Origin of the sequence: Sphingomonas flavalba (genome assembly GCF_047553045.1) — a bacterium.
Taxonomy (GTDB): Bacteria; Pseudomonadota; Alphaproteobacteria; order Sphingomonadales; family Sphingomonadaceae; genus Sphingomonas_L; species Sphingomonas_L flavalba_A.
In genome coordinates, this window is record NZ_CP180208.1 from 1068178 (window position 1) to 1181071 (window position 112894).

Here is a 112894-nt window from a genome sequence, read left to right on the forward strand (position 1 = left end):
CTGCCTGAAGGGGCCGACCGCGACGCCGAACTGCGCCGGGCGATCGCCTATTGCCGGCGATGCCTGCTGAACGAGGTTTGAGGGCCTGACGCCCTTGGACGGGCCGGGCGGTGCGCCGCCCGGTGTCATCTGTCCCCACACTGGGCGGTTGCCGGTCGGCGACCGCCCTTCTTTTTTCACGCGGGGCGAAAAAGAACGCGGTCAGCGCATCAGGTTGGTGGCGAGCTTTTCGAGCAGGCGGTTGAGGGTGGCGATCTCGTTCTTCTTCAGGTGGCGGAACGCTTCGTCGTAAAGCTGGTTGGCGGCGGCCCACGCCTTTGCCCCGGCGTCCTTGCCGGCATCGGTCAGCGTTACTTCGGTGACGCGGCCGTCGCTTGGCCGCGGGCTGCAGACGACCAGCCCGTCCGCCTGCATCCGCTGGACGATCTTGGTCATCGTCGGCAGCTTGGCGATCGCATGGTCGGCGATTTCGCTGACACTGGCGCAATGTTCGAGGTGCAGGACCATCAGCACCCGCCAGCGCGGGATGTCGAGGCCGATCGCCTTCAGCGCCTGCTCCATATTGCCCAGATAGCGGCCATTGGCCTGCGCCAGCCAGTAGAACGGCCAGGTCCGGAAGGAGAAGTCGCGAGACGACCCGTCCGGCTCCGCTTGTGACCGGCCGGCCGAATCGACCGGAACAGTCCTACTCATGTCCATGGGACTCCTGCGGAAAATGGCAATTGGCGATAACGGTGGCCCGTTGGGGCCGGCGTGCAGTCTAACGGGCGGCGGTGGCGGCCTGTCAAGCGGGAAACGACTGTCTCGCCGGGCTTTGCATCGCAAGGATGGGCGGAGAGGGGGCGGCTACCCCCTGTGGAATTTACTTGACTAATCACGTAATGTGGCTTGTGATGCGCCATCGAGAACAACGCAGGCGAGAGGCAGGGAGATGGGCGCGATCCTCGTCGAGGAACTGGCCCTGGGCACGGGCGAAACGGCGGTGGCGGTCAAGGATTCGATCGCCGTGGCCGGTTACCCGACTCGCGTCGGCAGTCGGGCGCTTGCCGATGCGCCGCCCGCCGCCGCCCATGCCGCCGTCGTTCAGGCGCTGCTCGACGCCGGCTGCCGGATTATCGGCAAGGCGAATATGCACGAGCTGGCGTACGGGGTGACCGGGATCAACGGCTGGACGGGCACGCCGGTCAATCCGCGCTACCCGGACCGGGTGCCCGGCGGATCGTCGAGCGGATCGGCGGTCGCGGTCGCCGCCGGGCTATGCGATTTCGCGCTGGGCACCGACACCGGCGGGTCGATCCGCATCCCGGCGACCTGCTGCGGCCTGTACGGGCTGAAGCCGACATTCGGCCGAATCAGCCGCGACGGGGTGCTGCCGGCGGACTCGTCGCTGGATTGCGTCGGTCCGTTGGCGCGGAGTCTGGCGATGATCGAGCGGGCGATGGCACTGCTCGACCCCGCTTTCCACGCCGAAGCCGCCGTCGTCCGGCCGCGGATCGGCGTCGTCGCGGTGACGGCGGACGCGCCGGTTGCGAAGCCGGTCGCACAGGCGGTCGCCGCGCGGCTGGCCGTCGCGCCGGTCGAGCAGGTGCCGGTCGCCTTGCCGGGCATGGGTGCCGCCTATGACGCCGGGCTGGCGATCATCGCCGCCGAGAACTGGCGGGCGTTCGGCCATCTCGCCCGGTCGCCGCTGCTGGGCGCCGATGTCGGCGAGCGGCTGCGCGCCGCCGAGGCGGTGACCGCCGAACAGCTGGCGCGGGCGGAGGTGGTGCGCGCGGCGTTCACCGCCGAGGTCGACGCCGCGCTCGACCGGGTCGACGCGCTGGTGCTGCCGACGATGCCCGGCCTGCCGCTGACCCTGGCGGCGGCGGTGGACGCGCGCGCGACGATCGGCTCCACCGCCTTCGTTCGGCCGTTCAACCTGTCCGGCCACCCGGCGCTCAGCATTCCGCTGGAAACGCCGGACGGGCTGCCCGCCGGGCTTCAGATCATCGGCCGGCGCGGGGATGACGCCCGGCTGTGCGCGGTTGCCCGCGCGCTTGACATCGTAACGGAACAATCAGGAGGAACAGGCCAATGAATTATGTGGAGCCGGTAGCCGCCGAAGCGGACCCGTTCGTCCCGCTGCTCGCGGAGATCGCCGCCCGCCGGGCGGAGTTCAGCGAGCAGCAGCAGCTGAGCGCGGACGTCGTCGAGAAGCTGCGCGCGGCCGGGGTGTACCGTGCCCTTGTCCCTCGCATCTTCGGCGGCGACGAATGCTCGCCCGCCGATTTCCTGCGGATGATCGAGCGGATTTCGATTGCTGACGGATCGGCCGGCTGGGTGGCGAGCTTTGGCATATCGGTGCTGTATCTGGCGTCATTGCCGATGGAGACGCTGAACGAGATTTACGGCAACGGGCCGGACGTGATTTTCGCCGGCGGGCTGTTCCCGCCGCAGACGGCGGAGGTCGTCGACGGCGGCCTGAAGGTGACCGGCAAGTGGAAGTTCGGCAGCGGATCGACCGGCGCCGACCTGATCGGCGTCGGCATCAAGGTCGACGGCGGCCAGAATGCCGGCCTGCCGCGCATGGCGGTGATGCCCGCGAAGAAGGTGAAGGTCGTCCCCAATTGGGAGGTCAACGGCCTGAAGGGCACCGGCAGCCACGATCTGGTTGTCGAGGGCGTTGTCGTGCCCGAAAGCTGGACCTTCATCCGCGGCGGCAAGGCGACGCTGGACGGCCCGCTCTACCGTTATCCGTCGATGGGCTTCGCGGCGCAGGTGCTGGCGGTGGTCGGCCTGGGCGTCGCGCGGGCGGCGCTGGACGAGATCACCAGCATCGCCGGCGGGCGTGGATCGATCACCGGCGCGCCGGTGCTGGCCGACCGCGCCTATGTCCAGATCGAAGTCGCCAAGGCGGAGGCGGCGCTGCGTTCGGCCCGTGCCTTCTTCTACGAAGCGACGGAAGCCGCCTGGCAGAAGCTGGTCGCCGGAGAGACGCTGCCGATCGAGGACATCAACCTGATCCGCCTTGCCGCCAGCCACGCCGCGCGCGTCGGCTCCGACGTGGCCGGTATCGCCTACAAATTGTCGGGCACCACCGGCATCTACACCGCTCACCCGATCGCCCGGCACCTGCAGGACGCGATGGTGGTTGTGCAGCATGCCTTCCTGTCCGAAGGAACGTGGCAGAGCGCCGGCCGCGTGCTGCTGGGGCTGGAATCCGCCCCCGGTTTCCCCTGATCGACACGAGAGAGGATGATTATGACCGATTCTACCCAGAAGCCGATCCGCGCGCTGTTCTGCGCGGCGGTGACCCAGAATTTTTTCGACCTGCCCGCGTCCGAAATCGGCGCGGTCTGGGCGGCGACCGGCGAGATGTTGAAAGGCATCCGCGGGATTCCCGGCGTCCAGATCCTCGGCACGATCGACGATGACGAGACGATGGTCGGCACGTCGCCCAATGGCTGGCCGTGGACTTTCTACATCATGGCCGACGTGCCGGACCGGGCGGCGGCGGTCGCGGTGTGCAACCTGTTCCGCACCACCCCGGTCGGCGAATACCGGCTGTGGAAATATATGCGGATCGAAGCGCGGCTGGGCCGCGAACTGGTCATCCCGGCATGAGCGAGGGCGCGCCACAGGCGGCACTGGTCACCGGCGGCGCGCAGGGGCTGGGCGCGGAAATTGTCCGCGCCCTGCACCGTGCCGGCTACCGCGTCGCGATCGGCGATATAGCGGAGGGGCAGGCGACGGCGCTGGCGGCGGCGCTTGACCCGAGCGGCGCCACCGCCATCGGCCTTGCCCTCGACGTGCGCGAACAGGCGGGGTTCGAAGCGGCCCGCGACCGGATGGTCGAGGCCTGGGGCGGGGCGGACATACTGGTCAACAACGCGGTGATGACCGTGGCGCGGCCGGTGCTCGACATTCCGCCGGAGGAGTTCGACGCAGTGCTGGCGGTCAACCTGCGCGGCACCTTTGTCGGCAGCCAGGTGTTCGGCCGGCATTTCCGTGATCGCGGCTACGGACGGATCGTCAACATGGCGTCGCTGGCGGCGCAGAATGGCGGATCGGCGACCGGCGCGCATTATGCCGCGTCGAAAGGCGCGATCATCACCCTGACCAAGGTGTTCGCCCGCGACCTGGCGGCGTGTGGCATCACCGTAAACGCGGTGGCGCCGGGGCCGCTGGACCTGCCGTCGGTGCGGGCGATCGTGCCGGCCGACAAGCTGGACGGGCTGATTGCCGGCATTCCGGCCGGGCGGCTGGGCGACCCGGCATTCATCGCCGACATCGTCGTCCAGCTTGCATCGCCGGCGGCTGCATCCGTCACCGGCGCGACCTGGGACGCCAATGGCGGACTGTACATGCGCTGAAACGGCGGCCGGGCGGGTGTGTGCCGCCCGCCCGGCCCGACGGCAACGGGAGAGCGGTGCTCCCCCGCACAGGAAAGTTGCGCATGCCGGCGATAATATTGCTATGCGGATCGCCCCTCTCAAGGATCTGATATGGCGCGCATACTGTGTTTCGGTGAAATCCTGCTTCGCCTAGCCGCGACCGGCGGCGATCTGCTGGTGCAGAGCCGCAGTCTGGCGATGCATGTCGGCGGGGCGGAGGCGAATGTCGCCGCCGCGCTCGCCCAGTTGGGCCATAACGCGGCGGTGCTGTCGATCCTGCCGGAATCGCGGCTGGGCGATGCGGCGATCTCCGCGCTCGGCGCGCGCGGCGTCGACACCCGGCGCATCGCGCGGCGCCCCGGCCGGATGGGACTGTATTTCTTCGAACCCGGCGCCGGGGCGCGAGCCGGCGAGATCGTCTACGACCGCGCCGGATCGGCCTTTGCCGACGGGCTGGGCACGGCGGTTTGGGACGACGCGCTGCCCGGCGGCGGCTGGCTGCACCTGTCCGGCATCACCCCGGCGCTGACCGCCGTCGCCGCGAACGCGACGCTGGCGCTGGCCCGCGCCGCCCGCGCCGCCGGACTGCGCGTGTCGTTCGACTGCAATTACCGCCCCAGCCTGTGGCAGGCGTCCGGCGGCGACGCGCCGACCATCCTCGGCGCGCTGGCGGCGGAGGCGGACCTGCTGTTCGGCAATTACCGCGACGCGGCGCTGCTGACCGGCGCGGCGTTCGATGGCGACGGGCCGGAGCGGCGCCGCGCGGCGGCCGAGGCGCTGTTCACCGCGTTCCCCAACCTGACGACGATCGCGTCGACCAGCCGCCATGTCGACGGCGCCGATACCCACCGCCTGTCGGCGCGGATCGACACGCCGGACGACGCCGTACAGCTGGAGGAAACCGCGCTGACCGGCATCGTCGACCGGATCGGCGGCGGCGACGCCTTTGCCGCCGGCGTGCTGCACGGGCTGGCGACCGGCGGCGACCCGGCCCGCGCCGCCCGGGTGGGGCTGGCCGCCGCCGTCCAGAAGCATTTCATTTCCGGCGACGTGTGGATCGGCGACGCCGCCGGGCTGGACGCCTTCGTCATCGGCGGTACCGGGGATATCCGCCGCTAGGTGCGGGCTATTTCCCGGCGAAGTGGCGGTCGTACCAGGCGATCGAGCGCTGGGTGAAATCGGCGAGGTGCTGGGTCTCGCGCATGCCGTGGCCTTCGCGCGGGTAGCGCAGCATCACCGCTTCGACGCCGACATCGTAGAGCGCGGTGAAATACTGCTCGATCTCGGCGACATTGACCAGCAGGTCGGCGTCGCCGTGGCTGAGCAACACCGGTGTCCTGACCTGATGGACGAAGCGGATCGCCGAGCGGTTCCACAGCATGTCCATGATGCCGCCGGTGTGTGGCTTGCCGAAATATTCCTGCTCCAGATAATCGTGGTAGACCGACATGTAGTTGTGGCTGACCAGGTTGGAGATGCTGGCCCACGGGATCGCCGCCTTGAAGCGCGGCGTCTGGGTGATGACCCAGTTGGTCAGCTGGCCGCCGTAGCTGGCGCCTTCGACGCCCAGCCGTTCCGGGTCGATCCACGGGAATTGGACGAGCGCCGCGTCGACGCCGCGCAGCACGTCCATCGCCTCGCCGCCGTTCTGGTCGCGGGCGATGGCGTTGGCGAAGGCCTGACCATAGCCGGTCGAGCCGCGATAGTTGACCATCAGCACCGCATAGCCATGGGCGGCATAAGCCTGCGCCTTGTGGACGAAATTCGGCCCCTGCTGCCCGTGCGGGCCGCCGTGGATGTTGACGATCATCGGGTGCGCCCGCGCCGGCGTGCCGGCGCCGGCTCCCGGCGGGATGGTCAGGAATGCCTCGATTTCGCGGTCGTCATAGCTTTTGAAGGTGAAGGCGCGGGTTTCGGCGATCGCCTTGTTGCGCAACACGTCGGCGTTCAGATCGGCAAGCTGCGTCGCCTTGCCGCCGGGGCGCAGCACATAGAGTTGTGGCAGATTGGCGGGCGTTGCCATCGCCGCGACGACGCTGCCGTTGCGCGCGACGGAAAAGCCCATGACCGAGCCGCGCGTCCCGGCTTCCGGGCCGATGCGCTCTGCGGCGCCGCCGCTGGCGGGCAGGCGGTAGAGGCCGACGCTGCCGCGCGACTGGACGGTGAAATAAAGGTGGCGGCCGTCCTGGGACCATTGCGGGCGGCCCTGGACGTTGTCGATCTGGGCGCCGAGATCGCGGCGCGCGCCGGTTGCCACGTCCAGCGTCCAGACATGGGGGTCTTCCATGTTGGTTTCCGATGAGGTGACCGGGCGCATCAGGCCGGAAAAGGCGATGGTCTTGCCGTCCGGCGAGAAGCTGGCGGCATATTCGACGCCGCGCGTCTCGCTCAGCCGCCGGATCGCCTTCGTGCCGATGTCGACAGTGAAGATGTCGAAATTATAGGTGAAATCCTGGTCTTTTTCCGGGTTCTGCAGGAACAGCAGCGTCCGGTTGTCCGGCGCCCAGGACAGCGAATGTTCGTAGCGGTCGCCGTCGGTCAGCTGGGTGACATTGCCGCCCGCCACGTCGACGACGAACAGATGCAGGCGCTTGTTGTCGTTGAACCGTTCCGGCCAGCCGCGCGCCGGGCGGTACCAGTAGCGGGTGATGATGATCGGGTCCGCTTCCATCGGCGGTTCCGTCGACGGAACGGCGGAGACGAAGGCGATCCGGCTACCGTCGGGCGACCAGACGAAATCCTTGCTGGCGCGCGGCAGCGGGTGGTTGCTGTCGTCGACCGGGGCGAGCAACCGTGCGCCGCCGCCGGCAGCGTCGGCGATCATGATGCCGTCACCGCCACGCCAGGCGACGCGCCTGCCGTCCGGTGCCCAGCGCGGCGAGCCGCCGGCCACGCCCTCTGCGCCGCCCCATGGAGCGGCCTTTCCGGTCGCGACGTCGGCGCTCCAGATCCGGGTGTAGGGCATGCCGACGCGGTCGCCATATTGCACGGTGAACAGCACGGTGCGGCCGTCCGGCGACAGTTGCGGGTCGCTGGCCGATTTCAGGTGAAACAGGTCGGCGATTTCGATTTTTGCCGTGGCGGTGCGCGGCAGGACGGTGCTGATCCCGGTTTTCTGAAGCTCTTGCGCCGCGCCGGATTGGGGCAGGGCGAACAGCGCGGCGGCGGCGATGCCGGCCATCAGGCGCAGATGCTTTGACGGTCCCGGCATGCTGATCTCCCCCTTTTTAAATAGCTATGTGGGAAATCTATATTGTATAGTAGAAATTGCCAGCGGAAATATGCACAACCGCGGGAAGGAGGAGAGAAGGGCGCCGCCGCGCGCGCCATGGCCCGGCCGGTGCGTGGGCCGCGGCCTTCATTGCCTGTTTACCGCAAATTTCATACAGAGCCGTCCGTAATCCTGCCATTTCATACTGGTTTTTGCATGAGCCTAGTCGTCCGCAATCTTTCAGAGCAGCTGGTGGATCTGGTCCGTGACCGTATCCTGTCCGGCGCGGTGCTGCCGAACAGCGCGATCCGGCAGGATGCGCTGGCGAGTGAACTGGGAATCAGCAAGATCCCGCTGCGCGAGGCGCTGGCCCGGCTGGAGCAGGAAGGACTGCTGGTTTCGCAGGCCAATCGCGGCTTCTTCGTCCGGCCGCTGTCGGCGGAAGAGGCGGAGGAGGTGTTCGCCCTGCGCCTGAAGCTGGAGCCGGACGTGATGGTGCTGAGCGCCGAGCGGGCGACCGCCCAGCAGCGCAAGGCGGCAAAGGATGTGTTCGCGACGCTGTATCAGGTGACCGAAGCGGGCGGCGCCGGCGTTGCCGCGTTCAACCGCGCCTTTCACATGGCGCTGCTGCGGCCCGCCGGCCAGCCGATCGTACTCGGCATCCTGCGGCGGCTGCACGTGATGGCCGACCGGTATGTCCGCAAGCATCTGGAGCCGCTGGGCCGCGACGAACGGGCGAATGAGGAGCATCGCGAGATACTGGCGATCTGGCTGGCGCGCGACCTGCGCAACATCCGCGTGCTGACCGAGCGCCATCTGGAAAAGACCCGCGACGACCTGCGCCAGCAGTTGACGATCGAGAGTTGACAAGCCCGACGCCTGCCCGAATACCGTATACGAAATTGGTCTGGGGTGGTGATGATGCGACGGCACTTCGGATGGATGGCGTTGCTTGGCCCGGCCTGCGCCGGGGCGCTGGCGATGACGGCGCTACTGGCACCGGCCCATGCCGGGCCGCTGACGCTGGAGGCGATCTACGGCGCTGACGCCGTCCAGCTCGAACCGCGGCTGATCAGCAAATGGCTGGGGCGTGACGCCTATACGGTGATCGAGCCGGCGGCGGGCGGCGGTGTCGACATCGCGCGCTACGCCACCGCGACGGGCGCCCGGTCGATCCTGATCGCCGCCGCCGCGCTGACCCCGCCGGGCGCGGACAAGCCGCTGGCCGTTTCCGACTATGCCTGGTCGCCGGACGGGCGGCGGGCGCTGTTGTTCGTCCGCAGCGCCGAGGCGCGCCGCAACAACCCGGTCGGCGATTACTGGCTGTTCGACCTGGACAGCAAGGCGCTGCGCCGGATCGGCGGCGCCGCGCCGGCACTCAGCCTGCTCTATGCCGAATTCTCGCCGGACGGGCGGTCTGTCGCCTATGTTCAGGCCAACAACCTGTATGTCGAAACGCTGGCCGACGGCGCGGTGCGCCAGTTGACCGCCGACGGCAGCGCCCTGTTGCTGAACGGCCGGGCCGACGTGGCGTATGAGGAGGAATTCCGGCTCGGCAAGGCCTTTGCGTGGAGCCCGGATTCGCGCCGTATCGCCTATTGGCAGTTCGACACGACCGGCATCGGCACCTTCTACATGATCCGCAATACCGGCGATGTGTATTCGACGGTGATCCCGCAGCAATACCCGAAACCGGGCACGACATTGTCGGCGGTGCGGGTCGGCAGCGTCGCGGTCGACGGCGGGGCGACGACCTGGTTCGCCGTCCCCGGCGACCCGCGCCAGACCTATATCCCGCGCATGGACTGGGCGGCCAGCGCCGACGAGGTGCTGATCCAGCACGAGAACCGGCTGCAGAACCGCAACGCCGTGCTGCTCGGCAGCGTCGCGACCGGGGCGGTGCGCGAGATTTTCGTCGATTCCGACGCGGCGTGGGTCAACGTCAACGACGACCCGCAATGGCTGGCCGGCGGCCGCGCCTTCACCTGGCTCAGCGAACGCGACGGCTGGCGCCATTTGTATGTCGTGTCGCGCGACGGCAGGCAGGCGGAGCTGCGGACCCCCGGCGCCTTCGACGTGGTCAGCGTGCAGAATATCGACCTGGCCGGCGGCCATGTCTATTTCATCGCCTCGCCCGAAAACGTCACCCAGCGTTGCCTGTACCGCGCGACGTTGAGCGGCAAGACGCGGGTCGAGCGGCTGACCCCGGCGGCGGAGGCGGGGTTCCACGCCTATGACGTCGCGCCCGGCGCGCGCTGGGCGTTCCACACCGTATCGCGGTTCGACAGCCCGCCGGTGACCGACGTCGTCAGCCTGCCGGCGCACCGGCCGGCGCGGACGCTGTCGGCCAACGCGCCGATGCGCACGTTCGTCGCGGCGGCTGACAAGGGCGCGGCGGAGTTTTTCCGGGTCGACATCGGCGGCGGCGTCGCGCTTGATGCGTGGATGATGAAGCCGCCCGGTTTCGACCCGGCGAAAAAATACCCGATGCTGATCTACGTCTATTCCGAACCGGCGGGGCAGACGGTGCAGGATAGCTGGGGCGGCGACCGTTATCTGTGGCACCTGATGCTGACCCAGCGCGGCTATCTGGTTGCCAGCATCGACAGCCGCGGCGCCAATTCCCCGCGCGGGCGCGACTGGCGCAAGAGCATCTACCGTCAGGTCGGCATTCTGGCGTCGGCCGATCAGGCGGCGGCGGTGCGGGCGATGATCGCCAGCCGGCCCTATATCGATCCGGCGCGGATCGGCGTGTGGGGGCGCAGCGGCGGCGGCGCGATGACCCTGAACGCGATGTTCCGCTATCCCGACCTCTACGCGACGGGCATCGCCATCGCGTCACCCACCGACCAGCGGCTGTACAACGCGATCTACCAGGAACGTTACATGGGCCTGCCGGACGACAATGCGAAAGGCTATGCCGACGGTTCGCCGATCAACTTCGCACAGAATCTGAAGGGCAGGCTGCTGGTCATCCACGGCACGGCGGACGACAATGTTCATTACCAGAATCTGGAGCAACTGGTCGACCGGCTGATGGCCCACGGCAAGCAGTTCTCGATGATGGCCTATCCGGACCGGACCCACGGCATCAGCGAAAAACCGGGCACGCGGCTGCATTTGCAGACGCTGATGACCGATTATCTGAACGACAATCTGCCGCCGGGCGGGCGGTAAAGGAGACGGGGCATGGCACGGCACGACGGCACGAAGCGGGGCTGGCTGGCGCGGGCGGCGCTGGCCGCCGGGGCGGCGGGGGCGATGATGGCGGGCGTGGTCGCTTCGCCGGCACTGGCCGCTTCCACCGGCTATGACGCGCTGGCCAAGCTGTTCGACGAATGGCGCGCGTTTGAGCGGCCGGCGATGGTCGACGGGGCGGCGGATTACGGCGCCGCCGCGATGGCGCGAAAGGCCGCCGGGCTGAGCGCGTTCCGCGACAGGCTGGCCGCCATCCCGACCGCCGGCTGGACGCAGGCCGAACTGGTCGACCACCGGCTCGTCGCGGCGGAGATCAACGGCCTTGATTTCGACCTGCGCGTGCTGCGGCCGTGGGCGCGCGACCCGGCCTTCTACGTCAGCGTCTGGCCGCACCGCACCGACGTGCCGTCGCGCGACGCGCCGGTCTCCTTCCCGGAAATCGAGCTGTATAATTACAAATTCCCGCTGGCGAAGGCGGATCAGGCGGTGCTGGCGCGGCAGTTTGCCGCGATCCCCGGCTTTCTGGCGCAGGCGCGGGTCAACCTGAAGGATAGCAATGCGCGCGACCTGTGGGTCTACGGCACGCAGAGCCTGCGCAATCAGGCGCAGGCGCTGGCCATGCTGGAAGCGGGGACGCTGACGGTGACCACGCTGGAAGGGGCGTGGAACGCCAACCTGGCCGGCGCCAGCCCGGCGCTGCGCGCGGCGGTGGCGAAGGCACGGGCGGCGACGGAGGATTTCGTCCGCTGGCTGGAAGCGGAGGCGCCGGGCAAGACCGGCCCGTCGGGCGTCGGCAAAGAGAATTACAGCTGGTATCTGAAGAACGTCCACCTCGTTCCGTACAGCTGGGACGACGAGGTGGCGCTGCTCCGCCGCGAGCTGGAACGCGCCCACGCGACGCTGAAGCTGGAGGAGCACAACAACCGCGCGCTGCCGCCGCTGCTCCCCGCCGACGACAAGGCCAGCCTCGACCGGCTGGCGGCCGAACGGCTCGACCGCTTCGTCGCCTTCCTCGTCGACGACGGCATCATTCCCGACAAGCCGTATCTGAAGGAATCGCTGGTCCCGCAGACGGTGCGGTTCGTGCCGCCGGGCGACCGGCAGTTCTTCGCCCATGTCACCCACCGCGAGCCGATGCTGCTTTACGCGCATGATTATCATTGGATCGACCTGGCGCGGATGCGCGACGAGCCGCACGCCAGCCCGATCCGCCGCCGGACGTTGCTGTCCAACATCTGGGACAGCCGGGCCGAGGGCTTTGCCACCGGCTTCGAGGAGCTGGTGATGCATGCCGGGCTGTACGACGACAATCCCCGCGCGCGGGAGCTGGTGTGGATCATGCTCGCCAACCGGGCGGCGCGGGGGCTGGCCTCGCTCTATGTCCAGGCGAATATGTGGACGCTGGAACAGGCCGGGCTGTTCCAGGCGGAATGGACGCCGCGCGGCTGGGCCGGGGCGCGGGATTCGCTGACCACGTTCGAGCAGCTATTGTACCTGCGCCAGCCCGGCTACGGCACCAGCTATATTTCCGGCAAGCTGCTGTTCGACCGGCTGCTGACCCGCTACGCCCATGCGCAGGACAAGGCGGGCAAGCCGTTCGCGCTGCGCGAGCTGATGCGCCAGTTCAACGACGCCGGCATGATCCCGACCACCGCGATCGAGCAGGAACTGGTACCACCGACGACGCCGGGGCTGGGCGAATAAACCGGAAAGACGGGTGGCCGGGCCGGGGGGCCGGCTGCCGGTCGCCGGGCGCGGCGCGGCCCGTTATAATCGCAGGACAAACCGGCCGCTGAGCGCCAATAATATTGGCGTCGATCCAGTATTATTGGACCAAATATTGACTATTTGGCACCTGTTGCCTATAAATAGGGCGCTAACGTCGCCTGCGACGGAATTTGACGCTTCAGGCTGATCCTTCCTTTCTCACGCTACAAGCTCCGTCGGTATTTCGCCGGCGGGTTATCTTCGTGTTTGTAAAGGACACATCATGCCTATTGGTACCGTTAAATTCTTCAACACCGAAAAGGGCTTTGGTTTCATCAAGCCGGATGATGGCGGGGCGGACAGCTTTGTCCACATCAGCGCCGTCGAGCGCGCCGGCATGGGCACGCTTCGGCAGGACCAGCGGGTCACCTTCGAGATCGAGACCGACCAGCGCGGCCGTTCGTCGGCGGTGAACCTGGAAGCCGCCGACTGACCTGTCGACGATGACGGCCGCTGGCCCGTGGGCGGCGCCGGACATGTCCGGTGTACCTGCCCACGGGCCGGGGCCGTCCACCCGGGCACCAGCCCGGTTTATGAACTCATGCGTGCCCGATGGCCGCATTTTTAGGGATATTATGCGCTTTCCAATTCGTTTTTCACATCACGCACCTGAATCCCGGCCGGCGGCACGGCCGCCACACCGCCTGGGTTTCCGCCGGAAACCGGCGGTCGCCGGTGCCACCCTGTCCCGGCATGCCTTGCGCCGGGCGGTGGCCGAAATGATCGACTGATCCACAACCGGGAGAAACGCGCCGTGTCCACTACCAGCAGCTTCTATCTGGCCCGCGCCACCGATTGCGCCCGCGAGGCCCGCGCCACCGACCTCGCCAATGTGCGCGAGCGTTGCCTGCGTTCGGAAGCGGTATGGCGGGCCATGGCGGAACGCGTGCTGCGAACCGAGGCGAGCCGGTGCCGCCGCGATGCCGAGAAGATGGCGGCGGACGCGGTCGCCGACTGACCCGTGCGCCGCGCCGTTGCGCGCCCGGCGCGGGCGGCAAGATCGGTTCGCCGCACGATCCCTTCCGATCGGCGGCAATATGGTTTGCTGTCGAAACCGTTCATCCACACGACAGTTTGGCGTGAACAGTTAGAGTATTCCGGTTGCCGAACCCGCCGATGCGGGCGGTGGCCGGGCGACATTCGCGCATCCGCGCAACCGGCTATTGTGGTTTGAAGGAAGAACGGAATGGGTATTTCAACACCTCTCGTCATGTCCGCGCTGATCGCCGTTGCGGCGCCCGGCGTGGCGCTGGCGCAACTGGCCGATCCGGCCGACGGTGAGCAGATCAACGTTTATGGATCGCCGCCGGCCGACCTGACCGGGCTGCCGGCTGGGCCGGCGATCGAAGGCATTATTTCGGCGCGCAGCGGCGGGCGGATGCAGGTTACCGGCGCGGACGAGACGACGACCGTCGTCGCGCTCAGCGAAGGCACCGAAATCCGCGGGCGCGGCGGCTTCCTGGGCATGAAGCGGACGCCGCTTGGCGCCGGCGCCCTGCTCAACGGCCTGCCGGTCACCGTCGAGACGGTGCAGTGGGGCGGCGGCCTGCTCGCCAGCCGGGTCCGGCTGAAGGATGTCGACCTGAAGACGGCGGCGATGATCCGCAGCGGCACCGCCCAGGGCTTTGCCGAACAGAGCGCCGCCACCGAGGCGCTGCGCGGCCGGATGGGCGATATCGACCAGTATAACGTGAAGCGGACGACCAACGTCTATTTCGACACCGGCAAGTGGCAGCTTTCGCAGCAGGCGGCGAGCGAGCTTTGCGCCACCGTGCGCGAAGCGGAAGGCACGAACAACGCCCTGTTGCTCGTCGTCGGTTACACCGATTCGGTCGGCAACGAGGATTATAACCAGGTGCTGAGCGAACGCCGCGCCGGCCGCGTCGTCAATTACCTGCAGCAGCAATGCCGCTGGGCGCCGTACCGGATGCTGACGCCGACCGGCATGGCGGAATCCGACCCGCTGGCCGACAACGAAACGCCGGAAGGCCGCGCGCAGAATCGCCGGGTTTCGGTGAACATCCTGGTCAGCAAGGCGGTCGACGGCCTGTAATGCGTCGGACGGGGCGGGCAGGGCCTGCCCCGTAACGCCTTGCGGCCGGGGAAGAGGTTCTCTGGAGCGGTGAAGGGAACCGCAAAGTAGGGCTTAAATGGCATTCTTGAGCCATCTTATCTCCGCCGCCTTGAAGGCATACCCCCAAAAATACCCCCAAAATCGTCGGATGTGACGGGACGACTGACTTCGGCTGATGGTCATCGTCTGGCTGATACCTGACGCGAAAAACCCGCAAACCAAAGGTTGGGAGCCTCCCATTCAAACCAGTTGCTTGCAACCTTGGCAGTTCAAACCTTCGCTATGCGTTCATCTAGCCATTGCAGCGCTCGACGGTGCATCGCGACGTCGCTGGGTTCAAGATGTTTAGCGTGGGCATCTGGTCGGTCGTTAATAATGCTGGCATTCTCGTTGAAAGCAGACTTATCTCCAAAAATGCGCTCAAACAACTGCCAATGCTTATTGATGACAGAAACGAGTTCAAGCCAAAACAGTTTGTCGGCAATTAACTCTAAGTTGAAGGGTTCTAAATCAAACCGACGCTTTTCGGGAATGGCAGACAGAAGAGATGCCTTTGCGGACGCGCCATCTTTATTGGTCAGCGCTGACATTCTTAGGAAATTTATCACGAGAGAACGCAAAGCGCGCTCCATTGTATTGCGCCGATAAGAGATGCCGGCCAGTTCCTCCGCCCATTCACTCACGAGTGGACGCGCCTCGTCTTGCTTGGGGGCGCTGTTATCAGTGAACGGCACCTCGTCGGCTACCATGACCAGTGCCATCCGCATCATTGATCCCGAAACCCTACCCGTCGTATCCGCAATACCGTAGCGGTTAAGCGTCCGCCTAACGCCGGCGGGTAGCTGCGAATCTTCTACAAGGAGCGCGAGTGAAGGCTCCCTGAGTTCGGGATACACGCGGAAGAGATGTTGCAGCGCGACCTTTGCGAGTGCGGCGCCCTCATCGTGTCCGTATGCCTCAAGCATGGCCGAGACGACGGATGCTTGAAGTGTGATCGGCCTGACTGCCGTCTCGATTTTGCTGTGTATTGATGAGCAGGCCTTTCTGATCCAGAACGGCATATCTGAGCAGAAAGACGAGATGGCCTCCAGTGCCGCTTCCTCAAAACGAAGCCCGGCCATCGCGCCGATATTCTTTATCATTGCGTTGGCAGCACCACGCGGCAGCGGACTGAGGTACTCTTCAGGAATGAATGCCAGGGCGGCATTTTCAACCCCATCGATTGACTCCACAGCGAACCAGCGACTGGAAACACCACTGACCAATAGCGACACTCGTCGCTCGTCACGGGCGGCAGCGTGGTAGGCCGCGCGTACATTGCGCCAGAACTCTACGAAGCCGGCCCGCCATTGCTCGGCTCCACCGTTACTCGGGGTAATGTAGTCAATCTCATCAAATGCGAGGACCACAGCGCGATCGAACTCACTGAGTGCGGCTTGGAATTGGCGCGCAGCTTCCGCGATTGACGGCCCCGAAGGACATGCATCTACCTCTGCGTAAGCACGGCCTGAAGCCTTCAGTGACAGGAGCGACTGGGTTATGGAGTGCATCAAACCCGCCGCATCCATGCCGAACACATCGTCTCGTTGGCAATCTATGAACAGCGTGACGGCATCGAAATTGTCCTTCAATTCGGCCAAAACTCGGTGAAGAATTGAGGTTTTTCCGATCTTTCGAATGCCAAAGCATGCGCGGATGTGACCAGATTGGAGCTTGCGGGCGAGTTCCTGCGCCTCCGTCCGACGGCCGAAAAACTGGGCGTCATTGGCAACCGGTCCGGTAACATCAAACGGGTCCTGAGTGAAAAACTCGTAAGAGAGTAAGCGCTCCAGTTCTTGGTTGCGGGGTAGCACGCCTGTCGAGGTGTACACGGGGATGACCGCAAGGCCGTTCTCGCGTCCCCAGCGTTTCAGCTTGGCGTTCCCTCGCGGGTCTTGATGGACGATTACACATAGCGACGATTCAAGGCGACCATCAGACTCGTTGATGAGGCGCCGGGCGAATCGAACTGAACGCGCCTGCTGATCGTCATAAACGTTGCCGAGGACTAAAATCTCTCGCTCAGCTCCTAGAATGCTTTGAACGCGCTTTGAACCTCGAGCATAGAGGACAAAATACTCGCCATTCTCAAAGTGCCGCACATTCTCCGAGGTGATCGCGAACAGCCCGGTAAAGGCTGCTGCCGTCTCGGCTTTTAAGTTTTGAATCTGGTAGCTCACTCCTACTCCTGTCGTTTTGCCAAAAGCAATCGTAGCGCTCGCAGGTCGCCTCGTCGTTCGTGAGGTGGATACCAAGTGCCGTCAAGCGCTTCGCCTCGGGGACGACCCGCTGCCATTTGGCAAGGCAAGCATGATCCCCAGGCTAAAGTCGTGGCGGCACGTCTTAGTATCCACGTCCCGGCGCGTCCGCGCCGGAGCCGAATGCCATACATCGCAGCCCTGTGCGAGTGAGTATACCGGTCATGATTGGCGAGCAATTGACCCAGCGGCGTGATTGATAGCCGCTCGATGGCCGCTTTCGGCGGTCAATCCCGCCGGAAATCTGGACGGGCGACAGCTGCTTCCTAGTTCGAGTTACTGGATCATCTGCCGCAGCGAGGAACCGGGTTGACCCGGCACACCGTACGCGACAAATCGCAGGCGAAAAGCGAGGATTTCCGCGCCTCTCCAGACATGGCAGCTTCTCCATCAGATTCAACTTGGGGTGGATCGGCAAGTCAGATTCGACTTGGGACCGCCAAAAGTGGCTTAAATCAGCCGTTCTCCGGCCAGGTCGGCGGCCAACCGCACGACTTGAATCCAAGTCATTTCGAATGATCGCCGCTTGACCATACTCTTAATTTTTGCCGTCGCCCTCGTACAGTCCCCGCTGGAATCCGAGGAACGTCGAGCGGATTTCGGCCACCGATCCAAGCTCGCGCACGGCATCCATGGGCGTGCCGTATTTCAGCTCCAGCAAGGCCGGCAGCTTGCCGTCGTCCAGTTCGCTTTCGCCAACGGTCGCATATTGCGAGAGGACGAAATCGAGGAAGTCGCGCTGCTTGTCGCCGTAATGGGAGAGGATCGCTTCGCGCCGCGTGTCTGCCCGCTCGATCCGCTTGAGCGGCGGGCGTGCCCAGGCGATGAAGGCCAGCACGTCGAACAGGTCGCTTTCCTGCGAGTCCGTCGCCCGGCGAATGCCGTCGAGCGCTTCGCCGGTGAAGCCGCGTTCGGCCAAGCCTTCCACTAGCTTGCGCCGGGTGTCCGGCTGGCTCCAGATCGTGCGAAGTTCGTCTTCGTCGCGGAACAGGTCGGGCAATTGGCCGAACAGGTCTTCGATGAACTGCTGTGCCGAAACCGGCTTGCCATCCACGCTCCAGAAGGTCGTGGCGCTGATGTGCTGAAACGCGCGTTCCTTTCCGTCGGCCAGCCGGATCACCAGCTTTGCCTTAGGCGGTTCAGGGTCTGGCCCCGGTTCAGGCGGCTCAGGCGGATCGCCTTCGGGCTTGCCAGTTCGCGGCCTCTTGGGTGGCTCCGGGTCCAGCGGCTCTCCGTCCCATTCGGGATCGTTGAAGTGCTCATAGGCCTTCACGAAATCGAGAATCGTGAAGTAGTCCTTGCCGTCGAACAGCCGCGTCCCGCGCCCGATGATCTGCTTGAACTCGATCATCGAATTGACCGGCCGCATCAGCACAATGTTGCGGACGTTGCGCGCATCGACACCCGTGGACAGCTTCTGCGAGGTCGTCACGATCGTCGGGATGGTCTTGTCGTTGTCCTGAAAGGTGCGCAGCCACTGGTCGCCGATCGCACCGTCCGAAGCGGTGATGCGAACGCAATAGTTCGGGTTGGTGCTGGTCTTCACCTGATTGATCAGGTCGCGGACGATGCCGGCATGTTCCTGCGTCGCGCAGAACACGATCGTCTTTTCGCGCTGGTCGATCATGTCCATGAAAGTGCGAACGCGGTAAGCCTCACGCTCACGGATTTCGATGGTGCGGTTGAAATCGCCCTCGGTGTAGCGCTTACCGTCCTCCACCTGGCCTTCGATCACGGCGTCGTCAGAGGTATAGACATATTCGTCGATCGTCGTGCCGATCTGGCGGACCTTGAACGGCGTCAGATAGCCATCGTTGATACCCTCTTTCAGCGAGTAGGTGTAAACTGGCTGGCCGAAATAGGCGTAGGTGTCGGCGTTGTTCTTCCGCTTGGGCGTGGCGGTCAGGCCGATCTGCACGGCGGGCGCGAAATAGTCGAGGATCGCGCGCCATTCGCTTTCGTCCTTCGCGCCGCCGCGATGGCATTCGTCGATGATGATGCAGTCGAAGAAATCAGGCGGATAATCGCCGAAATAGGGCGCGGGATCGCCATTGGCGTCGGTGCCGCTGGTGAAGGTCTGGAAGATGGTGAAGAAGATACTGGCGTTCTTCGGCACCGCGCCCTTTTTCCGAATGTCGCCCGGCGTGATCCGCGCCAGCGCGCCATCATCGAAGGCGGCGAAGCTGTTGTAGGCCTGATCGGCGAGGATGTTGCGATCGGCTAGGAACAGGATGCGCGGATGCCGCTGCGGCTCGCCATCCGCTTTCCAGTCGGACAGGTTCCAGCGGGCATGGAACAGCTTCCAGGCGATCTGGAAGGCGATGGCGGTCTTGCCGGTGCCAGTGGCGAGCGTCAGCAGCACGCGGTCGCGGTTCTCAGCTATTGCCTCCAGCACGCGCTCGATGGCGTTGTGCTGGTAATAACGCGGCTCGAAGCGCCCCCCGCCGGTTTCATATGCGACGGCGGCGAAGCGGTCGCGCCAGCGGTTCGCCTCGGCAAAGGTTGCGTCCCACAGTTCCTGCGGCGTGGGGTAGGCATCGACCAGCCCTTCCGCGCCGGTCTGCATGTCGATGCGGTAAATCTGCTTGCCGTTGCTGGCATAGGCGAAGCGACATTGAAGGCGGGCAGCATAGTCCTTCGCCTGCCCGACGCCCTCGGTATAGCTCTTGGTCGCCGCCTTGGCTTCGAGCGTGGCCAGCTTGGTGTTGCGATAGACTAGCACATAATCGCAGGACAGCGCGCGGGCGCGCTTGCCCTTGCCCATGATCCGGCCGGGCGCGATTACCTCGCGCCGGGTGCGGCTGCCATCGACCACGCCCCAGCCGGCCTCACGCAGCGCGGGGTCGATAAGTTCGGCGCGGGTCTCAGCTTCGTTCAATCGGTCGGTTCCGGTTTATTGGCGAGCACACCCATCAACCCGATCGTGCTAGCGATGAAATCCTCTTCGCTTGTCCGTCGGACCAAATCCTTCAGATGCCGGCCAACCTGATCCCACTGCTCGACCTGCTTCTTTTGCTTCCAATATCTCTGGAACCGTTGCCAAATGAATGACAGGATTTCCGCCCAGGTCAGTTGGGTAATTCCGGCATACTTCTCGGCAATGGCGGGGTCAGGTTCGCGGCCCACAAGGATCAATCGGATGCGCGGATAATCCGGTCGATCGAATGAGGCGTCGGCATAAAGTGCGTTCGAAGCTTCATCGATCAGATAGGCTGGTAGGCTCCCGATGGCCGCAAGGACGCGATGAATGTTTTGATGTTCTTCGTTGGTCCAAGGGCCATTCAATGCGCAGAGACCAGTCTTAATCTCTGCAATGACAATATCAGCACGGTCGTTAAGCAGTTGGAGGCGGTCCGCATCGTCTTGCATCAAGTCATCTGGATCGTCGATCAGGCGCTCCGCGCGAAACGGGAAGCGCACTCCGATCAAGTCAGCATCCGTCCGTTGCCCACCATTGAGCTTGGGGTGCACCACGAAGTTTTCGATTTGAAGGAACCCGTTCAGTCGGAAATACCAATAAGCCACGCGCTCTGGTGACAGTCTTGGTGGGGGCGAACGCCTTTCCTGTTCCACGGCCTCATTCATGCGGCGATGGTTTCCGGCATCGCGGCGGTCAGTTCGCCGGTAAATGCGCGGTGCAAGAGGGATTGTTTGAGAGCGGCTAGGGCATCGAGCTTGGCCGAGTAATTGGCTTGCAGTCCTTCCGTGTGACGTTGAGCCGTGTCCAGCCGGTCGGCCAATGCGTCCTGACTTGCCAACTTCGGCACTCGCAGTTCTAATTGTTTCAGGTCGCGGATGTTGATCTGCATGAGCGCTGTGCCGTAAGTGGCTGCCTTGATTTGCTTTTGGACTGCTTCGGATAAGAGTAGGTAATAGCCCAGTTTCTGTGAGAGGACTGCCGGGTTGAATCGGATCGGCACGATTCCGCGCGTGACATTGCCGCCTGCCAGTTCAGGCGCGGCAATAGACAAAGTGCCGGTGGTGCCACGAACACAGAGAAGCAGTTCGTCGCCGCGCAACTTAGTCCGCTGATAGCCAGCGGCTAAATCGGGAGCGATGCGTTTCAGCGGGCCGAGTTCAATGTATTTTTGTTGCAAGTCCGTGGGGCGGACGATGGGAAGGCCCCCCGCCTGATCATCCCCAGGCTGAACGATTCCGTAAGACAGCGAACACGATTCATCCGCTGCAGCCAGGAGCGTCATTGTTCGGCAGCCAGGGGCGCCTTCCAAAATTTGCTCGATCGTGCACGCGAACAACGCCCGCGCATTGGCGAGGTTCTTTTGGGCGTTGGCGGTTGCGGTGGCGATGGCGGCGAAGGCCTCATCCAGCACCGCCACAATCCGCCGCTGTTTTTCGAGGGGCGGGATCGATACCCGAAATTTTTGAATGTCACCTTTGGAGATGAAGGGTTGCCCTGCCCCACGTTGCGGCAGCTCGACGAACGTAAGCAAATAGTAGAGGAAACGCCCATCACAAAGTGCCTCTCGCGGCGTCAATGTTATGGTGTTTTTGATCGCGGTGAAGTCTTCTTCCGGGAAGAACATTTTCCCGCACTGCGCTCCTATAGCGGACAGAACGGGCGTGTGTTTTCTGTGCTCGCTATGGCCGATCCGCCCATCGCATCCTGCGGCAGAAACTGCCAAGAACTGCCCACCGTCGGAATATGACGATTTGGTCAGGTTGGTGTTGCCCCAGTCAACGACACAAATGTCTTTGAGTGTGAAATCTGACCAACCCGCCTTCACAGCAATTCCCTCACGCGCGCCAATATCTCCGCACTCTCGGCATCCAGCACGGCAATCTCGTCTAATATCTCCCCCGGACTGCGAAGCGCCTCAGCTTCGGGTGCGTTGGGATTGCGCACGGTCAGGTCGAAGGTCGCGGGATCGAGCGTGTCCGCCGCCACGCACCAACTGTTCGGTCCTTCGGCGAAGCTCGCCTGCCGCTCGACGAAATCTGCCATGTCGGCATCGTTCAGCGGGTTGGTCTTGCCCATGTTGCGGCCGGGATCGAGCCGGTAATACCAGATGCTGCGGGTTGGCTCGCCCTTGTCGAAAAACAGCACCACGGTCTTGACGCCCGCGCCCTGAAAGGTGCCGCCGGGCATGTCGAGTACGGTGTGCAGGTTGCAGCTTTCCAGTAGTTCACGCCGCAGCGCCACGCTGGCATTGTCCGTGTTGGACAGGAAGGTGTTCTTGATCACCACCGCCGCCGATCCGCCCGCGCGCAGGGACTTGATGAAGTGCTGGAGGAACAGATAGGCGGTCTCCCCGGTCTTGATCGGGAAGTTCTGTTGGATTTCCGGCCGCTCCTTCCCGCCGAAGGGCGGGTTGGCCAGGATGACGTCGAAGCGGTCCTTCTCCTGAATGTCCAGCACCTGTTCGGCCAGGGTGTTGGTGTGGACGATGTTGGGTGCTTCGATCCCGTGCAGGATCATGTTCATCGTGCCGATGACGTAGGCGAGGCTCTTCTTCTCCTTGGCGAAGAAGGTGCGCTTCTGGAGCCGTTCAAGGTCGCTGGCTATCTTTGCCAGCGGCCGGAGATAGTCATAGGCTTCGCACAGGAAGCCGCAGGAACCAGCCGCGCCGTCATAGATCGTGTCGTTCAGCGTCGGCTTGACCACCTTGATCATCGCGCGGATCAGCGGGCGCGGAGTGTAATATTCCCCGCCGTTGCGCCCGGCGTTGCCCATGTTCTTGATCTTGGCTTCGTACAGCTCCGAAAGCTCATGCTTCTGAACTTGGCTTCCAAAGGATAGTTCATCGATCGCGTCAATCGCGTCGCGCAGAGAGTAGCCCGACTGGAACTTGTTGCGGATTTCGCCGAATATCTCGCCAATCTTGTATTCGATGGTATCGGCGCTGGCGGCCCGGCTCTTGAAGCCTTCGAGATAGGGGAACAGCTCGCGATTCACATAGGCGATCAGGTCCGGCCCGGTCTTCGCGCGGTTGTGATCGAGCTTGCCGGCGGCATCCTTCGGCGCTGCCCACAGACCCCAGCGGTGGGCGGCATCGATGATCGGGGTGTAGGCCTGCCCGCGCAACTCCGCTTCGGTGGCGCGGCTGGTCTCCAGATCGTCAAGGTATTTCAGGAACAGCAGCCAACTGGTCTGTTCGGTGTAGTCCAGCTCGGAAGCGCAGCCGGCTTCTTTGCGCAGAATATCGTCGAGGTTCTTGAAGGTCTGTTCGAACATGGGCGACAGGTAGCAGCGGTATAGGAACGGCGACAAGCTGCGATCACGCTGCCTTGCGTCTGATCTTTGCCAGCAGTTCCAGAATGTCAGGATCGTCCAGTATGTCGCGGCTGGCGGCCGGCCGGCTGGCGCGGATCAGTTCACTTTGCCGGTGCAGTGGAACCGTGCCGTAGCTGGTGAACGTCGTCAGCACGTCGCTATGGCCCAGGTTCTGGCTCCAGGCCTTCATTTCCTCGGGCGTGAGGTCCAGCGTCATGGCGTGGCGCACCAGCATGTCGCGGAAGCTGTGCGGGTTGTAGTAGGGCAGGCCCGCCCCTTCGAAAGCACGGCGGAACAGGTCGCGGATCGGGCCGCTGGATGCCCAGCCGTGACGGGCCAGGCCTTGCGGCTGGAACCCGCCGGCTTCGTCCAGGCCCATGGCGGTCGCCGGAAACAGTGGATCATCCGGCCCCCACAAGTGTTGCTCGCGCAGTTCACTGATCCAGTCCGTCACGATCTCCAGCGCGTCATCGCACACCGGCATGAACACGGTGCGGAACGACTTGGCGAACTTGGTCGCCACGGTGCGGGCGTCCTGTTCGACGAAGCCGCCATCGAGATTGACGTGACCCAGTCGGAAGGTCGCCAGCGCCATCACCCGCGCACCCGTGATCGCGGCGAAGGCCATCAGTGCCCGGTCGCGCCGTTCCAGCGCAGTGGCGACGGGCATGGTGGCAAGGACGTGGCGGACCTGATCGAGCGTCGGCACGGCCTTCTCGCGCCGGGCGCGGGCGATCGAGGCATCCTTCTCGCTCAGGTTGAAATAGTCGGCATCGGCATAATCCAAATGCGACCGGAACCCCGGTTCGCGCGCGAGCCATTCGAAGAAAGCCTTGAGGTCGCGCAGGGTGGATTGCACCGTCGCCTTGCTCAGCTTCTCGCCGGAACGGGCATTGATGCTGTCGCCCAGCCGGCGCTTGAAGGCCACGGCCTGTTCGCGGTGAAACCGCTTGAAGTCCTTTTGCCCGGTGCCGGCTTCGAAGCGGGCGAGCGATGCCGCGACGCGATCCACGGTTGCCGTATCGCGGCCCTTAGCTTCGGCCAGGAAGCGGAAATAGTCGCGCTTCACCCGTTCGTTCGATGCGTTGTGTTTTGCCATGGTCTAGCCCAGCCTTTCGGAGTCACAATCAAGGGAAGGATCGGCCTGCCCACTTAGGCTTGCCCGGCCTTCCGCAAACTGGACGGCGCAACCGGGCATCACCTTGGCAATATCGGCCTCGCGAACCCGGCGGTGCATGATCGCCTCGCAGCTCTCGCACAGGGCGCGCAGATTGCCGCTGCCAGGCCTCATAGGGACGAAATCGACCATGCCCAGCGCGGGGCGACGGGGGCAGCGGCAGCGGAAGCAATAGAGGTTGCCGGGCGGGCACGGGCGCTTCCGGCTGGAGTTGCGGCGGGTGAGGAAGTCCCGAACGGCCGCCCCGTGAAACAGGATCGGCCGGATGGTGTCGATCGGCTTGAGGCCATTCCGCTGCCAGTTGCGCACCGTGTTCTTGTGTACGTCGCAGCAGCGGGCGAGTTCATCGACACTGTAGCTTCGATGCTGCTTCACTCGATTGGGATTGGCCCGGCGGGCGGGCATGACGCTCAGGCCTGCCCGTCGATCAGGGCGTGGAGGCTGTCCGCCGGGATGACGACGCGGCCGCCGATGCGTTTGGCGCGGAGCCGGCCAGCCGCGATGTGATTGTAGATCGTGGTTCGGCCCAAGCTGGAAACGTGGCAGGCTTCGCGGATGCTATAAGCGAGCTTGGGAAGTTCGGGCTTTTCGGACGGCATGGAAACACCTCGTTGCGGATTGAACGAGGCCAAACATCGGCAGTCGAAAATCGAGCGGATAGCCGGCGCGAAAAACTGGCGAATCGAATCGGCGTTACGATTTTCGCTTTGCCCCGGCGCCATCGCGCCCATGCTCGCGCGCTAGGTCAGGCCAAACCCTCAGGTTGAACCCGCGTTCACTGAGCCGACCTCCGAATTTCGCCAGCGCCGCGATGCGGAAATCTGCTTTTGAGCGCCGCTTCTCTGGGTCGGCTGCGAACTCCTGAACTAGCCACTCTCGGCAAGCCCGCTCGCCGGTCGTCGTCGATTGTTCGATTGCGGGCGTTTCGCGCTTAGCCACCGCTCGTGCCGGCCATCGGTCCTGTATGTCCCTGCGAAGAAAACGAATGTCATCCGCACCATCGGGCCAGGTCATCGACAGCCAGCCTTCTTGGAGGCCGAACACCAGTTCCGGCGTGGAGGGAGATAGCCCCCCATTAAAGCGGACCAGGTCTTCCCACGCGACGGATATGCAGGTGCAGTGCTTGAAAGCCGCAAAGCCAAAGTCTCGCAGCGCGCCGCACTCGCAATGCGTGTATGTGATCGCCGCATGTAGCCAACCTAACGCCTGAGTATTGTATTTGCAGACACCGTCTGTAGCGACCGGCTCGTCCTCTCCTTCGGCGCGGCGGAAATATCCCATCCTCGCTAGAGCAAGATAATCTCTGGTAGCGATCCACGCCATTGCCTTCGGGAATGACCAGATCGGCTCCTGCTTTGCCTCGGGCAGCGAAATGTCGTGATAGGCCCAGTCGAGCGTCAGCACCTTGTCGAGCACATCGTACGCGAGGAGACGCAGATTGTCCCATGGTCCTACCCAATCGTAGAGGTCGCTTTCGAAAGCTTCCCAGCCCTCGATTCCATCGGCCCCTTTCAAGGTAAGCACGCTATAAAGCGCCCGAAACCAGTGGATCGAGCCGAGCGGAAAATCCCGTAAAAGTTCGTGATTGGGCGGAAGGCGAGCCAAGGCATAGTTTAGGCCGACCTCGTCACGATCCACCTGATCGATGATGGTTGTACAAATCCGGGCGAGAGGCGGTGCCGTTTCATATGGCGGCGTTTGCATCCGGAAAATTTCGAATGCATCCCAGCCGCTGATCCAGTTCGGCTCCGGAAGCCAATGTCTCCCTGGCAGCGCGGGGTCTTTCGGAACGAGCGGCACTGGATCGGCGGCAGCTCCGTTCGCTAACCAGTGATCACGTAACTCGGCCAGTTGCTTCTGCGCTCGACCCAACGGGTCTGCACGCATCGTCTCACTAAGAGGGTTCTTTCTATCTTCGCTCAACCCGCTTCCCTCGCGGCCCCAGTTGAAAACGGGGAAGCACGTGGGATGCGCGCTTGTCGGCTGGCCTGCCTATCCCCGATGGATCAGCTTGGGAACAGACAGGGAATATTCAATAGGAAAGTCCATTCCACAACTGATTACCGGGGGAAAAGTGACGCTGAGCAATTATGCGGCTCCCTGATCGCGGATGGGCACAACTTCCGCACCCCTGCGCAGCGTATCCAGATGGTCGCTCCACCATTGCGCCATTTTCACGCGCTCTTTCCAGTGCGCGCCGCGATGATAAGCCGCGCGCACCTTGTCGTCGTCGCCATGGGCAAGTGCGCGTTCGATGGCATCCGGATGCCACTTCCCGCATTCGTTCAGCAGCGTTGATGCCATCGCCCGGAACCCGTGCGCGGTCATTTCGTCGCTGGTATAGCCCAGCCGGCGCAGCCCGGCGTTGATCGTGTTCTCGCTCATCGGGCGTGCGCGAGTGCGAACCGACGGAAAGACAAACCCGGCCGGTCCCGTGACCGCCTGCACTTCGCGGAATAGGTCCACCGCTTGCCGGGATAGCGGGACTTGGTGCGCTTTGCGCATTTTCATCTTGCCTGCCGGGATGATCCAGAGCGCGCCGTCCAGATCGAACTCGCTCCATTCGGCATGGCGCAGCTCGCCGGGGCGAACAAAGACATGCGGGGCGATTTGCAGCGCCAGCTTGGTTATGCCGCTGCCGTCATAGTCATCGATGGCGCGAAGCAATTGGCCGACCTTCCGCGCATCGGTAATCGCGCCGTAATGCGTGACGGTGGGCGCGGTCAGCGCGCCGCGCAGATCGCGGGTAGGGGCGGACGCCAGCCGCGCGGTCGCTACGGCGTAGCGGAACACGGAACCGGCCAGTTGCAGGCTGCGCCGGGCGCTCTCCAGTTTTCCCTTGCCTTCAATCCTGCGAATGGCCGTCAGCACGTCCGCCGGTTCAATCTCACCAATAGGCAGTTTGCCGATGGACCCGCAGACTAAAGACAGCAGATATTCGCTTCGCGTGGCTGTTGCAGGTGCCCAGCCTTTCACCCCATCGCGTCGCCTCTTCTCGCAATATTCGTCGCAGATCGCCTTGAACGTGTCCGCCGCCTTTAGGCGGGCGCGCACCTTGTCGCGCTGCTTTTCGCGGGAAGGGTCTTTGCCAAACGCGATCAGTTCCCGCGCTTCCTCCCGGCGACGGCGAGCCTCGCCAAGTCCGATTTCGGGATAGGCTCCGATGGCCAGCAGCTTCTCGCGTCCATCGACACGATATTTGAGCCGCCAGAGTTTGCCCCCGGCTGGTGTGACCAGCAGAAACATGCCGCCGCCGTCTGCCAGCTTGATCGCCTTTGCGCCGGGCTTGGCATTCCGAATTGCAACATCAGTCAGAGCCATAGGAACCGCCAGCCTATCCGAGGTCTGTACCCCCAATATACCCCCAGGCTTGGGGGTATCGACTTGGCCACTTTGCCAGTACCCCCCAATCGTACCCCCACCGGCTGGTGGCTGAATGCGAACGCGGCTGAACGCTTGCGGCCTGATTACCGCTGAATACCGTGGATTTGGGGGGTCTGTCTAGACGGATATGAACGTCATCGGACAGGAGAGTGGAGCGGGTGAAGGGAATCGAACCCTCGTCGTAAGCTTGGGAAGCTTCTGCTCTACCATTGAGCTACACCCGCGCGCGCGGCGTCGACTGCCACAAGCGCGGTTGGCGGTCAACGAGTCAATCGGGGCGGCGGCGACTGGTCAGGCGATCAGTTCCACCGCCACCGCCGTCGCTTCCCCGCCGCCAATGCACAGCGACGCGACGCCGCGCCGGCCGCCGCGCGCCTGCAGGGCGGAGAGCAGGGTGGCGAGGATACGCGCGCCGCTGGCGCCGATCGGGTGGCCGAGCGCGCAGGCGCCGCCGTTGACGTTGGTGATCGCGTGATCGAGGCCAAGATCGCGCATCGCGATCATCGCGACGACGGCGAAGGCCTCGTTCACTTCGTACAGGTCGGCGTCGCCGGTTTTCCAGCCGGCCTTGTCCAGCGCCTTGCGGATCGCGAACACCGGCGCGGTGGTGAACAGGGCCGGGGCATGGGCGTGGGCGGCCTGCGCGACGATGCGGGCGACCGGGGTGACGCCCAGCCGGTCGGCGACGCTCTGTCGGGTCAGCACCAGCGCGGCGGCGCCGTCGGAGATCGACGAGGCGTTGGCGGCGGTGATCGTCCCGTCCTTGGCGAAGGCGGGTTTCAGCGTCGGGATTTTCGCCGGATCGGCCTTTTGCGGTTGTTCGTCGAGCGCGACCGTCGTCGTGCCCTTGCGCCCGGCGATGTCGACCGCGACGATTTCGCGATCGAAGGCGCCGGATTGCTGCGCCTGTTTTGCCCGTTCGAGCGAGGCGACGGCATATTCGTCCTGCCCCTCGCGGGTGAACTGATATGCGGCGGCGGTTTCTTCGGCAAAGCTGCCCATCAGCCGGCCGGGTTCGTAGGCGTCTTCCAGCCCGTCCAGATACATATGGTCCATCGCCCGGTCATGGCCGATGCGGGCGCCGCCGCGATGCTTCATCAGCAGATAGGGCGCGTTGGTCATGCTTTCCATGCCGCCGACGACGAGCAGATCGGCCGAGCCGGCGGCGAGCGCGTCGGCGCCGAGCATCGTCGCCATCATGCCCGACCCGCACATCTTGTTGACCGTTGCCGCTTCCACCGACTGCGGCAGGCCGGCCTTCAGCGCCGCCTGACGCGCCGGGGCCTGCCCCAGCCCGGCGGGGAGGACGCAGCCCATGTAAATCCGCTCGATCAGATCGCCCGCCACCCCGGCGCGGGTGACCGCCGCGCCGACCGCGGCGGCGCCGAGATCGGTGGCGCTGGCGCCGGACAGGCTGCCCTGAAACCCGCCCATCGGCGTGCGGGCGTAAGACAGGATGACGATCGGATCGGTGGCCATGACGTGTGCCTCTCTGGAATGACGAGGGGGCTATCTAGGGCAGGCGGCCGCCGATGCCAAATGCGGACATGCGTTATTGTCTGGCGACGCGCAGCACCCCTTTCATGCCAGGATGGAAGCGGCAGACGAACGGAAACACCCCGGCGGCGGTCAGCAATGTGCGGCCGCGCGCCTTTGGTTGCAGGTCGACGTCGAAGCTCTTGTTTGCCGCCGTGGCGGTGTGGCGGACGACATCGTCGTTGACCCATTCGATCGTGTCGCCGACGCGCAGCCCGGCGGGCACCGGGCCGAACGCCATCGCCTTCATCGTCACGACATAGGTCTTGCCCGCCGCGAGCAGCGGGGCCGGTGCCGCGGTGAGCGCGGCACTGGCGAGGGCGAGCAGCACCGGGTGCGGCGCGCGCATGATCAGCGCACCGTCATGGCGAGGTGCTCGGCATGGCCCTGATGCTCGCTGAACAGCTTTAGCCCGGCTTCCAGCAGGTCCTTCAGCTCGGCGTTGCCGGCGCTGGGGATAAGCAGGCCGGACAGGGCGCCGTTGACCGTCTTGTGGAACGTCACCTCGCCCGTGACATAGGCCCTGTCGAACGCCGCGCCGCTCAGCGCCGCCTGCGCCTTCAACTGCTTCGCCGCTTCCGCCGACAGCGCCTGGCTGGTCGGATTGTCCTGTGGCGTCACGCCCAGTTTCCTGACCAGCGCCAGCGCCTGTTCGTTCACCGCCTGATGATCGCGCACCATCGTTTCGGCGAAGGCGCGGACCGCCGGGCTCTGCGCCCTGGCAATGGCCTGTCTGCCGGCCTCGACGTCGATCGCGCCCGCCGTGTAGGCGATGTGGGCGATCTGCGGGTCGGTCAGGGCGGCCGCCTGCGCCTGTGCCTGCGCCGCGACCGGCGCCGCCAGGGCGACCGCCGCCGCGAACCCGATTGTCTTCATCATTGTGCCATCTCCATTGCCGGCGGGCGCCATGCCCGCCCTGCCGCTTGGATGGCGATGTGGCGCCTAGGGTTCCCCGGTTTCGCCGCAAAACGCGCCGACCACCCGTTCGGTCATCGCCTCGCAGGCGAGACCAGCGAACGGGAAGCTGCCGTGGAGGGCGGCGCGCAGTTGCGGCCCCAGATCCTTCTGCAAGCGGCGGCGGGCGCGCAGGTGGCGGGTCTTGACCGTCGCCGGCAGGATATCGAGCAGGCGGGCGGTCTCGTCGACGCTGACGCCCTCGATCTCGCGCAGCACGAAGACCAGGCGGAAATCGTCCGGCAGCCGGCTGACCGCCTGTTCGAGCAGCACGCGGATCTGGTGCTGGGCCAGTTCCGCGTCCGGTTGCGGCCGGGCGCCGCCGGCCAGCTTCTCGCGATATTCGTCAAGCATCACCACGGAACCTTGCGCCAGCGCCGTTTCGCGCAGCTTGCGCCGCCGCCGTTCCAGCGCCTCGTTGATGACGATCCGGGTCAGCCAGGTCGACAGCGCCGAATCGCCGCGAAAGCCGCCGATCGCGGCGAACGCCTTCAGATAGGCGTTTTGCAGCACGTCCTCGCTGTCGCCACGGTGTTTGAGGATGCCGTACGCCACCCGGAACAGCCGCTGGTTGTGGCGGGTGGTGACGAGGCGGACGGCGGCCGGGTCGCGCGCGGCGATGCGCTCGGCCAGCGCCGGGTCGGACAGTTGCTGGTAATCGATACGCGGTTGGGCACCCATGCTTCATCCCCCATTGCCGCCATTGGACGGCAAAACCGGCGCAAGGTTCCCGCGTGTTCAGCTTTCCCGGTCGCGCCTGCGCAGCAGCCGCAGCAGCAGGTGGGACAGCAGCAGCGCGACCGCGACGGCGGCCATGTCGGCATACCAGTCATGCACGTCGGCGTCGCGGTGGATGGCGGGGATCGCCTGAACCAGTTCGATCAGCCCGCCGAACGCGGCGAGCAGCGCCGCCGTCACCCACCAGCGTATGCTTGGCCAGCCGAGCGTCGCGATCGTCGCCAGCGCGGCGAAGGCCAGCGCGTGCTGGTATTTGTCGCCCGGCAGGATCTGCGGCGGCTGCGGCGACCACGCGAAATAGAGGGTCACCGCGACGGCGAGCCAGAACAGGGTACGGAACAGGTGAGTCACGCAGCGCGCGATGACCGAGGATGCCGGGCGATGCAAGCGCGGAACTGGTGCGGCGCGGCACGACGGCCTATGGCCGGGCCATGCGGATAGAGGGCCTGGCGATCATCTGCGCGGTGCGCGGGCATGGCGAGCATGGCGCCGTCGTCCGCGCGCTGACCCCGGACAACGGGCTGTTGGCCGGCTATGTCCGGGGCGGGCGGTCGCGGCGGCTGCGGCCGGTGCTGATGCCGGGCAACCTCGTCCATGCCGAATATCGTGCCCGCACCGCCGAGCAGCTTGCCGGGCTGACCGTTGAACTGACGCACAGCCGGGCGCCGCTGTTCGCCGAGCCGCTGCCCGCCGCCGCGATCGACTGGGCGTGCGGCCTGACCGCGACGGCGCTGGCGGAGGGGCTGGCCCACCCCCGGCTGTTCGTGGCGCTGGACGGCGTGCTCGGCGCGGTCGAGGCGGCGCCGTCGGCGCGCGGCTGGGCGGCGAGCCTGGCGCGCTACGAACTGCTGCTGCTCGCCGAGCTGGGCTTCGGCCTGGACCTGCGGCGCTGCGCGGTGACCGGGGCGGAAGACGATCTGGCCTATGTCAGCCCGCGCAGCGGCAAGGCGGTCGGGCGGGCGGCGGGGGGCGGCCATGTCGACCGGCTGTTCCGCCTGCCGCCCTTCCTGCGCGACGGCGGCGCGGCCGGATGGGACGAAGTGTTTGACGCGCTGGCGATCACCGGCCATTTCCTCGCCCGCGACATTCTGGTCGACCGCAAGGCGGACATATTGGCAGCGCGGGCGCGGCTGATCCACCGGCTGCGGCGTGCCGCGGAATGACGGGGCCGAGTAACAGGGAAGGGGTTTCGAGCGTGCTGATCGCGTTATTGCCGGGGGACGGAATTGGACCGGAAGTGGTGGCGGAGGCGGTGCGCGTGCTCGAACACGTCGCACCCGACCTTCGTTATGAGCAGGCGCCGGTCGGCGGCGCCGCGTACAAGGCCACCGGCCACCCGCTGCCGCCGGAAACGCTGGCGCTGGCCAAACGCGCCGACGCGATCCTGTTCGGCGCGGTCGGCGACCCGGCCTGCGACGCGCTGGACCGGCACCTGCGGCCGGAACAGGCGATCCTCGGCCTGCGCAAGGAATTGGGCCTGTTCGCCAACCTCCGCCCGGCGACGCTTTTTCCCGAACTGGCCGATGCCTCGGCACTTCGACCGGAGATCGCGCGTTCGATCGACATGGTGATCGTCCGCGAACTGACCGGAGACGTCTATTTCGGCCAGCCGCGCGGCCGCCGCACCACCGACACCGGCCGGCGCGAGGGGTTCGACATGATGCGCTATGACGAGGATGAGGTCGCGCGCATCGCCACCATCGCGTTCGAAACGGCGCGCGGGCGCAAGCGGCGGCTGTGCTCGGTCGACAAGGCCAATGTGCTCGAAACCTCGCAATTGTGGCGCGACGTGGTGATCGAGGTCGGCGCGCGCTATCCCGACGTCGCGCTGGAGCACATGTATGTCGACAACGCCGCGATGCAGCTGGTCCGCGCGCCCGGCCATTTCGACGTGATCGTCACCGGCAACCTGTTCGGCGACATATTGTCCGATCAGGCGTCGATGTGTGCCGGGTCGATCGGCATGTTGCCGTCGGCGGCGCTGGGCGCGGGCGGCCCCGGCCTGTACGAGCCGATCCACGGGTCCGCGCCCGACATTGCCGGGCAGGGCAAGGCCAATCCGCTGGCGACGATCCTGTCGGCGGCGATGCTGCTGCGCCATTCGCTCGGCCGCGCGGCGGAAGCGGACAGGATAGAGGCGGCGGTGGCGGCGGCGCTGGCCGGCGGCGCCCGCTCCGCCGATCTCGGCGGCAGCCATTCGACCCGCGAGATCGGCGACCGGGTGCTGGCCGCCCTGGCATGACCGGGCCGCTCGAACTGGCGATCGTGCTGCCGACCTTCAACGAGGTCGACAATGTCGCGGCGGTGGTCGAGCGGATCGACAAGGCGCTGGCCGGGCGGGCGTGGGAAGCGATTTTCGTCGACGACGGCAGCCCGGACGGCACCGCCGCCCGCGTCCGCGAGATCGGCCGCCATGACCGGCGGGTTCGGGTGATCGAGCGTGTCGGGCGGCGCGGCCTGTCATCGGCCTGCATCGAGGGGATGATGGCCACCTCCGCACCGTGCATCGCCGTGATGGATGCCGATTTGCAGCATGATCCGGCGCTGCTCGCGACGATGCTCGACCGGCTGGCGGAGAAACCGGACCTGGAGCTGGTCGTCGCCTCGCGCTTCGTTCCCGGCGGCGGCACCGGCGACTGGGACCGCGACCGCGCCGCCAAGTCGGAACTGGCGACGCGGATCGCCCGGCTGGTGCTGCGCGCCGAGCTTGCCGACCCGATGAGCGGCTTTTTCATGATCCGCGGCGACCGTTTCCGCCAGATTGCGCCGCGCCTGTCCGGCATTGGCTTCAAGATCCTGCTCGACCTGTTCACCACCGCTCGCCGGCCGCTGCGTTTCGAAGAGATTCCGTACCATTTCCATGCCCGCTTTGCGGGGGAGAGCAAGCTGGACCATGTCGTCGCGCTCGAATTCCTGATCGCGCTCTACGACCGGACTTTCGGCCGCATCGTCCCGACCCGCTTCGCGATGTTCGGAACGATCGGCGCGATCGGCATCGGCGTTCACATGACGTTGCTGACCGTCGCATATCGCGGCCTTGGCCTGGGGTTCGTCGCGGCGCAGACGATCGCGACGATGGCGGCGATGACGTTCAACTTCTTCCTGAACAACGCGCTGACCTACCGCGACCGGCGGCTGCACGGGGCGCGGGCGCTGCTGTGGGGCTGGGGCAGCTTCTGCCTGGTCTGTTCGGTCGGGGCGCTCGCCAATGTCGGCGTCGCCGCTTTCCTGTTCGAATTCCGCCATGCGCTGTGGACGGTGTCGGCGCTGGCCGGCGTTCTGGTCGGCGCGGTGTGGAATTTCGCGCTGTCGTCCCGCTTCACCTGGGGCCGGTATCGCTAGGTTTCGTCGGTTTCGGGCGGAAACGGCACCGCCCTCCAGCGCCATTCCAACGATGCTGCGCATCTTCGAAACCTTGGGCGCTTCCGCCCGCTCTCCCACCCGGCCTCCCATATGATACTGCCGTTGGGAGGCCGGGTGGGGGAGCGGGCCGGTGCCGCTTAAACAGGACAAACTCTAGGGCCAGCTTGAGAACCACATCCAGTGGCGGAAGGCCTGCGCGTCGGCCAGCGGCGCGGCGGAGATGATCGGCAGAAAATAGACGAACATCGCCGCCGCCACCGCGAGAAACAGCGCGGCGACGCGGCCAGATCGCATGTGGTGGAGCGCCCCGGCCAGCGCGATGCTGAGCAACAGCGCCGGCAGGTAGTAATAGTAATAGAAACCGATTTTCTTCGGGATGACGATCCACACCCCGATCGCGAACAGATAGCCGCCCGCTGCCCAGAGCAGCGGCGTCGAACGCGCCTTCAACCCCCACCACAGGCAGGCGCCGACCGCGATCAGCCCGCCCCACATCACCGCCGGGTTGCCGAGCAGGATGACGCCGCGCTGGGCGCCGTCGTCGACCTCGTAGAAATACCAGATCGGCCGGCTGATCAGCGGCCATTGCCACCAGTCGCTCATATAGGTGTGGGCGGAAAGCGGTTTGATCTGTTCGCCGTAGATGAACAGTTGATAGCCGATAAGGTCGCCGGGCCGCAGCGGCTGTTCGGCATAGCCGAGCGCGGGGGCGAAGGTGGCGAAATAGGCGGCCAGCGCCGGCACGCCGATCCACAGCGCCGGTGTCCAGCGCCCGGCGCGGCGAAATGCCGCAGGATCGCGGAACTGGGCGATCGCGGCGGCGGCGCAGGCGAGCGCGACATAGGGAATCGCCGTCCATTTGCAGCCGACCGCCAGCCCCAGGCAGAGGCCGGCGCCGAACAGGCGCGGCCGCGCGTCGCCTTTCGTCCGCCAGCCCCAGAGCGCCAGCGCGATGCCGGCGGTCAGGAAAGCGCCCATGAACACGTCCAGCATCGCGATCCGCGCCTGGATGAACAGCATCTGGTCGAGCAGCGCGATAAGCGCGGCGGTGACGGCGGCCCGCCGATCCCTAAACAGCGCCAGTGCGATCGCGAACAGCGAGACCATCGTCGCGGTGCCGGCCAGCGTGCTCAGCACCCGCCAGCCGAACGGCGTGTCGCCGAACAGCGCCATCGACAGGCCGATCAGCCATTTGGCGAACAGCGGATGCTCGACATTTGCCGGCCCGGTCATGCCGTAGGTGCTGCGCCCGGCGGGGACGTAATAGGTTTCGTCGAACATGAGCCTGGCCGGGTGGCCAAGGTCCCACAGGAACAGCGCCTCGGCGACCAGCGCCAGCAGCAGCACCAGTTCCAGCGCGCTGCGCCGCGCCAGCCATGCGACCGTCCGATCCAGCATTCCGCGTCCCCGTTCCCCACGTCCGCCTGCGTCTTGTCGTCGGCTTTGCCGGAAAAGAGAAGGGGGGGAGCGCATGGGGCGGACCGCGGCCGCTAGCATCGTTACGGCAAGCCAAAGGAAATATTACGCGGCGCAATGATTGACCTGCGCCGCCGCTCCACTGCAAAGGCGAGGGCCATGAAGCGCACGACCGGCCAGGACCGCAGCATCACCCGCCACTGGCGCCCCGCAACCCAGGCGGTGCGCGGTGGCACCGCGCGATCCGAATGGGGCGAGACGTCCGAGGCGCTGTTCCTCAATTCGGGCTACAGCTACGACAATGCGGAGGCGGCGGCCGCCCGCTTCGCCGGCACTGAAACCGGCATGACCTATTCACGCCTGCAGAACCCGACGGTGGAGATGCTGGAACAGCGTATCGCCCTGCTCGACGGGGCGGAAGCGGCGCGTTGCATGGCCAGCGGCATGGCGGCGATGACCGCGGCGCTGCTCTGTCAGTTGTCGCAGGGCGACCATATCGTCGCCGCGCGGACGATGTTCGGTTCCTGCCGCTGGCTGACCGATACGCTGCTGCCGCGCTTTGGCGTCGGCGTGACGATTGTCGACGGGCCGGACACCCAGGCCTGGGCCGATGCGGTGCGGCCGGAAACCCGCCTGTTCTTCTTTGAAACGCCGGCCAACCCGACGCTGGACATCGTCGATCTGGCGGCGGTGTGCGGCATTGCGCGCGAGCGCGGGCTGCTGAGCGTCGTCGACAATGCCTTCGCCACCGCCGCGTTGCAGCGGCCGATCGATTTCGGCGCCGACATCGTCGCCTATTCGGCGACCAAGATGATGGACGGGCAGGGGCGGGTGCTGGCCGGCGCGGTTTGCGGTTCGGAAGATTTCATCGAGAACACGCTGTTGCCGTTTACCCGCAACACCGGGCCGACGCTCAGCGCGTTCAACGCCTGGGTGGTGCTGAAAGGGCTGGAAACGCTGGAACTGCGCGTCGCGCGGCAGAGCGAGAACGCGCTGGCGGTCGCCACTTTCCTGGAAGGGCGGGTGCCGGGCGTACTCTACCCCGGCCTGACCAGCCACCCGCAGCACGCACTGGCGATGCGCCAGATGCGGCTGGGCGGTACGGTGATGGCGGTGCGGCTGGACGGCGGCCGGGCGCAGGCACACGGCCTGCTGAACGCGCTGGGATTGATCGACATATCGAACAATCTGGGCGATACGCGCTCGTTGATGACCCATCCCTGTTCCACCACCCACAGCGGCCTTGCCGCCGATGTCCGCGAAGCGATGGGCATTGGCGAGGGGATGTTGCGCCTGCATGTCGGGCTGGAGGACCCGCAGGATCTGATCGACGATCTCGACCAGGCGTTGCGGGCCGTCGGACTGTGAAAGCGCTGTTCCCCCACGTCGCGACGACGCGCGGGGTAACGGTGCGGGTCGCGGTCAGCTTTCTGCCTGAACAGGCGGAGCCGGCGCGGGGGCGGTGGTTCTGGTCCTACCACATCCGCATCGAAAACGACGGGCCGCAGGCGGTGCAGTTGCTGACCCGCCACTGGATCATCACCGACGGGCGCGGTGCCCGGCACGAGGTGCAGGGCGACGGCGTGGTCGGCGAACAGCCGATGATCGCGCCCGGCCAGTCCTACGACTATGTATCCGGTTGCCCGCTGGCGACGCCGACCGGCCAGATGGTCGGCCATTACGGCATGATCGCCGAGGATGGCGGCACCTTCGACATCGCGATCCCGCGTTTTCCGCTGGTTGCGCCGGCGGTGGCGCAATGAAGCGGACCCACCTGCCGCTGAACGGCCTGCGCGTGCTCGACGCGGCGGCGCGGCACCTGTCCTTCACCCGCGCGGCGGATGAACTGGCGGTGACGCCGGCGGCGGTCGGCCAGCAGATCCGCGCGCTGGAGGATACGCTGGGCACCGTGCTGTTTCGCCGCACCGCCAAGGGGCTGGAACTGACGCCGGAGGGCGAGGCCGGGCTGGACGCGCTGCGCGCCGGTTTCCTGAATTTCGAGGAAGCGGTGCGGGCGATGCAGGCGGGCCAGACCTCCAAATCGCTGACCATTGCGGCGCCGCGCGACCTGACGGCGAAATGGCTGGCGCCCCGGCTGGCCGCCTATGCCGCGACCGACCCGGAACTGCGTTTCCACCTGATCGCCGCCGATACCGCGATCGATTTCACCGAGGCCAATCTCGATTGCGCGATCCTGCTGCTCGACGGGCCGGGCGAGCATGAGGGCATGGCGCTGGCCGCGCCCGGATTTATCGCCGTCGGCCGCCCCGGTGGTGGCGGCACAGGGCGGATCGAATGGCCCGGCTGCCCGCGCGGAGAGAATGAGGCGCCGCCGGCGCTGAAGGTCGCCGACGCCGGACTGGCGATCGATGCCGCGGCCGCCGGTTTCGGTATCGCTCATGTCCCGGCGCTGCTTGCCGAGACGGATCTTGCCGCCGGGCGGGTCGAGGCGGTCGACGGGCCGCAGGACGGCAAGCCCGGTTACTGGCTGATCGCGCCGATGCCGCAATGGCGGCAGAAGAAGGTCAAAGCGCTCGCCGCCGCCCTGACCGGGGCCTGACCGTCACGGCGTTCTGACCCTGATGTTATGGCGCGACGTCGCCCGCCCGCGCCGCGATCGGCCGGGCGTGGGCGGCCAGCGTCATCAGCAGCTTGCCCGGCTCCTCGCTGGTGATGTGATGGCCGGAACGCTCGAACCAGACCAGCCGCTTTGACGGCGCCTTGACCGTGGCGAACCAGTCGGCGGCGACTTCGCTCGATACGTTGATGTCGTGGCGGCCGAGCAGCAGGATCAGCGGCGTTTTCAGCGTGCGGATCGTCGACAGGTCGGCGGTCAGGACATCGGGGAGCAGCGCCTGGGTGACGGCGGCCTGCCCCTTGAACGCGTTGCGGACGTCCGCGTCGCTATATTCGGGGGCCAGGGTGAAGGCAGCCGCTTCGAAATCGCCGCCCGGCCGCCGCCATGCCGCTCCGCCATAATGGTTGAGCCATTTGCGCTGGACCATGATCGCCTCGACCGGGATCGGGCCGGGGCCGGCGGCATAGGGGGCGATGGCCTGAAGCGCGCGGATCGCCTCCGCATTGTTGTCCGCCCGCGCCCGCGCCATTGTCCACGCCCAGCCGCGCCGCTCGCTTTCCGGGGCGTTGGTCACCTGACCCATGCCGATATAGGCGTGGAGCCATTCCGGGTGGCTGGCGGCCAGCCGCAGGCCGAGCATGCTGCCCCAGCTATGGCCGATGACGAACAGCTTGCGTTTGCCGAAGCGTTTCAGCGCCCACTGAACGATTTCCTCGGCGTCGCGCTGGAAGCGTTCGGGGGTCAGTGATGCCGCCGCGTTCGGGCCGCTGGCGGTATAGGTCTTGCCGGCGTTGCGCTGGTCCCAGTGGATAACGGTGAAAAACTCGTCCCAGCCGCGCCCCCACCACCAGTCCAGCGGCATTTCGACGAAACCGGGACCGCCGTGAAAATAGATGATGACCGGGTTGCGCAGGTCCTGGCTGCGGATCGACACCACCTGATCGATGCCGCCGATTGGGATCGTCTCGACCGATTGCAGGCCGTTGGGGCTAACGATCTGCCGCAGGCCGGCGATGATCCGAACAGCCTCCGCCCGGTTCTGCGGGCTGGCCGGGGTTTGCGCCGCGATTGGTGCGCTCGCCATCGTCGCAAGCGCCAGCAAAGCCGCGTATCCACGCATCGCGATCCTCCTCACTTACCGCCCGCCGGGGCGGAGGATAGGCGATGGCGGCGACCGGATAAACCGGGGCTACGGACACAAAAAAGGGGCGGCCCGGAGGCCGCCCCTTCCTTTTACCCCCGATCGTTGGATCAGGCGAGGACCGTGCGCGCGGTCTTGCGGCTGCGCCGCATCGCGCCGCCGATCAGGCCGAAGCCGCCGAGCAGCATCGCCCAGGTCGCCGGTTCCGGAACCGCCGCGCCGACCGCATAGGTGTCGGTTTCGAACGCGAAGCCGTTCGAGTGCAGGCGGAAGCCGGTGATGTAGTCGCCGCCGTCAGCGGTGAAGTTCACGCGCATGTTCGACGTGAAGTCGCTCTGGTTGCCGTTGGCGTTGGTCGGCGTCGGCAGGGCGCTGCCGGTCCAGGTGCCGATGACGTTGCCGTTGGCGCCAAGCACCTCGACGGTGTTGTAGCCGTCGATCGAGCCCCAGTAGAAGCTGGCCGAGAAGTAGCCGCCGCCGAGCAGGATGTCGGCAGAGCCGTTCTGTTCGGGGTTCGGAACGCTCAGATAATGCTCACCAGCCGGGGTGCCGGCCGGCGCCGCGCTCTCGCCGGTGCCCGGCGCAGCGAAGATGGTGTAGTTGCCGGTCAGGTTGCCGGCGGTCGGCGACGCACCGTCGAAATCATAAAGCAGGGTCTGCCCGAGGCCGGCATAGCCGACATCGACACCCGGATTGACGCCATTGGTGTGCGTCGTGACGGTCACGCCCGCCATGGCCGGAGCAGCGAGGACCGCAAGGCCAGCCGCAGCGGCGAGAAGATATGCTTTCATGGTATACCCCTTCACACTCGGTTACGCGCTTTGATGAATCGCCCACCCGGACTCACTGCGCAGGCCGCGATAGTACTAACAAACTGCTAACCTTGTCCTGTACGAATGCGACGTTTCGTAGAGGAATCTGCACGATTCACGGAGCGAATCGGGACAATTCGTCTCTTAACGGGACAATCCGCCAGCGTGGCGGGTTGCGACGGGGTCAGGCGTCGATCGCCTCGCCGTCGAGTCGCGCCGCATTTTCCTGGATGAACTGGAAGCGGTGTTCGGGGTTGCGGCCCATCAGCCGCTCGACCAGATCGCGCACCCCGGCGCGCTGCTCATACTCGCGCGGCAGCACGATGCGGATCAGGCTGCGTGTCGCCGGGTCCATCGTCGTTTCGCGCAATTGCTGCGGGTTCATCTCGCCCAGGCCCTTGAACCGGCTGATTTCGACCTTGCGGCCCTTGAACAGGGTTTCCTCCAACTCGGCGCGGTGGGCGTCGTCGCGGGCATAGGCGCTCTTGTTGCCGGCGGCGAGGCGGTAGAGCGGCGGCCGCGCGAGGTAGAGATGGCCGCGCCGGACCAGTTCGGGCATCTCCTGAAAGAAGAAGGTCATCAGCAGCGTCGCGATATGGGCGCCGTCGACATCGGCGTCGGTCATGATGACGACGCGTTCGTAGCGCAGCCCGTCCGGCAGAAAGCGGTCGCGGATGCCGCAGCCGAGCGCCTGGGTCAGGTCGGCGATCTCCTGATTGGCGGAAATCTTGGCGCTGTTGGCGGAGGCGACGTTCAATATCTTGCCGCGGATCGGCAAAACCGCCTGGGTCTTGCGGTCGCGCGCCTGCTTGGCGGAGCCGCCGGCGCTGTCGCCCTCGACGATGAAGATTTCGGTCCCGGCCGGGTCGTCGGCGGAACAGTCGGTCAGCTTGCCGGGCAGGCGCAGTTTGCGGGCGGAGGTGGCGGTCTTGCGCTTGACCTCGCGCTCTGCCCGGCGCTTCAGCCGGTCCTCCATCCGGTCCAGCACGAAGCCGAGCAGGGCGCGGCCGCGCTCCATGTCGCTGGCGAGGAAATGGTCGAAATGGTCGCGCACCGCCGCCTCGACCAGCCGCGCCGCTTCCGGGCTGGTCAGCCGGTCCTTGGTCTGGCTCTGGAACTGGGGGTCGCGGATGAACACGCTCAGCATCAGCTCGTCGCCGTTCATCACGTCCTCGGCGGACAGGTCCTTGGCCTTTTTCTGGCCGACCAGTTCACCGAATCCGCGCAGACCACGGGTCAGCGCCGCGCGCAGGCCGGCCTCGTGGGTGCCGCCGTCCGGCGTCGGAATGGTGTTGCAGTACCAGCGGTAGCTGCCCTCGCTCCACAGCGGCCAGGCGACCGCCCATTCGGCACGCCCGCGCCCGTCCGGGAAATCCTGTGCGCCGGAGAAGAATTCGGTCGTCGCGCATTCGCGCCCGGCCAGCTGCTCGCGCAGATGATCGGCGAGGCCGCCGGGGAACTGGAACACCGCCTCGGCAGGCGTCTCGTCGGTGATCAGTTCCGGCGCGCAGCGCCAGCGTATCTCGACCCCGGCGAACAGATAGGCCTTGGACAGGGCCATCCGGTGCAGCCGCGCCGGGCGGAATTTCAGATCGCCGAAAATCTCCGGGTCGGGCACGAAGCTGACGGTGGTGCCGCGCCGGTTCTGGGTCGGCCCCAGCGATTCCAGCGGCCCCTGCGTCACGCCGCAGGCGAAACGCTGGCGGAACAGTTCGCGGTTGCGGGCAACCTCGACCACCGTTTCCGCCGACAGCGCGTTGACCACGCTGACGCCGACGCCGTGCAGGCCGCCCGACGTCGCATAAGCCTTGCCGGCGAACTTGCCGCCCGAATGCAGCGTCGACATGATGACTTCGAGCGCCGATTTGCCGGGAAATTTCGGGTGCGGATCGATCGGGATGCCGCGCCCGTTGTCGGAAATGGTCACCCGGTTTCCGGTATCCAGGCTGATCTCGATGCGGGTGGCGTGGCCGGCGACCGCCTCGTCCATCGCATTGTCCAGCACCTCCGCCGCCAGATGGTGCAACGCGCGCTCGTCCGTCCCGCCGACGTACATGCCCGGCCGCCGCCGAACCGGCTCAAGCCCTTCCAGCACCTCGATCGCGGAGGCGTCATAGCTGTCGGAAACGGGGGCATCGGCGGCGAACAGGTCATCGGACATGACGATGCTATAGGGACCCGGCGGCGCCGGTGACAAGCGGTGGATCGGATCGGCCGGCCGCGCGTTCGGGCGGCAGTAGTGTAGCGTATGCGTTTCCCGTTTGTGGCGGGTCAGGCGACCAGCGCCGGTCGTCCGCACCGAACCCCTTCGATGCGGACGTCGGCCTGGCCCAGCCGGATGCCGACCAGATCGGTCACCATCCCCAGCAACTGGTCGACCGGTCCGGCCGCGGTGGCGAGCGCGCCGCCGACCGCCGCGCCGACCCCGCCCAGCCCGATCGGCAGGCCGATCAGTTGCACGTCGAGCCGGATATTGCGGATCAGCGACGCGGCCAGCCCGGTCGTCAGGTCGTTGGTCGACACGCTGAGGGCGCGGTGGCTGGCGATGTCGGCGGCGGAAAAATTCAGCCGCTGCCAGCCGACGCCGCCCAGGTCGACGCGCGCCTGCCCGCGCACCTTGACCACCGCCAGGTTGACCAGCGTCGCCGGCCCCTCGGTCAGCGGCGTCTGGTGGTCGCCAAGCCGCGCCGGATCGATGTCGGCGACCGATGCGTGGCCGATGCTCGGCCGCACGTCGAGCGCCACCGTCTGCCCCGCCGCGCCGCCGCCGCAACCGATGTCGGCCAGCTTCGCCTCCGCGCTCGCCAGCTCGATGTAGAGCGGCAGGCGGACCTGGCCGATGCCGGCGACGCCCGGCGTCTTCGCCTCGAGATAGACGCGGGTCTGCGCGGTGCGGACGATCGGTTCGCCGTGGTCGGTAACGGTCAGCCAGGGCGAATTGGCCGGTCGCTCGCCCGCCGCGATCCACAGGCTGGTGTCGAACAGGCCGGGGATGCTGGCGCCCAGGTCCAGCTTCACCTGCCGCCCGCCCGCCGCCAGTTCGAGCAAGGCGCGGGTGAAGCCATAGGCGTTCATGTCGGCGCCGCCACTGCCGCCGCGGCTATCCTGCGCGCCATAGGGGCCGGGGTCGATCAGCCGCGACAGCGCCACTTTCTGCCCCGGCACCCGTGCCGCGATCTGGCGGGCGGCGGCGGCGGCGGTCGCATCTCCCTGCGCGCTGAGCGTGTCCCCCAGCGCGCCGAACAGTTGCGGCAGCGTCACCTCGCTCGCCAACAGGTCCGAAAAGCTCAGCCCGGTCAGGTGCAGCCGGGTCGCCAGCGCGTCGGAAAAGCCGAGCAACCCCAGATCGGCGCCGAGCAGCGCGTTATAGTCCATGACGCTCAGTTGCAGGTCGATGCCGGCGAGTTGCGACAAATACCGCCCGGCCATCCCGCCGTCGACCGCCGCCAGCCGGCTGCCGATCGAGAAGCTGGCGAGCCGGGCACGGGCGGCGGTGGCGCCGCGCGCGATCGGCACGCGGTTGTTCGTCATCCACGCCAGCGCGAAATAGGCGGGGGCGGTGGCGCGGAGCGTGACTTTCACCGCGTCGGGCGATCCGCTGGCGGTGGTGAAGCGCTGGCCTGGCGCCAGCGCGTCGTCGAAACGGTAATGGCCGGCGGCAACCTCGACCGCGACCGGCCCGTCCCAGCCGCTGGCCGCCGCCGCCGCGCGCGCCGCCCCGGCCGGGTCCGACAGATTCTGCGCGGCGGCGATCGCGGCGGCGTCGGCGGCGCCCTGCAACGCGCGCGTTCGCACCCAGATGGAACCGAGGTCGACGGCGAAGGCGGCGCAGCCCAGCGCCATCAGCATCGCCCCGGCGCCGATCATCGTCACGCTGGCGGCGCGGTCGCGGAGCAGGGCGCGCATCACAGGCCGCCCTTGCGGACGACGGCGGTGCGCCGGATCACCGGATCGACGATTTGCGCGAAGCCCAGCCGAAACAGCATCTGGTCGGACGCGTCATAAGCGATCCGCACCGATATATAGTCGCCACGGTCGCTGATGCCGACCTGCATCCGCGTCAGATCGACCGCCAGCCCGTCGCGGGCCTCCGCTTGCGCCGCGCCGGTGGCGAGTGTCGTCCGTTCGGCGGCGGTCAGCCCGGCGATCGTCGCGCGGGCGGCGTCGTTGGCGAGCTGCTGCATCGAATGGGCGAGGTAGAAATAATTGCCGCAGGCGAGGATGCCGAACAGCAGGGTCGACAGGATCGGCAGCAGCAGCGCGAATTCGATCAGCGCGGTGCCGGCGATGGCCCGGTGCGGCGGGCGCCGGCGGGCGGGGCGGGGGAACGGCATGGCGCGTCTCCGCGGTTGGTTGACGATGCCGGGCACTATCGCGCGCGGGGTATAGTCAATTCGCTTCGCCGCAAGTTACGGAAAAGCCGGTAAAACCTCCATTTTCGAGCGATGTAGCGTCGTCTGTTCCACCTTGGATCAGACGGGCGGCGAAGCCCTAATGCCGCGCGGCGGCGTGCCGTCCTTCCCTGTGTGACTTGCGCAGAGCGCGCGGATTGATGGGAGAATCGATGATGGACCCGCAACGGATGACAACGGCGACGGCGGCGGAAGTGTGCCGCAATTTCGGGCTTTGGCAGGACAGGGCGATGCGTGGGCCGGTGACCGTCACCAACCACGGCCGGCCGAAGACGGTACTGCTGTCGATCGACGATTTCGGCCGCGACCGGCCGGGCGGGGCCGACGGCCGCCACATGGTTCCGCCGGTGATGCTCGACCAGATGGCGCAGGGTTATGTGACGCTTGACGAACAATTGCGCGTCACCGGCGCCAACCGCGCCGCCCAGCAGCGCCTGCAACGCGCGGAGGCGGAACTGATCGGCCTGCGCCTGACCGATCTCTACCCGGAACTGACCGCGGCGGTGCTGACCCGCCTGCTGAAACGGGTGCTGCAGACCGGCGAGCCGGCCAGCGTCGAGGCGCCGTCCGGGCGGCTGGCGGGTGAATCGTTGCGTATCGACGCGTTCCGCCATGACGGCGGCGTCGGCTATCTGACCACCCGGATCGACGAGGATGTCGCGGCCCGCGCGCTCGCCGCCGACCATGACGCGCTGGTCGCGGCGATGGCGGTGCACGGCGAAGCGGGAACCGCGCGGTTGACCCCACGCGGCACCTTCGCCGCCGTCGACGACACGCTGCTGGCGATGCTCGGTTTCGAATCGATCCAGATCGTCCATGCCCGCCTGTCGGATGTCGTGCCGGTCGGCCGCCGCGTCGCGGTCAACGAGGCGATCGAGCGCGTGCTGACCGGCGGCGATGCCCGTGTCCTCGACCTGGAACTGCTTGGCCGCGGCGGCGAGGAACACCGGATGACGATAGCGTTGGCCGCCACCCGCAGCGGCTTCACGATCGACGGCATGCTGCTGCTGGCGACCCCGGTCCGCCATTAGGGCAGAGGCATCCGACCGGCGGCGCTGCTCCCCGCCAGGCGTGGTGCGAAAGAACTAACCGGAATCGTGCCCCGATTTGCCGTTGCACTGCGCTTTACAGTCGAACGGGGCGGCGAAGGCCGGCCCGTCCACAGGGTCGGGGGTAGCGTTGCCAGAGCGTGAATATGCTGTTGACCACGCCCGCCGGCCATCATCGACAATAGCGAGAGGAGCGGCGCGAATGCCGGTAGGGAAAGTCAGCGTGCACGTCAGCCGGGCATATCGGGGGTGCGGCATTGCGGCGATGGTACTGGCGCTCGTCGCCTGCGGGCGTGACACGCCGACCCCGCCGATCCGGGTCACGCCGACGCCGACGCCCAGCCCGACCCCACCGGCAACCATCCTGCCCGCCGGGCGGCTTGTTCAGGCGACGACGCGCGGCCCGCTGTCCTATGTGACGCTGAGCGGCTGGCGGGTCGGCATTGCCGACGGGGTGGTGACGGTGCGGCCGCCGGCCGGCACGCCGGGCCACGCCGCCTTCCAATACACCTCCAGCGGCACGCGCGAGGCGCTCGGCGGGCAGGAGGTGCGGAACTGGGCGCAGAACCGCCGCAGCCTGCTGCTGCCGGGTGGCGGCAAGGTGACGATGCACGGGCAGGACGGCGCGCTGCTGCGCGTCAGCCTGTATGATGGCGACGAAAGCCACGAGATCGACGTGCTGACCCAGACGATCATGCACAGCAAGGTCGATGCGCCGGTCGCCGCCAGCCGCGACGCCGCCGAGCATGACGGAGAAGCGGCGTATCTGATCGGTGCGCCGGGCGCCGGGCTGTATCTGGCCAATGTCTATGTCGAGGATGCCGACGCGAGCGGCAATCCGCAGGAAAAGCGGATCGCGACCCTCGCGCTTGGGCGGCAGCTCGCCGACGCGGTGCACGCCTATGGCTTTGCCCTGCCGCCGGCGCCGGCCGAAGTCGACGCGGTGTGCGACGCCGTCCCGCAGCCGCGCGGCAATCTGGTCCAGAACACGGATTCGACCATGCGCTATGTCAGCCGCAGCGGGCTTTGGACCGTCCAGATCGACAAGCACACCATCACCGTTACCCGCGCGATGGGGCCGCGCAGCGCGACATGGCAGGTGTGGGGCGATCCGCACGAGAATCTGAACGGCAAGCATATCAAGGATTGGGACGGCAGTCGCCGCACCCTGCTGCTCGACGACGGCACCAAGATCACCATGCACGCCGACGGTCCGCACCACGTTGTCCACACCACCAGCATCTACGACGGGGCGCAGAGCCACGAGATCGGCAATTTCGGCAACCTGATCCGCCATAGCTGCGTCAATGCGGCGACGGCGGCGGCGCGCGAGCGGCAGGAGGCGGACGGCGAGACCGCCCATCTCGTCAACCTGCGCGGGCCGGCGGCCGCCTCCGGCAGCCTGCTGGTCAAGAACGTCTATACCGAGACGATCGAGGCCGGCGGCGCGGTGCTGCGCGACTTCCGCGCCGTACTGATGGGCGAAACCGGCGATCTGGACGAAAACCCCAATCAGGTGAACGACCTGTACGACGACCCGCGTCTCGGCCACACCTGAGCGAGGGGCGGTCGGTCGCCGTTCAGCCGGTGATGGCGGGCAGGTCCAGCCCCTTTTCGCGGGCGCAGTCCAGCGCCTCCGGGTAGCCGGCGTCGGCGTGGCGCATCACGCCGGTCGCCGGGTCGTTCCACAGCACCCGTTCCAGCCGCCGCGCCGCCGCATCGCTGCCGTCGGCGACGATGACCATGCCGGCGTGCTGGGAATAACCCATGCCGACGCCGCCGCCATGGTGCAGCGAGACCCAGGTCGCGCCGCTCGCGGTGTTGAGCAGGGCGTTAAGCAGCGGCCAGTCGCTGACCGCGTCGGATCCGTCGCGCATCGCCTCTGTCTCGCGGTTCGGGCTGGCGACCGATCCACTGTCGAGATGGTCGCGGCCGATGACGATCGGCGCCTTCAGCTCGCCCGATGCGACCATTTCGTTGAACGCCAGCCCCAGCCGGTGGCGGTCGCCCAGTCCGACCCAGCAGATCCGCGCCGGTAGCCCCTGAAAGCGGATGCGCTCGCGCGCCATGTCCAGCCAGTTGTGCAGGTGGGCGTCGTCGGGCAGCAGCTCCTTCACCTTGGCGTCGGTCTTGTAGATGTCCTCCGGGTCGCCGGACAGCGCCGCCCAGCGGAACGGCCCGACCCCGCGGCAGAATAGCGGGCGGATATAGGCGGGGACGAAGCCGGGAAAGGCGAAGGCGTCGGCAACGCCATTGTCCTTCGCCACCTGACGGATGTTGTTGCCATAATCGACGGTCGGCACCCCGGCCTTCTGGAAGTCCAGCATCGCGCGGACATGGACCGCCATCGCCTGCCCGGCGGCTTTGGCGACCCCGGCCGGGTCCTGCGCGCGGCCCTTCGCCCACTGGTCCAGCGTCCAGCCCTGCGGCAGGTAGCCGTTGACCGGGTCATGCGCCGATGTCTGGTCGGTCAGCAGGTCGGGGCGCACCCCGCGCCGGAACAGTTCGGGCAGCAGGTCGGCGGCGTTGCCGAGCAGGCCGACCGACACCGGCTTCCTGTCCCGGCACGACCGCTCGATGATCTCCAGCGCCTGATCGATGCTGTCGGCGGCATGGTCGAGATAGCCGGTCTTCAGCCGCATCTCGATCCGGCTCGGCTGGCATTCGATCGCAAGGCAGGACGCGCCCGCCATCACCGCCGCCAGCGGCTGCGCGCCGCCCATGCCGCCAAGCCCGGCGGTCAGCAGCCAGCGGCCGGACAGGTCGCCGCCATAATGCTGGCGCCCCATCTCGACGAACGTCTCGTAGGTGCCCTGCACGATGCCCTGGCTGCCGATGTAGATCCACGACCCCGCCGTCATCTGGCCGTACATCGCCAGCCCCTTGCGATCGAGTTCGTTGAAATGCTCCCACGTCGCCCAGTGGGGGACGAGGTTTGAATTGGCGATCAGCACGCGCGGCGCGTCGGCATGGGTGCGGAACACGCCGACCGGCTTGCCCGACTGGACGAGCAGCGTCTCGTCCGCGTCCAGCCGCTTCAGCGTCTCGACGATCCGGTCATAGCTTTCCCAGTCGCGCGCCGCCCGGCCGATGCCGCCGTAGACGACCAGTTCATGCGGGTTTTCTGCCACGTCCGGCGCCAGGTTGTTCATCAGCATGCGCAGCGGCGCCTCGGTCAGCCAGCTTTTCGCCGACAGGGCGGTGCCGGTCGGCGGGGTGACGGCGCGGCTGTTGTCGTGGCGGGTCATTGCATGTCCTTTCCGCTGCCGGCGAAGGCCAGGCAGCCTGCCAATATCCCTTCCAGCACGGCGGTCAGCGGCGCGGCGCGGGCGGGGTCGAACGGGGTGGGCCAGTTGGCCGGCGCCGGCACGGCCGGCTCATCGATATAGCCGCGGCAGGCCAGCTCCATCTGGATGGCGTGGACGCCGTCCTGTGGCCGCCCGTAATGCCGGGTGGTCCAGCCGCCCTTGAACCGGCCGTTCAGCACATGGCCCATGCCGCTCGCCCCGCAGCGGGCGACGACGGCGTCGGCCAGTTCCGCCGCGCAGGTCGCGCCGCCGTTGGTGCCGATGTTGAATTGCGGCAATTCGCCGTCGAACAGCCGGGGAATGCGCGAGCGGATCGAATGGGCGTCGTACAGCACGACGCGGCCGTGGGCGGCGCGCAGCCGCGCGATCTCGGCGGCGAGCGCGGTGTGATAGGGCTTGAAATAGCGTTCGGTGCGCCGGGCGATCTCAGCCGCATCGGGCGGTGCGGCGCGGTAGAGTGGATCGCCGTCGAAGCTGGTCGTCGGGCACAGCTCGGTCGTCGTCTGTCCGGGGTAGAGCGACGCGCCGCTCGGGTCGCGGTTGACGTCGATCACGGTGCGCGAAATGTCGGTCCGCACCGTCGTCGCGCCGATGTCGGCGGCGAAGGCGTAGAGCCGGTCGACCCACCAGTCGGCATCGCGCCGCGCCAGCCAGGGCGACGACAGCGTGCGCAGCACCGCGTCGGGGATTGCGGTGCCGGTATGCGGGAAGGCGACGATCAGCGGCGCCGCGCCCCGGCGGACATGCAGCCAGTCGGTCATGCCAGCCCCGGCAGCGGCAGGCCGGCGGCGCCGCCGACCGCGCCGGAACGGACCAGTGCCGCCGCCGCCTCTATATCCGGGTGGAAATGGCGGTCGTCATCCAGATGCGGCACCTTGGCGCGCAACAGGTCGCGCACCGACTCCAGCGGGCCGCTCGACGCCAGCGGCGCGTGGAAATCGCAGCCCTGTGCGGCAGCGAGCAATTCGATGCCGATAATCGCGCCAAGGTTGGCCGCCATCGGTGCCAGCCGCCGTGCGCCGTGCGCCGCCATCGACACATGGTCCTCCTGATTGGCGGAGGTCGGGATCGAATCGACGCTGGCCGGGTAGGCGGCCTGCTTGTTCTCCGAAACCAGCGCCGCCGCCGTCACCTGCGGGATCATGAAGCCGGAATTCAGCCCCGGTTTCGGGGTCAGGAATGCGGGCAGGCCGGACAGCGCCGGGTCGACCAGCATCGCGATCCGCCGTTCGGTGATCGACCCGATCTCGCACAGCACCAGCGCGATCATGTCGGCGGCCAGCGCCACCGGCTCGGCGTGGAAATTGCCGCCGGACAGCGCCTCGTCGGCGTCGGCGAAGATCAGCGGGTTGTCGGACACGCCGTTGGCCTCGGTCGCCAGCGTCGCCGCCGCCTGGCGCAGCACGTCCAGCGTCGCGCCCATCACCTGCGGCTGGCAGCGCAGGCAATAGGGGTCCTGCACCCGCGCGTCGTTTTCCAGATGCGACGCGCGGATCGCCGATCCGGCCATCAGCGCGCGCAGCGCCGATGCCGTCTCGATCTGCCCGGCATGGCCGCGCAGCGCGTGAATGCGCGGGTCGAACGGGGTGTCGGACCCTTTCGCCGCCTCGGTCGCCAGCGCGCCGGTGACCAGCGCCGCCTGCAACAGCCGTTCCGCCTCGAACAGTCCGGCAAGCGCGTTGGCGGTCGAGAATTGCGTGCCGTTGAGCAGCGCCAGCCCTTCCTTCGGCCCCAGCACCAACGGCGCCAGCCCGGCGCCGGCCAGCGCGTCCGCCGCCGGCACCGCCCGCCCATCAACCGCAATCGTTCCGACGCCGATCATCGCGGCGGTCATGTGGGCGAGCGGGGCAAGGTCGCCGCTGGCGCCGACCGATCCCTGCGCCGGAACCACCGGGGTCAGCCCGCCGCGCAGCATCGCCTCCAGAAGCGCCACGGTGTCCGGCCGCACGCCGGATGCGCCCTGCGCCAGGCTCGCCAGCTTCAACGCCATCATCAGCCGGACGACCGGGACGGGCGACGGCGCGCCGGTGCCGGCGGCGTGGCTCAGCACGATATTGCGCTGCAACGTCTCCAGCTCGTCGGCGGCGATGCTGACGCTGGCCAGCTTACCGAAGCCGGTGTTGATGCCGTAGACCGGCTTGCCCTTGGCCAGAATGCGCGCGACCGCCGCCGCGCTGGCGGCGATCGCCGGGGCGGATGCCGGGTCCAGCCGCGCGTCCGCCCCGCGATAGAGCGCGCGCCAGTCGGCCAGCGGCACCCGGCCGGGGGACAGGGTGATGATCGTCATTGGCCCCTCCAGACGCGGGCGTGCAGCGGGTTGAAGCCGATGCGGTAGACAAGCTCCGCCGGCCGCTCGATGTTCCAGATCGCCAGATCGCAGCTCTTGCCGACGGCGATCGTCCCGGTCTTGCAGCCGATGCCGAGCGCCATCGCCGCGTTGCGGGTGACGCCGGCCAGGCATTCGTCGACGGTCAGCCGGAACAGCGTCGCCGCCATGTTCATCACCAGCAGCAACGAAGTCAGCGGCGCGGTGCCGGGGTTGCAGTCGGTGGCGAGCGCGATCGGCACGCCGGCGGCGCGCAGCGCGGCGACCGGCGGCTGCCGCGTCTCGCGCATGAAATAATAAGCGCCGGGCAGCAGCGTCGCGACGGTGCCGGCCCGCGCCATCGCCGCCACCCCGTCCGCATCCAGATGTTCCAGATGGTCGGCGGACAGCGCGCCGTGGCGGGCGGCCAGCGCCGCGCCATGCTGGTTGGACAGTTGCTCCGCGTGCAGCTTGACCGGCAGGCCGCTGGCGGCGGCGGCGGTGAACAGCCGGTCGACCTGATCGGCGGAAAAGCCGATCCCCTCGCAGAAGGCGTCGACCGCGTCGGCCACCCCTTCCGCCGCCACCGCCGGCAGCATCGTGTCGCACAGCATCGCGACATAGCCGTCGGCGTCGCCGGTATATTCGGGCGGCAGCGCATGGGCGCCGAGGAAGCTGGTGACGATCCGCACCGGCCGTTCCTCGCCCAGCCGCCGCGCCGCGCGCAGCATCTTCAATTCCGCCTCGGTCGACAGGCCGTAACCGGACTTGACCTCGACCGTCGTCGCCCCCTCGGCGATCAGCGCGTCGAGGCGGGGCAGGGCGCTCGCGACCAGTTCGTCCTCGCTTGCCGCCCGCGTCGCCTTCATCGACGATACGATGCCGCCGCCGGCGCGGGCGATGTCCTCATAGGATGCGCCTTCCAGCCGCATCTCGAACTCGCGGGCGCGGTCGCCGCCGTGGACCAGATGGGTGTGGCAGTCGATCAGGCCGGGGGTGATCCAGCGCCCGGCGCAGTCGATCGTCTCCGCCGCGTCGATCTCCGGCGCCGTCGCCGCCCGGCCGACATGGGCGATGCGGCCGTTGCGCGCCGCGATTACCCCGTCCTCGATCACGCCGAGGCCGGGCGCCGACAGGGTGGCGATACGCGCGTTGGTCCACATCTTGTCACAGCGCATTGCCTGCTCCCGTCCTGTGCCGGAACTATTGCACCACGGCTTTTAAATGTATAGACATAATCAATCCGCCGAGGAGACCGGGCGATGCTGCCGCCACCTGCCACCGCCCTGCATTGTGCCGAGGCCCTGCTGCCCGGCGGCTGGGCCACGAATGTGCGGATCACGCTGGTCGGCGGGCTGATCGAAACGGTGGACACCGGCGTTCCGGCCCGCCCCGGCGACACCGCCGTGCCCGTAGCGCTGCCCGGCATGCCCAACCTGCACAGCCACGCCTTCCAGCGGGCGATGGCCGGGCTGGCGGAGGTGCGCGGCCCGGCCGGTGACGATTTCTGGACCTGGCGCGCGGCGATGTACCGCTTCGTCGAGCGCATCACCCCGGACGATCTGCGCGCCATCGCCGCGCTCGCCTATGTCGAGATGCTGGAAACCGGCTTCACCCGCGTCGGCGAGTTTCACTATCTCCACCACGATCGCGGCGGCACTCCGTTCGCCGACCGGGCGGAGATGAGCGCGGCGATCGCCGCCGCCGCCGCCGAATCCGGCATCGGCCTGACCCTGCTGCCGGTGTTCTACGCCCATTCCGGCTTCGGCGGCGCGGCGCCGGGCGCCGGGCAGGCGCGCTTCATCAACGATGGCGACGGCTTCGCCGCGCTGCTCGACGGCGCCCGCCGCGCGACGGCCGGCCTGCCCGACGCTATCGTCGGCGTCGCCCCGCACAGTCTGCGCGCGGTGACGCCGGACGAACTGGCGCGGCTGGTGCCGCTGGCCGGGGCCGCGCCGATCCACATCCACATCGCCGAACAGGTGAAGGAAGTTGAGGATTGCGTGACGTGGTCGGGCGCTCGTCCGGTCGCCTGGCTGCTCGCCAATGCGTCGGTCGACGCGCGCTGGTGCCTGGTCCACGCCACCCACATGACGGACGGCGAAGCGACGGCGCTGGCGGTAAGCGGCGCTGTCGCCGGCCTGTGCCCGGTGACGGAGGCCAATCTGGGCGACGGCATCTTCCCGGCCGAACCCTTCCTCGCCGCCGGTGGCCGCTATGGCGTCGGTTCGGACTCCAACGTGCTGATCGACGCGACGGAGGAACTGCGCCTGCTCGAATACGGCCAGCGCCTCGCCGCGCGCGGCCGCAACCGGCTGGCCCGCGCCGCCGGGGACTCGACCGGCGATACGCTATACCGCGCCGCTGTCGCCGGTGGCGGGCAGGCGCTCGGCATGGCGGCGGGGATAGCGCCCGGCCATCCGGCGGACCTGATCGGCCTGCACGGGGATCATCCGTCCTTCGCCGGCCGCAGCGGCCCGGCGCTGTCCGACGCACTGCTGTTCGCCGCCGGGCGCGGTGCGATCGACCGGGTATGGCGGCGGGGCCGGCCGGTGGTCGCCGCCGGCCGCCACGTCGCCCGCGATGCCGTCGCCGCCCGCTACCGCCGCTGCGTCGCCCGGCTGATCGCCGGATAGCAAAGCCTAGCCGACGAACCGCGCGGTCAGGGCGAAGGCGCCGGGGAAGGTCTGCCGCACCCAGGTGATCGTGTGCTTCGCCCGCCAGGTCCGCCGTTCCAGCACCAGGCAGGCGGTGTCCGCCGCTACCGCCAGCGCCGCGGCATGGCCGGCGGCGGGGAGGGCGATGATGCGGTGCTCCGCCTCCGTCCACGGCACATGGGCGAGCAGCCAGCTGCCCGGCGACACGGCGGCAAAATCGACGTCGATCGCCTCCGGCACTTCGGCAAGGCTGATTAGCCGCTCCTCCATCGCGAACGGCCGGCCGTCGGCGTTGTGGCGGCAGGTGACGGCCAGCACCGTGCTTTCCGCCGGCACCGTCATCGCCGCCGCCACCCGCGCGTCGCCGGCGTCGATCACCGCCCGGTCGATCAGGTCCAGCCGATAGGCCATGCCGCGCGCGCGGATTTCCGCCGGCACGTCCGGCACGGTCAGCGTCGCGACATGGGCGCGCGGCTGGGCGACGAACGATCCGGCGCCCCGCCGCCGGACGACCAGCCCGGCATCGGCCAGCGCCGCCACCGCCTTGTTCACCGTCATCCGCGAGCAGCCATAATGCTGCATCAGTTCATGCTCGTAGGGAATGCGATCGCCGGGGCGCAGCGCCCCGGACATGATCTGCCCCTCGATCGCGCCGCGGATGCGCTGGTGGAGCGAATGGGCGCGGGGCGCTGCGGTCACGACTGGCTGTTACTCCCCCCAGGGTTCAGGCTGTGCCGGTAGCGATATAGGCGTCGATCGCCGTCGCGAGAACCGCCAGCGGCACCGCCCCGGCCTTTATCACCGCGTCGTCGAAATCGCGCACGTCGTAACGGTCGCCCAGCGCCGCCTGCGCCTTGTCGCGCAGCCGGACGATCTCGCTATGCCCGACCTTGTAGCCGCACGCCTGCCCCGGCGCCGCGCAATAGCGGTCGATCTCGCTGGTGCAGGCGGCGCGGGCGCGGCCGGTGCTGGACACCAGGAAATCGATCGCCTGGTCGCGGCTCCACTTCTTCGCGTGCAGCCCGGTGTCGGCAACCAGTCGCGACGCGCGGAAACGCAGCGCCTGGTACATGCCCAGCCGCCCGAGCGGGTCGTTGTCGTAGAAGCCGAGCTCGTCGACCAGCTGTTCGGAATACAGCGCCCATCCCTCGGTATAAGCATTGAACCCCATCAGCGAGCTGATCAGCGGCACGTCGTCGCGATGCTCGGCGACATAGGCCCCCTCCCAGCTATGCCCCGGCAACCCTTCGTGCGCCGACAGCGTGGGGATGGTGAATTTCGGCCAGTTCCCGGTATCCTTCAGGTTGATGTAGTAGATCGCCGGCCGGGTGCCGTCGAGTGAGGCGAAGTTCATGTAGCCGAGCGGGGCGCCGGCCTCGATGTCGGGCGGCACCCGCTTCACCGTCACGTCCGCCTTCATCACCATCCGCGATATGCGCGGCAACAGCGCACGCAGTTCGTCCATCTTCTCGTTGACGTAGGCGATCGCCTCGGCGCGGCCGGCGTCGGTGTTGGCGAAAAGCTGCTTCGGGTCGCGGGTCAGCGCCGCCAGCCGCTCGCCGACCGTGCCTTGCGTCATCCCCTGCGCCTTCAGCACCGCGTCCATTTGCGCGTCCAGCTCCTTGCCCTGGTCCAGGCCCATCTGGTGCACCGCCTCCGGCGACAGGTCGGTGCTCGTCGCATAGCGCAGCGACCAGGCATAATAGGCTTCGCCGTCCGGCAGCTTCCACGCGCCGGCATCGGCATTGGCCCTGGCGCGGATCGCGGTCATCGCCGCGATCTGGCGGTCGAGCGCCGGGTAGACCGCGCTCTCGACGATCTTCGCCGCCCGCGCCGCCCAGTCGCCGGAAATCTTCCGTTCCGCCGCGCGGTCGGCGAGGGAACGGACCATCCGCGCCTTGGCCGCCGGCACCGCGCGCAGCCCGCGCAGCCCCTCCAGCGTCGTGTCGAGGACGAAGGTCGGGGCGATTACCCCCTGCGCGGCGTCGTGCTTCGCTCGCTCCGTTTCCTGGTCCAGCACGATGGCGAAGGCGGACAGGCGGGACAGATAGGCCTCGGCATCGGCGCGCGCCTCGATGCGATGGACGGAATCGAGGAATTCGGGGATGCTCTGGTAGGCGCCGTCCTGCTGGCTGATGATGTAGGGCGCGCCGCCGCCGAACGTGTCGACCGTGCCGTAGGCGAAGCGCTCGCCCGCCGCGCCGTTGCCCAGCGAATAGGCGACCGAGTCGTAGAGCAGGCCGTCATGGCCGCGCAGCGCGCCGCGGTCGACCGCCGCCAGCATCGCCTGGAAACGCTTGATGTCGGCGAACGTCTTTGTACGCGAGGCGGCCGATCGGTCGCCCAGCTTCGTCCGCGCCCAGGCGTTGGCGCCGCTGTCCAGCCCCAGGTAGCTGTAGGCCTCCGGCGAGTCCTTCAGCGACTCGTTGGCGATGGTGTCGAGCACCGTCGCCAGCCGGGGGTCGATCGCGGCAAAGGCGGGCCAGCCTGTGCCGGCCAGGCCGGCGGCGGCGGTTGCGGACAGGACGAAGGTGCGACGTGAAACGCTCATCGGGCGGCTCCGGAAAAGTAAGGATGGTCAATGCGTAGCGCCTCGCCGCCCCGGTCGCTAGGGGGCGGCTTGCGGCGGGGCTGCTCGCGCCGACCGCGCCTTCCCGCCGGCTCGGGTCACGCCCGTCGCCGCGCGGCTGCATCGGCGTGCCGGTGGCGTTCGCCGCGCTGCTGTTCGCCCAGACCCGGTTCGGCGACCCGGTGGTCATCACCGACGGCGCCCGCCTTCGCTTCGGCGATCGCATCGCCCTGCGCTGAGCGCGCCGATTCAGCTTTGCCGAATCCCGGCGGCAAGGCGATAAGCCGCCGATGCCAGCCGCCGCCCGTTCCCCCATGCGCCCGCGCGGGCCCACGCCCGGAATGACGGTGCGATGACCCTGCTCGCCGCCGTGGCCGGCGCCGGCGCCGGCGCGATCGCCGGCAGTTTCGCCGCGACCGTGGTGCTGCGCTGGCCGCGCGGCGTGTCGGTCGCGCGCGGGCGTTCGTGCTGCGACGGTTGCGGGCGCACCCTCGGCCCGGTCGAGCTGATCCCGCTTCTCGGTTTCGCGCTCCACGCCGGGCGCTGCCGCACCTGCCGTGCGCCGATAAATCGCCGCCACCCGGCGATAGAGGCGGCGGCGGCGGTGGTCGGGGCGCTCGCCCTCGGCCTGGCGCCGGACTGGGCGACCGGGGCGGCGGGGGCGCTGTTCGGCTGGATGCTGCTGACGCTGGCGGTGCTCGACCTCGACCATCTCTGGCTGCCGGACCGGCTGACCCTGCCGCTCGCCGCCCTCGGCCTCGGCGCCGGGCTGATTGGCGTCGCGCCGCCGCTTGCCGACCGTGTCGCCGGGCTGGTCGTCGGCTTCGGCAGCCTGTGGGTGGTGGCGGAGGGCTATCGCCTGCTGCGCGGCCGGGTCGGGCTGGGCGGCGGCGACCCGAAGCTGTTCGGCGCGATCGGCGCCTGGCTCGGCTGGGCGTTGCTGCCCTGGGTGCTGCTTGTCGCCAGCGTCGGCGGGCTGGCGGCGGTTGCCGTCATGGCGGCACTCGGCAAGCGCCCCTGCCGCGCGACCCGCCTGCCGTTCGGCACCCTGCTCGCCGCCGCCGCCTTCGCGCTGTGGCTGGTGACGGTGGTGATGGTGGTGATGGTGGGCTGATCGCGGTGCCGGCCCGCGCCGAAACCGAAATCCCGCCTACCGCAATCCCGCAGCCGCCTGCGCCGCGCGGGTGATCGCGGCGGTATCCACCGGCCCGCGCGGGACGATCCAGCTTCCGCCGACGCACAGCACCGCCGGCTCGGCCAGCCACTGCGCGGCGCTGTCGGCGGTGATGCCGCCGGTCGGGCAGAAGCGGATGTCGCCGAACGGCCCGGCCAGCGCCTTCAGCGCCTTCAGCCCGCCCGCCGCCTCGGCCGGGAAGAATTTGAACCGGTCCAACCCCAGATCGAGGCCGCGCATGATGTCGCCGGCATTGGCGACGCCGGGCAGGAACGGCACCTGCCGGTCGATCGCGGCGCGGCCAAGTGCGTCGGTCAGGCCGGGGCTGACGATGAAGCGCGCGCCCGCCGCCATCGCCCGTTCCAGATCGCGGGCGTTGAGCACCGTGCCGGCGCCGACGATCGCGCCCTCCACCTGCGCCATCTCGGCGATCACCTCCAGCGCCGCCGGGGTGCGCAGCGTCACCTCCAGCACGGTCAGCCCGCCGGCGACCAGCGCCTCGGCGATCGGCCGCGCGTCCGCCGGCTCGTCGACCACCAGCACCGGGATGACCGGGGCGGTGCGCATGATCGTCTCGACTGGCTGCATCATTCGGTCTCCATCGCGTGCAACAGGGGGGATGCACCGTGCTCTGCATCGTCGCAGCCGGTGCGGAACAGGGCGAACAGCTCGCGGCCGGTGCCGGGCGCCGGTTTCGGCCGCGCCGCTGGCGGCCGCGTTTCGAGGGCGACGCCGACCGCGTCTATCGTCCCGGCCACCGCGTCGACGCGGATGATGTCGCCGTCGGCGATGCGCGAGACCGGTCCGCCGTGCAGCGCCTCCGGGTAGAGGTGGATCGCCGCCGGCACCTTGCCGGACGCGCCGGACATCCGCCCGTCGGTGACCAGCGCGACGCGAAAGCCCCGGTCCTGCAGCACGCCCAGCGACGGGGTCAGCTTGTGCAGTTCCGGCATGCCGTTCGCCGCCGGCCCCTGAAAGCGGACGACGACGACCACGTCGCGTTCCAGCTCGCCCGCCTTGAACGCGGCGATCACCGCGTCCTGATCGGCGAACACCCGCGCCGGCGCCTCGATCACCCAGCGTTCTTCCTCGACCGCGCTGGTCTTGATGACCGCGCGGCCAAGATTGCCCTGCAGCAGCCGCATCCCGCCGGTCGGCTGGAACGGCGCGGATGCCGGGCGCAGCATCGCGTCGTCGCGGCTGGTCTCCACCGCCGGGGTCCAGGCCAGCGCGTCGCCGTCCAGCGCCGGCTCGCTGCGCCATGCGTCCAGCCCGCCCGGCCATGCGGTCAATATGTCGCCGTGGAGCAGCCCGGCGTCGAGCAGTTCGCGCACGACGAAGGCCATGCCGCCGGCGCGGTGGAAATCGTTCACGTCGCCCTGGCCGTTCGGGTAGACGCGGGCGAGCAGCGGCACCGCTTCCGACAGCGCTTCCAGGTCGGCCCAATCGATGGTGATGCCGGCGGCGCGGGCAATGGCGGGCAGGTGGATCGCGTGGTTGGTCGACCCGCCGGTCGCCATCAGCCCGACGGCGGCGTTGACGATAGCGCGTTCGTCGATCATCCGGCCGAGCGGGCGGTAGTCGTTGCCCCTCCAGCCGATCTCGGTGATCCGGTGGATCGCGGCGCGGGTGAGTTCCTGGCGCAGTTTGGTGCCGGGGTTGACGAAGGCGGCGTTGGGCGCGTGCAGGCCCATCACCTCCATCATCATCTGGTTGGAATTGGCGGTGCCGTAGAATGTGCAGGTGCCGGGGCTGTGATAGCTTGCCGCCTCCGCGTCGAGCAGTTCGTCGCGGTCGGCCTTGCCCTCTGCATAAAGCTGGCGGACGCGGGCCTTCTCCTTGTTCGGCAGGCCCGACGGCATCGGCCCACCGGGGATCAGCATCGCCGGGACATGGCCGAAGCGCAGCGCGCCGATCAGCAGGCCGGGGACGATCTTGTCGCAAATGCCGAGCAGGGCCACGCCCTCGAACATCGCATGGCTGAGCGCGACGGCGGTCGACAGCGCGATGCTGTCGCGGCTGAACAGCGACAGTTCCATGCCGGCCTGCCCCTGGGTAACGCCGTCGCACATCGCCGGCACGCCGCCGGCTACCTGCGCCGTCGCGCCCTTTTCGCGGGCGAACACCTTTATCAGTTCCGGGTAGCGACCATAGGGCTGATGCGCCGACAGCATGTCGTTATACGCGGTGACGATGCCGATGTTCATCGCGCCGCCGGCGCGGATGGCGGGCTTGTCCTCCTCCGCCGCGGCAAAGGCGTGGGCCAGGTTGCCGCAGCTCAGCACGCCGCGATTGGTGCCGTGGTCGCGCTGCGCCTCGATCATCTCCAGATAGGCGGCGCGGCTGGCCTGGCTGCGGCTGATCACCCGGTCGGTAACGCGGGCGACGGCGGGGTCGAGGCGGCTCATCTCATCATGCTCCCGGCCGCATCGCGGCCCTACTGTCAACGTCAGTCATGCCAACTGGCTCCATCGCGCTCGATCAGCGCGATCGCCGCGCTCGGCCCCCATGTGCCGGCGGTATAGTGCCGTGTCTCCACCTGCGCCCCGGCCCAGGCGGCATGGATCGAATCGATCCACGTCCACGCCGCTTCCACCTCGTCGCGGCGGACGAACAGCGTCGGGTCGCCTTCCAGCAGGTCGAGCAGCAGCCGTTCGTAGGCGATGCGGCGGCGCTGCCCGGCGGCGCTGGTCGACAGCGACACGTCGAGCGCGACCTCGCGCAGCTCGATGCCGTCGCGGTCCAGCCCCGGCTGCTTCGCCATCACCAGCAGGCGGATGTTTTCCTCCGGCTGGATGCTGATGATCATCGTGTTCGGCCGCAACGCTGCCGGCTTGCCGTTGCCGGAAAAGATCGAATGCGGCACCGGCCGGAACTGGACGAGGATTTCGGACCGGCGCTCCGGCATCCGCTTGCCGGTGCGCAGATAGAAGGGCACGTTCTTCCACCGCCAGTTGTCGATGAACGCCTTGACCGCGACGAAGGTTTCGGTGGCGGAGTCCTGGCCCAGCTCTTCGGCATAGCCCTTGACCGGCTGGCCGCCGACGGCGCCGGCGTCATACTGGCCGCGCACGCTGTGGCGCTGGGCATCGGCGGCATCCATCGCTCGCAAAGAGCGCAGAATCTTCACCTTTTCGTCGCGCACCGACGCCGGACTCATCGACGCCGGCGGCTCCATCGCGACCAGCGCCAGCAATTGCAGCATATGGTTCTGCACCATGTCCTTCAGCGCGCCGACGCCGTCGTAATAGGACACCCGGCCTTCCAGCCCGACGGTCTCGGCGACGGTAATCTGGACATGCTCGATCGCGCCGGCGTTCCACAGCGGCTCGAACAGCATGTTGCCGAACCGCAGGACCAGCAGGTTCTGCACCGTTTCCTTGCCAAGATAATGGTCGACGCGGAACACCTGGTCTTCGGCGAACACCGCGTTCACCCCGTCGTTGACGGCGCGCGACGATGCCAGGTCCTGGCCGATCGGCTTTTCCATCGCGATGCGGACATGGGCGCCGGCCAGCCCGGCCTCGCCCAGCCCCTTGGCGACCGGGGCGAACAGCGACGGCGGCGTCGACAGGTAAACCGCCACCCCCTTGTCGCGCGCCGGGCCGACCATATCGGCCAGCCGGGTGAAATCCGCCGCCTTGCCGACGCTGACCGGGCAATAGCGGATGCGCGCCAGAAACGCGTCGGCGGTTTCCGCGTCGTGGCGGCCTTCGCCCAGAAAGCCGGGCAGGCTCTTGGCGATGTCGGCGCGGAACGCCGCATCGGTCATCTCGCTGCGCCCGGACGCGATGATCGCGATATCGTCGGGCAGCAGCCGGTCGGCGAACAGGTTGTAAAGCGACGGAAACAACATGCGGTGCGCCAGGTCGCCGGTGGCGCCGAACAGGATGACGGTATGGAATGTCTCGGCCAAGGCGCGCTCCGCATCAGGATGGACGGGCGCCGGAGTAGGGCCTTCATTCCCGTTCGACAATGGTTGATCTTCAGCGGATAAGGCGATGCGAAACGAACCGGAGGGGGACACGGTGATGGCCGATCGGATGGCGGCGGTGCTGGCGGCGCAGCGCGCGGCCATCATGGCGGAATTGCCGGTACCGGTCGCGGTGCGCCGCGACCGGTTGCAGCGCGCGGTGGCGTTGCTCGTCGATCAGGCGGAGCCGATCGCGGTGGCGCTGTCCGACGATTTCGGCCACCGCAGCCGCGAACAGACGTTGCTGACCGACGTGCTCGGCGCGATCCGCGCGCTGAAGCACGCCGCCCGCCATGCCGCGCGCTGGGCGCGGCCGGAACGGCGGCGGCTCGACTTTCCGCTCGGCCTGCTCGGCGCGCGGGCGTGGGTCGCCTGGCAGCCGAAGGGTGTCGTCGGCATCATCGCGCCGTGGAATTTCCCGATCCAGCTTGCCTTCGCGCCGCTCGCCGGGGCGTTCGCCGCCGGCAACCGGGCGATGCTCAAAATGTCGGAATATGTTCCGGCGACCACCGCGCTGCTCGAACAGGCGGTGCCGCGCTATTTCGCGGAGGACGAACTGACGGTGTTCGGCGGCGGGCCGGAAGCGGGGCAGGCCTTCGCCGCCTTGCCGTTCGACCATCTGCTGTTCACCGGCGCGACGGGGATCGGCCGTCACATCCTCCATGCCGCCGCCGACAATCTGACGCCGGTGACGCTGGAACTGGGCGGCAAGTCGCCGGCGATCATCGGCCGCTCCGCCGACATCGCCCGCGCGGCGGAACGCATCGCGATGGGCAAGCTGCTGAACGCCGGCCAGATTTGCCTCGCCCCCGATTACCTGCTGGTGCCGGAGGAGGGGGAGGACGCCGTCGTCGCCGGCCTCGCCGCCGCGGCGGCACGCCTCTACCCGACGATGCGCGCCAACCCGGATTATACGGCGGTGGTCAACAGCCGCCATTTCGACCGGCTGAACAACTGGGTCGCCGACGCCCGCGAAAAGGGGGCGACGGTAGAGGTCATCAACCCGGCGGGGAAGGACTTCGCCGGGTCGAACGGCACGCGGATGCCGCTCCACATCATCCGCGGCGCCACCGACGAGATGACGGTGATGCAGCAGGAGATTTTCGGCCCCGTCCTGCCGATCCGCCGCTACCGCGCGATCGACGACGCGATTGCGGAGGTGAACGCCCGGCCGCGCCCGCTCGGCCTCTATTATTTCGGCGAGGACGCGGGCGAGCAGCAGACGGTGCTCGACCGGACGATCTCCGGCGGTGTGACGCTGAATGACGTGATCTTCCATACCGCGATGGAGGATCTGCCGTTCGGCGGCATCGGCCCGTCCGGCATGGGCAGCTATCACGGCATCGACGGGTTCCGCACGTTCAGCCACGCCAAGGCGGTCTACCGCCAGCCGCGCCTCGACGTTGCAAAGCTCGCCGGGTTCAAGCCGCCCTACGGCGCCGCCACCCGCCGCGCGATCGCCCGCGAACTGAAACGCTGATCCGCTTGCCGCCAGCGGTAGCGTCGCGAAGCAATCCGCCGCGCATGCCCTAGCCGCGCCGCTCCATCAGCGCCCGTTCCCACGCCAGCGCGTGGCGAACAATGCTGTCCAGATCGTCATGGCGTGGCCGCCAGGGCAGGCGGGCAAGGATCGCGCGGTTGTCCGCGACCAGCATCGCCCCGTCACCGGCGCGGCGCGGGCCGATCCGGCGGTCAAGGGTAACGCCGGCGACCCGGTCGACCGCGTCCAGCACTTCCAGCACGGAATAGCCCCGGCCATAGCCGCAATTGACGAGGATATTGTCGTCCGGCGCCGCGATCAGCGCCTCCAGCGCCGCGACATGGGCGGCGGCCAGGTCGCTGACATGGATATAGTCGCGCACCCCGGTGCCGTCCGGCGTCGCATAATCGGTACCGAACACCGAAACATGGTCGCGCAGGCCAAGCGCCGCCTCGACCGCGATCTTGATCAGGTGGGTCGCGCCCGCCGTCGACTGGCCGGCGCGCGCCTGCGGGTCGGCGCCGGCGACGTTGAAATAGCGCAGCGCAGCATAGTTGATCGGGTGGGCGGCGGCGGTATCGGCCAACATCGCCTCGGTCATCAGCTTCGACATGCCATAGGGGTTGATCGGGCGCTGCGGCGCGGTCTCGTCGACCGGTCTGCTCTCCGGCGCGCCATAGGTCGCGGCGGTCGACGAGAAGATGAAATGCCTGACCCCGCCCGCCACCGCGCTTTCAAGCAGCGCGCGGCTGGCGACAGTGTTGTTGCGGTAATATTTGAGCGGGTCGACCACCGATTCCGGCACGACGATCGACCCGGCGAAATGCAGGATCGCGCCGATGCCATACGCAGCGATCAGCGGGCGGACGACCGCGTCATCGGCGACATCGCCCTCGACGAACGGCACCCCCTCCGGCACCGCCCAGCGAAAACCGGTGGTCAGGTTGTCGATGACCACCACCGGCCAGCCGGCGTCCCTTAGCGCCAGCACCGCGTGACTGCCGATATAGCCCGCCCCGCCGGTGACGAGGACGGTGGGGTGCTGGCTGGTCGGCATTGGTTTGTCCCGGAAAATTCTACGCGCCCGATAGCGCCGAACCGCGCCGGATCAAAGCGTTCGGTGCATCACCAGCGCATCGACATCGCCCAGTGCCGGGTGACGGAACGCGCCGGGCACGGTGCCGACCGTCGCGAAGCCCAGCGCCTGCCACAGCGCGACGGCGCGGCTGTTGCTGGCGACGACGCTGTTGAACTGCATCGCGCGGAATCCTTTCGCCCGCGCCTCGTCCAGCGAATGCAGGCACATCGCCCGCGCCACGCCGCGCCCTATCGCATCGCCAGCGACGATATAGCCGCAATTGGCGACATGATCGCCGCCGCCCCGCTGGTTGGGTTGCAGGTAATAGGTGCCGACCATCCGCCCGCCGTCGCCGGCGATATAGGCGCTGTGCGGCGCGCCCAGCCAGAAGGCCAGCGCCTCGTCCCGGCTCCAGTCGTGGGGCAGGGCATAGGTTTCGCCGGCACGCAGCACCGGCTCGATGATCGCCCAGATACGGTCTTCGTCCCCGGCCATCGCCGGCCGGATCATCATCCCGCCGCCGCCACCGTCTGCTCGATCGTGCCGAACACCGGCCGGTGGCGCTCGTCCTCCATCCAGATCCGCACCGTGTCGCCGTGGCGCAGGAACGGCGTCACCGGCTTGCCGGACAGGATGGTCTCCACCGTCCGCACCTCCGCCAGGCAGCTATAGCCGACGCCGCCTTCGCTGATCGGCTTGCCCGGCCCGCCGTCGGCGCCGCGGTTGGACACGGTGCCGGAACCGATGATCGTGCCGGCGCGCAGGTTGCGGGTCTTCGCCGCATGGGCGATCAGCGTACCGAAATCGAAGGTCATGTCGATCCCGGCGTCGGCCCGGCCGAGCGGCGCGCCGTTCAGCTCGACGATCAACGGGCGGTGCAACTTGCCGTCCCGCCACCAGTCGCCCAGCGCGTCCGGCGTCACGAACACCGGGGAAAAGGTGCTCGCCGGCTTGGACTGGAAGAAACCGAACCCCTTGGCCAGTTCGGCCGGGATCAGATTGCGCAGCGACACGTCGTTGGTCAGCCCGATCAGCCGGACGGCGCCCAGCGCATCGTCGCGCCCGCTGCCTTGTGCGACATCGCCGGTGACGACGACCACCTCCGCCTCCAGGTCGCAACCCCATGCCTCGTCGGCGAGCGGGATCGCGTCGCGCGGCCCCAGAAAATCGTCGGACCCGCCCTGATACATCAGCGGATCGCTCCAGAAGCTCTCCGGCACCTCCGCCCCGCGCGCCTGCCGGACAAGGGCGACATGGTTGACGTAGGCGGACCCGTCCGCCCACTGGTAGGCGCGGGGCAACGGCGCCGCCGCCTCGCGCTCGTGGAAGCGTTCGCGCGGAATGCTGCCATGTTCCAGGTCGGTCGACAGGTTGCGGAGCAGCGGCGCGTACCGGTCCCAATCGTCCAGCGCCGCCTGCAACGTCGGCACTATATTCTCCGCCTCGGCGTACCAGGCGAGGTCGCTGGAAACGACGATCAGCCGCCCGTCGCGGCCGCCCTTCAAACTTGCAAGCTTCATCGCAACCTCGCCTTTGGAAAACCGCCCCACACCGCATCGTAATCCGCCTGCCGTTCGGGGCAGGCCATGGCGTGCGGCGTCGGCCGGTAGGGCCAGCAACTTTCAACCATGAACGCCATCGTGCCGTCGATCTTGTGCGGCGCCAGCGTCGTCTCGCTCGCCGCCTTCCAACTTGCCGCGTCCGGGCCGTGCCCCGCCATCATGTTGTGCAGCGACAGCGCACCGGGGGCAAAGCCGCCCGCCTTCGCGTCATAGGCGCCGTGAATCAGCCCCATCGCCTCGCTCATCACGTTGCGGTGGAACCATGGCGGGCGGAACGTATCCTCCGCCACCATCCAGCGCGGCGGGAAGATCACGAAATCGGCATTGGCCCGCCCCGGCGTCTGGCTGGGGGAGGTGAGCACGGTGAAGATCGACGGATCGGGGTGGTCGAAACTGACCGTGCCCATCGTGTTGAACCGCGCCAGATCATATTTGCACGGCGCGAGGTTGCCGTGCCAGGCGACAACGTCGAGCGGCGAATGGTCGAGCGTCGTCACCCACAGCGCGCCCATGTATTTTTGGACCAGCTCGAACGGCTCGTCACGGTCCTCGAACCACGCGACCGGGCTCAGGAAATCGCGCGCCGCCGCCAGCCCGTTCGACCCCAGCGGCCCCAGCTCCGGCAGGCGGAACGGCGCGCCGTGGTTCTCGGCGACATAACCGCGCGCTTCGCCATCGGGCAGAAGCGCGCGGAACCGTACGCCGCGTGGCACCAGCGCCACTTCGCCCGGCGCCACTAGCATCCGCCCCATCTCGGTCAGCAGCAGCAGCCGGCCGTGCTGCGGAATGAACAGCAATTCGCCGTCCGCGTCGACAAAGGCGCGCGCCTCCATGTCGCGGTTGGCGGCGTAGACATGCACCGCCACCCCCTCCAGCGTCGCCGGCTCGCGGTTGGTGAGCATCGTCACCATCCCGTCGATCAGGTCGGTCGGCGGATCGGGCAGCGGCACCGGGTCCCAGCGCAGCCGGTTGGGCGCGATCGGCCCGTCCGCCGCCCCGGCGGCAAACTGCGCCGCGCCGTCGTACCGCCGATAGGGCGGATGTTCCGCGCTCGGCCGCATCCGGTAGAGCCAGCTCCGCCGGTTGTCGGCGCGCGCCACCGTAAAGGCCGTGCCGGACAGTTGTTCGGCATAAAGGCCAAAGGCGGGCCTCTGCGGAGAATTGCGGCCGACGGGCAGGGCGCCGGCCACCGCCTCACTCTCGTGATCGCCTGCAAAGCCAGACAAATAGGCTGGCGTGTCAGTGTCTTTCATGCCTCGTGTGTCGCAGCTTGCCCCGGCCCTGTCCAGATCGCAGGTGGCGGAAAAGGCAAGGTCTGTCGCACCTTGATGGGCACGCGCCCCTACGGCCGCTCCAGCACCCCGCGCTCGGTGATATACCCCGTCACCAGCCGCGCCGGGGCGATGTCGAAGGCCGGGTTGTGTGCCGGCGATGCAGTCACCCGCACATGGCGCAGGGTACCGGCGGCGTCCGGCCCGGTCAGCCACGTCACCTCGTCCGCCGCGCGCTCCTCGATCGGCACCTGATCGCCCGACTCAATCGTCCGGTCGATCGTCGTATAGGGCAGGGCGACGTAGAACGGCACGCCATTGTCGTGCGCGGCCAGCGCTTTCAGATAGGTGCCGATCTTGTTGCACACGTCGCCATTGGCGGTCACCCGGTCGGTGCCGACGATCACCAGATCGACTTCGCCCCGCTGCATCAGCAGGCCGCCGGCATTGTCGGCAATCAGCTGATGCGGCACGCCGTGGCTGGCCAGTTCGAACGCGGTCAGCGCGCCCTGATTGCGCGGCCGCGTCTCGTCGACCCAGACATGGACCGGCAGGCCTTCGTCATGGGCCAGATAGATCGGCGCCAGCGCGGTGCCGTAATCGACGGTCGCCAGCCAGCCGGCGTTGCAATGGGTCAGGATATTGAGCGGCCGGCCGGGGTTCTTGGCATGCAGGTCGCGGAACAGCGCCAGCCCATGCGCGCCGATCGCCCGGTTGAGCGCGACGTCCTCGTCGCACAGCGCATCGGCGCGGGCGAAGGCGGCGGCCCCGCGCGTTTCCGGCGGCAGCGGCAGCACATGCTCGCGCACCCGGTCGAGCGCCCAGCGCAGGTTGATCGCGGTCGGCCGGGTGGCGAGCAACACCGCATGGGCGCGCTCCAGCGCCGCATCGGCCCCGTCCTCGGCCAGCGCCATCGCCAGACCATAGGCGCCGGTCATCGCCAGCAGCGGCGCGCCCCGTGTCCACATCTCGCTTATCGCGGTGGCGCACGCCTCGGCGGAGCGCAGCTCGACCCACACCACCTCCCACGGCAGCCGCCGCTGGTCGAGGATGCGGACGCCGGCGCCGTCGGCGGTGCGCGCGATCGATCGGTGCGGGACGCCGTCCAGCTTCACGGTGCGATATCGGCGAAGCTGTCGCCGGCCTCCCGGTCGATCAGCCGGGTGGCGAAACCGGCGGCGGCGGCGGCGTCCGTCTCCGCCGCGATGTCGGACAGGAACAGGATCTCGGCCGGCGCAAAACCCAGCGCGGCGGCGATCGCCCTATAGGATGCCGCCTCGCGCTTCGGCCCGGTCGACAGGTCGAACCAGCCGGAGAATAGCGGGCTCAGATCGCCGGCGCTGCTATGACCGAAAATCAGCTTCTGCGCCGCCACCGACCCGGACGAGAATACCGCCAGCACCATCCCGGCGGCGTGCCAGCGGCGCAGCGCCTCGGCCGCGTCGGGATAGACATGGCCGACCAGTTCGCCGCTGCGATAGCCTTCCGCCCAGATCATCCCCTGCAACGTTTTCAGCGCCGGTTCCTTGCGGTCCTCGTCGATCCACCGCTTCAGCGTTTCGGCGTCGATGCCGTCCAGCACCGCTGCGGTCTCCGCCGGGTGGGCGGCGATGAAGCTGTCGATCCGGGCGCGGGCATAGGGGAACAGCGTCTCGGCGACGAAGGCGATGCTGCTCGTCGTCCCCTCGATATCGGTCAGGATCGCGCGGATCGGCATCACGCCGGTTCGTGGCGGGGGAAGCGGGCGGCGATCGGGTCGCCGGTGAAGCTGGCGACCCAGCCTTCGGGGCTGGTGAACAGGCGGATCGCGGTGAAATGCGGCTCCGGCCCCATGTCGAACCAGTGGCGGATGCCGGCGGGCACCGCGATCAGGTCGCCCGCCTCGCACAGCACCGCGTGGACGCGGCCGGCGGCGCGCAGGCTGAACAGCCCTTCGCCCTCGACGAAGAAGCGCACCTCGTCCTCGCCATGGGTATGCTCGTCGAGAAATTTGGTGCGCAATGCCGCGCGGTCCGGGTGGCCGGGGGCGAGGCGGATGACGTCGACCGCCTGATAGCCGTTGGCGGCGCGCAGCCGTTCGATTTCCGGGGCGTAGGCGGCGAGCACCGCCGCGTCGTCGGCATCGTCGGCCAGCACCGCTTCGGCCGGCCAGCGGGCGAAGGCGACGCCGATATCCGCCAGCGCGTCGGTTATCCGCGCGCCGTCGCGGGTGTCGATCAGCGCGGTCGCCGGGTCGGTTTCGGCATAGACGGTCAGGCGGCTCATCGCGCGGCTCCGGCAAAGGTCAGTTCGGCCAGCTCGGCGGCGATCATCCACTCGATCGCCTCTGTCACCCGTTCCGCCTCGGCAATGTCGCCGCCCCAGGCGTAGAGGCCGTGGTCGCGGATCAGATAGGCTGGCGCGGCGTCGATCCGCCCGCCCAGCGCCGCGTCGATCTCCGCCATGTCCTGGCTGTTGGCGACGATCGGGATCGCGATCGCATGGGCGTGGGTGGTGACGCCGGGCAGCGCCTTCAGCATCTCGTGCCCGGCAAGGGTGACATGGTCGGCATCGCGCCGCGCCCGGCTCAGCCCGACGGCGGCGCTCGAATGGCTGTGCAGCACCGCGCCGATCGCCGGTGAATGGGCGTACAGCGCCAGGTGCAGCGCGGTTTCCGCCGACGGCCGCTTCGCCTCCAGCGCGGTGCCGTCCGCTGCCAGCAGCATCACGTCGTCCTCGTCCAGCCGCCCCTTGTGCGCGCCGGACACGGTAACGGCGATCCGCCCGTCCGCCAGCCGCACCGAATAATTGCCGCTGGTCGCCGGCGCCCAGCCGCGCGCGTCGAACGCCCGTCCTACAGCGATGATCGCCTGCTTCGCGGCTGTAGGAGATTCGGGGGGGTGATAAGGCACCGTTAACCTATGCAACAACGCCGTCCGCCGGTCCATGCGCGGCGTTAGTGGATTTTTCGGTCCGTTCTGGCATGACAGGCGCCATGAACCCGCTCTACGCCGCAATGCCGACGACGATCTTCGAAACGATGTCGGGTCTTGCCCGCGAACTGGGCGCGATCAACCTGGGGCAGGGCTTTCCGGACTCCACCGGCCCCGGCGATGTCGTCGATGCCGCGTCGCGGGCGCTGTTCACCCAGTCGAACCAGTATCCGCCGATGGCCGGCCTGCCGGTGCTGCGCCAGGCGGTCGCCGATCATTATGCCCGGCATCAGGGACTGGACCTCAGCTGGGCGGACGAAGTCACCGTCACCTCCGGCGCGACCGAAGCGATCGCCGCCGCCATCTTCGCGCTGGTCACGCCCGGCGACGAAGTGGTGCTGATCGAACCGGCCTATGACGCCTATCTGCCGCTGGTGCTGCGCGCCGGCGGCGTCCCGCGCTTCGTGCGGCTGGCGCCGCCGGACTGGCGGCTGACGGCGGAGGCGCTCGACGCGGCGTTCAGCCCCAAGACCCGCGTCGCCATCCTCAACAACCCGCTTAACCCGACCGCGACGATGTTCGCCGCCGCCGACCTCGCGCTGCTCGCCGAGCGAGTGGTCCGCCACGACGCGGTGCTGATTGCCGACGAGGTATGGGAACATGTCGTGTTCGACGGCCGCCCGCACCTGACCGCAATGGCGTTGCCCGGCATGCGCGACCGCACGGTCAAGATCGGCTCCGGCGGCAAGATCTTCGCGCTGACCGGCTGGAAGGTCGGCTGGATGTGCGCCGCGCCGGGCCTGACCCGCGTCGTCGCTAAGGCGCATCAGTTTTTGACCTTTACCACCCCGCCCAACCTGCAGGCGGGCATCGCCCACGGCCTTGGCAAGGACGAACGATACTTCACGACGATGCGCGCCGACCTCGCTCGCTCTCGCGACCGGTTGACACAGGGGCTGGAGGCGGCGGGCTGGCGGACCCAGCCGAGCGTCGGCACCTATTTTCTGTCGGTCGATCTGGCCGCGTCCGGCATCGCGCTGGACGACACCGCATTTTGCGACCGGCTGGTTCGCGAAGCGGGGGTGGCGGCCATTCCGCTCTCTGCTTTCTACCATGCCGACCCGGTCGTTTCCGTCGTGCGCCTCTGCTTCGCCAAGAATGACGAGACGCTGGATCAGGCGATCGAGCGCATGGCACGGGCGCGGGCGCTGTTCTAGCCGCGCCGGATTCCGGCTCTTCGCGCCGCCCTGCTTGGCTAACCGACGGGAATAGATGGACCCGTGGCGGGCGCCGGATTACGAGCGGGCAATGGCCAGGACGGCGAAAGGACGGTATTTCAATGAGCAAGCGTGACGAGACCAATCGTCGGCCGGAGACGATCGCGGCGGTGCACGGCGTCGCGACGGACCCCGCCTTCGCCGCCGTCGCGCCGCCGCTCTATTTGACCAGCACCTATGCCTTTTCCGGCTTCGAGACGCCGGGCCGATACGACTATACCCGGTCGGGCAACCCGACCCGCGACGTGCTGGCCGAAGCGCTGGCGAAGCTGGAGGGCGGTGCCGGCGCCGTCGTTACCGCAAGCGGCATGGCCGCGCTCGACCTGCTGATCGGACGGCTTGGCCCCGCCGATACCGTGCTGGCGCCGCACGACTGCTATGGCGGGACGATGCGGTTGCTGAAGGCGCGGGCCGAGCGTGGGCAGTTTGCTCTGCGTTTCGTCGACCAGGGCGATCCGGCCGCGCTGGCCGGGGCATTGGCCGACCACCCGACGCTCGTCTTCGTCGAGAGCCCGAGCAACCCGTTGATGCGGGTGGTGGATATCGCCGCGATCAGCGCCGAGGCGAGGCGGGTGGGCACGCGCGTTGCGGTGGACAACACCTTTCTCTCACCGGCGCTGCAATGCCCGATCGCGCTGGGGGCGGATTATGTGATCCATTCGACCACCAAATATCTGAACGGCCATTCCGACGTGGTCGGTGGCGCGGTGATCGCCGCCGATCCGGCCGAGGTGGAGGCCCTGCGTCACTGGGCGACGGTGGTCGGCAGTGTCGGCGCGCCATTCGACGCCTGGCTGACATTGCGCGGATTGCGAACGCTGTTCGCACGGCTCGACGGGCAGCAGCGCAACGCGATGGCGATCGCACAGCGGCTGGAAGCGCACCCGGCGGTGAGCCGTGTCCACTATCCGGGGCTGGACAGCCACCCCGGCCATGCCGTCGCCGCCCGGCAACAGCGTGGTTTTGGCGCGATGCTCAGTTTCGAACTGGCTGGCGGGCTGGCGGCGGTGCGCCGCTTCGTTACGGCGCTAGACATGTTCATTCTGGCGGAATCGCTCGGGGGCGTCGAAAGCCTTGTCGCACACCCGGTGACGATGACCCATGCCGATATGGGTGAAGATGCGCGGGCCGTCGCCGGGATCACCGACGGGCTGCTGCGCCTTTCCGTGGGATTGGAGGCGGAAGACGACCTGATCGACGACCTGGATCGGGCGTTACACGCGGCTAGCGCGGCCTAGCCGCCGGGGTCAGTTGACCGCGGGTCGGCCGCGGTAGCGACGGCGGCGGGCGAGAAGCCCGATTGCCCCGAAGCCGAGGATCAGCATCGCCCAGCTCGCCGGTTCCGGTACCGCCGTCGTGGTCGGTATATAGGCGAAGCTGTCACCCCGCACCGTGGCGCCTGCGGCGTCGAAATGCTTGCTCACCACGCTGCCGAGCACCGAGCCGCCTTCCAGCGAGACCAGCGCGTTCGGTGCGAGAATCGCCCCCTGCCAGGCAATGCCGTTAGACTGGACTCGCGTCGCATCGACGAAGTTGAACAACACCGAATCCGGGGTGAAATTGCCGATGTTGAAGGTGAGGTGGTCCGACACCGAGCCGAAGATGTTGATGACGGCGACAGCACCGGGGGCGCCGACGAGATTGAGCTGGTGGAGGCTGTCGAACTGCCCGGCGTCCAGCTGGAAGATGTTCAGGCCCGGCGCGGTCGCGGTCAGTGTGCCGACGCCCCACAGGTCGCTGTACGAACCGGTCGTGTTCATTCCGCCGAACAGCGCCGAAACGGTGGCGGCAGCCGTGCTCATTGCGTCGAAGACGAGCGGGGTCGCCTGATAGGTTGCGCCGTTGGGCGTGGCGATCGGGTGGTAGAGCGGGCTGAGGTTGCTGCCGCCATAGACGACGTCGCCGTGCAGCAGCTGGCTGTTGGCGTAGTTGATGTCGCCCAGCACGACCACGCCCGGCGAGCCGTTGTCGGCGGCGGTCAGATGGGTGCCGAACCGATCGGCGTTGGCGGTGATGTTGCCGCCGACTGCCACTTTGCCATAAATCTCATTGCCGCCGCGCGTCGTGTAGTCGCCGCTGGTCTGTACGGCATAGCCGCTCAGCTTTTCGGCGTGGGCCGTGGCGGGCAGGCCAGACACGGCAAGAGCAGCGGCCAGAAGGAAGATACGCGACATCAACAATCATCCCGATACAAGGGTGAAGCCCCGCAAATATCGGATCACCGGCGCGGTCTGCCAGTGGGGGCGGTGAAAAAATTCGTCGTTCATCACGCGATCGGCGATGGTATCACGCCAGTGCGCCGATCAGCCAGGCCTTCGCGTCCATTCGAACGCCGCCATCGGTGTGGTGGCGTTCGAACATGGCGACGAGGTCGGCGCGGATGGCCGCCCGGATTTCCGCGCCCTGCGCCTGAACGAGGTCGCCGATCTGCATGGCGCTCAACACAAAATCGGCGGCGCTTTCAGGGCTGCTGCCCGGGCCGCCGATCGACTGGCCGCCGGTCCAGGCGTTGAACCGGATCGCGCGGAAGCCGGCGCTTTGCAGCAGGTCTGTCGCGTAGCTTTGTTCGCCCAGGGCGAATGGACCGGGCGAACGCGGCTGGGGCGGCGGCAGGGCGATGTGGCTGCTTATGACCTGTACGACCTCACGCCGCCACGGGTTGTCGGCGACCGGCGCCCAGACCGCGATGTCAAGCCGCCCGCCCGGCCGCAACATCCGTCGCAAATTGGCGAAGGCGGGGTAGGGGTGGGGGAAGAACATCAACCCGAAGCGGGAGAACAGCCGGTCAAACGGAGCGCCGCCCGGCATCGCCGTCGCTGCGTCACCTTGTTCGAAGCGGATGTTGGTGTGGCCGGCGCGCCTTGCCCGGTCACCGGCGGCGGCCACCAGATCGGTCGATATGTCGAGGCCGAGGACGCGGCCGCCGTTCCCGACCGCCGTGGCGATTTGCTGCGTTGTCCGCCCGCCGCCGCAGCCGACATCGATCACCGTCTCGCCCGGCGCATAGCCGGCCTGGGCGAGCAGGGCGTTGCCGATCGGCTCGATCATGCTCTCGAAGCGGTCGAGCTGGGCCAGCCACCGGACGCCGGCGTCGCCCGCCCAGTCATGCGCGGCCAGCGCGTTCGACGGCTTTTCCGAATGACCCTTCACGTTAATCCCCATCTTCCAGCCGCGGACGCTGATTGCCTGCGCCGCGGCATAATCGTTTACCCGGATGATGTAATCGTGTAAAAGATGCGGTTCAAGACTGCATGGCCTGGGGAGGAGGGCGTTTGGATTCCGACGTGAAATTCGTCTCCGATAATGGGGGGGGCTCACCGGTGCAGATCGGCGATGCCGCGCCCAATTTTCGGGCGCGTACCACCATGGGTGAGATGAGCCTGTCCGACTATCGGGGGCGCTGGGTGCTGCTGTTTTCGCATCCGGCCGATTTCACGCCGGTGTGCACCAGCGAATTCGTCGCCCTGTCGCGCGCCGCCGCCCGGTTCGAGGCGCTCGATTGCGCGCTGGTCGCGATTTCGGTCGACAGCCTTTATTCCCACCTTGCCTGGGTGCGGGCGATCCATCGTCATTTCGGTGTGACCGTCGGCTTCCCGATCGTCGAGGACCCGTCGATGGTGATCGGTCGGGCTTACGGGATGTTGGCGGAAAACGCGCCCGATGCGGCAACCCTGCGCGCGACCTTCTTTATCGACCCCGACGGCATTATTCGCGCCAAGTTGTGCTATCCCGCGACAATCGGCCGATCGGTGGAGGAGCTTTTACGTGTCGTTGCGGCCCTTCAGCGGGTCGACAGCGACGATGTGGTGACACCCGAAGGCTGGCGCCCCGGTGACGCCGTTCTGCTGCCGCCCTGCCAGGATCAGGCCGAAGCGCTGGCGGCGGCGGACGATTCCTGCTGGTTCCACCGCGTTCGCCCCGCGCATGCGGATGAGGAGGTCCGGTGAAGCGGTTCACCGACAGTGAGCCTGATGCGGTTATCGACGTTCTCAAGGCGCTCGCCCATGACGTGCGACTGAAGCTGATGCGGGCCTTGCTCGAAAGCGGCGAGAAGTCGGTGGGCGAACTGGAAATAATGACCGGCATTGGCCAGCCCGGCCTGTCACAACAACTGGCGGTACTGCGCAAGGCCGGGCTGGTGCAGACCCGCCGCGACGCAAAGCTGGTTTTCTACAGCATTGCCGCAGGGGCGTTGACGGGCACGGCGGCGTTACTCTGCGCCTTGTCCGGCGCGGCGCCGCAGGCCGCGTCGTCGGCCGCCGCTGCCGGCAGACCCGCGCGCGGATCGGCGGCGGCTTTCGCCAGAATTCTGTAACTCGCCGGGTCAGGCGCCGAGATCGATGATCGGCCGTCGTGCCGCCAGCGTCAGCGGCACTGGCCGGTGACTGACGACGATCAGGCCGGTTCCGGTTTCGTCCAGCCAGCGGCCGAGCCTTTGGATCATTTGCGCCTCGGTTGCCGTGTCCAGGCCCTCGCTTGGTTCGTCGAGCAGGAGCCATGGCCTGCCGGCGAGCAGGGCGCGGGCGAGGGACAGGCGCTTGCGCTGCCCGCCGGACAGGCGTGCGCCGCCGTCGCCGACCCAGTGATCAAGCCCGCCCGGCATGGCACGGACATCTTCCGCCAGGCAGGCGATGTCGAGCGCTGCCCAAAGCTGATCATCGGAGAGACCGGGGCGTGCGACGCGCAGATTGTCGCGAACGGTGCCGGACAGCAACTGGGCATCCTGCGGTGACAGGGCGAAAGTGGCGCGTGCCGCGTCAGGCGGCAGCGCAGTAAGCGGCCGATCGTCAACGCGGATGCCGTAATCGTCCACCGCAGGGCGGATGCCGGCGAGGGTTTCGATGAGGCTGGTCTTGCCGCTGCCCGAGCGCCCGGCGACCGCCAGCCGGTCGCCGGCCGCGAGCCGGAGCTGTGTGTCGCCCAGACTGAAGGCGATGGTCCGCCCGGTCAGCGCGGTCGTGCCGCCAGCCGGAGCGGGCGGGCCAGCGGTCGCTTCCAGCCGGACGAGCGCGGCGGCGACCAGCGCGCCGCGCGATACGCCCCGGACATAGCCGGACAGGGATTCGACCGCGCCGGCCGCCGCCAGAATTGCCAGAACCGTCATCGGCAGCGTGGCGGCAGAAAGGAGGAGGACGGCGCCCATCGCGACGCCGCTGCCGAGCACCAGCCCGGCGTCGATGATCGCTTCTCCCCTGGCGAAGCGGCGGCGGGCCGCGTCGAGCGCTGCGGTTTCGGCTGCCAGCCCCCGTTCGATCGCCGGGGCGAGACCGTAGGCGACAATTTCCGGCGACGCCGCCGCATAGTCGACCATTCCTGCTTTCAGCCGCGCCAGCGCCGCCGTCATGTCGGTCGCTGCGGCGGCGAGCAGCCGGGGCGTGGCGCCGCGCGCCCACATGGCGAGGCCGCCGAGTATGATGAGCAGAGACAGGCTTGCCCACAGGCCGGCAAGCCAGGCAAGCGTAAGGCCGATCGCCGTCCCGGCGAGCGCGGCAGGCAGCGCGGGTCTGCGGACTAGGTGGTCCTCCAGCGCGCCGACGTCCTGAACCAGCCGGGTCACCGCATCGGCGGCGGACACCGCTCTTAGATCCGGCGCGGTCAGGATGCGGCCGAACAGCCGCGCCCGCAGCGCAGCCAGCGTCATCAGCGCGGCGCGGTGGCCGTAAAGCCGTTCGCCGTAGCGGGTGCCGGTGCGGATGATCGCGAGCAGGCGGATCGTCGCGCTCGGCACGAGATAGTTGAACGCCTGCACCGCCAATACGCCGCCCAGTCCGGCAAGCACGGCGCCGGTGATGAACCACCCCGACAGCCCGAGCAGCAAGACCGCTGCGATTGTCGCAATGGCTGCGAGCGTGCCGGCGACGCGGAAGGTGCGGCGTTCCGGCCCGGCGGCTTCGGCGAGCAGCCGTTCGATGTCGGCGCGGTTCACGTCAGCACCACTTCATCGTCGGCGATCGCGGCCAGCGCGGCGCTGTGGGTGACCATAAGCACGGTCCGCCCACGGGCGGCCGACGTCAGGATTTCAGCGATGTCGGCCGCGGATTGCGTATCAAGATCAGCCACTGGTTCATCGAGCAGCCAGAGCGGCGCATCCCTCAGCAGCACGCGGGCGATGCCGATGCGCCGACGCTCGCCGCCGGAAAGGCCCGATCCGCGGTGGTCGAGCGGTAGCGCCATGCCTCGGTCACGAGCGGCGATCAAGTGCCCCAGGCCGGCGCGGCGCGCGGCGGCCTCGACCGCCGAGTCGTCGGCATCGGGCCGGGCGAGGCGGATATTGTCGGCGATCGTGCCGGGCACGAACGCGACGGATTGCCCGGCCCAACCGATCTGGCCGGACAGCGCGACTGTCGCGGCGTCTCGACCGTCGATCAGGATGCGGCCGCCGCCCATGGGGGCGAGGCCTAGCAGCGCGTGAAGCAGGCTGGACTTGCCGACGCCGCTTACACCGCGCAGGGCAAGGCAGCGGCCGGCGGCGACCTCCAGCGTGAACGGGCCGACGGTCGTGTCTCCATAGGCGATGACCACCCGGTCGAAGTGCAAAGCGGGGGGCATAACGATCGGCTGCTGTGCCGTCGGCTGCGTGGCGGGTGCGATGCTATTCAGGCGTTCGACCGCAGCCTCTGCGACCTGCTTGTCATGATAGGCGGCGGCAAGCCGACGCATCGGCAGGTAAAATTCAGGCGCAAGCACCAGCACGAACAGGGCTTCGCCGAGGGTCAGCTGTTCCGGAGCGGGAAAGGGCAGCACGCCAAGCAGGTTGAAGCCGCAGTACAGCGCGACCATCGCGACGGAGAGAGCGGCGAAGAATTCGATGATCGCGCTCGATACGAATGCAATTTTCAGCACCTCGATCGTCCGTTCGGCGACTTCGCGGGTGGCGTCGGCAAGATGGCGGCCGATCCGGTCCTGCGCGCCATAGCCGGCGATCACCGGCAGCGCGCGGACGCGATCGACGAACAGCCCCGACAAGCGACTGAGAGCATCGAGCTGGCGCGCGGCGGCGCGCGCGGCAGCGGTGCCGGCGAGCGCCATGCAGATTCCGAACGGCAACAGCGTCACGAGCAGGATCGCCCCGGCGAACCAGCTTGCGGCTGCGGCTCCTGCGGCAATGACCAGTGGTGCCAGGACCGCCGCGCGACGCAGCGGCAAGAAACGGGCGTGGAAGCCGCCAAGATCCTCGATGCGGTCAACGGCATCGGCAACCGCTTCACCCAGCATCCGGCGCGCGCCGGGCGCCATGACCAGCACCCGGCGGTAGACCTGGTGCCGCCATTGCGCCTTGGCCGCCACCGCCGCGCCCTCACCAGCGTCGGCGGCGGCGATCTGGACCCCGCTGCGCAGCAGCGCCGCCGCGATCAACCCGCCGGTGGCGACCAGCGCGATATGATGATCGCCGCGCATGGTGGCGGCCACGGCGCCGGCGAGCATGGCCGCAACCAGCACCGCCGCGACACTGTCGGCAGCCCAGAAAACGGCCGCGCCGCGCCTATCAAACTGGTTGCTCATATACTCAGTTACGAGTAGTGGCTAATCATAGCCTTTTCAACCGACTCATGGCGGGTATGGGCGCCGGGCCGGAATGCAGGGAGTCTTGCCATGGACATGGCGGTTGTCGAACTTTCCCGGCTGCAGTTTGCCCTGACCGCGCTCTACCATTTTCTGTTCGTTCCGCTGACCCTTGGCCTGTCCTTCATGTTGGTCATCATGGAGAGCATCTATGTGATGACCGGCCGGGAAATCTGGCGGACGATCACCCGTTTCTGGGGCAAGCTGTTCGGCATCAACTTCGTGCTGGGTGTCGCCACCGGCATCACCATGGAATTTCAGTTCGGGACGAACTGGTCTTATTATTCCCATTATGTCGGCGACATCTTCGGCGCGCCGCTCGCGATCGAGGGGCTGATGGCCTTTTTCCTCGAGGCGACCTTCGTCGGTCTGATGTTCTTCGGCTGGGACAAGTTGTCGCGGCCGGCGCATCTGTTCACCACGTTCATGGTCGCGCTGGGGTCCAACCTGTCGGCGCTTTGGATTTTGGTCGCCAATGGCTGGATGCAGCATCCGACCGGCGCCCGCTTCAACCCGGCGACGATGCGGATGGAGGTGTCCGACTTCATGGCGGTGCTGTTCAATCCCGTCGCCCAGGCCAAGTTCGTCCACACGGTGAGCGCCGGCTATGTCTGTGCGGCGGTGTTCGTGCTTGGCGTTTCGGCCTGGTATCTGCTGCGCGGCAAGTGGGTGGCGCTGGCGCGGCGCAGCTTTATTGTCGCGGCGGCCTTCGGCCTTGCGTCTTCGCTGTCGGTGGTCGTGCTGGGTGATGAGAGCGGTTACGCGCTGACCGACAACCAGAAGATGAAGCTCGCCGCGCTGGAGGCGATGTGGCACACCGAGCCGGCGCCAGCGGGCATCGCGGTATTCGGCATTCCCAGCCTTGAAGGACGCGAGACCCGGTATGAGGTGAAGATTCCTTATGTGCTGGGGCTGATTTCCACACGCAGCCTGACCGGCGAGGTTTCCGGCGTTTTCGAACTGGTCGCGAAGGCGCAGGACCGGATCGAGCATGGCATCAAGGCCTATGACGCGGTCGAGCGGCTGAAGGTCGACCAGCACGATATGACGGCGCGCGCCGCGTTTGAGGAGGCCAAGGCGGACCTTGGCTATGCGCTGCTCCTGAAGCGCTTCGTCGCCGATCCCCGGCAGGCGACGCCGGCGCAGATCGAACAGGCGGCGTGGTCGACTGTGCCCAATGTCCCGGTCATGTTCTGGGTGTTCCGGGTGATGGCGGGGCTGGGATTCTTCTTCATCGCCTTTTTCGGCGCGGCGTTCTGGATCGCTTCGACCCGCCGGCTGGATGGCGACAGCCGTTTCCGCCGCGCCTTCCTGCGAACCGCGGTCTGGGTCATCCCGTTGCCATGGATCGCCATCGAATCCGGCTGGATTCTTGCCGAAATCGGCCGTCAGCCCTGGGCGATCGACGGGGTGCTGCCGACTTTTCTCGCCGCGTCGAGCCTGACCGTCGCGCAACTGTGGACGACGATCATCGGCTTCACCGTCATCTATGGCGTGCTCGCCGTTATCGAGGTGCGGCTGATGCTGGCGGCGATCCGCAAGGGGCCGGACCAGCACCGCACGGATCGGCCGGCGCCGGATGTTTCCGACGGCTACGCGCCGATTCCCGCCGAATAAGGAGAACAGGTCATGGCACCTCCCATCGACTATGAAACGCTCCGGCTGATCTGGTGGCTGCTGATGGGCGTGTTGCTGATCGGCTTCACGCTGACCGATGGGTTCGATCTGGGGACCGCCGCGCTGCTGCCCTTCGTCGCCCGAACCGACGCAGAGCGCCGGATGGTCATCAATGCGATCGGCGCGACATGGGAAGGCAACCAGGTCTGGTTTATCCTGGGCGGCGGCGCGATCTTCGCGGCATGGCCGTTTGTCTATGCGGTCAGCTTTTCAGGCTTCTATCTGGCGATGTTCCTCGTTCTCGCCGCGCTGATTCTGCGGCCGGTTGGGTTCAAATACCGTTCGAAGAGGCCGGATGCCGCCTGGCGGACGCGGTGGGACTGGGCGCTGTTCGTCGGCGGTTTCGTGCCGGCGCTGGTGTTCGGCGTCGCCGTAGGCAATGTGCTGACCGGTATTCCTTTCCGCCTCGATAGCGATCTGCGGTCTTTCTACGACGGCGGCCTGATGGGTCTGTTCCATCCGTTTTCGCTGGTCGCCGGCCTGTTGTCGGTCGCGATGATCGTGCTGCACGGCGCCAGCTGGCTTGCAATCAAGATCGAACGCGGCGTCGTCCATGACCGCGCCAGCCGTTTCGGTCAGTTCGCGGCGGGGGCGGCGATTCTGCTGTTCGCTCTCGGCGGTGTGATGATCGCGACGATGGGGTACGGCTTTCGCCTGACCCACGCTGCGGACCCGTTCGGCCCGTCCAATCCGTTGCTGTCGGGCACGGTGGCGGCGCCGGGGGCGTGGCTCGACAATTACGGCCGATATCCCTGGATGATGATCGCGCCGGTACTGGGCTTCGCCGGGCCGCTGATCGCCTGGGCCGGTATCCGCAAGGGCCGAGAGGCATTGGCATTCGGCGGCTCGTCGATCGGCGCCATCGGCATTATCGCGACGGTCGGCCTGTCGATGTTTCCGTTCATCCTGCCCAGTTCGATCGATCCCGCGTCGAGCCTGACGGTCTGGAACGCATCGTCCAGTCATGTGACGCTGTTCATCATGCTGGTGGTGACCGTCATCTTCCTGCCGATCGTGCTGCTTTATACGGCCTGGGTCTACAAAGTGCTGTTCGGCCGGATCACGCTGGCAGAGGTCGATACCAACCCGGACTATTACTGAAAAGGCGACGACGATGTGGTATTTCAGCTGGGTGCTGGGCGTTGGTCTTGCCGTCGGTTTCGGCATTCTGAACGGCATGTGGCACGAATTCCATTCGGATCCCGATGACGACGCCGCTGGCTGAGTCCGGCGGCGGATGATCACTCTCGGCCCGCTTGCGCTGGCGTTGGAGCGGCTGTTCGCGATCCTCGGCATTGTCGTGTTCATCGCGGCGGCGGGCCGGCTCGGCCGGCGTTACGGGGCGATCTGCGACCGGGGCGCCTGGCGGGCGTTGCTTTTCGGGATCGTGGCGGCCCGCGTTGGTTTCGTCGTGCGGAACTGGGCGGCATTTGCGGCGGAGCCGGTGGCCATCGTCCAGGTTTGGCAGGGCGGGTTTTCGCCATGGGCGGGCCTGTTCGCGGCGGCGATTGCGCTCGCTGTCTCGCTGCGCCGCTCGCCCGCGTTCCGTCCGATGGAGCTGTCAGTCCGATGCGAACTCGTCTCCGCTTGGCGCAGCTTGCCCGGGCGGAGCTGATTTTATGCTGCGAGGCTCTGCCACTCGGCCAGTGCGGCCGAGCGGAGGGTCTTGTAAGTCTGGCGGTCGACGAGGTGGCGCTGGGATTGAAAGTGGTTGGATATCGACGCGTGCACAGAGGCAAATTTTTGTAGCGACTTCATCTGGCGGAAGCGCAGCATCGCTCGTTCTCGTCGCCGGAATGGTAAATGACTGTTCTCGGCCCGGTTGTTGAGATGGCGCCCCACTTCGCGGCGGTTCTCGTTGCCAAGTTCGCGCATGGCTGCCGGGTAGGAGCGCAGCCCATCGGTGACGATCGCTTCTGCCTTGCCATGACGCTTCAGCGCTTTCTTCAGGAAACGCAAAGCAGCTGATTTGTCGCGCGTCTTGGTTACGTAGCTTTCCAGCACTTCGCCTTCGTGATCGACCGCACGCCACAGGTAATGCGTCTCACCGTTGATCCGAACGTAGACTTCGTCGACGTGCCATTTCCAATGACGAAAGCTCCGCATTCGGCTTACCCGCTGACGCCGGATATCAGCCGCGAACATCGGGCCAAATCTGTTCCACCACAGCCGCACGGTCTCATGGCACAGATCGATCCCACGCTCATGCAGCAGATCTTCAACGTTCCGCAGCGACAGCGGAAAACGCACATACATCAACACCACCAACCGGATCACTTCCGGCGACGAGTGAAAGTAGCGGAACGGATTGGCTGACTTCTTGGGACGAGGCATCAGTCCGCCCTACCCTCACGCCGGCACGGTGCAATCCCTTTGACAGCTCCTGGCGAGGGTGTGATACCTTCGCAACCGGGAGAGCGCCAGAAATGCCTGCGATATGATAGTTGGAGAGGAAAAATCCTTCTGCCGCACCTGCACCGGGTTCTGCGGCGTCAAGATTGCCGTTGACGAACATGGACGTGTCGCGAAAGTCTGCGGCGACATGGACCGTCCGCTTACGCAAGGCTTTGCCTGCCTGAAGGGACTGGTCGCCCCGGAAGCGCACAACGGTCCGCAGCGTCCGCTGCATACGATGAAGCGGCGCGCGGATGGTGAGTTCCGGCCAACCCCGGCCGAAGACGCGCTCGACGAAGTGACTGATAGGCTCCAGACCATTCTGACAGAGGACGGTCCGCAGAACGTCTCCGGCTATTTCGGTACGATGGGCGGCGATGTACCGGCACGACTGGCCGATGTATTCGTCCAACCCTTCAAGTCAGGGGATCGGGTGGCTATCGAGTCCGGCTGCGGTCGCATAGACGCCGTTCTCGAGGCGGAGCCTGCCTTGCGCCGCGGGGCAGTCTCCATGACCCATTCAGGGAGAAACCTGCCCGATGATGGGGCGAAATACCATGAGGTCGGCTCCAACGTGAAACTGCTGATCTCGATGCATCGCGATCTCGAACCGATCAACGCCATGCCGCGCATGTCGGCTATACCTGTAAACATTCAGCCGGTGCAATGCTGAGCTGTGCGGGGAGGCGCAAGACGCGTTGCGACACGGACTCTTGTTGCGTTCGATGCCGCACAATGAAGTCCGGGTCCGTGCGGCCGGCGCCCAGTGCGAAAATAATTGTCAACGCCGCAGCTCAGCGAACATGTCCGGCGACAGGCGATATCTAATGGGGAGGCCGCAATGAGGCACTATCGAGGACCATTTCTACTCGCGATGCTGGCTCCCGTTTTGGTGGCGGCTGGTCCGGGAACGGAACCGTCTGTTTCAACGCAATCGCAGAATCCCGCGCCTGGCGAGATGCCAATGGACTGGACCGACCGCCGCGACTTCGATTTTGCGGACCGGGGGTTCATCGCCAACCGGAACGATCCCAAGATCCGGGATGAAAACGGACACGTCGTTCTCGACATGGAGGAAGGCTCGTTTCTTGCCGCTCCGGATATCCCTTCCGTCCATCCGAGCCTGCTGCGCCAAGCACGGCTGCTAAGAAAAGCTGGACTTTTCAAGGTCGTGGAGGGCGTATATCAAGTGCGAGGGTTCGATGCCACGAACGTTACATTCGTGCGCGGGAAAACCGGCTGGATCATTATCGATCCCACTGTGACGGCGGCAACGTCCCGCGCTGCGCTCGATATCGTGACCCAGCATCTCGGCAACCGCCCGATCAAGGCCGTCATCTACACGCATACGCACCCGGACCATTTCGGGGGCGTTGAAGGGCTTGTGTCACGGCAAGAGGTTGACGCGGGCAAGGTGGAGATCATCGCTCCCGCCGGGTTCATGGAGGCGTTTCTCTCCGAGTTTCTTGTCAACGGCGCGGCCATGTACAGGCGTTCAGCGTTCAACGGGCTCGGGCTTGAGCGTTCCGCGCGCGGCACAGTAAACGCTGGCCTCGGCGACGCCGTGGGCAATGGCCGGAGATCGCTTATCCCCCCGACACGCAACGTCGGAGCAACGGGCGAGAAGCTGACCATCGATGGCGTGGACCTGATATTCCAGATGACTCCGGGCACCGAGGCGCCTGCGGAGATGAACATCTATCTTCCCCAGTTTCGCGTGCTCGATATGGCCGAGAACGCGAATGTGACGCTTCACAATGTCCTCTCGCCGCGCGGCGTGCGCGTGCGCGACGCCAAGGTCTGGGCTGACGAGCTGACCCGGTCCATCAGGCTATTCGGTGAGAAGAGCGACGTCGTCATTCTCAGCCACGGATGGCCCCGCTTTGGTCAAACCGAAGTCGTCGAGTTTCTCTCGAAACATCGAGACGCCTACAAGTTCCTTCACGACCAGACAGTGCGGATGATGAACGAGGGGCTTTTACCGGACGAGATTGCAAATCGCATCCGGCTACCCGATGCGCTGGCGAAAGAATGGTACAATCGGGGCTATTACGGCGAGCTGACATTTAACGCGCGGGCCGTCTACCAGCAGTATCTCGGCTGGTATCAGGGCAACCCGGTCGACCTCCAGCCGCTGGAGCCTGCCGACGAGGCGCGCCGCTACGTCGAGGCAATGGGCGGCCGCGACAGAGCCTTTGCGCTGGCGCAGAAGGCTTCATCACAGCACGACGACCGGTGGGCGAGCGAACTTCTCAACCGGCTTGTCATGGCCGATGCCCTGGATCAGGAGGCAAGATACCTGCTGGCAAGCGTCTACGAGCGCATGGCTCTGGGACAGGAGAACGCTGTCTGGCGAGCGCAGTATCTTGTCGCGGCCGACGAACTGCGCAACGGAATCGGCGAAGGAATGATGGCCCGCAGCGGCGCATCGCAGCTCCTGCAACTGATCGATACGGCGGACTTGTTCGAGTTGCTGGCGGTTCGGCTCGATCCGGCCAAAGTCGGAAATGAAAGCGCGGAAATCGACTTCGTGAATCCCGACCGGTCCGAGCGCATTCGCGTCTCTGTTCGCAATCAGGTGCTGACCTACGATAGTGAGCCATCCGGCCCGCCCACCGACGCCACGGTTACTGGAAATCGCCAGCAACTTGCCGCGTTGACCTTTGGTGGGGCAATCCCGCCCGGCGCACAGGTTACCGGTTCCCGCGCCAAGGTCGAGGCGTTCATGCGCTGGTTTGCCAACCCGCAAGGCGATTTTCCGATCCTCTGGCGGAAGGACCAAACCGTTGAATAAAGAGGCCAGCAGGAGTGAATGATTGCGATGGCTTATCGCGCGCGTCGCTAGACTGGCGATGGGGACCAGAGGAGGCGATGAGCTGGCGATCCCACAGGACAGAAGCGCGCAGGCGCGGTGCGAGTGACGATAAATTGTCGGCGAGTGTGATCGGTTTGCTGAATGACACTGTGCAGTCGTAAAGGTGCTGTCAGGCAAACGCTAACTTGTCTCCGCTAGCGGCCTTCCGTCGCATAGAGGGACGAGAATGAACGCCATATCCTACAAGCGTCACCGGTTCCCGCCGGACACGATCCGGCTCGCGGTCTGGCTCTATTTCCGCTTCACCACGAGCCTCCGTGACGTCGAAGAGATGCTCGCCGAACGCGGAATCGACGTCACTTACGAGACCGTGCGCTGCTGGGCCAACAAGTTTGGCCCCGCCATCGCCGCCAACATTCGCAGATGTCGTGGCCGGGCCGACACCGTCTGGCATCTCGACGAGATGGTGGTCCGCATCAACGGTAAACGAATGTTCATGTGGCGAGCCGTCGACAAGGAGGGCGAGGTCCTTGACGTGCTTGTGCAGAAGCGCAGGAACAAGGCCGCAGCCCTGAAGTTGCTGCGGAAATTGCTCAAGAACCGGGGCTACGTGCCCGAGCAGATCGTCACTGACGGCCTGCTCTCATATCCAGCCGCACTGCGAGATCTGGGATGCCTGTCTCGACACAGGCCCGGGCGTTTGCGCGAGAACAATCGGGTCGAGAACTCGCATCTGCCGGTCCGACGACGAGAGCGAAAGATGCAGCGGTTCAAGTCCCAAGGCCAAGCTCAGCGGTTCGTCTCGACACACAGCGCAATCTACAACACCTTCAACGTCCAGCGTCACCTGATCTCACGAAAGACAATGCGTATCTTCCGATCTGCCGCGAGGGCTGACCCCGCCGACGCTGAGCGTGACGGTGGCGCTTTCGGCATCGGTGTCGATCAGCGCCACGGCATCGATCGCGCCCGGCGCCAGCACCACTTCCAGCGAGCCGGTGCGGGTGGCGGCGGTGCCGACCCGGTCATCGAACATCGCCCAGCGGTTGGTTGGGCCAAGATCGAGCCACTTTGTCGGATCGCTGGTCGGGTTCACGCCGGTCGACGCGGTCAGCGCCTCGTAGCGCCGGTGGGTCGAAGTCAGGATCACCCTGTTGCCGGTCACATAGGCCGTGCCGGTGGCCCATGCCGGATGGTCATTCTCGGGGATGGTGCTGCTGGTCAGCATGGCATCGGTGATGGTGGTGGGCCGGATCAGCTTCATGCCGCACTCCTCACCGCCAGCGCGTCGCCATCGGGCGTCACCCGCTCGAGGATGCGCGCGGTTTTGCTGGTGCCCGAGGCGATCGTGGCCGAGGCAATGCGCTGGTCTTCGCGCAGGTCCGCCACCTCCTGCCGCAAGGCCTGGAGTTCATCGAGCAGCGCACTCTGGCTGTCGTTGGCCGCCGGGGTGGCGGCGGCAGATTGCGTCGCCGCGAACTGCTCCCACCAGCTGGGCGTGCCCGTACCGGTAGCGTTGTCGCCGACCCCGGTCATGGCCCCGCTCATGGCATCGATCACCGCCAGCGTCTGCTCGAGACTGGCGGCAGTTTGACCCTGGATACGCGCCAGGTCCTGCGACGAGGTCGCGGCATTGGCCGCCGCCGACAGCAGGGCCTGGCTGAGCCCGGGCAGCGCCTTGGCCGCCTCCTGATCCCCGGTTCGGGCGGCGTTGGTCGCAGAGTTGACTCCGCGAGCGCGCGGGCATAGGTCATGGTCTCGCTGCCCATCACGCCCCGGATGCGCCTGATCTCGGCGATGAGGCCATCGGTGATCGCCGCCCAGGCCGAACGCAGCTTCTCGGCGGCACTGGCGGCGTCCTCTGCGGCCTTTTGCTGATCCTCGAGGGCCCAGATCTGCTGCTGCAAGGCCCGGTTGCTGGCATCGAGCCGGGCGAGATCGAGCGCGCGCAGGGCCACGGTATCGCCCTGCAGTTCGAGCAGACGCCGCTGCAGCGACAGGTGCTCATCGGCAATGGCCGCGGCGCTCGCCGCATCCTGCGCCGCGCCGACCAGATCGGCAAAGGCCGGGGCCAGCTGGATCAGCGCAACATAGGCCGCGCGGCCCGCCTCGGTGGTGAGATCCTGCGCCTCGACCAGTGCGCGGAACCCCGCGATGCTGCTGGGCATGGCAAGGCCAAGGCTCGCCAGCACCGCAGTCATCTGGGCAGTGCGGGCCGCAGCCTGTTCCGCATTGGTATAATAGAGCGAGAAATACTCGCCCGTCGCCGAGGTCATGTCGCTGACCGTACCGAACAGGTCGACCAGATCCATCGAGGCCGCGATCGTGAGGTTGGTCGAGCGCCCGAGCATGGTCATCGCGCTTGTGACTGCCTCGACACTGGAGGCAATGCGGATCAGCGTCTCGAAATAGCCTTCGCCAACCTGCTGGAACTGCTCGAGCCCCGGAATGGCGTAGCGGGCGAGACTGTCGGCGGCAGCGCCGAATACGGCAGCCAGCTTCTCCTGGATCTGCTGACCGGTCAGGTCCTTCAGATCGATCTTGCCGATATTGACGACGAAGCCCTGCAGCCGCGCCTCGACCTCGCCCAGCGACAGGCCCAGCGGTCCGGCAGCGGCAGCAATGGCGTCATGGAACCCGGTGAAGATCAGCGCAAACTGGCGTTCGAGCTCGGCGCTCGCGGCGGAATATTGCGTCGAGTATTTTGTGCTGGTGGTGATCCCGAAGAACTTCTTCTTTTTCTGGATATCGGTGTAGTAGCTGGCGTCGAACCCGCCGGACATGATGCTGCCCAGCGACTGGGCGCCGCCATAGATGCCCTGGCCGACGATCTTCGTTTTCGTGCCGAACAGCGAGCCGATCAGCTTGCCGACCGCGCCCACCACACCGCCCAGGATGCCGCCGATCACCGGGATCTTGTCGAGCACCGAGCCCATGCCCTGAGACGCAGCTGCTGGCGCGCCTCTTCCAGTGTCACCGCGCGCATGGTTGGTGCGGTGACGGTCGTGATCATTTCGTGCGCGTCCGCGCAGGCTTTGGCGCTTCGGACTGAGCCTCGACCGGCTCGGAAAGACCGCGCTGGCGCAGGATTTCGCCATCAGCGTCCGCGATTTCGAAGGTCTGGCCGGGAAGGATATTGTCCGGGCCGACCGCGCTGACATGCAGCGTGTCGAGGGCTTTCATCAGCATGGGGGAGTTCTCCGTAAAAGTTCCAGGGCCGACCCGTCAGCCGGCCCCGGATCAGGATCAGACGGCAGTTGCCGCGGTCACCGCGTCGGAGAAGTCGCCCTTGATGAAGGCCTCCGGGCGATAGACGGCGAGGCCAAGGCGCTCTTCGGCGAGGATGGTGACCAGGTTCTTGCGGAAGTTCTGGTCATCCTCGGTCGAGATCTCGACCCGGGCGTCCCAACGGTCGAAGATCTGCGCGCCCAGCCGGAAGGCACCGGTCAGGAACTTGTCCTGCGCGATCGCCTGGGTGGTGACGATGGGGATGCCCCAGAGCGTCGGCGACAGCGTGCCCTGCGGGTTGCCGATCAGGTAGGCGCCGCTCGTCTCCTTGAGGAGCTCGATGCTCGCCCAGTCGGTCGGGTGCATCACCGCGCCCGTGGTCGGCAGCTCGGCAAGGGCCGCCTGCAGCATGGCGAGGCGCAGCACGTCGATCTTGGTGACGGTGGCCGGAATGGTGATCGGCGCGGCGAAAGCGCTGGCCTGGGTATAGATGCCGTGCAGAAGCGCGGCAGCAATTCCCCAGCATCGGTGGCTGACAGGATGCGCACGGCCTTGTCGCTCATGCGCTGGGCCAGGTCTGCATCGAACGGGACCAGTTCGTGGTGGAGTTCAGCCGTGTCCTTGTTGATCGCGGTGAACAGCGCTGGCGCGGTCGAAATCCCCGGCACGCTGGCTTCCATATAGGCCTGGTAGAGCGCGATCTGGGCGGCATAGACTGGCTTCGACAGCACGACGCCCTTCGACACGGTCTCGCGCCAGTTCTTCGCGTTCATGGTCTTGCATTCCCAGAGCGCGGGGACACGAAGCCCAAGCGCAGCAGGAGCGCCGGCGATGATCCCATCGACGTGACCGCGCAGGCGCCCGCCAGCGGCCGAGAAGCCGAACTGCTCCCCGTCCGGACGATTGCCTTTGCGGGTGAACAGATCGAGGCCGGCACCGCGCAGCCAGGCTATAGCGAGGTCTTCCAGGGCGTGACCCATCGCGAAAATCCGCAGGGTTCGGCCTGAGAAGCCCGCATTTTCGTCCATGGGCGTGGCCGTGAACTCGAACTGGAGCGCGCGCTCGCAAGAAACACCGATCCGCGAGCCGCCGAGATAATCCCGCGGGCTGCGCGCGGCGTTGTCTGCCACGAGATGGCTATCGACGAGGGCATTCAGACGTTCGCCGAATGCGGGACGGTGATTGAAGTCCAACATCAGAACACCGCCTGCACGACCTGTCACTTGGGCGGCAACTACAAGCAATACACCTGCTATGGCTGCCATGAGCACCAGCAGGCCAGGATCCGCATGCTCTGCGGGAGGCGGCGTGATGGATACCGCCCATGGAAAAATCGCCCTCTGCCGAAAAGCGACTGCGGTGCTGGCATCCACGCGGATTGCTGTGTGCTGTCTGCCTTCGTCCAACCTCTGGCTTCGGCTGGTCGGGCCCGCAACGCACGAGACGATCGGGCCCCTCTGTGTGGTTCTGCTCAATCAGCTGCCAGCGCTTCTTCTGGCTGCGGGCGCGCAAGGTGCAGGACATGGTTGATCTGACCGCCCGCGAAGAGGCCGCGATCCGTGCGACGCTGCAACCTGTCGCAGCCCTGATCGACACGATCGGCTGGCACTCCCCACCATCCGCATGGTCGCAGGAGCAGGTGCTCCAGCTGATCACCGTCGCGATCGATGGCTTCCAGACCGCGATGCATCAGGCAGCCGTGGACGACCCCATGGAGGTGCCGTTGTGATCGCCGTCGAGCAGGAAATATCGGCTGTGGTTGAAGGTAGCCGGTTTCCAGTGCGCAGGTTGGTGGCATGTCGCACATGCCAGCTTAGGACCGCGGTGCAGGTCATCTTGCGGAGCCGTGTGACACGACTGGCAATTCGCGCGCGCATCAACCTTCAGCAGTCCGTGGTCGAACTTCACTGCACTGGCTTTCGTCAGCCTCGGTCGGGGGTGATCACTATGGCAGGACATGCAGTTGGGTTCGGTCAGCGCCTGATGGAACGCTGGGCGCCGCTCCGATTGCGGGATGGCCACACCCTTGGTGGTGCGCAAGCCAATGTCCGCTACGGCGTGGCAGGTGGTGCAGCGGTCGGCCGAGGCCCCCTGAAACGGCGCGTGGCACGCAAAGCAATTGCTCTCCAGCCCCGCATGCGCCGGGATCAGGTTGCCAGGGCTGACCATTTCATGTGGCCGGGTGAAGCTGAGGTAGATGATTACCGCCAGTATCAGCGAAATCCCGATCCAGACTGAGCGTTTCACTTCCACCCCCAGAACAGGAAGGTTGAGAGGATGTGGGCAGTGGCAAGCACAGCGAACGCGCGCGCAATCGGCAGGTGAATGGTCCGCCATTTGCGCACCAGGCCGGCGGCCAGGCTGTCCCAAAACAAACGCTGCTCAATTTCAGGTTCAGCGAAACCTGCCTCTCGTAAATCGGCTTTGGCCTGCTTCATCCAGCGCTGGGAGCGCGACATGAGATACTTGCCAGTCAGACCACTGATTATGTTCACGCCCATCGCCGCAACAGCGAGCCAGGCAAGGACGGCATTGAAGTGAATGCCTGCGTGGACAAGGACAAGCGTGGAGCCGATCCAGGCCAGCCATTCGTGTAATCGTAGCAGGCGGATCGGGTTATCACTCTTGATCAAGCCCCGCTTGCGCAAGGAATGGCCGAACGACAGCAGTATCAGGATCACGCCGGGGATGCCGAGGTAGCGGCCAATCCAGACCAGATCTGTGAGGTGGAGAATGAGGTCGATGAACAGGGTGACAGCCGCAAGCACCACCAGCCTGAAGTAAAAAGGCACAATTTCCTTGAAAATCAGGCGAATTCTCATTTTAAAGGGAGCTGACGTGAAGCGTTGTCATTCTGCCCTTGGCCTTTCTCACACTCGTGATTTGCTGGTGGCCATCAGCGCCGGCCCGGCAACATCCGGCGCAAGGTATCGTCCTTGACGACATAATGATGGAAGAGCGCCGCCAGAGCATGGATGCCAATCAGGAAGTATCCGATCGTCCCAACCGTCTCATGTAACTCCTTTACCTGCCCTGCCAGCGCCTTACTCTGACCGACTAGAGCGGGAAGTTCCAAGCCAAAGAAGGGGATCGTCTTGCCTGAGGCGCTGAGTATCACCCAGCCGGCGACAGGCATCGCCAACATGAATGCGTAGAGCGCAAAATGCGTCGCGCTGGCGAGCAGCGACTGCCAGGCTGGCGGTTCCGGCGAGATAGGCGGCCTACGGCTGCTGAGGCGCGCTATCAGGCGGATGATAACCAAGGCGAGGACAGTCAGCCCTAGCATGAAATGCCAAGCCTTAAGACCTTCGCGGATGTCGGTTCCCTTGGGATAGTTCTCCCGCAAAAGGATCGTCGCATACACAGCGGAAATCAGCAGGACCATGACCCAGTGAAGAGCGATCGACAGGGAGTTAAAACGCTGGCGAATATCAGTTGAATTCATTGCGAGCCTCACATTCGGCTTTCAGGCTATATGCAGGGCCAAGAGCAATGCATTGTCCTTGGTCAAGGCCACTGATCACACGACCGTCCCGAATATCGATCCGATGCCCGCAGTCAGGGCCATGGCGAGCGCCCCCCAGAACGTCACACGGACAGTCGCCCGAACTATGTTCGCGCCTCCCGCCCGCGCGCCAATCGCTCCCAACAGAGCCAGGAAAATCAGCGAGGCGATCGAAACACCGGCGACCAGCAGTGTGTTAGGCAGAAGCACTACCATGGAGAGAGGCAGCGCAGCACCGACGGCGAAGGTAGCGGCCGAAGTCAGGGCAGCCTGTATCGGTCTCGCCGCAGTGACTTCCGAAATCCCAAGTTCATCGCGTGCATGGGCCGTGAGCGCATCTTTTGCCATCAACTGGTCAGCGACTTGGCGCGCCAGCTCTGCATCGACGCCGCGATCCATATAGATGCGCGTCAGCTCCTCTCGTTCGAATTCCGGCTGGCTGGCAAGCTCAGCCCGTTCACGCGCGAGGTCCGCCTGCTCCGTATCGGACTGCGAGCTGACTGAGACATACTCGCCCGCGGCCATCGACATGGCGCCAGCGACAAGACCGGCGACCCCGGCCACAAGCACTTCAGAGGTGGCAGCCGATGCCGCAGCCACGCCGACGATGAGGCTGGCGGTCGAGACGATGCCGTCATTGGCCCCGAGAACGGCCGCACGAAGCCAGCCAATGCGGGCGACCAGATGGCTTTCCGGATGTGGGTGAAGACGGGACACCGGCGTTTCTCCTGTTAATAGTGTAACAATAGGCCCGCGCCGATGGTCTGTCAGCGACGATTCACAAGCTGATAACCGAGACATTAAATCAAGGGGACTATTATCCGTGCAGAAATTTCTGGTGTTCCTCGGGTCAGTTCGTGACAGCACGCCTCCGCGCCCAGCCAGGCTTGGCCTGCGAGTTGCCTGGCAATGCGAGAAGCATCTGCAGGAAATGGGTCATGCCGTTGAATTAATCGATCCATTGTCGATCGAACTTCCGGCCGCGTTCAAGCCCCACTTTGCCTATGCGAAGAGCGCAGCTCCGGAGGCTCTGGACGCTTTGGCTGCGAAGATCGAAGCGGCAGATGGCTATGTGATGGTCAGCCCCGAGTACAACCACTCCATGAGCCCGGCATTGGCGCATCTGCTGAACCACTTTGGCAGCTCGCTCTTTTCCTACAAGCCCAGCGCCATCGTGACCTATTCGGCCGGACAGTGGGGCGGCGCCCGTGCAGCGGTGAACATGCGCACCTTCCTGTCGGAGCTGGGTTGTCTGCCGGTTTCGGCAATGATCCACCTGCCGCAAGCACAGGATATCCTGACCGAAATTGGCGATTTTGCCGAGGGCATCGATGCTGAGGCCTGGCAAGGGTATTTTGGACGCACACTTGCCCAGTTGGATTGGTGGGCTGCAGCCGCCCGGGCGCAGCGGGCCGTTGAGGGCATACCAGCCGCAGCGCCCACCTTCAGCCGCGATCCTTCACAGCGGAACGCCCCTTGAACAGGCAACCAATGGAACCGGTTATCACAGTGAAACGCATATACCCCGGATTCTCACACCACATCCGCTGCCGGGTTTGCACGGAAACGGTATAGATGACGGCAAGGCAGAAAAGCCCAGAAATGCGTCATTTCCGAGGCCTATACCTTCCGCGCCAAGGTTTAGGTGAAAAGAGACGAAAGCCGATCAGAGACTGATTTTGGCGTGTCTGGCAGTCTCTTGGGTTTAGGCGCCAACGGCAAAACGGCGCGTAAGCTGGGGGTTTTCTGGCCCCACGAGGCCGATCTCATTGATTCGCATTGAGATGTTGGCGGAGACGGAGGGATTCGAACCCTCGGTAGGGGTAAAGCCCCTACGGCGGTTTAGCAAACCGCTGGTTTCAGCCACTCACCCACGTCTCCGGGCCGCTGGCAGAGGCGGGCTATAGCTGCGGGTATCGTGGCGATCAACAGGACTTATCAGCCTGTGTCGCTAGGAAGGTCGTCAGGCGTGCCGCCATGCCTGCCGGGGCGTTGAGGCCGAGGCGGGTGCGGCGCCACAATATGTCCTCCGCCGTTCGCGCCCATTCGTGGTCGATCAGCCATTGAACCTCGCGCGCGGTCAGGCCGAGGCCGAAATCTTCGCCGAGGCCGCTGTCGTCCGTGACACCGTCGAGCAGGGTAGCGAGCAGGGTGCCGTAGGCGCCGGCCATTCGCCGTGCGCGCGCGGCGCCCAGAAATGGCCAGCGGGTGGTAACCTCGGCGACGAAGCTGCCGAAATCCGGCATGTCCCCGCCGGGCAGCGGGCGGTTGCGCGTCACTTTCGCCGGCGTGATGCCGAGCCGGGGGGCGAGCTTGGCCAACGCATCCTCGGCAAGCCGGCGGCCGGTGGTTATCTTGCCGCCGAAAATCGACAGCAGAGGCGGCGTGGCCGCGTCCCCGCCATCGTCCATTTCAAGCACATAGTCGCGCGTGATCTGCCGGGCCTCGCTGGCGCCGTCGTCATAGAGCGAGCGGATGCCGGAATAGGTCGCGACAATGGCGTCCCGGTCGGTCTGGCGGGTGAAGTGGCGGTTGATGGCGTCGAGCAGGTAGGTGCTTTCCGTCGCATCGATATGGGCGTCCTCCGCCCGTTCGACCGGGACGTCGGTGGTGCCGACCAGGGTCAGCCCGTCGAGATAGGGGATGGCGAAGACGATGCGGCGGTCCGGTTGCTGCAGGATATAGGCGTGGTCGCCGGCGAACAGCTGGCGCACGATGATGTGGCTGCCCTTGACCAGCCGGGCGCCGGCGCGGCTGTCGATGCCGAGCAGGGCGTTGACCGGCGCGACCCACGGCCCGGCGGCGTTGACGATCGCCCTGGCGGTGGCGGTGTCGCCATCGCCAAGCGCCGCGCGCCAGACGGCGCCGTCGCGGGTGGCGGAAACCAATGCGGTGCGGGTCAGGATTTCGGCGCCATGATCGGCGGCGTCGCGGGCGTTGAGGATGACCAGCCGCGAATCGTCGACCCGCGCGTCCGAATAGACGAAGCCGCGCTGCCCATCCTTCAACGGCGCGCGGTAGAGCGTGTCGCCGGCACGCAAGCCACGCGAGCGGGGCAGCGAGATGCGCCCGCCGAGATGATCGTAGAGGACGAGGCCTAGGCGGACCATCCACCACGGCCGGATCGCATGTTCGTGGGGCAGGACGAAACGCAGCGGGTGGATCAGGTGCGGCGCCGCCTTCAGCAGCCGTTCGCGTTCGATCAGCGCCTCTCGCACCAGTTTGAAATCGTAATATTCGAGGTAGCGCAGGCCGCCGTGGATCAGCTTGGTCGAGGCGGAGGAGGTGGCGGCGGCAAGGTCGCCCTTTTCCACCAGCAGCACGGACAGGCCGTTCAGCGCCGCTTCCCGGGCGATCGCGGCGCCGTTGATGCCGCCGCCGACGATGAGCAGATCATGGGTCATCACCCTTGCTTATCGTCGAACCGGCGAAGGGCGAAGCCGCAATGGCGCGGGCGGCGATCTTCCTCTAGGCTCTGGCGATGAAGAAGCCCCGTAGCGCCGGCCTGCCGTCCCGCGACCAGATCCTCCGTTTCATCAGCGAGTCCGAGCAGGCGGCGGGCAAGCGCGAGATCGCGCGCGCCTTTGCCCTGCACGGCGCCGACAAGATCGCGCTGAAGGTGCTGTTGAAGGATATGGCCGACGAGGGGCTGATCGACAGCGCCCCCGGCCGGGCATTCCACAAAATGGGCGGGCTGCCCAAGGTGACGGTGCTGCGCGTCGTCGATGTCGACGACAGCGGCCAGAGCTGGGCGGTGCCGGAACGGTGGGAGGCGAGTGCGCCGGAGCCGCGACTGCGGGTGCGCGAACGCAGCCGCAAGGGCGCGATGGGGGTCGGTGACCGCTTCCTCGCGCGGACCGAGGAAGCCGGGAACGGTTGGATCGCCCACCCGATGAAGAAGCTGGCGCGCGGCAGCGAGCTGATGCTGGGCGTGCTGCGCGAGGAGAGCGGCCGCTGGTGGTTGCAGGGGGTGGAGAAGAAGGAACGGCGCGACTTCCCGGTTTCCGACCATGGCGAGGCCGAAGCGGGCGACCTGGTGCTGGCGGAGCGGACGGGGCGGCCGCCGCGGGTGACCGCGCGGGTGACCCAGCGGCTTGGCGATCCGTTCGAGCCGCGCAGCTTCTCGCTGATCGCGATCCACAAGCTGGGGATACCGGACGTCTTCTCCGACGCCGCGCTGGAGGAAGCGGGCGAGGTGGCGGGGCAGGCGCTCGGCGCGCGGGAGGACCTGCGCGACCTGCCGATCGTCGCGATCGACCCGGCCGACGCGCGCGACCATGACGACGCGGTATGGGCGGCGCCGGATGGGGAGGGCGGCTGGCGGGCGATCGTCGCGATCGCCGATGTCAGCTTCTACGTCCGGCCCGGCTCTACGCTGGACCGGGAAGCGCGGAAGCGGGGCAACAGCGTCTATTTCCCCGACCGGGTGGTGCCGATGCTGCCGGAGATGCTGAGCGCCGGCATCTGTTCTCTGAAGGCGGGGGAGGACCGGGCGGCGCTTGCCTGTCACCTGACCATATCGAAGCAGGGCAAGGTCAGCGGCTGGCGCTTCACCCGCGCGGTGGTACGGCTGGCGGCGAACATCGCCTATGAGGATGCGCAGGCGGCGATCGACGGGGGCGAGACATCGGTGCCGGCGGCGCTGACCGATGCGGCGCTGAAGCCGCTCTGGGGGTGCTGGCAGGCGCTGGCCAAGGCGCGGGATGCGCGCGGGCCGCTTGACCTGGACTTGCCGGAACGGCGGATCGTGCTGGACGAGAAAGGGCGCATCCTGTCCGTCGCGCCGCGCGAGCGGCTCGACGCGCACAAGCTGATCGAGGATTACATGATCGCCGCCAACGTCGCCGCCGCTAAGGCGCTGGAGGCGAAGGGCGCGCCGGTGATGTACCGGGTGCATGAGCCGCCGTCGCGCGAGAAGCTGGTGGCGCTGAAAGACTATCTTGCCACCTTCGACGTTCCGTTGGCGCTGGGGCAGGTGATCCGTCCGGCGACGTTCAACCGGGTGATCGAGATGGTCGGCGACGCTGCTTTCCGGCCGCAGGTTATGGAGCAGATTCTCCGCACCCAGACCCAGGCCTATTATGCGCCGGCCAATGCCGGCCATTTCGGCCTGGCGCTTGGCTCCTATGCCCATTTCACCAGCCCGATCCGCCGCTATGCCGACCTGCTGGTCCACCGGGCGCTGGTCGGCGCGTACCGGCTGGGCGAGGGGGAACTGACCGCCAAGGAAATGGCGACGATGGCGCAGACCGGCGAGACGATCAGCCAGCTGGAGCGGCGGGCGATGGAGGCGGAGCGCGACACCGTCGATCGCTATGTCGCCGCCTATCTGGCCGAGCGGGTCGGCGAGGTGGTGACGGCGCGGATCACCGGGGTGCAGCCGTTCGGATTCTTCGCGGCGGTCGAGGGACTGGGCGGCGACGGGCTGGTGCCGGCGTCGACGCTGGGACGGGAATATTTCCGCTATGACGAGAGCGAGCACAGCCTGACCGGGGAGGACAGCCTTACCCGCTATGTTATCGGGCAAACCTTAGCTTTGAAATTGGCGGCGGCGGACCCGGTGAGCGGGGCATTGCGCTTTGAAGTCATTGATAATGAAGGTAATAGTTACCGACCCCCGATAAGGCGGCGGGGAAGGCCGGCGAATGTAAGGGCGAAGGGTATGCGGCGGCGCTAGGGGTTGAGTGCGCCGGCGGCGATCAGCGCGCGTTGTTCTGTCTCGTCGATGCCGAAGGAGGCGAGCAGGCCTGCCCGGTCGGCGGTAGGCGTCGGGGCGAGGGTGAAGCCGGAATAGCGCGGGGCGGGGGCCGGGCGGGGGATGCCGCCGGCGTCGGTGAAGGCGGTGCGGGCGGTGGCGTGGGGATCGCGCGCCGCCTCCGCCATCGACAGCACCGGGGTGACGCAGGCGTCGGTGCCGGCGAACGCCGCTTCCCATTCGGCGCGGCTGCGGGTGGCGAAGATCGCCGCGAACTTGCGTTTCAGCAGCGGCCAGGCGGCGGGATCGTCGCGGCGGGCGCAATCCGGGTCGTCGGCGCAGCCGAGACCGGAGAGCAGCGCGGCGTAGAAGGCCGGTTCTATCGCGCCGACCGCGACATGGCCGCCGTCGGCGGTGGCGTAGGTATCGTAGAACGGCGCGCCGCCGTCCAGCAGGTTGGCGCCACGCCGGTCGGTCCACAGGCCGGCGGCGCGGAGCGACCACAGCATCGTCATCAGCAGCGAGGCGCCTTCGGTCATCGCGCAATCGACGACCTGGCCGGAGGCGCCGCCGCGCACCGCGTGGAGCGCGGCCACCATGCCGAAGGCGAGCAGCAGCCCGCCGCCGGCGAAATCGCCGATCAGGTTGGCGGGCGGCGCCGGCTTGCCGTCCGCCGGGCCGAACCGGCCGAGCGCGCCGGCGAGTGCGATATAGTTGATGTCGTGCCCCGGCTCCGCCGCGCGCGGGCCGTCCTGTCCCCAGCCGGTCATCCGGCCGTAGACCAGCGCCGGATTGGCGGCGAGCAGCGCGTCCGGGCCAAGGCCGAGCCGTTCCATCACGCCGGGGCGAAACCCTTCGATCAGCCCGTCGGCGCCGGTGGCGAGGCGGAGGAGGAGCGCGCGGCCGGCCGGCGCCTTCAGGTCGACGGTCAGGGTCGGGCGGCCGTGGACCAGCAGGCGGTGGGCCGCCGCCGCTGCGCCCTCCGCCGCGCCGGGCGGGGCGACACGGATCACTTCTGCCCCGTGATCGGCGAGCATCATCGCGCAGAACGGCCCCGGCCCGATGCCGGCGACCTCTACGATCCGCAGGCCGTGGAGCGGGCCGCGCGCCGGGGCGGAAGCGGAGGATGGCTGCGTCATCTGGCGTCCTGCGTTCAGTTCGAAGACCGGTCTAGGCCGAAATGCGGCGATCGTCATGCCGGGCGGCGCGACGGGGCAGCGGAGCAGAGCGATCGGCGACGAGCCTGTCTCCTCCGCCGCGTCATCTGCGACGCTGTGCGAGGCGGGCGGGATGGTGGTGAGCGGGATCGCGACGCGGGCGGGTGGCGGCGGCGGCGATGTCCGGCCCGCTGGCCGCATAGCCGCGATTGCTGCCTTCGCTGTTGCCGACGCCGTGCTGGTCGGAGCGCCAGACCGGCGCGCCGACCGTGGCGATGTGGGTCATGCCGTCATGCGTGACGGTGCGGACTTCATTGCGGCCCGAGGCGATAAGCAACCCGGTCGTATCCGCCGCCGGATCGAGGGTGGCCGCGCAGGCCGCCTTTTCGCATTCAAGGGTCAGGATGCGTCACAAGTCACTGTTAAACCGTGGATGTTGTCCGACAGAAGCGCGGCGAGAGCGGCGTCCTCACACGGTTCGACACGGTGCCAGAGCGGGGTGCCGGAGAGGTCGACCAGCCGACTGCCGAGGCGGCGTGCGGCAAGGTTGCGAAGGATGGTGATGATCCGCCGGCGGCTGCGGTTCGCTTCGAAGAAAAGTGGTGGAATAACGATAATTTGTACAGGGAATTTGGCACCGATGGCGAAGGCGTAGGGCGCGCCGCTGCGTCTATCAGTGCAGGGCTTTGGCGCCGACGAAGCGGACGAGGCTGCCGAAGCTTTCGAGCATTTCGCCGTCGACCTCGTCATCCTCGATGACGATGCCGACGCGGTCCTCGATCTCGGTCAGTAGGCCGGCGACGGCCATCGAATCGAGTTCCGGCATCGCGCCGAACAGCGGCGTGTCGTCGGTGAGCGCGGCGGCGCGGGCGTCGGTGAGCGCCAGCACATCGCGCAGGACGGCGCGCACCGTTGCCGCCACCGCGTCCAGACCTTCGCTCAATGTTCTTCTCCCGTTAGCCGGAAGCGCCGGTTAATCGACGCGGCGGCGGCCGACAAGAGCGGACAGGCGGGCACGGGCGGCGCCAGGCCATGCCGAAAGGCGCCGCAGGTTGAACAGATCCACATGGTAGAGCAGCTGGCGTTCCTCCATCCAGTCGGCCTTGTCGCTGTCGTCACCGGTGCCGAAATCGATGGTCTGGACGCCGTCGATGTCGATCGCATGGGCGAACAGCGCGGCGCTGAGCAGGGTGCCGGGCGAGTGTTCCGCCGCGTCCTCGACATGGGCGAGCGTGTGGATGACGGCGGTGCCGTTCTCCACCGTCCAGAACTGAGCGGCGACCGGGCGGCCGTCCACCTCCGCCAGGCCGAGGCGGAGGGTGCCGGCGGCGCCTTCGTCCTCCGCGAAGCCGCGCAGGAAGGCGGGGGCGCCCTCCTCTGGTTTCCCGCTGGCGGCATGGACCTGCTCATAGGCGGCCCAGGCGTCGGCATCGAAACGGTCGAGGATTCGGGTCGCGACGCGGCCCTGCTTGCGTTCCACCGTGGTGCGGAGGGCGCCGGGGCGGTCCGCCCAATATTCGGCGAAGACCCGGCCGCCGACCGGCAGCCGCCAGTTGACCGTCGCCGGTGTCGATAGCGCCAGCCAGCCGGCGCGGCGGAAGGCGCCGGCGAGCAGCGCCGCTTCGTCGGCGGGGACCGGCGACAGGGTGATGCGGGCGATACCGAGGCTGGCAACGCGCAGCCGCCGGGCGATGGCGCGCAGCAGCCGCCGTTTCAGCGGCGGGTCGGGCGCGCCGGAATAAGCCGGCGCGAAGGCGAGCGTGTACCAGCTGGCGAGGGCGACCAGCCGGCCACGCCCCTGCCGGGCGAGGAACAGCCAGGCGTCGGCACCGTCGGTCCGGGTGCGGACGACGAGCGGCGCGGCGCCGGGCGGGCAGCAGGCCCAGATGCGGCGGAACCATTCCAGGCGGTCGAACGGGCTGAGCTGGGCCGGGCGATCGAGCGTGGCGCGGGCCGTGGCGGCGACCGCGTCAAGATCATCGAAATATTCCCCCTTGACCCACAAGGCGCTATCGCTCCCTTCCGCCCCACCGCGACCATAAGCAGAGGAATTCGAGCGGGTGCAAGCCCTGGACCCCACCCCCCGGCCGATCGACCACATCCCTGGTGGGGGAAAACGCGGCGCGCCGGCACTGATCGGCCGGGCCGAGGTGCTGGATTATGCGGCGCTGGAGGACCGGGTCGGGCGGCTGGCGGCGTGGCTGCGCGCGCAGGGCGTGGGCGCGGGCGACCGGGTGGCAAGCTGGTTGCCCAAGACGATCGACGCCTGCCTGTTGCCGCTGGCGGCGCCGCGCGCCGGGGCGATCCATGTGCCGGTCAACCCGCTGCTGAAACGGGCGCAGGTGGCGCATATTCTGGCCGACAGCGGCGCGACGTTGCTGGTGACCGGCGCCGGGCGGGCGGAGACGCTGGCGCCGGGCGACCGGCCGGCGGGCTGCGCGCTGGCCATCGACAGCGAGATCGTGCTGCCCGGCGAGGGGCTGCCGCCATCCGGCGCGGACCCGGCGGCGCTGGCCGCGATCCTCTACACATCCGGGTCGACCGGGCGGCCGAAGGGGGTGATGCTGAGCCACGCGAACCTGTGGCTGGGCGCGGTCTCCGTCGCGCATTACCTGCGGCTGACGGTGGACGACCGGGTGCTGTGCGTGCTGCCGCTGAGCTTCGACTATGGGCAGAACCAACTACTATCGACCTGGCGGGCGGGGGGCTGCGCGATCCCGCTCGATTACCTGACGGCGAAAGACGTGGTCCGCGCGGTCGGGCGGCATGACGTCACCACCCTGGCCGGGGTGCCGCCGCTGTGGGTGCAACTGGCCGAGGCGGACTGGCCGGCGGAGGTGGCGGCGAAGCTGACCCGGCTGACCAATTCCGGCGGGGCGCTGGGGGTGCCGCTGGTTCGGGCGCTGCGGACGAAATTTCCGGCCGCCGCGCTCTATGCGATGTACGGGCTGACCGAGGCGTTCCGATCGACCTTCTTAGATCCGGCGCTGATCGACGCGCAGCCGGAATCGATCGGCACCGCTATTCCGTTTGCCGAGGTGCTGATCGTGCGGCCGGACGGGACGGTGGCCGGTGCCGGCGAGCCGGGCGAGCTGGTCCATGCCGGGCCGTTGGTCGCCCAGGGTTATTGGCGGGACGCGGCGCGGACGGCGGAGCGGTTCCGCCCGGCACCGGCGGCATCGCGCCATGGCGGGACGGCGGTGTGGTCCGGCGACACGGCGGTGCAGGGCGCGGACGGGCTGATCCGTTTCGTCGGGCGTTATGATGAGATGATAAAAGTGTCCGGTAACCGCATAAGTCCGAACGAGATAGAGGAGGCGGCGGTAGCCAGCGGGGCGACGGCGGAGGCGGTGGCTGTCGGCGTGGCCGACGATCGGCTGGGGCAGGCGGTGCTGCTCGTCGCGCGCGGCGACGGGTCGGGGGAGGACGTACTGCGCGCCTATCTGAAATGGGAACTGCCGGCGTTCATGCAGCCGCGCGACGTGGTGTGGCGGGCGGAACTGCCGCGCAACGCCAACGGCAAGATCGACCGCGCCGGGTTGAAGCGGGAGATGGACGCATGAAGCCGACCGGGCCGATTCCGCCGGAATTCGCGGGCGAGGGGCCGCTGCTGATCGGCGGCGAGACGGCGGAGGCGCTGGCGGCGCGGGCCGGGGACACGCCGCTGTTCGTCTACGATCTGGGCGTGGTCCGCGCGCGGGTGGCGCGGTTGCGCGCGGCGCTGCCGGCCGGGGTTGGCGTGCATTACGCGGTCAAGGCCAACCCGTTCGCGCCGCTGGTCGCCGCGCTCGCCGGGCTGACCGATGGGCTGGACGTGGCGTCGGAAGGCGAGATGCGGCTGGCGTTGGCGGCGGGTGGGGCTGCGGGCGGGACGGCGGTGTCCTTCGCCGGGCCGGGCAAGCGCGACCGCGAGATCGCGGCGGCGATCGACGCCGGGGTGACGATAAACCTGGAATCGGAAGGCGAGGCGGAGCGCACGCTGGCGATTGCCGGGCGGGCCGGGCGGACGCCGAAGCTGGCGGTGCGGGTCAACCCGGATTTCGACCTGCGCGGATCGGGGATGCGGATGGGCGGCGGCGCCAAGCCGTTCGGCGTCGACGCGGCGCGGGTGCCGGCGCTGGTCCGGCGGCTGATCGCGGCCGGGGCGGAGTGGCGCGGTTTCCATGTCTTTGCCGGATCGCAGGCGCTGGACGCCGGGGCGATCGCCGAGGCGCAGGCGGCGACGGTGGCGCTGGCCGGGGAACTGGCCGAGGCGGCCGGGGCGCCGCCGCCGCTGGTCAATCTCGGCGGCGGGTTCGGCGTGCCCTATTTCGCCGGGGACGTGGCGCTGGATGTCGAGGCAGTCGGCGGCGCGCTGGCCCAGACGCTGGCGGCGCGGCCGGCGGTGCTGGCCGACAGCGCGTTCGCAGTCGAGTTGGGGCGCTGGCTGGTCGCGGAGGCCGGGGTATACCTGACCCGGATCGTCGACCGGAAAACCAGCCATGGCGAGACGTTCCTCGTTACCGACGGCGGCTTGCATCACCAACTGGCGGCGAGCGGCAATTTCGGCACCGTCGTTCGCCGCAACTACCCGATCGCGCTGGCCAGCGGCGCCGGCGGGCCGGTGGAGACGGTGAGCGTCGTCGGCTGTTTGTGTACCCCGCTCGACCGGCTGGGCGACGCGGTTGCGCTGCCGCGCGCGGCGGTGGGCGACCTGATCGCCGTGTTCCTGGCCGGGGCCTATGGCGCGAGCGCCAGCCCGGCGGCGTTCCTCGGCCATCCGGCGGCGGCGGAGATGCTGGTCGGGTGAGGCGCGGGCGGGCTGGCCGTTGCGCCGGGGCTGGCGGGCCTGGAGAGCGGGGCGATTGCGGCGCGGGCGCGTTCCGGCATGCGCGCGGCGGGGCCGGGTGTGCCGGGAGCCGGATCGACGCGGAATCGAGCGTGGAGGGCAATGCGACCTCGACGGGGGCCACCGCCGCCTATTATCGTCTGATCGGGCGCAGTCTGAGTGCAAGCGCGGCGCTTGGCCTCTATAGGGCCGATGTCGACGGCGCGGGCAGCGAGGCCGTCGGGACGGCGCTGCTCGGCATGCGCTATACATTCTAGGGGGTACGGTGGTGTACAACAGCTTCTACGGGTTGAGCGACCGGCCGTTCCAGTTGACCCCGGACCCGCGTTTTTATTTCGACAGCGCCACCCACCGCAAGGCGATGGCCTATCTCGGCTACGGTCTGGCCCAGGGCGAAGGCTTCATCGTCATCACCGGTGAGATCGGCGCCGGCAAGACGACGCTGACCGGGCAGTTGATGGCAAGCGTTGACGCCGGGCGGCTGACCGCGACGCGGGTCACCTCTACCCAGGTCGAGAGCGACGACATGCTGCGGCTGATCGCGCAGGGTTTTGGCATTGTCACAGATAGTGCAGACAAGGCGCTGATATTACAGCGTATCGAATCTTTCCTGATCGACCAGTCGCGCATGGGGAGGCGCAGCCTGCTGGTGGTTGACGAGGCGCAGAATCTGCCGGTGTCGGCGCTGGAGGAGTTGCGGCTGCTGTCCAACCTGCAGGCTCGCGACCATGCGCTGCTCCAGATATTCCTGCTCGGCCAGCCGGAATTCCGCGAGCGGTTGCAAGGGCTGGAGCAACTGCGCCAGCGGGTGATCGCCACCCACCATCTGGAACCGATGCACGCCGAAGAGGTCGAGCCGTATATTGTCCATCGGTTGACGCTGGTCGGCTGGGCGGGCAACCCGCGTTTTACGCCCGAAGCCTTTCCGGCGATATACGATTTCAGCGGCGGGATTCCGCGCCAGATCAACGCGCTTTTGTCTCGTATCCTGCTGCTTGGTGCGATCGGGAAGCTGAGCGTGATCGACACCGCGGTCGTCAGCCGGGCGATTGCCGACCTGACCCAGGACGTGCCAGAGCCGGTGGCGGGGCCGCAGGCGGGCGCCGGCGAAGCCGTGGTGGGACCGGTCGCGGCAGCGCGGATCGCGGCGCTGGAGGCGCGGATCGCCGCGCAGGAGCAGGCGCTGAAACGTGTTCTGGCGCTGCTGGTCGACTGGGTCGAGGCGGCGGAACGGCGGGGTGAGGGCGCTTGAGGGGGATGGATGCGCAACGCGCTGTCGGTCGACGTCGAGGGCTGGTTTCAGGTCGGCGCGTTCGAGGGGGCGGTCGACAACGCCGACCTGGCTGATGCGTGCAAGGCGATAGACCATGCGGCGGGTTATGCCTGTTCATCGCGCGCCGCGCCGGTCGTGCACGATCAGTACGGCTGGCCGGAAGCGCCGCGCTTTCCCTATCGCCCGCTGTCCGACAGCGCGCTGGTCGAGCTGCCGATGACGACGGTGCTGATCGGCGGGCGGCAGCGGGCGGTGGCGGTGCTGGTTTCGCCGAAGGACGCGGGGGCCGCGCCGCGATCGACCGTTTCCTGAACGCGCCCGACCCCGGCGCCGGGGTTGCGGAGTGCGCCGCCGGGGACGAATAGGCGCGTTATGTGCGGCATCGCCGGAATCTTCCATATCGGGACAGCCAAGCCGGTCGGCGCCGATCGGGTGCGGGCGATGGCCGACGCGCTGGCGCATCGCGGGCCGGACGGAGCAGGCGCATGGGTGGCGCCGGGCGTTGGCCTGGGCCACCGGCGGCTGGCGATCGTAAACACCACCGGGGGCGCGCAGCCGATGGTGAGCGCCGACGGGGCGCTGGCCGTTACCTTTGACGGCGAAATCTACAACCACGCCGAACTGCGCGCCGAGCTGGAACGGCGGGGTCACGGTTTTCGCACCGCCAGCGATAGCGAGGTCATCCTTGCCGGCTGGCGGGAATGGGGGGCGGAGTGCCTGGACCATTTCAACGGCGTGTTCGCCTTCGCACTGCACGATGCCGCGCGCCAAAGCCTGTTTCTTGCCCGCGACCGGCTGGGCGTGAAGCCGCTGCATTATACGACGGTCAGTGACGGAAGTCTGATTTTCTCGTCTGAGGTAAAAGGGTTGCTGGCTCATCCTCTGATCCGGCGTGAACCCGATTTGCGCGCGGTCGAGGATTATATGGCGTTCGGTTATGTGCCGGACGATGCCTGCATCGTCAGCGGGGTGCACAAATTGCCGGCCGGCACGCGGATGCTGGTTACGCGCGGTAAGCCGCTTCCGGCGCCGGAGCGCTGGTGGGACGTCGATTTCTCGGCGAGGGCGAGCGGGTCGCGGGCGGCGTTGCAGGAAGAACTGCTCGCGCGGCTGCGCGGTGCGGTGCGGTCGCGCATGGGCGCCGACGTGCCGCTGGGTGCCCTCCTGTCCGGCGGGGTCGACAGCGCGTCGGTGGTGGCGCTGATGGCCGAGGCGAGCCCGCGCGCCGTGACCACATGCACGATCGGCTTTCGTGCGGCGGGGCATGACGAGAGCGGTTACGCCGACTCTGTTGCCCAACGCTTTGCCACCGAACATCGCAGTCGCATGGTCGACGCCGATGATTTCGCGCTGATCGACCGGCTGGCGATGGCGTTCGACGAGCCAATTGCCGACGCGTCGGCGCTTGCCCATTACCGGCTGCACGAATTTGCGCGGGAGGCGGTGACGGTCGCACTGTCAGGTGCCGGCGCCGACGAGGTGTTGGCAGGGCATCGTCGCCACCGCGTCCATGCTGCGGAGGAGCGGGTGAGGGGGCTGCTGCCCGCCGGGCTGCGGCGGTCGTTGCTCGGCGCGGCGGGCAGGGCGCCGCGCATCGGGGCGACCTTGCTGGCGCTGGCCGGCGATGGCGGCGAGGCCTATGCCCGCGCCGTGGGGGTTACGCCGCCGGAACTGCGGGCGGGGCTGTTCAGCGACGGGTTTCGCCGGGCGATTGCCGGGCACCGGGCGGAGGAACGCTACGCGGTGGCGATGCGCGACGCGCCGGCGCGGGGCGGGCTGGACCGCGCCCAATATGCCGACCTGAAGATTGCCCTGCCCGGTCAGATCCTGACCAAGGTCGACCGGACCAGCATGGCGGTGGGGCTGGAGGTGCGGGCGCCGTTGCTTGACCACCAGCTGGTCGCATTTGCCGCGTCGCTGCCGCCGGGGCTGCGGCTGCGCGGCGGCGTGGGCAAATGGCTGATGAAGAAGGCGGTGGCCGCCTATCTGCCGCCCGACATTCTCCACCGGCCAAACACGCGGTTCGTGACCCCGGTTGACGCGTGGTTTCGGGGGGCGCTGGCGGGCGAAGCGGAGCGGATTGCTACGAGCTCCGCGCTGGCGGCGACCGGGTGGTTTGAGCCGAAGGCGGTGGCGGCGGTGGTTGCCGCGCACCGGAGCGGGCGCAGCGACCATGGCCGGCTGTTGTGGCAGTTGGTGATGCTGGACCGGGCGATTGGGCGGTTGTTCGGCGCGGGGTAGGCGCGCAGCCGATCAATAGCGCGCGCCGACGAAGTAGAGGCCGTCGGGCGGGGCGTTGAGGCCTAGGGCGGCGCGGTCGCGGGCGGCGAGGGCGGCGGAGATGTCGTCGACGGTCCACTGGCCCCGGCCGACAAGCGCGAGGCAGCCGACCATCGAGCGGACCTGGTGGTGGAGGAAAGAGCGCGCTTCCGCCCGGATACTGATCTGATCGCCATCGCGGGTGACGTCGAGCCGGTCGAGGGTGCGCAGCGGGCTGCTTGCCTGGCAATGGACGGAGCGGAAGGTGGTGAAATCGTGGCGGCCGACCAGCCGCTGTGCCGCGTCGTGCATCGCCGCCGCATCGAGCGCGGTCGGCACCCGCCAGGCGAGGCCGCGTTCGAGCGCGAGCGGGGCGCGGCGGTTGACGATCCGGTAGATGTAGACGCGGCCGGTGCAGGAGAAGCGCGCATGCCAGTCGTCCGCCACCGCTTCGCAGGCGAGGATGGCGACCGGATCGGGGCGGAGCAGGGCGTTCAGCCCCTCCATCAGCCGGAACGGGGTGAGCGGCTTCATGACGTCAAGATGGGCGCGCATCGCGGTGGCGTGGACGCCGGCATCGGTGCGGCCGGCGGCGTGGACGGCGGTTTCCGCGCCGAGCATGGCGGCGGCGGCGCGTTCGACCGCCGCCTGTATGCTGGGGCCGTGATCCTGCCGCTGCCAGCCCATGAACGGGCGGCCGTCATATTCGATGGTCAGCGCGAAGCGGGTCATGCGAGGCGGGTGCCGGGCGGCAGGGTGAGGCCGCGCAGCAGCTCCGCCGGGGGCATCGCCGCCCGCCCGGCGCGCTGGACGAGCAGCGGGCGGAGCGCGCCTTCGCCACAGGCGATGGTCAGTTGCGCGTCGAGGACGGTGCCGGGGGTGCCGGAGCCGGGTACGACTTCCGCCGCGAGCAGTTTGAACCGTTCGTCGCCATGCTCGAAGAACGCGCCGGGGACGGGGTTGAAGGCGCGGACGGCGCATTCCACCGCCGGTGCCGGCTGGGTGAAATCGAGCCGCGCCTCCGCCTTGTCGATCTTGGCGGCGTAGGTGACGCCGTCTTCCGGCTGGGCGACCGGCGGGTGGGCAGCGAGGTTGGCGAGGACGCGGATGAGCAGCGCGGCGCCGCTGGCGGCCAGTTCGTCGGTCAGCGCGCCGGCGGTCTTGCCGGCGACTGGCGTCGCCGCCTTGGCCAGCATCGGCCCGGTATCCAGCCCCGCCTCCATCTGCATGATTGTGACGCCGGTTTCGGTATCGCCGGCGAGGATCGCCCGCTGGATCGGCGCGGCGCCGCGCCAGCGCGGCAGCAGCGAGGCGTGGACGTTGAGGCAGCCATGGCGCGGCGCATCGAGGATCGGGCGTGGCAGGATCAGGCCATAGGCGGCGACGATCGCGGCATCGAGCGACAGGGCGGCGAAGGCGGCCTGCGCCTCCGCATCGCGCAGCGTCTGCGGCGTGCGGACGGGGATACCGAGCGCCTCCGCCCGCTGCTGCACCGGCGACGGGGTCAGCGCCTTGCCGCGCCCGGCGCGGCGCGGCGGCTGGCTGTAGACGGCGGCGACGGTGTGGCCGGCGGCGACCAGCGCGTCGAGCGTCGGTACGGCGAAGGCCGGGGTTCCCATGAAAGCGATGCGCATGATGCTCTGAAACCCTTGGCACGGACGAGCGCAAGCCCTTATCTGTCGTGCGATGGCATCTTCCGAGATCGAGGCGCTGACCCAGGCGCTCGCCCGCTTGCCGGGCCTTGGCCCGCGTTCGGCGCGGCGCGCGGTGCTGCACCTGATGAAAAAGCGCGAGACCGCGCTCGACCCGCTGCTGCGCGCGCTGAGCGCGGTCAGCGAAAGGCTGGCGACCTGCCACGTGTGCGGCAATGTCGACACCACCGACCCCTGCGCGATCTGCGCCGACCCGCGCCGCGACGGCCGGGCGCTGTGTGTGGTCGAGGAGGTGGCGGACCTGTGGGCGCTCGACCGTGCCCGGCTGTTCCCCGGCCGGTTCCACGTGCTTGGCGGCCGGCTGTCGGCGCTGGAAGGGGTGCGACCGGAGGATCTGCGCATCGACGCGCTGGTCGCCCGCGTTGCCGACGGCGGCGTCGACGAGGTGGTGCTGGCGATGAACGCGACGCTGGAGGGCCAGACGACCGCCCATTACATTGCCGAGCGGCTGGAACGCTTTCCGGTGCGGCTGACGCAACTGGCCCACGGCCTGCCGGTTGGTGGCGAGCTGGATTATCTGGACGAAGGCACGCTGGCGCAGGCGTTGCGGGCGCGGCGGCCGGTCGCCTGACCTTGACCGGCACAGGCGGCGAACCTAAATTTCAGCGATGGCCATCCTTCCGATCATCGAGACGCCCGACCCGCGCTTGCGCGTCATTTCCGAGCCGGTGGACAAGGTCGACGACGCCCTGCGCGCGCTGATCGCCGACATGTTCGAGACGATGTACGACGCGCCCGGCATCGGGCTGGCGGCGATCCAGGTCGGCGTGGCGAAGCGCGTGCTGGTCATCGACCTGCAGGAGCCGGAGGAGGAAGGCGGCGAGGCGGTGCGCGACCCGCGCGTGTTCATCAACCCCGAAATCCTGTCCGCGTCCGACGACCTGGTGCCGTATAACGAAGGCTGCCTGTCGGTGCCGGAGCAATATGCCGAGGTGCAGCGGCCGAGCCATATCCGCGCGCGCTGGCTGGACGAGCAGGGCAAGGCGCATGAGGAGGATCTGGACGGGCTGATGGCGATCTGCCTGCAGCACGAGATGGATCACCTTGAGGGCATTTTGTTCATCGACCATCTGTCGAAGCTGAAGCGTGACATGCTGTTGAAGAAGCTGGCCAAGGCGCGGGTGCGCGCCGCCTGACCGGGTTGATCCGGCGCTTGCCAAGCCGCGCATAACCGGCCAATGTTGCCGGAATGTTCCGGTGAAGGCTGCCCCATGGACCCGATGATCCCGATTGCCATCATTGCCGCGCTCTGCATCGGCTTGGGCGCCGGGTGGCTGGCGTTCGGGCGAGGGCAGGCGGCGCTGCGGGCCGAACGCGACCGGCATCTTGAGAATTTTCGGCAGGCGATCACCGACCTTGCCTCCGCCGAGGAGCGGGCGAAGGCAGCGGAGGCATTGCGCGCGGCGTTGGCCGAATCGGAACGCGGCCGGGGCGAGGCGCGCGAGGCGCTGGCGCGGATGGAGGCAGAGCGCAGCGCCCGCGACCAGGCCCATGCCGAAAAGGAACGGATGCTGCTGGAGGCGAAGGAGCAGCTTGCCGGGCAGTTCAGCGAGGTTGGCGGCAAGATGCTGAACGCCGCGCAGGAACAGTTCCTGAAGGCGGCGAACGAGCGGTTCAGCCGGGCCGGGCAGCAGAATGAGGCGTCGCTGAAGGCGCTGCTCCAGCCGGTCGAGACGACACTGAAACGCTATGAGGAAGGGCTGCGGCAGGTCGAGAAGGAGCGGGTCGACAGCTATGCCGGGTTGCGCGAGGCGGTCGAGCAGGTCCGCGTCGGCCAGACGGCGGTGAAGGACGAGGCGGCGCGGCTGGTCAATGCGCTGCGTTCCAGCCCCAAGGCGCGCGGGCGCTGGGGCGAGCAGCAGCTGCGCAACGTGCTGGAGATGGCCGGGCTTGCCGAACATGCGGATTTCGAGGCGGAAGTGTCGGTCGACACCGGTGACGGACGGCTGCGGCCGGACGTCGTCGTCCGCCTGCCCGGCGGGCGGCAGCTGATTATCGACGCGAAATGCTCGCTCAACGCCTATCTCGACGCGTCGGACACGGTGGACGAGGAAGAGCGCAAGCGGTTCATGGGCCTGCACGCCGCCGCGATCCGCAATCATGCCACCCAGCTTGGTCAGAAAGCCTATTGGACGCAGTTTGGCGCCGCCGCCGATTATGTGGTGATGTTCATCCCCGGCGAGCATTTCCTGTCGGCCGCGCTGGAGCGGGATTCGGATTTGTGGGAATGGGCGTTCGAGCGGCGGGTGCTGCTGGCGACGCCGACCAACCTGATCGCGATCGCCCGCACCGTATCCGCCGTGTGGCGGCAGGAGAAACTGGCCGAGGAAGCCGCCGAGATCGCCCGGCTGGGCAAGGAACTGCACGGGCGGCTGGCGACGATGGGTGGGCACCTGGCCAAGGTCGGCCGCAACCTGGCGCAGGCGACGGGGGCGTATAACGCCTTTGTCGGCAGCCTGGAATCGCAGGTGATGACGTCCGCCAAGCGGCTGGAAACGCTGAAGGTGGCGGACGGCAGCAAAATGATCGAGGAACTGCCGGTGGTCGAGGCATCACCCCGGCCGCTGACCAAGCTGGCGGTGCCGCAGGAGGATGCGGCGGACGCGGCGGAGTAGGGGCTGGCGGTAGGCGTGTTCCTGCGAAGGCAGGGGGTATTGCCGACAGGGTTTTGCGGTGTGGCTCGCCAGCTTTCCGTTTAGCCGGCGGCGCGACCGCGGCGCGCGGCGCGCAGTTTGTGCCAGACGAACCAGATGCCGCCGGCGAGCAGGGCGCCTACGATGACGACGTCCAGTTCGTGGAACAGCGCCTGCAGGCGCGGGCTGTTGTGCCATGCCTCGCCCAGTTCCCGCCCGACGATGGCCAGCGCCAGGCAGAAGGGCCAGGAGCCGAGGAAGGTGTAGATGTGGAACCTGACCAGCGGCATCCGCGCCATGCCGGCGGGGAAGGCGATGAATGAACGGACCACCGGCAGCATTCGGCAGATCAGCACCGCGAGGCTGCCGAAGCGGGCGAAGAAGCGTTCGGCCCGGTCGAGATCGTCGACGCTGACCAGCACGTAGCGGCCAAAGCGGGCGACGAACGGGCGGCCGCCGCGCTTGCCGACCTCATAGGCCGGGATCGAGCCGATGTTGCAGCCGATCGCCCCGGCGGTGGCCACCCACCACAGGTTCATTTCGCCGAGAGACACCAGATAGCCGGCGAACGGCATGATGATTTCCGACGGCAGCGGGATGCAGGCGCTCTCGATCGCCATCAGCAGGGCGACGCCCGCGTAGGAGCCGGCCGAGATGACCGCGATGATCCACGCGGTGACGGCGGCGATGACCTGATGGAGAATGCCCATGCCGGCCCCTTCGCGCGCGGCGTGGCGGATGTCGAGGGGGGGCGGCGCTTTTCGGGCGGATTATGCGGTGCCTGACCAATGGGTTGCGACGGCGTCCAGATCCGGGCGCGGGCGTTCTTCCAGCGGCTTCGACGGCGTGCCGATGAACACGAAGCCGGCGATGCGCT

General features: G+C 67.4%; 109 protein-coding genes, 2 tRNA genes and 1 pseudogene (2 of these 112 running past the window's edge). 46 read left to right on the top strand and 66 right to left on the bottom strand.

The features are described 5' to 3' along the window. Positions 1-81 carry the 3' end of a sugar phosphate isomerase/epimerase family protein gene (locus tag ACMT1E_RS04935; protein ID WP_414902575.1) on the top strand. 972 nt of this gene lie to the left of the window's left edge, so 81 of the gene's 1053 nt are visible here — the last part of the coding sequence; the start codon falls outside the window, past its left edge; the stop codon is at positions 79-81. Positions 82-201: 120 nt separating this feature from the next. Here ACMT1E_RS04935 and ACMT1E_RS04940 read toward each other — a convergent pair whose 3' ends face one another. After that, positions 202-693: a MarR family winged helix-turn-helix transcriptional regulator gene (locus ACMT1E_RS04940; protein ID WP_414902576.1), complete on the bottom strand. Its 492-nt coding sequence runs from the start codon at positions 691-693 to the stop codon at positions 202-204. 238 nt (positions 694-931) lie between these two features. Between ACMT1E_RS04940 and ACMT1E_RS04945 the strand changes: the two genes are divergently transcribed. The 5 genes from ACMT1E_RS04945 to ACMT1E_RS04965 all read left to right on the top strand — a co-directional run bounded on the left by ACMT1E_RS04945 (position 932) and on the right by ACMT1E_RS04965 (position 5492). After that, a complete protein-coding gene (locus ACMT1E_RS04945) occupies positions 932-2077 on the top strand; it encodes an amidase (protein ID WP_414902577.1) in 1146 nt (381 codons plus the stop codon). Further along, positions 2074-3219 carry an acyl-CoA dehydrogenase family protein gene (locus ACMT1E_RS04950; protein ID WP_414902578.1) on the top strand — a complete coding sequence of 382 codons (1146 nt, stop codon included), beginning with the start codon at positions 2074-2076 and terminating at the stop codon, positions 3217-3219. Before ACMT1E_RS04945 ends, ACMT1E_RS04950 begins: the two co-directional genes overlap by 4 nt. 21 nt (positions 3220-3240) lie before the next feature. Then, entirely contained in the window at positions 3241-3603 is a 363-nt protein-coding gene (locus ACMT1E_RS04955; protein ID WP_414902579.1) for a hypothetical protein, read from the top strand. Next, on the top strand, positions 3600-4352 hold the full coding sequence (locus ACMT1E_RS04960; RefSeq protein WP_414902580.1) for an SDR family NAD(P)-dependent oxidoreductase: 753 nt from the start codon (positions 3600-3602) through the stop codon (positions 4350-4352). Before ACMT1E_RS04955 ends, ACMT1E_RS04960 begins: the two co-directional genes overlap by 4 nt. A 132-nt stretch (positions 4353-4484) precedes the next feature. Beyond that, a complete protein-coding gene (locus tag ACMT1E_RS04965; protein ID WP_414902581.1) occupies positions 4485-5492 on the top strand; it encodes a sugar kinase in 1008 nt (335 codons plus the stop codon). A gap of 7 nt (positions 5493-5499) precedes the next feature. On the opposite strand, the gene ACMT1E_RS04970 is transcribed toward ACMT1E_RS04965, so the two are convergent. Next, positions 5500-7584 carry a prolyl oligopeptidase family serine peptidase gene (locus ACMT1E_RS04970; protein ID WP_414902582.1) on the bottom strand — a complete coding sequence of 695 codons (2085 nt, stop codon included), beginning with the start codon at positions 7582-7584 and terminating at the stop codon, positions 5500-5502. A gap of 216 nt (positions 7585-7800) precedes the next feature. On the opposite strand from ACMT1E_RS04970, the gene ACMT1E_RS04975 reads away from it, so the two are divergent. The 6 genes from ACMT1E_RS04975 (at position 7801) to ACMT1E_RS05000 (ending at position 14602) form a co-directional block, all read left to right on the top strand. Continuing rightward, entirely contained in the window at positions 7801-8451 is a 651-nt protein-coding gene (locus tag ACMT1E_RS04975; protein WP_414902583.1) for a GntR family transcriptional regulator, read from the top strand. A gap of 51 nt (positions 8452-8502) precedes the next feature. Further along, positions 8503-10761, top strand: a complete 2259-nt coding sequence (locus ACMT1E_RS04980) for a DPP IV N-terminal domain-containing protein (RefSeq protein ID WP_414902584.1) — start codon at positions 8503-8505, stop codon at positions 10759-10761. 12 nt (positions 10762-10773) lie between these two features. Next, complete coding sequence (locus tag ACMT1E_RS04985) at positions 10774-12486, top strand: hypothetical protein (RefSeq protein WP_414902585.1); 1713 nt, start codon at positions 10774-10776, stop codon at positions 12484-12486. Positions 12487-12772: 286 nt separating this feature from the next. Further along, a complete protein-coding gene (locus ACMT1E_RS04990; protein ID WP_414902586.1) occupies positions 12773-12982 on the top strand; it encodes a cold-shock protein in 210 nt (69 codons plus the stop codon). A gap of 321 nt (positions 12983-13303) precedes the next feature. Further along, complete coding sequence (locus ACMT1E_RS04995) at positions 13304-13507, top strand: hypothetical protein (RefSeq protein WP_414902587.1); 204 nt, start codon at positions 13304-13306, stop codon at positions 13505-13507. A gap of 228 nt (positions 13508-13735) precedes the next feature. After that, the gene (locus ACMT1E_RS05000) at positions 13736-14602 is read left to right on the top strand and encodes an OmpA family protein (protein ID WP_414902588.1); all 867 of its coding nucleotides are present in this window, start codon (positions 13736-13738) and stop codon (positions 14600-14602) included. 290 nt (positions 14603-14892) lie between these two features. Here ACMT1E_RS05000 and ACMT1E_RS05005 read toward each other — a convergent pair whose 3' ends face one another. From ACMT1E_RS05005 to ACMT1E_RS05080, 16 genes are all read right to left on the bottom strand, one after another. Beyond that, positions 14893-16842, bottom strand: a complete 1950-nt coding sequence (locus ACMT1E_RS05005; protein WP_414902589.1) for a hypothetical protein — start codon at positions 16840-16842, stop codon at positions 14893-14895. Between the two features lie 616 nt (positions 16843-17458). Further along, on the bottom strand, positions 17459-19798 hold the full coding sequence (hsdR, locus tag ACMT1E_RS05010) for an EcoAI/FtnUII family type I restriction enzme subunit R (protein WP_414902590.1): 2340 nt from the start codon (positions 19796-19798) through the stop codon (positions 17459-17461). Further along, positions 19795-20505, bottom strand: a complete 711-nt coding sequence (locus ACMT1E_RS05015) for a hypothetical protein (protein ID WP_414902591.1) — start codon at positions 20503-20505, stop codon at positions 19795-19797. Before ACMT1E_RS05015 ends, hsdR begins: the two co-directional genes overlap by 4 nt. Next, positions 20502-21665 carry a restriction endonuclease subunit S gene (locus ACMT1E_RS05020; protein WP_414902592.1) on the bottom strand — a complete coding sequence of 388 codons (1164 nt, stop codon included), beginning with the start codon at positions 21663-21665 and terminating at the stop codon, positions 20502-20504. The genes ACMT1E_RS05015 and ACMT1E_RS05020 overlap by 4 nt, the downstream gene beginning before the upstream one ends. Continuing rightward, entirely contained in the window at positions 21662-23149 is a 1488-nt protein-coding gene (locus ACMT1E_RS05025; RefSeq protein WP_414902593.1) for an N-6 DNA methylase, read from the bottom strand. The genes ACMT1E_RS05020 and ACMT1E_RS05025 overlap by 4 nt, the downstream gene beginning before the upstream one ends. Before the next feature lie 7 nt (positions 23150-23156). Beyond that, positions 23157-24251, bottom strand: coding sequence for a tyrosine-type recombinase/integrase (locus tag ACMT1E_RS05030; RefSeq protein WP_414902594.1), 1095 nt, complete (start codon positions 24249-24251; stop codon positions 23157-23159). A gap of 3 nt (positions 24252-24254) precedes the next feature. Next, positions 24255-24734 carry a helix-turn-helix domain-containing protein gene (locus tag ACMT1E_RS05035; RefSeq protein ID WP_414902595.1) on the bottom strand — a complete coding sequence of 160 codons (480 nt, stop codon included), beginning with the start codon at positions 24732-24734 and terminating at the stop codon, positions 24255-24257. Between the two features lie 5 nt (positions 24735-24739). Beyond that, complete coding sequence (locus tag ACMT1E_RS05040; RefSeq protein WP_414902596.1) at positions 24740-25060, bottom strand: helix-turn-helix domain-containing protein; 321 nt, start codon at positions 25058-25060, stop codon at positions 24740-24742. Next, on the bottom strand, positions 25023-26252 hold the full coding sequence (locus ACMT1E_RS05045) for a hypothetical protein (protein ID WP_414902597.1): 1230 nt from the start codon (positions 26250-26252) through the stop codon (positions 25023-25025). The genes ACMT1E_RS05040 and ACMT1E_RS05045 overlap by 38 nt, the downstream gene beginning before the upstream one ends. A gap of 165 nt (positions 26253-26417) precedes the next feature. Then, positions 26418-27650 (bottom strand): tyrosine-type recombinase/integrase, encoded by a 1233-nt coding sequence (locus ACMT1E_RS05050; RefSeq protein ID WP_414902598.1) that lies wholly within the window; start codon positions 27648-27650, stop codon positions 26418-26420. A gap of 213 nt (positions 27651-27863) precedes the next feature. Further along, a tRNA-Gly gene (locus ACMT1E_RS05055) sits at positions 27864-27937 on the bottom strand. Positions 27938-28004: 67 nt separating this feature from the next. Beyond that, the gene (locus tag ACMT1E_RS05060; RefSeq protein WP_414902599.1) at positions 28005-29192 is read right to left on the bottom strand and encodes an acetyl-CoA C-acyltransferase; all 1188 of its coding nucleotides are present in this window, start codon (positions 29190-29192) and stop codon (positions 28005-28007) included. Positions 29193-29265: 73 nt separating this feature from the next. Beyond that, entirely contained in the window at positions 29266-29598 is a 333-nt protein-coding gene (locus ACMT1E_RS05065; RefSeq protein WP_414902600.1) for a cupredoxin domain-containing protein, read from the bottom strand. A gap of 2 nt (positions 29599-29600) precedes the next feature. Beyond that, entirely contained in the window at positions 29601-30128 is a 528-nt protein-coding gene (locus tag ACMT1E_RS05070; protein ID WP_414902601.1) for a DUF4142 domain-containing protein, read from the bottom strand. 63 nt (positions 30129-30191) lie between these two features. After that, entirely contained in the window at positions 30192-30884 is a 693-nt protein-coding gene (locus ACMT1E_RS05075) for an RNA polymerase sigma factor (protein WP_414902602.1), read from the bottom strand. Between the two features lie 57 nt (positions 30885-30941). After that, positions 30942-31292 (bottom strand): hypothetical protein, encoded by a 351-nt coding sequence (locus ACMT1E_RS05080; protein ID WP_414902603.1) that lies wholly within the window; start codon positions 31290-31292, stop codon positions 30942-30944. Between the two features lie 80 nt (positions 31293-31372). Here ACMT1E_RS05080 and recO point away from each other — a divergent pair, with 80 nt between their 5' ends. The 3 genes from recO to ACMT1E_RS05095 are packed head-to-tail and all read left to right on the top strand — an operon-like array spanning position 31373 to position 34283. After that, a complete protein-coding gene (gene recO / locus ACMT1E_RS05085; RefSeq protein ID WP_414903279.1) occupies positions 31373-32104 on the top strand; it encodes a DNA repair protein RecO in 732 nt (243 codons plus the stop codon). A gap of 32 nt (positions 32105-32136) precedes the next feature. Next, positions 32137-33183, top strand: a complete 1047-nt coding sequence (gene leuB, locus ACMT1E_RS05090; RefSeq protein WP_414902604.1) for a 3-isopropylmalate dehydrogenase — start codon at positions 32137-32139, stop codon at positions 33181-33183. Continuing rightward, positions 33180-34283, top strand: coding sequence for a glycosyltransferase family 2 protein (locus tag ACMT1E_RS05095; protein WP_414902605.1), 1104 nt, complete (start codon positions 33180-33182; stop codon positions 34281-34283). Before leuB ends, ACMT1E_RS05095 begins: the two co-directional genes overlap by 4 nt. Before the next feature lie 174 nt (positions 34284-34457). Here the strand turns inward: ACMT1E_RS05095 and ACMT1E_RS05100 are convergent, their stop codons facing one another. Then, positions 34458-35702: a glycosyltransferase family 39 protein gene (locus ACMT1E_RS05100; RefSeq protein WP_414902606.1), complete on the bottom strand. Its 1245-nt coding sequence runs from the start codon at positions 35700-35702 to the stop codon at positions 34458-34460. Positions 35703-35879: 177 nt separating this feature from the next. Between ACMT1E_RS05100 and ACMT1E_RS05105 the strand changes: the two genes are divergently transcribed. Genes ACMT1E_RS05105 through ACMT1E_RS05115 form a run of 3 tightly spaced genes read left to right on the top strand, consistent with a single transcriptional unit; the run spans position 35880 to position 38280 of the window. Next, positions 35880-37088: a trans-sulfuration enzyme family protein gene (locus ACMT1E_RS05105; RefSeq protein ID WP_414902607.1), complete on the top strand. Its 1209-nt coding sequence runs from the start codon at positions 35880-35882 to the stop codon at positions 37086-37088. Next, positions 37085-37483, top strand: a complete 399-nt coding sequence (apaG, locus tag ACMT1E_RS05110; RefSeq protein ID WP_414902608.1) for a Co2+/Mg2+ efflux protein ApaG — start codon at positions 37085-37087, stop codon at positions 37481-37483. The genes ACMT1E_RS05105 and apaG overlap by 4 nt, the downstream gene beginning before the upstream one ends. Then, complete coding sequence (locus tag ACMT1E_RS05115; protein ID WP_414902609.1) at positions 37480-38280, top strand: LysR family transcriptional regulator; 801 nt, start codon at positions 37480-37482, stop codon at positions 38278-38280. The genes apaG and ACMT1E_RS05115 overlap by 4 nt, the downstream gene beginning before the upstream one ends. Positions 38281-38305: 25 nt before the next feature. Here ACMT1E_RS05115 and ACMT1E_RS05120 read toward each other — a convergent pair whose 3' ends face one another. The 5 genes from ACMT1E_RS05120 to ACMT1E_RS05140 form a co-directional block, all read right to left on the bottom strand. Further along, positions 38306-39418, bottom strand: coding sequence for an alpha/beta fold hydrolase (locus ACMT1E_RS05120; RefSeq protein ID WP_414902610.1), 1113 nt, complete (start codon positions 39416-39418; stop codon positions 38306-38308). Between the two features lie 131 nt (positions 39419-39549). Then, on the bottom strand, positions 39550-40230 hold the full coding sequence (locus tag ACMT1E_RS05125; RefSeq protein WP_414902611.1) for a PEPxxWA-CTERM sorting domain-containing protein: 681 nt from the start codon (positions 40228-40230) through the stop codon (positions 39550-39552). A 205-nt stretch (positions 40231-40435) separates the two neighbouring features. Then, entirely contained in the window at positions 40436-42412 is a 1977-nt protein-coding gene (locus ACMT1E_RS05130) for a DNA topoisomerase IV subunit B (protein WP_414902612.1), read from the bottom strand. 110 nt (positions 42413-42522) lie between these two features. Beyond that, on the bottom strand, positions 42523-44157 hold the full coding sequence (locus tag ACMT1E_RS05135; protein WP_414902613.1) for a TadG family pilus assembly protein: 1635 nt from the start codon (positions 44155-44157) through the stop codon (positions 42523-42525). Beyond that, positions 44157-44585, bottom strand: coding sequence for a TadE/TadG family type IV pilus assembly protein (locus ACMT1E_RS05140; RefSeq protein ID WP_414902614.1), 429 nt, complete (start codon positions 44583-44585; stop codon positions 44157-44159). Before ACMT1E_RS05140 ends, ACMT1E_RS05135 begins: the two co-directional genes overlap by 1 nt. A gap of 230 nt (positions 44586-44815) precedes the next feature. Here ACMT1E_RS05140 and ACMT1E_RS05145 point away from each other — a divergent pair, with 230 nt between their 5' ends. Together ACMT1E_RS05145 and ACMT1E_RS05150 are read left to right on the top strand one after the other, a co-directional pair. Beyond that, positions 44816-45694, top strand: coding sequence for a type II toxin-antitoxin system prevent-host-death family antitoxin (locus tag ACMT1E_RS05145; RefSeq protein WP_414902615.1), 879 nt, complete (start codon positions 44816-44818; stop codon positions 45692-45694). A gap of 220 nt (positions 45695-45914) precedes the next feature. Further along, positions 45915-47270, top strand: coding sequence for a hypothetical protein (locus ACMT1E_RS05150; RefSeq protein WP_414902616.1), 1356 nt, complete (start codon positions 45915-45917; stop codon positions 47268-47270). A 22-nt stretch (positions 47271-47292) separates the two neighbouring features. Here the strand turns inward: ACMT1E_RS05150 and hutU are convergent, their stop codons facing one another. From hutU to hutI, 4 genes are read right to left on the bottom strand one after another with little or no spacing between them, the layout of a single operon-like run. Continuing rightward, on the bottom strand, positions 47293-48960 hold the full coding sequence (gene hutU / locus ACMT1E_RS05155) for a urocanate hydratase (RefSeq protein ID WP_414902617.1): 1668 nt from the start codon (positions 48958-48960) through the stop codon (positions 47293-47295). Next, positions 48957-49781, bottom strand: a complete 825-nt coding sequence (hutG, locus tag ACMT1E_RS05160; protein WP_414902618.1) for an N-formylglutamate deformylase — start codon at positions 49779-49781, stop codon at positions 48957-48959. Before hutG ends, hutU begins: the two co-directional genes overlap by 4 nt. Beyond that, the gene (gene hutH, locus ACMT1E_RS05165) at positions 49778-51307 is read right to left on the bottom strand and encodes a histidine ammonia-lyase (protein ID WP_414902619.1); all 1530 of its coding nucleotides are present in this window, start codon (positions 51305-51307) and stop codon (positions 49778-49780) included. The genes hutG and hutH overlap by 4 nt, the downstream gene beginning before the upstream one ends. Beyond that, positions 51304-52503: an imidazolonepropionase gene (gene hutI, locus ACMT1E_RS05170; RefSeq protein ID WP_414902620.1), complete on the bottom strand. Its 1200-nt coding sequence runs from the start codon at positions 52501-52503 to the stop codon at positions 51304-51306. Before hutI ends, hutH begins: the two co-directional genes overlap by 4 nt. 84 nt (positions 52504-52587) lie before the next feature. Between hutI and ACMT1E_RS05175 the strand changes: the two genes are divergently transcribed. Further along, the gene (locus tag ACMT1E_RS05175; RefSeq protein WP_414902621.1) at positions 52588-53961 is read left to right on the top strand and encodes a formimidoylglutamate deiminase; all 1374 of its coding nucleotides are present in this window, start codon (positions 52588-52590) and stop codon (positions 53959-53961) included. A 6-nt stretch (positions 53962-53967) separates the two neighbouring features. Here the strand turns inward: ACMT1E_RS05175 and ACMT1E_RS05180 are convergent, their stop codons facing one another. Continuing rightward, positions 53968-54681 (bottom strand): UTRA domain-containing protein, encoded by a 714-nt coding sequence (locus ACMT1E_RS05180; RefSeq protein ID WP_414902622.1) that lies wholly within the window; start codon positions 54679-54681, stop codon positions 53968-53970. Positions 54682-54706: 25 nt separating this feature from the next. After that, positions 54707-56533, bottom strand: coding sequence for a DUF885 domain-containing protein (locus tag ACMT1E_RS05185; RefSeq protein ID WP_414902623.1), 1827 nt, complete (start codon positions 56531-56533; stop codon positions 54707-54709). A gap of 370 nt (positions 56534-56903) precedes the next feature. On the opposite strand from ACMT1E_RS05185, the gene ACMT1E_RS05190 reads away from it, so the two are divergent. Then, positions 56904-57665: a prepilin peptidase gene (locus ACMT1E_RS05190; RefSeq protein ID WP_414902624.1), complete on the top strand. Its 762-nt coding sequence runs from the start codon at positions 56904-56906 to the stop codon at positions 57663-57665. Positions 57666-57701: 36 nt separating this feature from the next. Here ACMT1E_RS05190 and eda read toward each other — a convergent pair whose 3' ends face one another. Genes eda through zwf form a run of 3 tightly spaced genes read right to left on the bottom strand, consistent with a single transcriptional unit; the run spans position 57702 to position 61641 of the window. After that, positions 57702-58316, bottom strand: a complete 615-nt coding sequence (eda, locus tag ACMT1E_RS05195; protein WP_414902625.1) for a bifunctional 4-hydroxy-2-oxoglutarate aldolase/2-dehydro-3-deoxy-phosphogluconate aldolase — start codon at positions 58314-58316, stop codon at positions 57702-57704. Then, on the bottom strand, positions 58313-60133 hold the full coding sequence (edd, locus tag ACMT1E_RS05200) for a phosphogluconate dehydratase (RefSeq protein WP_414902626.1): 1821 nt from the start codon (positions 60131-60133) through the stop codon (positions 58313-58315). The genes eda and edd overlap by 4 nt, the downstream gene beginning before the upstream one ends. Before the next feature lie 41 nt (positions 60134-60174). Beyond that, positions 60175-61641: a glucose-6-phosphate dehydrogenase gene (gene zwf, locus ACMT1E_RS05205; RefSeq protein WP_414902627.1), complete on the bottom strand. Its 1467-nt coding sequence runs from the start codon at positions 61639-61641 to the stop codon at positions 60175-60177. A gap of 85 nt (positions 61642-61726) precedes the next feature. Here zwf and ACMT1E_RS05210 point away from each other — a divergent pair, with 85 nt between their 5' ends. After that, the gene (locus tag ACMT1E_RS05210) at positions 61727-63178 is read left to right on the top strand and encodes a coniferyl aldehyde dehydrogenase (RefSeq protein WP_414902628.1); all 1452 of its coding nucleotides are present in this window, start codon (positions 61727-61729) and stop codon (positions 63176-63178) included. A gap of 49 nt (positions 63179-63227) precedes the next feature. On the opposite strand, the gene galE is transcribed toward ACMT1E_RS05210, so the two are convergent. The 8 genes from galE to mtnB all read right to left on the bottom strand — a co-directional run bounded on the left by galE (position 63228) and on the right by mtnB (position 69980). Further along, entirely contained in the window at positions 63228-64235 is a 1008-nt protein-coding gene (galE, locus tag ACMT1E_RS05215; protein WP_414902629.1) for a UDP-glucose 4-epimerase GalE, read from the bottom strand. Between the two features lie 51 nt (positions 64236-64286). Continuing rightward, positions 64287-64769: an N-acetyltransferase family protein gene (locus ACMT1E_RS05220; RefSeq protein ID WP_414902630.1), complete on the bottom strand. Its 483-nt coding sequence runs from the start codon at positions 64767-64769 to the stop codon at positions 64287-64289. Then, complete coding sequence (locus tag ACMT1E_RS05225; protein WP_414902631.1) at positions 64766-65776, bottom strand: fumarylacetoacetate hydrolase family protein; 1011 nt, start codon at positions 65774-65776, stop codon at positions 64766-64768. Before ACMT1E_RS05225 ends, ACMT1E_RS05220 begins: the two co-directional genes overlap by 4 nt. Continuing rightward, the gene (hmgA, locus tag ACMT1E_RS05230) at positions 65773-67071 is read right to left on the bottom strand and encodes a homogentisate 1,2-dioxygenase (RefSeq protein ID WP_414902632.1); all 1299 of its coding nucleotides are present in this window, start codon (positions 67069-67071) and stop codon (positions 65773-65775) included. The genes ACMT1E_RS05225 and hmgA overlap by 4 nt, the downstream gene beginning before the upstream one ends. Before the next feature lie 89 nt (positions 67072-67160). Continuing rightward, entirely contained in the window at positions 67161-68204 is a 1044-nt protein-coding gene (gene mtnA, locus ACMT1E_RS05235) for an S-methyl-5-thioribose-1-phosphate isomerase (RefSeq protein WP_414902633.1), read from the bottom strand. Further along, entirely contained in the window at positions 68201-68806 is a 606-nt protein-coding gene (gene mtnC, locus ACMT1E_RS05240) for an acireductone synthase (protein ID WP_414903280.1), read from the bottom strand. The genes mtnA and mtnC overlap by 4 nt, the downstream gene beginning before the upstream one ends. After that, positions 68806-69354, bottom strand: coding sequence for a 1,2-dihydroxy-3-keto-5-methylthiopentene dioxygenase (locus ACMT1E_RS05245; RefSeq protein WP_414902634.1), 549 nt, complete (start codon positions 69352-69354; stop codon positions 68806-68808). Before ACMT1E_RS05245 ends, mtnC begins: the two co-directional genes overlap by 1 nt. After that, complete coding sequence (mtnB, locus tag ACMT1E_RS05250; RefSeq protein ID WP_414902635.1) at positions 69351-69980, bottom strand: methylthioribulose 1-phosphate dehydratase; 630 nt, start codon at positions 69978-69980, stop codon at positions 69351-69353. The genes ACMT1E_RS05245 and mtnB overlap by 4 nt, the downstream gene beginning before the upstream one ends. Before the next feature lie 83 nt (positions 69981-70063). On the opposite strand from mtnB, the gene ACMT1E_RS05255 reads away from it, so the two are divergent. Further along, positions 70064-71218, top strand: coding sequence for an aminotransferase (locus ACMT1E_RS05255; RefSeq protein ID WP_414902636.1), 1155 nt, complete (start codon positions 70064-70066; stop codon positions 71216-71218). A 122-nt stretch (positions 71219-71340) separates the two neighbouring features. Beyond that, positions 71341-72516, top strand: a complete 1176-nt coding sequence (gene metB / locus ACMT1E_RS05260; protein WP_414902637.1) for a cystathionine gamma-synthase — start codon at positions 71341-71343, stop codon at positions 72514-72516. Between the two features lie 9 nt (positions 72517-72525). Here metB and ACMT1E_RS05265 read toward each other — a convergent pair whose 3' ends face one another. Beyond that, entirely contained in the window at positions 72526-73452 is a 927-nt protein-coding gene (locus ACMT1E_RS05265; protein ID WP_414902638.1) for a choice-of-anchor A family protein, read from the bottom strand. Positions 73453-73564: 112 nt separating this feature from the next. Next, positions 73565-74428: a class I SAM-dependent methyltransferase gene (locus ACMT1E_RS05270; RefSeq protein ID WP_414902639.1), complete on the bottom strand. Its 864-nt coding sequence runs from the start codon at positions 74426-74428 to the stop codon at positions 73565-73567. A 215-nt stretch (positions 74429-74643) separates the two neighbouring features. Here ACMT1E_RS05270 and ACMT1E_RS05275 point away from each other — a divergent pair, with 215 nt between their 5' ends. Together ACMT1E_RS05275 and ACMT1E_RS05280 are read left to right on the top strand one after the other, a co-directional pair. After that, positions 74644-75225, top strand: coding sequence for a peroxiredoxin (locus ACMT1E_RS05275; protein ID WP_414903282.1), 582 nt, complete (start codon positions 74644-74646; stop codon positions 75223-75225). Then, entirely contained in the window at positions 75222-75593 is a 372-nt protein-coding gene (locus ACMT1E_RS05280; RefSeq protein ID WP_414902640.1) for an ArsR/SmtB family transcription factor, read from the top strand. Before ACMT1E_RS05275 ends, ACMT1E_RS05280 begins: the two co-directional genes overlap by 4 nt. Positions 75594-75602: 9 nt before the next feature. Here ACMT1E_RS05280 and ACMT1E_RS05285 read toward each other — a convergent pair whose 3' ends face one another. Together ACMT1E_RS05285 and cydD are read right to left on the bottom strand one after the other, a co-directional pair. Continuing rightward, entirely contained in the window at positions 75603-77204 is a 1602-nt protein-coding gene (locus tag ACMT1E_RS05285; protein WP_414902641.1) for an amino acid ABC transporter ATP-binding/permease protein, read from the bottom strand. Then, on the bottom strand, positions 77201-78781 hold the full coding sequence (cydD, locus tag ACMT1E_RS05290) for a thiol reductant ABC exporter subunit CydD (RefSeq protein WP_414902642.1): 1581 nt from the start codon (positions 78779-78781) through the stop codon (positions 77201-77203). Before cydD ends, ACMT1E_RS05285 begins: the two co-directional genes overlap by 4 nt. Before the next feature lie 90 nt (positions 78782-78871). Between cydD and ACMT1E_RS05295 the strand changes: the two genes are divergently transcribed. The 4 genes from ACMT1E_RS05295 to ACMT1E_RS05310 are packed head-to-tail and all read left to right on the top strand — an operon-like array spanning position 78872 to position 82133. Continuing rightward, positions 78872-80458: a cytochrome ubiquinol oxidase subunit I gene (locus ACMT1E_RS05295; protein WP_414902643.1), complete on the top strand. Its 1587-nt coding sequence runs from the start codon at positions 78872-78874 to the stop codon at positions 80456-80458. A 12-nt stretch (positions 80459-80470) separates the two neighbouring features. Continuing rightward, complete coding sequence (cydB, locus tag ACMT1E_RS05300) at positions 80471-81619, top strand: cytochrome d ubiquinol oxidase subunit II (protein WP_414902644.1); 1149 nt, start codon at positions 80471-80473, stop codon at positions 81617-81619. A gap of 13 nt (positions 81620-81632) precedes the next feature. After that, on the top strand, positions 81633-81743 hold the full coding sequence (cydX, locus tag ACMT1E_RS05305; RefSeq protein WP_414902645.1) for a cytochrome bd-I oxidase subunit CydX: 111 nt from the start codon (positions 81633-81635) through the stop codon (positions 81741-81743). A 42-nt stretch (positions 81744-81785) separates the two neighbouring features. After that, positions 81786-82133, top strand: coding sequence for a prolipoprotein diacylglyceryl transferase family protein (locus ACMT1E_RS05310; protein ID WP_414902646.1), 348 nt, complete (start codon positions 81786-81788; stop codon positions 82131-82133). A gap of 2 nt (positions 82134-82135) precedes the next feature. Here the strand turns inward: ACMT1E_RS05310 and ACMT1E_RS05315 are convergent, their stop codons facing one another. Next, positions 82136-82852, bottom strand: a complete 717-nt coding sequence (locus ACMT1E_RS05315) for an IS6 family transposase (RefSeq protein ID WP_414902647.1) — start codon at positions 82850-82852, stop codon at positions 82136-82138. Between the two features lie 103 nt (positions 82853-82955). Between ACMT1E_RS05315 and ACMT1E_RS05320 the strand changes: the two genes are divergently transcribed. The 3 genes and pseudogenes from ACMT1E_RS05320 to ACMT1E_RS05330 all read left to right on the top strand — a co-directional run. Beyond that, positions 82956-83585: a hypothetical protein gene (locus tag ACMT1E_RS05320; protein WP_414902648.1), complete on the top strand. Its 630-nt coding sequence runs from the start codon at positions 82956-82958 to the stop codon at positions 83583-83585. 291 nt (positions 83586-83876) lie between these two features. Next, positions 83877-85706, top strand: a complete 1830-nt coding sequence (locus tag ACMT1E_RS05325) for an alkyl/aryl-sulfatase (protein ID WP_414902649.1) — start codon at positions 83877-83879, stop codon at positions 85704-85706. Positions 85707-85953: 247 nt separating this feature from the next. Further along, positions 85954-86622 (top strand): annotated as a pseudogene (locus tag ACMT1E_RS05330) (IS6 family transposase); the annotation flags it as partial. On the opposite strand, the gene ACMT1E_RS05335 reads toward ACMT1E_RS05330, so the two are convergent. The 6 genes from ACMT1E_RS05335 to ACMT1E_RS05360 form a co-directional block, all read right to left on the bottom strand. Continuing rightward, complete coding sequence (locus ACMT1E_RS05335) at positions 86581-86991, bottom strand: hypothetical protein (RefSeq protein ID WP_414903488.1); 411 nt, start codon at positions 86989-86991, stop codon at positions 86581-86583. The pseudogene ACMT1E_RS05330 and the gene ACMT1E_RS05335 sit on opposite strands and share 42 nt — an antisense overlap. Continuing rightward, on the bottom strand, positions 86988-87287 hold the full coding sequence (locus tag ACMT1E_RS05340) for a hypothetical protein (protein ID WP_414903489.1): 300 nt from the start codon (positions 87285-87287) through the stop codon (positions 86988-86990). The genes ACMT1E_RS05335 and ACMT1E_RS05340 overlap by 4 nt, the downstream gene beginning before the upstream one ends. Further along, positions 87284-88654 carry a hypothetical protein gene (locus tag ACMT1E_RS05345; protein WP_414902650.1) on the bottom strand — a complete coding sequence of 457 codons (1371 nt, stop codon included), beginning with the start codon at positions 88652-88654 and terminating at the stop codon, positions 87284-87286. The genes ACMT1E_RS05340 and ACMT1E_RS05345 overlap by 4 nt, the downstream gene beginning before the upstream one ends. Positions 88655-88736: 82 nt before the next feature. Further along, positions 88737-88916, bottom strand: coding sequence for a hypothetical protein (locus ACMT1E_RS05350; protein ID WP_414902651.1), 180 nt, complete (start codon positions 88914-88916; stop codon positions 88737-88739). Positions 88917-88973: 57 nt separating this feature from the next. Next, positions 88974-89414 (bottom strand): phage major capsid protein, encoded by a 441-nt coding sequence (locus ACMT1E_RS05355; protein ID WP_414903283.1) that lies wholly within the window; start codon positions 89412-89414, stop codon positions 88974-88976. Continuing rightward, positions 89321-90328, bottom strand: coding sequence for a hypothetical protein (locus ACMT1E_RS05360; RefSeq protein ID WP_414902652.1), 1008 nt, complete (start codon positions 90326-90328; stop codon positions 89321-89323). The genes ACMT1E_RS05355 and ACMT1E_RS05360 overlap by 94 nt, the downstream gene beginning before the upstream one ends. A 149-nt stretch (positions 90329-90477) precedes the next feature. Here ACMT1E_RS05360 and ACMT1E_RS05365 point away from each other — a divergent pair, with 149 nt between their 5' ends. After that, positions 90478-90684 (top strand): DUF6511 domain-containing protein, encoded by a 207-nt coding sequence (locus tag ACMT1E_RS05365; RefSeq protein ID WP_414902653.1) that lies wholly within the window; start codon positions 90478-90480, stop codon positions 90682-90684. Here ACMT1E_RS05365 and ACMT1E_RS05370 read toward each other — a convergent pair. The 4 genes from ACMT1E_RS05370 to ACMT1E_RS05385 form a co-directional block, all read right to left on the bottom strand. Next, complete coding sequence (locus ACMT1E_RS05370; protein ID WP_414902654.1) at positions 90645-91202, bottom strand: cytochrome c3 family protein; 558 nt, start codon at positions 91200-91202, stop codon at positions 90645-90647. The genes ACMT1E_RS05365 and ACMT1E_RS05370 overlap by 40 nt on opposite strands. Beyond that, the gene (locus ACMT1E_RS05375; RefSeq protein WP_234179989.1) at positions 91199-91777 is read right to left on the bottom strand and encodes a hypothetical protein; all 579 of its coding nucleotides are present in this window, start codon (positions 91775-91777) and stop codon (positions 91199-91201) included. Before ACMT1E_RS05375 ends, ACMT1E_RS05370 begins: the two co-directional genes overlap by 4 nt. Positions 91778-91851: 74 nt before the next feature. Further along, positions 91852-92400, bottom strand: a complete 549-nt coding sequence (locus ACMT1E_RS05380) for a cytochrome b (protein ID WP_414902655.1) — start codon at positions 92398-92400, stop codon at positions 91852-91854. A gap of 75 nt (positions 92401-92475) precedes the next feature. Beyond that, positions 92476-93177, bottom strand: a complete 702-nt coding sequence (locus ACMT1E_RS05385; protein ID WP_234179993.1) for a VIT family protein — start codon at positions 93175-93177, stop codon at positions 92476-92478. A 106-nt stretch (positions 93178-93283) separates the two neighbouring features. Between ACMT1E_RS05385 and ACMT1E_RS05390 the strand changes: the two genes are divergently transcribed. Next, positions 93284-93940 carry an NADPH-dependent FMN reductase gene (locus ACMT1E_RS05390; protein ID WP_234179995.1) on the top strand — a complete coding sequence of 219 codons (657 nt, stop codon included), beginning with the start codon at positions 93284-93286 and terminating at the stop codon, positions 93938-93940. A gap of 308 nt (positions 93941-94248) precedes the next feature. Here the strand turns inward: ACMT1E_RS05390 and ACMT1E_RS05395 are convergent. Together ACMT1E_RS05395 and glpD are read right to left on the bottom strand one after the other, a co-directional pair. After that, positions 94249-94341: transfer RNA gene (locus ACMT1E_RS05395), tRNA-Ser, on the bottom strand. A gap of 44 nt (positions 94342-94385) precedes the next feature. Further along, positions 94386-95864, bottom strand: coding sequence for a glycerol-3-phosphate dehydrogenase (gene glpD, locus ACMT1E_RS05400; protein ID WP_414902656.1), 1479 nt, complete (start codon positions 95862-95864; stop codon positions 94386-94388). 77 nt (positions 95865-95941) lie between these two features. On the opposite strand from glpD, the gene rnr reads away from it, so the two are divergent. Then, on the top strand, positions 95942-98137 hold the full coding sequence (rnr, locus tag ACMT1E_RS05405) for a ribonuclease R (protein ID WP_414902657.1): 2196 nt from the start codon (positions 95942-95944) through the stop codon (positions 98135-98137). Here rnr and ACMT1E_RS05410 read toward each other — a convergent pair. The 4 genes from ACMT1E_RS05410 to ACMT1E_RS05425 form a co-directional block, all read right to left on the bottom strand. Next, the gene (locus tag ACMT1E_RS05410) at positions 98134-99294 is read right to left on the bottom strand and encodes a CaiB/BaiF CoA transferase family protein (RefSeq protein ID WP_414902658.1); all 1161 of its coding nucleotides are present in this window, start codon (positions 99292-99294) and stop codon (positions 98134-98136) included. The two genes, rnr and ACMT1E_RS05410, sit on opposite strands and share 4 nt — an antisense overlap. 121 nt (positions 99295-99415) lie before the next feature. Next, positions 99416-99649: a hypothetical protein gene (locus ACMT1E_RS05415; protein ID WP_414902659.1), complete on the bottom strand. Its 234-nt coding sequence runs from the start codon at positions 99647-99649 to the stop codon at positions 99416-99418. A 336-nt stretch (positions 99650-99985) separates the two neighbouring features. Continuing rightward, on the bottom strand, positions 99986-100255 hold the full coding sequence (locus tag ACMT1E_RS05420) for an acyl carrier protein (protein WP_414902660.1): 270 nt from the start codon (positions 100253-100255) through the stop codon (positions 99986-99988). A gap of 30 nt (positions 100256-100285) precedes the next feature. Beyond that, positions 100286-101317 (bottom strand): GNAT family N-acetyltransferase, encoded by a 1032-nt coding sequence (locus ACMT1E_RS05425; RefSeq protein ID WP_414902661.1) that lies wholly within the window; start codon positions 101315-101317, stop codon positions 100286-100288. A gap of 55 nt (positions 101318-101372) precedes the next feature. Between ACMT1E_RS05425 and ACMT1E_RS05430 the strand changes: the two genes are divergently transcribed. From ACMT1E_RS05430 to asnB, 6 genes are all read left to right on the top strand, one after another. Continuing rightward, positions 101373-102875, top strand: a complete 1503-nt coding sequence (locus tag ACMT1E_RS05430; protein WP_414902662.1) for an AMP-binding protein — start codon at positions 101373-101375, stop codon at positions 102873-102875. Next, positions 102872-104101 (top strand): pyridoxal-dependent decarboxylase, exosortase A system-associated, encoded by a 1230-nt coding sequence (locus ACMT1E_RS05435; RefSeq protein ID WP_414902663.1) that lies wholly within the window; start codon positions 102872-102874, stop codon positions 104099-104101. The genes ACMT1E_RS05430 and ACMT1E_RS05435 overlap by 4 nt, the downstream gene beginning before the upstream one ends. Before the next feature lie 131 nt (positions 104102-104232). After that, the gene (locus ACMT1E_RS05440; protein WP_414902664.1) at positions 104233-104397 is read left to right on the top strand and encodes a hypothetical protein; all 165 of its coding nucleotides are present in this window, start codon (positions 104233-104235) and stop codon (positions 104395-104397) included. 11 nt (positions 104398-104408) lie between these two features. Beyond that, positions 104409-105392 (top strand): XrtA/PEP-CTERM system-associated ATPase, encoded by a 984-nt coding sequence (locus tag ACMT1E_RS05445; protein ID WP_414903285.1) that lies wholly within the window; start codon positions 104409-104411, stop codon positions 105390-105392. A gap of 9 nt (positions 105393-105401) precedes the next feature. Then, positions 105402-105725: a DUF3473 domain-containing protein gene (locus ACMT1E_RS05450; RefSeq protein ID WP_414902665.1), complete on the top strand. Its 324-nt coding sequence runs from the start codon at positions 105402-105404 to the stop codon at positions 105723-105725. A 60-nt stretch (positions 105726-105785) separates the two neighbouring features. Further along, entirely contained in the window at positions 105786-107654 is a 1869-nt protein-coding gene (gene asnB / locus ACMT1E_RS05455) for an asparagine synthase (glutamine-hydrolyzing) (protein ID WP_414902666.1), read from the top strand. Between the two features lie 12 nt (positions 107655-107666). Here the strand turns inward: asnB and truA are convergent, their stop codons facing one another. Then, positions 107667-108404: a tRNA pseudouridine(38-40) synthase TruA gene (truA, locus tag ACMT1E_RS05460; protein ID WP_414902667.1), complete on the bottom strand. Its 738-nt coding sequence runs from the start codon at positions 108402-108404 to the stop codon at positions 107667-107669. Beyond that, entirely contained in the window at positions 108401-109306 is a 906-nt protein-coding gene (gene fmt, locus ACMT1E_RS05465) for a methionyl-tRNA formyltransferase (protein WP_414902668.1), read from the bottom strand. Before fmt ends, truA begins: the two co-directional genes overlap by 4 nt. 52 nt (positions 109307-109358) lie before the next feature. Between fmt and recR the strand changes: the two genes are divergently transcribed. The 3 genes from recR to rmuC all read left to right on the top strand — a co-directional run bounded on the left by recR (position 109359) and on the right by rmuC (position 111999). Beyond that, the gene (recR, locus tag ACMT1E_RS05470) at positions 109359-109955 is read left to right on the top strand and encodes a recombination mediator RecR (protein WP_414902669.1); all 597 of its coding nucleotides are present in this window, start codon (positions 109359-109361) and stop codon (positions 109953-109955) included. A 37-nt stretch (positions 109956-109992) separates the two neighbouring features. Then, entirely contained in the window at positions 109993-110520 is a 528-nt protein-coding gene (gene def, locus ACMT1E_RS05475; RefSeq protein WP_414902670.1) for a peptide deformylase, read from the top strand. A 75-nt stretch (positions 110521-110595) separates the two neighbouring features. Next, positions 110596-111999 carry a DNA recombination protein RmuC gene (gene rmuC, locus ACMT1E_RS05480; RefSeq protein WP_414902671.1) on the top strand — a complete coding sequence of 468 codons (1404 nt, stop codon included), beginning with the start codon at positions 110596-110598 and terminating at the stop codon, positions 111997-111999. An 80-nt stretch (positions 112000-112079) separates the two neighbouring features. On the opposite strand, the gene ACMT1E_RS05485 is transcribed toward rmuC, so the two are convergent. Both ACMT1E_RS05485 and ACMT1E_RS05490 read right to left on the bottom strand, forming a co-directional pair. Further along, entirely contained in the window at positions 112080-112721 is a 642-nt protein-coding gene (locus ACMT1E_RS05485) for a DedA family protein (RefSeq protein WP_414903287.1), read from the bottom strand. Positions 112722-112787: 66 nt separating this feature from the next. Further along, positions 112788-112894 carry the end of a nitroreductase gene (locus ACMT1E_RS05490; protein WP_414902672.1) on the bottom strand. Its footprint extends 478 nt past the window's final position, so the window shows 107 of its 585 coding nt (coding positions 479-585); its start codon lies beyond the right edge, outside the window; it ends in the stop codon at positions 112788-112790.

What these genes read in the sequence shown, in the direction of transcription:
- ACMT1E_RS04960 (WP_414902580.1), top strand. Translation starts at nt 3,600, where the DNA reads ATGAGCGAGGGCGCGCCACAGGCGGCACTGGTCACCGGCGGCGCGCAG.
- rmuC (WP_414902671.1), top strand. Translation starts at nt 110,596, where the DNA reads ATGGACCCGATGATCCCGATTGCCATCATTGCCGCGCTCTGCATCGGC.
- ACMT1E_RS05030 (WP_414902594.1), bottom strand. Translation starts at nt 24,251, where the DNA reads ATGGCAAAACACAACGCATCGAACGAACGGGTGAAGCGCGACTATTTC.
- ACMT1E_RS05015 (WP_414902591.1), bottom strand. Translation starts at nt 20,505, where the DNA reads ATGAATGAGGCCGTGGAACAGGAAAGGCGTTCGCCCCCACCAAGACTG.
- ACMT1E_RS05335 (WP_414903488.1), bottom strand. Translation starts at nt 86,991, where the DNA reads ATGAAGCTGATCCGGCCCACCACCATCACCGATGCCATGCTGACCAGC.
- hmgA (WP_414902632.1), bottom strand. Translation starts at nt 67,071, where the DNA reads ATGAAAGACACTGACACGCCAGCCTATTTGTCTGGCTTTGCAGGCGAT.
- edd (WP_414902626.1), bottom strand. Translation starts at nt 60,133, where the DNA reads ATGAGCCGCCTCGACCCCGCCGTCGCCCGCGTTACCGACCGGGTGATC.
- ACMT1E_RS05190 (WP_414902624.1), top strand. Translation starts at nt 56,904, where the DNA reads ATGACCCTGCTCGCCGCCGTGGCCGGCGCCGGCGCCGGCGCGATCGCC.
- cydB (WP_414902644.1), top strand. Translation starts at nt 80,471, where the DNA reads ATGGCACCTCCCATCGACTATGAAACGCTCCGGCTGATCTGGTGGCTG.
- hutH (WP_414902619.1), bottom strand. Translation starts at nt 51,307, where the DNA reads ATGACGATCATCACCCTGTCCCCCGGCCGGGTGCCGCTGGCCGACTGG.
- ACMT1E_RS05065 (WP_414902600.1), bottom strand. Translation starts at nt 29,598, where the DNA reads ATGCGCGCGCCGCACCCGGTGCTGCTCGCCCTCGCCAGTGCCGCGCTC.
- ACMT1E_RS05210 (WP_414902628.1), top strand. Translation starts at nt 61,727, where the DNA reads ATGCGAAACGAACCGGAGGGGGACACGGTGATGGCCGATCGGATGGCG.
- ACMT1E_RS05410 (WP_414902658.1), bottom strand. Translation starts at nt 99,294, where the DNA reads ATGACGCAGCCATCCTCCGCTTCCGCCCCGGCGCGCGGCCCGCTCCAC.
- ACMT1E_RS04945 (WP_414902577.1), top strand. Translation starts at nt 932, where the DNA reads ATGGGCGCGATCCTCGTCGAGGAACTGGCCCTGGGCACGGGCGAAACG.
- ACMT1E_RS05000 (WP_414902588.1), top strand. Translation starts at nt 13,736, where the DNA reads ATGGGTATTTCAACACCTCTCGTCATGTCCGCGCTGATCGCCGTTGCG.
- ACMT1E_RS05275 (WP_414903282.1), top strand. Translation starts at nt 74,644, where the DNA reads ATGGGTGAGATGAGCCTGTCCGACTATCGGGGGCGCTGGGTGCTGCTG.
- ACMT1E_RS05225 (WP_414902631.1), bottom strand. Translation starts at nt 65,776, where the DNA reads ATGAAGCTTGCAAGTTTGAAGGGCGGCCGCGACGGGCGGCTGATCGTC.
- ACMT1E_RS04940 (WP_414902576.1), bottom strand. Translation starts at nt 693, where the DNA reads ATGAGTAGGACTGTTCCGGTCGATTCGGCCGGCCGGTCACAAGCGGAG.
- ACMT1E_RS04955 (WP_414902579.1), top strand. Translation starts at nt 3,241, where the DNA reads ATGACCGATTCTACCCAGAAGCCGATCCGCGCGCTGTTCTGCGCGGCG.
- ACMT1E_RS05070 (WP_414902601.1), bottom strand. Translation starts at nt 30,128, where the DNA reads ATGATGAAGACAATCGGGTTCGCGGCGGCGGTCGCCCTGGCGGCGCCG.
- ACMT1E_RS05120 (WP_414902610.1), bottom strand. Translation starts at nt 39,418, where the DNA reads ATGCGTGGATACGCGGCTTTGCTGGCGCTTGCGACGATGGCGAGCGCA.
- hutI (WP_414902620.1), bottom strand. Translation starts at nt 52,503, where the DNA reads ATGCGCTGTGACAAGATGTGGACCAACGCGCGTATCGCCACCCTGTCG.
- asnB (WP_414902666.1), top strand. Translation starts at nt 105,786, where the DNA reads ATGTGCGGCATCGCCGGAATCTTCCATATCGGGACAGCCAAGCCGGTC.
- hutG (WP_414902618.1), bottom strand. Translation starts at nt 49,781, where the DNA reads ATGACCGACTGGCTGCATGTCCGCCGGGGCGCGGCGCCGCTGATCGTC.
- ACMT1E_RS05255 (WP_414902636.1), top strand. Translation starts at nt 70,064, where the DNA reads ATGAACCCGCTCTACGCCGCAATGCCGACGACGATCTTCGAAACGATG.
- ACMT1E_RS05265 (WP_414902638.1), bottom strand. Translation starts at nt 73,452, where the DNA reads ATGTCGCGTATCTTCCTTCTGGCCGCTGCTCTTGCCGTGTCTGGCCTG.
- ACMT1E_RS05450 (WP_414902665.1), top strand. Translation starts at nt 105,402, where the DNA reads ATGCGCAACGCGCTGTCGGTCGACGTCGAGGGCTGGTTTCAGGTCGGC.
- ACMT1E_RS05185 (WP_414902623.1), bottom strand. Translation starts at nt 56,533, where the DNA reads ATGAGCGTTTCACGTCGCACCTTCGTCCTGTCCGCAACCGCCGCCGCC.
- ACMT1E_RS05075 (WP_414902602.1), bottom strand. Translation starts at nt 30,884, where the DNA reads ATGGGTGCCCAACCGCGTATCGATTACCAGCAACTGTCCGACCCGGCG.
- ACMT1E_RS05145 (WP_414902615.1), top strand. Translation starts at nt 44,816, where the DNA reads ATGATGGACCCGCAACGGATGACAACGGCGACGGCGGCGGAAGTGTGC.
- ACMT1E_RS05125 (WP_414902611.1), bottom strand. Translation starts at nt 40,230, where the DNA reads ATGAAAGCATATCTTCTCGCCGCTGCGGCTGGCCTTGCGGTCCTCGCT.
- ACMT1E_RS05095 (WP_414902605.1), top strand. Translation starts at nt 33,180, where the DNA reads ATGACCGGGCCGCTCGAACTGGCGATCGTGCTGCCGACCTTCAACGAG.
- rnr (WP_414902657.1), top strand. Translation starts at nt 95,942, where the DNA reads ATGAAGAAGCCCCGTAGCGCCGGCCTGCCGTCCCGCGACCAGATCCTC.
- recR (WP_414902669.1), top strand. Translation starts at nt 109,359, where the DNA reads ATGGCATCTTCCGAGATCGAGGCGCTGACCCAGGCGCTCGCCCGCTTG.
- ACMT1E_RS05115 (WP_414902609.1), top strand. Translation starts at nt 37,480, where the DNA reads ATGAAGCGGACCCACCTGCCGCTGAACGGCCTGCGCGTGCTCGACGCG.
- ACMT1E_RS05325 (WP_414902649.1), top strand. Translation starts at nt 83,877, where the DNA reads ATGGACTGGACCGACCGCCGCGACTTCGATTTTGCGGACCGGGGGTTC.
- ACMT1E_RS05245 (WP_414902634.1), bottom strand. Translation starts at nt 69,354, where the DNA reads ATGAGCCGCCTGACCGTCTATGCCGAAACCGACCCGGCGACCGCGCTG.
- ACMT1E_RS04980 (WP_414902584.1), top strand. Translation starts at nt 8,503, where the DNA reads ATGATGCGACGGCACTTCGGATGGATGGCGTTGCTTGGCCCGGCCTGC.
- ACMT1E_RS05295 (WP_414902643.1), top strand. Translation starts at nt 78,872, where the DNA reads ATGGACATGGCGGTTGTCGAACTTTCCCGGCTGCAGTTTGCCCTGACC.
- ACMT1E_RS05130 (WP_414902612.1), bottom strand. Translation starts at nt 42,412, where the DNA reads ATGTCCGATGACCTGTTCGCCGCCGATGCCCCCGTTTCCGACAGCTAT.
- ACMT1E_RS05035 (WP_414902595.1), bottom strand. Translation starts at nt 24,734, where the DNA reads ATGCCCGCCCGCCGGGCCAATCCCAATCGAGTGAAGCAGCATCGAAGC.
- truA (WP_414902667.1), bottom strand. Translation starts at nt 108,404, where the DNA reads ATGACCCGCTTCGCGCTGACCATCGAATATGACGGCCGCCCGTTCATG.
- ACMT1E_RS05140 (WP_414902614.1), bottom strand. Translation starts at nt 44,585, where the DNA reads ATGCCGTTCCCCCGCCCCGCCCGCCGGCGCCCGCCGCACCGGGCCATC.
- ACMT1E_RS05135 (WP_414902613.1), bottom strand. Translation starts at nt 44,157, where the DNA reads ATGCGCGCCCTGCTCCGCGACCGCGCCGCCAGCGTGACGATGATCGGC.
- ACMT1E_RS05350 (WP_414902651.1), bottom strand. Translation starts at nt 88,916, where the DNA reads ATGCTGATGAAAGCCCTCGACACGCTGCATGTCAGCGCGGTCGGCCCG.
- ACMT1E_RS05050 (WP_414902598.1), bottom strand. Translation starts at nt 27,650, where the DNA reads ATGGCTCTGACTGATGTTGCAATTCGGAATGCCAAGCCCGGCGCAAAG.
- ACMT1E_RS05060 (WP_414902599.1), bottom strand. Translation starts at nt 29,192, where the DNA reads ATGGCCACCGATCCGATCGTCATCCTGTCTTACGCCCGCACGCCGATG.
- ACMT1E_RS05175 (WP_414902621.1), top strand. Translation starts at nt 52,588, where the DNA reads ATGCTGCCGCCACCTGCCACCGCCCTGCATTGTGCCGAGGCCCTGCTG.
- ACMT1E_RS05315 (WP_414902647.1), bottom strand. Translation starts at nt 82,852, where the DNA reads ATGCCTCGTCCCAAGAAGTCAGCCAATCCGTTCCGCTACTTTCACTCG.
- ACMT1E_RS04975 (WP_414902583.1), top strand. Translation starts at nt 7,801, where the DNA reads ATGAGCCTAGTCGTCCGCAATCTTTCAGAGCAGCTGGTGGATCTGGTC.
- eda (WP_414902625.1), bottom strand. Translation starts at nt 58,316, where the DNA reads ATGATGCAGCCAGTCGAGACGATCATGCGCACCGCCCCGGTCATCCCG.
- cydD (WP_414902642.1), bottom strand. Translation starts at nt 78,781, where the DNA reads ATGAGCAACCAGTTTGATAGGCGCGGCGCGGCCGTTTTCTGGGCTGCC.
- def (WP_414902670.1), top strand. Translation starts at nt 109,993, where the DNA reads ATGGCCATCCTTCCGATCATCGAGACGCCCGACCCGCGCTTGCGCGTC.
- ACMT1E_RS04985 (WP_414902585.1), top strand. Translation starts at nt 10,774, where the DNA reads ATGGCACGGCACGACGGCACGAAGCGGGGCTGGCTGGCGCGGGCGGCG.
- ACMT1E_RS05365 (WP_414902653.1), top strand. Translation starts at nt 90,478, where the DNA reads ATGGTTGATCTGACCGCCCGCGAAGAGGCCGCGATCCGTGCGACGCTG.
- ACMT1E_RS04970 (WP_414902582.1), bottom strand. Translation starts at nt 7,584, where the DNA reads ATGCCGGGACCGTCAAAGCATCTGCGCCTGATGGCCGGCATCGCCGCC.
- ACMT1E_RS05150 (WP_414902616.1), top strand. Translation starts at nt 45,915, where the DNA reads ATGCCGGTAGGGAAAGTCAGCGTGCACGTCAGCCGGGCATATCGGGGG.
- ACMT1E_RS05100 (WP_414902606.1), bottom strand. Translation starts at nt 35,702, where the DNA reads ATGCTGGATCGGACGGTCGCATGGCTGGCGCGGCGCAGCGCGCTGGAA.
- ACMT1E_RS05320 (WP_414902648.1), top strand. Translation starts at nt 82,956, where the DNA reads ATGATAGTTGGAGAGGAAAAATCCTTCTGCCGCACCTGCACCGGGTTC.
- metB (WP_414902637.1), top strand. Translation starts at nt 71,341, where the DNA reads ATGAGCAAGCGTGACGAGACCAATCGTCGGCCGGAGACGATCGCGGCG.
- ACMT1E_RS05435 (WP_414902663.1), top strand. Translation starts at nt 102,872, where the DNA reads ATGAAGCCGACCGGGCCGATTCCGCCGGAATTCGCGGGCGAGGGGCCG.
- mtnC (WP_414903280.1), bottom strand. Translation starts at nt 68,806, where the DNA reads ATGCCGATCCGCGCGATCCTGACCGATATCGAGGGGACGACGAGCAGC.
- recO (WP_414903279.1), top strand. Translation starts at nt 31,373, where the DNA reads ATGCGGATAGAGGGCCTGGCGATCATCTGCGCGGTGCGCGGGCATGGC.
- cydX (WP_414902645.1), top strand. Translation starts at nt 81,633, where the DNA reads ATGTGGTATTTCAGCTGGGTGCTGGGCGTTGGTCTTGCCGTCGGTTTC.
- ACMT1E_RS05040 (WP_414902596.1), bottom strand. Translation starts at nt 25,060, where the DNA reads ATGGGCGCGATGGCGCCGGGGCAAAGCGAAAATCGTAACGCCGATTCG.
- fmt (WP_414902668.1), bottom strand. Translation starts at nt 109,306, where the DNA reads ATGCGCATCGCTTTCATGGGAACCCCGGCCTTCGCCGTACCGACGCTC.
- ACMT1E_RS04990 (WP_414902586.1), top strand. Translation starts at nt 12,773, where the DNA reads ATGCCTATTGGTACCGTTAAATTCTTCAACACCGAAAAGGGCTTTGGT.
- ACMT1E_RS05105 (WP_414902607.1), top strand. Translation starts at nt 35,880, where the DNA reads ATGAAGCGCACGACCGGCCAGGACCGCAGCATCACCCGCCACTGGCGC.
- ACMT1E_RS05220 (WP_414902630.1), bottom strand. Translation starts at nt 64,769, where the DNA reads ATGATGATCCGGCCGGCGATGGCCGGGGACGAAGACCGTATCTGGGCG.
- ACMT1E_RS04950 (WP_414902578.1), top strand. Translation starts at nt 2,074, where the DNA reads ATGAATTATGTGGAGCCGGTAGCCGCCGAAGCGGACCCGTTCGTCCCG.
- glpD (WP_414902656.1), bottom strand. Translation starts at nt 95,864, where the DNA reads ATGACCCATGATCTGCTCATCGTCGGCGGCGGCATCAACGGCGCCGCG.
- ACMT1E_RS04965 (WP_414902581.1), top strand. Translation starts at nt 4,485, where the DNA reads ATGGCGCGCATACTGTGTTTCGGTGAAATCCTGCTTCGCCTAGCCGCG.
- hutU (WP_414902617.1), bottom strand. Translation starts at nt 48,960, where the DNA reads ATGACCCGCCACGACAACAGCCGCGCCGTCACCCCGCCGACCGGCACC.
- ACMT1E_RS05375 (WP_234179989.1), bottom strand. Translation starts at nt 91,777, where the DNA reads ATGAGAATTCGCCTGATTTTCAAGGAAATTGTGCCTTTTTACTTCAGG.
- ACMT1E_RS05380 (WP_414902655.1), bottom strand. Translation starts at nt 92,400, where the DNA reads ATGAATTCAACTGATATTCGCCAGCGTTTTAACTCCCTGTCGATCGCT.
- galE (WP_414902629.1), bottom strand. Translation starts at nt 64,235, where the DNA reads ATGCCGACCAGCCAGCACCCCACCGTCCTCGTCACCGGCGGGGCGGGC.